This is a genomic window from Peribacillus sp. NPDC096447 (assembly GCF_044762725.1).
GTDB lineage: Bacteria > Bacillota > Bacilli > Bacillales > DSM-1321 > Peribacillus.
Map to the genome: position 1 here is coordinate 502,885 of NZ_JBIWEV010000004.1, position 105,540 is coordinate 608,424.

The 105,540-nt window shown below is 41.7% G+C and carries 92 protein-coding genes and 4 tRNA genes (1 of these 96 only partly in view); 28 read left to right on the forward strand and 68 right to left on the reverse strand.

The window, feature by feature from the left end:
* A protein-coding gene (locus ACIQZD_RS16815) for an NCS2 family permease (protein WP_101223911.1) crosses the window boundary here: on the forward strand, positions 1–1,095 show its 3' portion. 198 nt of this gene lie to the left of the window's left edge; 1,095 of the gene's 1,293 nt are visible here — the last part of the coding sequence; its start codon lies beyond the left edge, outside the window; its stop codon occupies positions 1,093–1,095.
* Positions 1,096–1,648: 553 nt separating this feature from the next.
* On the opposite strand, the gene ACIQZD_RS16820 is transcribed toward ACIQZD_RS16815, so the two are convergent.
* The gene (locus ACIQZD_RS16820; protein ID WP_402904691.1) at positions 1,649–2,188 is read right to left on the reverse strand and encodes a hypothetical protein; all 540 of its coding nucleotides are present in this window, start codon (positions 2,186–2,188) and stop codon (positions 1,649–1,651) included.
* Between the two features lie 8 nt (positions 2,189–2,196).
* Entirely contained in the window at positions 2,197–3,393 is a 1,197-nt protein-coding gene (locus ACIQZD_RS16825; protein WP_057278235.1) for a ParM/StbA family protein, read from the reverse strand.
* A gap of 1,218 nt (positions 3,394–4,611) precedes the next feature.
* Here ACIQZD_RS16825 and ACIQZD_RS16830 point away from each other — a divergent pair.
* The 3 genes from ACIQZD_RS16830 (at position 4,612) to ACIQZD_RS16840 (ending at position 7,238) form a co-directional block, all read left to right on the forward strand.
* Positions 4,612–6,132 carry an FAD-dependent oxidoreductase gene (locus ACIQZD_RS16830; protein ID WP_402904693.1) on the forward strand — a complete coding sequence of 507 codons (1,521 nt, stop codon included), beginning with the start codon at positions 4,612–4,614 and terminating at the stop codon, positions 6,130–6,132.
* Positions 6,133–6,244: 112 nt separating this feature from the next.
* On the forward strand, positions 6,245–6,439 hold the full coding sequence (locus ACIQZD_RS16835) for a YwbE family protein (protein ID WP_402904695.1): 195 nt from the start codon (positions 6,245–6,247) through the stop codon (positions 6,437–6,439).
* A gap of 139 nt (positions 6,440–6,578) precedes the next feature.
* On the forward strand, positions 6,579–7,238 hold the full coding sequence (locus tag ACIQZD_RS16840; RefSeq protein WP_402904697.1) for an SIMPL domain-containing protein: 660 nt from the start codon (positions 6,579–6,581) through the stop codon (positions 7,236–7,238).
* Positions 7,239–7,297: 59 nt separating this feature from the next.
* Here ACIQZD_RS16840 and purU read toward each other — a convergent pair whose 3' ends face one another.
* Positions 7,298–8,200: a formyltetrahydrofolate deformylase gene (gene purU, locus ACIQZD_RS16845; protein WP_402835568.1), complete on the reverse strand. Its 903-nt coding sequence runs from the start codon at positions 8,198–8,200 to the stop codon at positions 7,298–7,300.
* Positions 8,201–8,787: 587 nt separating this feature from the next.
* On the opposite strand from purU, the gene ACIQZD_RS16850 reads away from it, so the two are divergent.
* The 4 genes from ACIQZD_RS16850 (at position 8,788) to ACIQZD_RS16865 (ending at position 12,963) form a co-directional block, all read left to right on the forward strand.
* A complete protein-coding gene (locus ACIQZD_RS16850; RefSeq protein WP_127777595.1) occupies positions 8,788–9,567 on the forward strand; it encodes a transporter substrate-binding domain-containing protein in 780 nt (259 codons plus the stop codon).
* Positions 9,568–9,593: 26 nt separating this feature from the next.
* Entirely contained in the window at positions 9,594–10,259 is a 666-nt protein-coding gene (locus ACIQZD_RS16855; protein ID WP_048685680.1) for an amino acid ABC transporter permease, read from the forward strand.
* 11 nt (positions 10,260–10,270) lie between these two features.
* Entirely contained in the window at positions 10,271–11,011 is a 741-nt protein-coding gene (locus ACIQZD_RS16860; protein ID WP_402904700.1) for an amino acid ABC transporter ATP-binding protein, read from the forward strand.
* Between the two features lie 299 nt (positions 11,012–11,310).
* The gene (locus tag ACIQZD_RS16865) at positions 11,311–12,963 is read left to right on the forward strand and encodes a glutamine--tRNA ligase/YqeY domain fusion protein (protein ID WP_402904702.1); all 1,653 of its coding nucleotides are present in this window, start codon (positions 11,311–11,313) and stop codon (positions 12,961–12,963) included.
* A gap of 64 nt (positions 12,964–13,027) precedes the next feature.
* On the opposite strand, the gene ACIQZD_RS16870 is transcribed toward ACIQZD_RS16865, so the two are convergent.
* The 9 genes from ACIQZD_RS16870 to ACIQZD_RS16910 form a co-directional block, all read right to left on the reverse strand.
* A complete protein-coding gene (locus tag ACIQZD_RS16870; RefSeq protein WP_137017751.1) occupies positions 13,028–13,882 on the reverse strand; it encodes an STAS domain-containing protein in 855 nt (284 codons plus the stop codon).
* Between the two features lie 22 nt (positions 13,883–13,904).
* Positions 13,905–14,864, reverse strand: coding sequence for a peptide-methionine (R)-S-oxide reductase MsrB (gene msrB / locus ACIQZD_RS16875; protein ID WP_402904705.1), 960 nt, complete (start codon positions 14,862–14,864; stop codon positions 13,905–13,907).
* A gap of 151 nt (positions 14,865–15,015) precedes the next feature.
* On the reverse strand, positions 15,016–16,200 hold the full coding sequence (locus ACIQZD_RS16880; RefSeq protein WP_402904707.1) for a NupC/NupG family nucleoside CNT transporter: 1,185 nt from the start codon (positions 16,198–16,200) through the stop codon (positions 15,016–15,018).
* A 264-nt stretch (positions 16,201–16,464) separates the two neighbouring features.
* Positions 16,465–16,914: a hypothetical protein gene (locus ACIQZD_RS16885; RefSeq protein ID WP_402904709.1), complete on the reverse strand. Its 450-nt coding sequence runs from the start codon at positions 16,912–16,914 to the stop codon at positions 16,465–16,467.
* A 125-nt stretch (positions 16,915–17,039) separates the two neighbouring features.
* Positions 17,040–18,278: a sensor histidine kinase gene (locus ACIQZD_RS16890; RefSeq protein ID WP_402904711.1), complete on the reverse strand. Its 1,239-nt coding sequence runs from the start codon at positions 18,276–18,278 to the stop codon at positions 17,040–17,042.
* A gap of 10 nt (positions 18,279–18,288) precedes the next feature.
* Positions 18,289–18,960, reverse strand: a complete 672-nt coding sequence (locus tag ACIQZD_RS16895; protein ID WP_133350793.1) for a response regulator transcription factor — start codon at positions 18,958–18,960, stop codon at positions 18,289–18,291.
* A 110-nt stretch (positions 18,961–19,070) separates the two neighbouring features.
* Positions 19,071–20,240 (reverse strand): ABC transporter permease, encoded by a 1,170-nt coding sequence (locus ACIQZD_RS16900; RefSeq protein WP_402904714.1) that lies wholly within the window; start codon positions 20,238–20,240, stop codon positions 19,071–19,073.
* Positions 20,188–20,928, reverse strand: coding sequence for an ABC transporter ATP-binding protein (locus ACIQZD_RS16905; RefSeq protein ID WP_402904716.1), 741 nt, complete (start codon positions 20,926–20,928; stop codon positions 20,188–20,190). Before ACIQZD_RS16905 ends, ACIQZD_RS16900 begins: the two co-directional genes overlap by 53 nt.
* Position 20,929: 1 nt before the next feature.
* Positions 20,930–21,883: an efflux RND transporter periplasmic adaptor subunit gene (locus ACIQZD_RS16910; protein ID WP_402904717.1), complete on the reverse strand. Its 954-nt coding sequence runs from the start codon at positions 21,881–21,883 to the stop codon at positions 20,930–20,932.
* 245 nt (positions 21,884–22,128) lie between these two features.
* Here ACIQZD_RS16910 and ACIQZD_RS16915 point away from each other — a divergent pair, with 245 nt between their 5' ends.
* Positions 22,129–22,467, forward strand: coding sequence for a DUF485 domain-containing protein (locus ACIQZD_RS16915; RefSeq protein ID WP_402904719.1), 339 nt, complete (start codon positions 22,129–22,131; stop codon positions 22,465–22,467).
* 13 nt (positions 22,468–22,480) lie between these two features.
* Entirely contained in the window at positions 22,481–24,019 is a 1,539-nt protein-coding gene (locus ACIQZD_RS16920) for a solute symporter family protein (RefSeq protein ID WP_402904721.1), read from the forward strand.
* A 104-nt stretch (positions 24,020–24,123) separates the two neighbouring features.
* Here ACIQZD_RS16920 and ACIQZD_RS16925 read toward each other — a convergent pair whose 3' ends face one another.
* The 3 genes from ACIQZD_RS16925 to ACIQZD_RS16935 all read right to left on the reverse strand — a co-directional run bounded on the left by ACIQZD_RS16925 (position 24,124) and on the right by ACIQZD_RS16935 (position 26,434).
* Entirely contained in the window at positions 24,124–24,573 is a 450-nt protein-coding gene (locus ACIQZD_RS16925) for a threonine/serine exporter family protein (RefSeq protein WP_402904724.1), read from the reverse strand.
* 16 nt (positions 24,574–24,589) lie between these two features.
* Entirely contained in the window at positions 24,590–25,345 is a 756-nt protein-coding gene (locus ACIQZD_RS16930) for a threonine/serine exporter family protein (protein WP_402904726.1), read from the reverse strand.
* Positions 25,346–25,627: 282 nt separating this feature from the next.
* Positions 25,628–26,434 carry an alpha/beta fold hydrolase gene (locus ACIQZD_RS16935; protein WP_402904728.1) on the reverse strand — a complete coding sequence of 269 codons (807 nt, stop codon included), beginning with the start codon at positions 26,432–26,434 and terminating at the stop codon, positions 25,628–25,630.
* 165 nt (positions 26,435–26,599) lie between these two features.
* Between ACIQZD_RS16935 and ACIQZD_RS16940 the strand changes: the two genes are divergently transcribed.
* Positions 26,600–27,868 carry a dicarboxylate/amino acid:cation symporter gene (locus tag ACIQZD_RS16940; protein ID WP_101223939.1) on the forward strand — a complete coding sequence of 423 codons (1,269 nt, stop codon included), beginning with the start codon at positions 26,600–26,602 and terminating at the stop codon, positions 27,866–27,868.
* Positions 27,869–28,004: 136 nt separating this feature from the next.
* Positions 28,005–28,676: a lysoplasmalogenase gene (locus tag ACIQZD_RS16945; protein ID WP_402904731.1), complete on the forward strand. Its 672-nt coding sequence runs from the start codon at positions 28,005–28,007 to the stop codon at positions 28,674–28,676.
* Between the two features lie 85 nt (positions 28,677–28,761).
* Here ACIQZD_RS16945 and ACIQZD_RS16950 read toward each other — a convergent pair whose 3' ends face one another.
* The 3 genes from ACIQZD_RS16950 to gltC all read right to left on the reverse strand — a co-directional run bounded on the left by ACIQZD_RS16950 (position 28,762) and on the right by gltC (position 32,375).
* Complete coding sequence (locus ACIQZD_RS16950; protein WP_402904733.1) at positions 28,762–29,961, reverse strand: class I SAM-dependent rRNA methyltransferase; 1,200 nt, start codon at positions 29,959–29,961, stop codon at positions 28,762–28,764.
* Between the two features lie 110 nt (positions 29,962–30,071).
* The gene (locus ACIQZD_RS16955) at positions 30,072–31,112 is read right to left on the reverse strand and encodes a PTS sugar transporter subunit IIC (RefSeq protein ID WP_402904735.1); all 1,041 of its coding nucleotides are present in this window, start codon (positions 31,110–31,112) and stop codon (positions 30,072–30,074) included.
* A gap of 360 nt (positions 31,113–31,472) precedes the next feature.
* Entirely contained in the window at positions 31,473–32,375 is a 903-nt protein-coding gene (gene gltC / locus ACIQZD_RS16960) for a glutamate biosynthesis transcriptional regulator GltC (RefSeq protein ID WP_402904737.1), read from the reverse strand.
* Between the two features lie 160 nt (positions 32,376–32,535).
* Between gltC and gdhA the strand changes: the two genes are divergently transcribed.
* Positions 32,536–33,918, forward strand: coding sequence for an NADP-specific glutamate dehydrogenase (gdhA, locus tag ACIQZD_RS16965; RefSeq protein WP_402904739.1), 1,383 nt, complete (start codon positions 32,536–32,538; stop codon positions 33,916–33,918).
* A 184-nt stretch (positions 33,919–34,102) separates the two neighbouring features.
* Here the strand turns inward: gdhA and rbsB are convergent, their stop codons facing one another.
* The 12 genes from rbsB to ACIQZD_RS17025 all read right to left on the reverse strand — a co-directional run bounded on the left by rbsB (position 34,103) and on the right by ACIQZD_RS17025 (position 48,477).
* Positions 34,103–35,023, reverse strand: a complete 921-nt coding sequence (gene rbsB / locus ACIQZD_RS16970; RefSeq protein WP_137017767.1) for a ribose ABC transporter substrate-binding protein RbsB — start codon at positions 35,021–35,023, stop codon at positions 34,103–34,105.
* Positions 35,024–35,038: 15 nt separating this feature from the next.
* Positions 35,039–35,983, reverse strand: coding sequence for an ABC transporter permease (locus tag ACIQZD_RS16975; protein ID WP_101223945.1), 945 nt, complete (start codon positions 35,981–35,983; stop codon positions 35,039–35,041).
* A gap of 1 nt (position 35,984) precedes the next feature.
* Positions 35,985–37,466, reverse strand: coding sequence for a sugar ABC transporter ATP-binding protein (locus ACIQZD_RS16980; protein ID WP_402904742.1), 1,482 nt, complete (start codon positions 37,464–37,466; stop codon positions 35,985–35,987).
* Positions 37,467–37,484: 18 nt separating this feature from the next.
* Positions 37,485–37,877, reverse strand: a complete 393-nt coding sequence (gene rbsD / locus ACIQZD_RS16985) for a D-ribose pyranase (protein ID WP_063234273.1) — start codon at positions 37,875–37,877, stop codon at positions 37,485–37,487.
* Positions 37,874–38,758: a ribokinase gene (rbsK, locus tag ACIQZD_RS16990; RefSeq protein WP_402904745.1), complete on the reverse strand. Its 885-nt coding sequence runs from the start codon at positions 38,756–38,758 to the stop codon at positions 37,874–37,876. The genes rbsD and rbsK overlap by 4 nt, the downstream gene beginning before the upstream one ends.
* Entirely contained in the window at positions 38,755–39,741 is a 987-nt protein-coding gene (locus ACIQZD_RS16995) for a LacI family DNA-binding transcriptional regulator (RefSeq protein WP_402904747.1), read from the reverse strand. The genes rbsK and ACIQZD_RS16995 overlap by 4 nt, the downstream gene beginning before the upstream one ends.
* Positions 39,742–40,092: 351 nt before the next feature.
* A complete protein-coding gene (locus tag ACIQZD_RS17000) occupies positions 40,093–41,904 on the reverse strand; it encodes an IucA/IucC family protein (RefSeq protein ID WP_402904749.1) in 1,812 nt (603 codons plus the stop codon).
* A 22-nt stretch (positions 41,905–41,926) separates the two neighbouring features.
* Positions 41,927–43,255 (reverse strand): lysine N(6)-hydroxylase/L-ornithine N(5)-oxygenase family protein, encoded by a 1,329-nt coding sequence (locus ACIQZD_RS17005; RefSeq protein WP_402904751.1) that lies wholly within the window; start codon positions 43,253–43,255, stop codon positions 41,927–41,929.
* Positions 43,230–43,814, reverse strand: a complete 585-nt coding sequence (locus tag ACIQZD_RS17010) for a GNAT family N-acetyltransferase (protein ID WP_402904753.1) — start codon at positions 43,812–43,814, stop codon at positions 43,230–43,232. Before ACIQZD_RS17010 ends, ACIQZD_RS17005 begins: the two co-directional genes overlap by 26 nt.
* Positions 43,804–45,606: an IucA/IucC family protein gene (locus ACIQZD_RS17015; protein WP_402904755.1), complete on the reverse strand. Its 1,803-nt coding sequence runs from the start codon at positions 45,604–45,606 to the stop codon at positions 43,804–43,806. The genes ACIQZD_RS17010 and ACIQZD_RS17015 overlap by 11 nt, the downstream gene beginning before the upstream one ends.
* Before the next feature lie 2 nt (positions 45,607–45,608).
* The gene (locus ACIQZD_RS17020) at positions 45,609–47,117 is read right to left on the reverse strand and encodes a pyridoxal phosphate-dependent decarboxylase family protein (protein WP_402904757.1); all 1,509 of its coding nucleotides are present in this window, start codon (positions 47,115–47,117) and stop codon (positions 45,609–45,611) included.
* 7 nt (positions 47,118–47,124) lie between these two features.
* Complete coding sequence (locus ACIQZD_RS17025) at positions 47,125–48,477, reverse strand: aspartate aminotransferase family protein (protein ID WP_402904759.1); 1,353 nt, start codon at positions 48,475–48,477, stop codon at positions 47,125–47,127.
* A gap of 258 nt (positions 48,478–48,735) precedes the next feature.
* Between ACIQZD_RS17025 and ACIQZD_RS17030 the strand changes: the two genes are divergently transcribed.
* From ACIQZD_RS17030 to pepT, 5 genes are all read left to right on the forward strand, one after another.
* The gene (locus ACIQZD_RS17030) at positions 48,736–49,419 is read left to right on the forward strand and encodes a polyphosphate polymerase domain-containing protein (RefSeq protein WP_402904761.1); all 684 of its coding nucleotides are present in this window, start codon (positions 48,736–48,738) and stop codon (positions 49,417–49,419) included.
* 35 nt (positions 49,420–49,454) lie between these two features.
* Positions 49,455–50,150: a DUF4956 domain-containing protein gene (locus ACIQZD_RS17035; RefSeq protein ID WP_402904764.1), complete on the forward strand. Its 696-nt coding sequence runs from the start codon at positions 49,455–49,457 to the stop codon at positions 50,148–50,150.
* A gap of 69 nt (positions 50,151–50,219) precedes the next feature.
* A complete protein-coding gene (locus ACIQZD_RS17040; protein WP_402904766.1) occupies positions 50,220–51,941 on the forward strand; it encodes a CotH kinase family protein in 1,722 nt (573 codons plus the stop codon).
* Between the two features lie 291 nt (positions 51,942–52,232).
* Positions 52,233–53,696: an alpha-amylase gene (locus ACIQZD_RS17045; RefSeq protein WP_402904768.1), complete on the forward strand. Its 1,464-nt coding sequence runs from the start codon at positions 52,233–52,235 to the stop codon at positions 53,694–53,696.
* Between the two features lie 141 nt (positions 53,697–53,837).
* Positions 53,838–55,073: a peptidase T gene (gene pepT / locus ACIQZD_RS17050; protein WP_402904845.1), complete on the forward strand. Its 1,236-nt coding sequence runs from the start codon at positions 53,838–53,840 to the stop codon at positions 55,071–55,073.
* 60 nt (positions 55,074–55,133) lie between these two features.
* Here the strand turns inward: pepT and ACIQZD_RS17055 are convergent, their stop codons facing one another.
* Together ACIQZD_RS17055 and ACIQZD_RS17060 are read right to left on the reverse strand one after the other, a co-directional pair.
* Positions 55,134–57,203 (reverse strand): catalase, encoded by a 2,070-nt coding sequence (locus ACIQZD_RS17055; RefSeq protein WP_402904770.1) that lies wholly within the window; start codon positions 57,201–57,203, stop codon positions 55,134–55,136.
* A 325-nt stretch (positions 57,204–57,528) separates the two neighbouring features.
* Positions 57,529–58,977 (reverse strand): DEAD/DEAH box helicase, encoded by a 1,449-nt coding sequence (locus ACIQZD_RS17060; protein ID WP_402904772.1) that lies wholly within the window; start codon positions 58,975–58,977, stop codon positions 57,529–57,531.
* A 293-nt stretch (positions 58,978–59,270) separates the two neighbouring features.
* Here ACIQZD_RS17060 and ACIQZD_RS17065 point away from each other — a divergent pair, with 293 nt between their 5' ends.
* A complete protein-coding gene (locus tag ACIQZD_RS17065; RefSeq protein ID WP_402904774.1) occupies positions 59,271–59,603 on the forward strand; it encodes a heme oxygenase in 333 nt (110 codons plus the stop codon).
* Positions 59,604–59,664: 61 nt separating this feature from the next.
* On the opposite strand, the gene rlmN is transcribed toward ACIQZD_RS17065, so the two are convergent.
* The 25 genes from rlmN to ACIQZD_RS17190 form a co-directional block, all read right to left on the reverse strand.
* Positions 59,665–60,732, reverse strand: a complete 1,068-nt coding sequence (rlmN, locus tag ACIQZD_RS17070; RefSeq protein WP_402904776.1) for a dual-specificity RNA methyltransferase RlmN — start codon at positions 60,730–60,732, stop codon at positions 59,665–59,667.
* 81 nt (positions 60,733–60,813) lie between these two features.
* Positions 60,814–61,293 carry a 23S rRNA (pseudouridine(1915)-N(3))-methyltransferase RlmH gene (gene rlmH / locus ACIQZD_RS17075; protein WP_063234290.1) on the reverse strand — a complete coding sequence of 160 codons (480 nt, stop codon included), beginning with the start codon at positions 61,291–61,293 and terminating at the stop codon, positions 60,814–60,816.
* 372 nt (positions 61,294–61,665) lie between these two features.
* A complete protein-coding gene (locus ACIQZD_RS17080) occupies positions 61,666–61,827 on the reverse strand; it encodes a CxxH/CxxC protein (RefSeq protein WP_101223962.1) in 162 nt (53 codons plus the stop codon).
* 176 nt (positions 61,828–62,003) lie between these two features.
* On the reverse strand, positions 62,004–63,224 hold the full coding sequence (locus ACIQZD_RS17085) for a S1C family serine protease (RefSeq protein WP_402904779.1): 1,221 nt from the start codon (positions 63,222–63,224) through the stop codon (positions 62,004–62,006).
* A gap of 273 nt (positions 63,225–63,497) precedes the next feature.
* Positions 63,498–64,292, reverse strand: coding sequence for an MBL fold metallo-hydrolase (locus tag ACIQZD_RS17090; protein WP_402904781.1), 795 nt, complete (start codon positions 64,290–64,292; stop codon positions 63,498–63,500).
* 6 nt (positions 64,293–64,298) lie between these two features.
* The gene (locus ACIQZD_RS17095; protein ID WP_402904783.1) at positions 64,299–65,093 is read right to left on the reverse strand and encodes a two-component system regulatory protein YycI; all 795 of its coding nucleotides are present in this window, start codon (positions 65,091–65,093) and stop codon (positions 64,299–64,301) included.
* Positions 65,080–66,414: a YycH family regulatory protein gene (locus ACIQZD_RS17100; protein WP_402904785.1), complete on the reverse strand. Its 1,335-nt coding sequence runs from the start codon at positions 66,412–66,414 to the stop codon at positions 65,080–65,082. The genes ACIQZD_RS17095 and ACIQZD_RS17100 overlap by 14 nt, the downstream gene beginning before the upstream one ends.
* Complete coding sequence (gene walK, locus ACIQZD_RS17105) at positions 66,411–68,243, reverse strand: cell wall metabolism sensor histidine kinase WalK (RefSeq protein WP_402904787.1); 1,833 nt, start codon at positions 68,241–68,243, stop codon at positions 66,411–66,413. Before walK ends, ACIQZD_RS17100 begins: the two co-directional genes overlap by 4 nt.
* Before the next feature lie 5 nt (positions 68,244–68,248).
* Positions 68,249–68,956, reverse strand: a complete 708-nt coding sequence (gene yycF, locus ACIQZD_RS17110; RefSeq protein ID WP_034316131.1) for a response regulator YycF — start codon at positions 68,954–68,956, stop codon at positions 68,249–68,251.
* A 281-nt stretch (positions 68,957–69,237) separates the two neighbouring features.
* A complete protein-coding gene (locus tag ACIQZD_RS17115; RefSeq protein ID WP_402904789.1) occupies positions 69,238–70,656 on the reverse strand; it encodes a peptidoglycan DD-metalloendopeptidase family protein in 1,419 nt (472 codons plus the stop codon).
* A 411-nt stretch (positions 70,657–71,067) separates the two neighbouring features.
* Positions 71,068–71,140: transfer RNA gene (locus tag ACIQZD_RS17120), tRNA-Phe, on the reverse strand.
* Between the two features lie 29 nt (positions 71,141–71,169).
* Positions 71,170–71,245 (reverse strand) — tRNA-Asp (locus ACIQZD_RS17125).
* Between the two features lie 23 nt (positions 71,246–71,268).
* Positions 71,269–71,340 (reverse strand) — tRNA-Glu (locus ACIQZD_RS17130).
* A gap of 8 nt (positions 71,341–71,348) precedes the next feature.
* Positions 71,349–71,424, reverse strand: a tRNA-Lys gene (locus ACIQZD_RS17135).
* Positions 71,425–71,699: 275 nt separating this feature from the next.
* Positions 71,700–72,992, reverse strand: a complete 1,293-nt coding sequence (locus tag ACIQZD_RS17140) for an adenylosuccinate synthase (RefSeq protein WP_076368493.1) — start codon at positions 72,990–72,992, stop codon at positions 71,700–71,702.
* A gap of 280 nt (positions 72,993–73,272) precedes the next feature.
* The gene (gene dnaB / locus ACIQZD_RS17145) at positions 73,273–74,637 is read right to left on the reverse strand and encodes a replicative DNA helicase (RefSeq protein ID WP_063234298.1); all 1,365 of its coding nucleotides are present in this window, start codon (positions 74,635–74,637) and stop codon (positions 73,273–73,275) included.
* 140 nt (positions 74,638–74,777) lie between these two features.
* The gene (gene rplI, locus ACIQZD_RS17150; protein WP_402904792.1) at positions 74,778–75,227 is read right to left on the reverse strand and encodes a 50S ribosomal protein L9; all 450 of its coding nucleotides are present in this window, start codon (positions 75,225–75,227) and stop codon (positions 74,778–74,780) included.
* On the reverse strand, positions 75,224–77,194 hold the full coding sequence (locus tag ACIQZD_RS17155) for a DHH family phosphoesterase (RefSeq protein WP_350300813.1): 1,971 nt from the start codon (positions 77,192–77,194) through the stop codon (positions 75,224–75,226). Before ACIQZD_RS17155 ends, rplI begins: the two co-directional genes overlap by 4 nt.
* Before the next feature lie 41 nt (positions 77,195–77,235).
* On the reverse strand, positions 77,236–78,183 hold the full coding sequence (locus ACIQZD_RS17160) for a YybS family protein (protein WP_402904795.1): 948 nt from the start codon (positions 78,181–78,183) through the stop codon (positions 77,236–77,238).
* Positions 78,184–78,419: 236 nt separating this feature from the next.
* Positions 78,420–78,659, reverse strand: a complete 240-nt coding sequence (gene rpsR, locus ACIQZD_RS17165; RefSeq protein ID WP_053348323.1) for a 30S ribosomal protein S18 — start codon at positions 78,657–78,659, stop codon at positions 78,420–78,422.
* 48 nt (positions 78,660–78,707) lie between these two features.
* Positions 78,708–79,232 (reverse strand): single-stranded DNA-binding protein, encoded by a 525-nt coding sequence (gene ssb, locus ACIQZD_RS17170; protein WP_057278276.1) that lies wholly within the window; start codon positions 79,230–79,232, stop codon positions 78,708–78,710.
* A 68-nt stretch (positions 79,233–79,300) separates the two neighbouring features.
* Positions 79,301–79,585, reverse strand: coding sequence for a 30S ribosomal protein S6 (rpsF, locus tag ACIQZD_RS17175; protein ID WP_034316153.1), 285 nt, complete (start codon positions 79,583–79,585; stop codon positions 79,301–79,303).
* Between the two features lie 193 nt (positions 79,586–79,778).
* Positions 79,779–80,879, reverse strand: coding sequence for a redox-regulated ATPase YchF (gene ychF, locus ACIQZD_RS17180; protein ID WP_034316156.1), 1,101 nt, complete (start codon positions 80,877–80,879; stop codon positions 79,779–79,781).
* Positions 80,880–81,047: 168 nt separating this feature from the next.
* On the reverse strand, positions 81,048–81,245 hold the full coding sequence (locus ACIQZD_RS17185) for a DUF951 domain-containing protein (RefSeq protein WP_034316158.1): 198 nt from the start codon (positions 81,243–81,245) through the stop codon (positions 81,048–81,050).
* A 20-nt stretch (positions 81,246–81,265) separates the two neighbouring features.
* On the reverse strand, positions 81,266–82,102 hold the full coding sequence (locus tag ACIQZD_RS17190) for a mechanosensitive ion channel family protein (protein ID WP_402904798.1): 837 nt from the start codon (positions 82,100–82,102) through the stop codon (positions 81,266–81,268).
* 391 nt (positions 82,103–82,493) lie between these two features.
* Here ACIQZD_RS17190 and yyaC point away from each other — a divergent pair, with 391 nt between their 5' ends.
* A complete protein-coding gene (gene yyaC / locus ACIQZD_RS17195) occupies positions 82,494–83,129 on the forward strand; it encodes a spore protease YyaC (protein ID WP_402904800.1) in 636 nt (211 codons plus the stop codon).
* Positions 83,130–83,183: 54 nt separating this feature from the next.
* On the opposite strand, the gene ACIQZD_RS17200 is transcribed toward yyaC, so the two are convergent.
* From ACIQZD_RS17200 to rpmH, 11 genes are all read right to left on the reverse strand, one after another.
* Positions 83,184–83,885 carry a DUF554 domain-containing protein gene (locus ACIQZD_RS17200; RefSeq protein WP_402904802.1) on the reverse strand — a complete coding sequence of 234 codons (702 nt, stop codon included), beginning with the start codon at positions 83,883–83,885 and terminating at the stop codon, positions 83,184–83,186.
* A gap of 53 nt (positions 83,886–83,938) precedes the next feature.
* Positions 83,939–84,799 carry a ParB/RepB/Spo0J family partition protein gene (locus ACIQZD_RS17205; protein ID WP_402904804.1) on the reverse strand — a complete coding sequence of 287 codons (861 nt, stop codon included), beginning with the start codon at positions 84,797–84,799 and terminating at the stop codon, positions 83,939–83,941.
* Positions 84,792–85,553 carry a ParA family protein gene (locus ACIQZD_RS17210; protein WP_034316249.1) on the reverse strand — a complete coding sequence of 254 codons (762 nt, stop codon included), beginning with the start codon at positions 85,551–85,553 and terminating at the stop codon, positions 84,792–84,794. The genes ACIQZD_RS17205 and ACIQZD_RS17210 overlap by 8 nt, the downstream gene beginning before the upstream one ends.
* 258 nt (positions 85,554–85,811) lie before the next feature.
* Positions 85,812–86,672, reverse strand: coding sequence for a nucleoid occlusion protein (gene noc / locus ACIQZD_RS17215; RefSeq protein ID WP_076368506.1), 861 nt, complete (start codon positions 86,670–86,672; stop codon positions 85,812–85,814).
* 377 nt (positions 86,673–87,049) lie between these two features.
* A complete protein-coding gene (gene rsmG / locus ACIQZD_RS17220; protein ID WP_101223977.1) occupies positions 87,050–87,766 on the reverse strand; it encodes a 16S rRNA (guanine(527)-N(7))-methyltransferase RsmG in 717 nt (238 codons plus the stop codon).
* A gap of 30 nt (positions 87,767–87,796) precedes the next feature.
* Positions 87,797–89,683, reverse strand: coding sequence for a tRNA uridine-5-carboxymethylaminomethyl(34) synthesis enzyme MnmG (gene mnmG / locus ACIQZD_RS17225; RefSeq protein WP_137020460.1), 1,887 nt, complete (start codon positions 89,681–89,683; stop codon positions 87,797–87,799).
* 21 nt (positions 89,684–89,704) lie between these two features.
* Positions 89,705–91,090 (reverse strand): tRNA uridine-5-carboxymethylaminomethyl(34) synthesis GTPase MnmE, encoded by a 1,386-nt coding sequence (gene mnmE / locus ACIQZD_RS17230; protein ID WP_402904808.1) that lies wholly within the window; start codon positions 91,088–91,090, stop codon positions 89,705–89,707.
* Between the two features lie 331 nt (positions 91,091–91,421).
* Complete coding sequence (jag, locus tag ACIQZD_RS17235) at positions 91,422–92,042, reverse strand: RNA-binding cell elongation regulator Jag/EloR (RefSeq protein ID WP_402904810.1); 621 nt, start codon at positions 92,040–92,042, stop codon at positions 91,422–91,424.
* Positions 92,039–92,827 (reverse strand): YidC family membrane integrase SpoIIIJ, encoded by a 789-nt coding sequence (gene spoIIIJ / locus ACIQZD_RS17240; RefSeq protein WP_063234312.1) that lies wholly within the window; start codon positions 92,825–92,827, stop codon positions 92,039–92,041. Before spoIIIJ ends, jag begins: the two co-directional genes overlap by 4 nt.
* 175 nt (positions 92,828–93,002) lie before the next feature.
* Entirely contained in the window at positions 93,003–93,359 is a 357-nt protein-coding gene (gene rnpA / locus ACIQZD_RS17245; RefSeq protein WP_063234313.1) for a ribonuclease P protein component, read from the reverse strand.
* A gap of 80 nt (positions 93,360–93,439) precedes the next feature.
* A complete protein-coding gene (gene rpmH / locus ACIQZD_RS17250) occupies positions 93,440–93,574 on the reverse strand; it encodes a 50S ribosomal protein L34 (protein ID WP_034316183.1) in 135 nt (44 codons plus the stop codon).
* Between the two features lie 933 nt (positions 93,575–94,507).
* Here rpmH and dnaA point away from each other — a divergent pair.
* The 8 genes from dnaA (at position 94,508) to ACIQZD_RS17290 (ending at position 105,208) form a co-directional block, all read left to right on the forward strand.
* On the forward strand, positions 94,508–95,857 hold the full coding sequence (gene dnaA, locus ACIQZD_RS17255) for a chromosomal replication initiator protein DnaA (protein ID WP_057914144.1): 1,350 nt from the start codon (positions 94,508–94,510) through the stop codon (positions 95,855–95,857).
* A 191-nt stretch (positions 95,858–96,048) separates the two neighbouring features.
* Positions 96,049–97,185, forward strand: coding sequence for a DNA polymerase III subunit beta (gene dnaN, locus ACIQZD_RS17260; RefSeq protein ID WP_101223982.1), 1,137 nt, complete (start codon positions 96,049–96,051; stop codon positions 97,183–97,185).
* Positions 97,186–97,405: 220 nt separating this feature from the next.
* Complete coding sequence (gene yaaA, locus ACIQZD_RS17265; RefSeq protein ID WP_034316192.1) at positions 97,406–97,618, forward strand: S4 domain-containing protein YaaA; 213 nt, start codon at positions 97,406–97,408, stop codon at positions 97,616–97,618.
* 21 nt (positions 97,619–97,639) lie between these two features.
* Positions 97,640–98,758: a DNA replication/repair protein RecF gene (gene recF, locus ACIQZD_RS17270; protein ID WP_048687943.1), complete on the forward strand. Its 1,119-nt coding sequence runs from the start codon at positions 97,640–97,642 to the stop codon at positions 98,756–98,758.
* A 12-nt stretch (positions 98,759–98,770) separates the two neighbouring features.
* On the forward strand, positions 98,771–99,034 hold the full coding sequence (gene remB, locus ACIQZD_RS17275; RefSeq protein ID WP_101223983.1) for an extracellular matrix regulator RemB: 264 nt from the start codon (positions 98,771–98,773) through the stop codon (positions 99,032–99,034).
* A 74-nt stretch (positions 99,035–99,108) separates the two neighbouring features.
* The gene (gene gyrB / locus ACIQZD_RS17280; RefSeq protein ID WP_402904847.1) at positions 99,109–101,034 is read left to right on the forward strand and encodes a DNA topoisomerase (ATP-hydrolyzing) subunit B; all 1,926 of its coding nucleotides are present in this window, start codon (positions 99,109–99,111) and stop codon (positions 101,032–101,034) included.
* Between the two features lie 97 nt (positions 101,035–101,131).
* Positions 101,132–103,684: a DNA gyrase subunit A gene (gene gyrA / locus ACIQZD_RS17285; RefSeq protein WP_402904813.1), complete on the forward strand. Its 2,553-nt coding sequence runs from the start codon at positions 101,132–101,134 to the stop codon at positions 103,682–103,684.
* A 456-nt stretch (positions 103,685–104,140) separates the two neighbouring features.
* Positions 104,141–105,208, forward strand: a complete 1,068-nt coding sequence (locus tag ACIQZD_RS17290; protein WP_402904849.1) for an HD-GYP domain-containing protein — start codon at positions 104,141–104,143, stop codon at positions 105,206–105,208.
* Positions 105,209–105,540 lie beyond the last annotated feature (332 nt).

Consider the following 105,540-nt stretch of genomic DNA (forward strand, 5'->3'; position numbering starts at 1 on the left):
TACCCAATTGTCATAGCACCGGCAATGGGATTGAATGCTTATTTTGCATACTCGGTATTGGGAACCCATGATATCTCATACACAGTTGCTTTCTCTGCAGTCTTTGTTACGGGCATCATCTTTATCCTTTTATCCCTAACCTCTTTCCGCTCAAAATTGATCGAGGCCATACCAAATAACTTGAAGCATGCAATCAGTGCCGGAATCGGGCTTTTCATTACCTTCATCGGACTTCGTTTGTCAGGTGTCGTAACACAGCATGAATCCAACCTGGTTACCCTTGGAAGCTTCAGGGATCCAAGTGTGGCACTTACATTGGTTGGTCTGGTCATAACGATCGTGCTGATCGTTCGTAATGTACAGGGAGCGATATTCATCGGAATGATCGTGACAGCCATAATCGCTTTTTTTACAGGCCAATTGGAAATTAACGGCCTGGTTTCCACCCCTTCCTTACCTGAAGGAATAATAGTCGCCAATCCAATCACATCTATCGCCGATGTCATTAACTATGGGCTTTATGGCGTCGTCTTCTCCATTTTGCTTGTAATGCTATTCGATACGACCGGTGCTTTATTGGGCATTGTCCGTCAAGCTGGATTGCTGAAGGAGAATAAGCTTGAAAAATCCGGCAGTGCCTTCTTTGCAGATTCCGTCGGCACTACTGTCGGCGCCATGTTCGGTACAAGCCCGACCGCTGCCTCGGTTGAATCATCAGCTGGTGTTGGAGCCGGGGGCAAGACAGGTTTAACCGCTTTGGTAGTGGCCATCCTATTCTTAATAACCGCCTTCTTCAGTCCGCTGATAGGAGCTGTTTCAAATGTAGCGGCAATCACGGCACCTAGCTTGATCATCGTGGGAAGTATGATGATTAAGAGCATTAATGAAATTGACTGGACACACTTTGATGAATCATTCCCAGCCTTTTTGGTCATTGTCGCCATGCCTTTAACATCAAGCATTGCCAACGGGATAGCACTCGGATTCATCGCCTACCCCATTTTAAAAATGGCAAGAGGCAAATTCCGTGAAGTGCATCCGTTCGTGTACATGTTTGCTGCTCTATTTCTTTATCAACTGATTTTCCTGGCTTGATCATCTCATGAAGGGCACCATGGGATAATCAAAAGGAGTGTTCAATTAGGCTAATTGAACACTCCTTTATTTGTTTACGTGCAATTATTTTATAACGTTTTCTTTCTGCTTACCTTTAATCACACTTGGCACTCCAACTGCCGTGCAATTATCGGGAACGGATGCATATTCCAGGGCAGAAACCAGGACACCATATTCGACCTGGAAAGGAGGGGGTGCACATCTAATGTTACATAGGAAGTGAAATGTGCATTTCTCAAAATCAACATAACATGTGTTAATTTTGGAACAGTCGCTTAAACTTACAGCTAATTTGTATGGAATAAAGCGGTAACCGGATTGTGATTGTGAGAAACAGCCCACACTATTGAAAAGTGAATGGCCGGTTGATGTGTGTTTATTCAAAAGCAGGAATGTGCATCCGTCACGAAAAAAAGCCTTTCCCCGATTGTTTACGGGAAAAGGCTGATGTCCAGTCCAAAGGGGTTTGTGTCATTAACCCCCGCAAAAAAAAGGAGGACATCCAACTTATCGTCAAATATCCTCCAAAAGTTTATTGGTTCATTTGATCAAGAAAATCACCCAGAAGATCGTCGAGATTTTCCTCTTCCGGTTCGGATTCTTCCACTTGTTGTTCGTGTTCATCCAAACTCCAATCAAAGTCATCCAGGTCCTTCTTAGGCAGGTCTTCATGAACTTCTGCTTCCTTTTCTTCAGGCTCGGCCTGCACATACAGTTCCTCATTCAGTTCATTATTGTTCAAAGAGGCAAGCAGGGCCGTAGCGCGTAAAGGATCGGATAAAAGGTGGTACATAATCGTTCCAAGCATAGCTTCTGAGTGGGAATGCTTGAGCCAATCACGCTGAGATTTGCTTAGTTTGTTCGGCATGGGCAGGGCAATCATTTCCCGATCCTGATGGGAGGATTGCCCGACTCCATCGAGAACATACTCGGCAATTTTACTGGAAAAATTCCTTCTTTCCGTTTCCTTCAATTTCTGCAGCTGTCTTAACGTATAGTCTGATACATCCGAAGGGATACGAAAAGTGATGGCTTGTCCTCTTTTAATTTCAGAAGAAGCTGTTTTTTTCATTCTCTCACCTATTTAATGGAGCCCGTTCTTTGTTCTTTCTTCTTTTGCTGTGACTGATTCTGTTCCTTTGCATTCCGGCGGCGATTAAAGTCCGAAATCAATTTATAATAGGCGTTTGCCATCATCCAAACGCTTTCCCGTTCATCTTCGAAAAAGTCTATATTGTAGCCATCGAAATTTTGATTCAATGTTTTCAAGTAATCTTTCAGGACAATCGATCCCCCGCCTACAAAATAGCAGATTTCCGTTTGGGAATTTTTTTGCCATACGTTGCGCAGGTGACGATATTGCTTTTTGGCCAGTTCACCTAAAATGCGGTCGACGATATCATGGACGCTTGTCCGGCTTCCGCGAACCATAATATGATTGCGATCGTTTTTCTTCGTGATGATTTCAACGACGTCGCGCCTGCTATCCAGCTCGACACCATGCTTCTTCCTGATTTCTTCACGAATCGATTCAAGGGCTTCAGCTACTCCCAAATTGAATCCTTGTGCCTTGTCATCGTCAACTTTACGATTTTTAATGACAGCGATATCCGTCGATAATCCACCGATATCCTGGATGAGGATCCTTCTATCGATCAATTCACGGTTAATGATATTCAAATCTTTATCCATGACCAAATTTATGTATGCAGCAAATCCCTCTGGATAGACTTTCACTTCATCGAATTTGATATTAACCTTCATGCCTTGGTATTTAGGGGTAATTAAAAATTCCACCTGGTGGACTGAACCAAGTAATTTCGAGCGGTACCCGACGTCTTTTCCTTCTTTAACCTCACGAAGAGGCAAGCCTGTTCCAAGCGTATAATTGGCTTCCACAACGTTATTCACTTTTTTGAATGTATCGTTGTCCCCCAACTTGGCAGCGTCTAATGCAAGAGCAGCAAAAAGCATGACTAATGTTTGATCTTCTTCCGATTTACTGCTTCCTAAATCCAATTCGGTAGGATTATCACTTTTTGTCGCCAAGTTCCCAACGCGATAAATCGCATTATTATCTTGAAGGGCTGGTGAATGGACCCTGATATGAATCCCTTCCAATGGGTTTTTTTCATCAAGTTCCTCAATCCCAATGACCGGACGGTCCTCTATGTCTTTTGCAATGACATTTGGTATATATAGTTCAGACTCTAGCTTTCCAAAAATAGCCTTGATAGCATCATTTCCTACGTCTACTGCTGCGATTCTAGAACTCATCTAAAAACATCCCCTTTTTTATAGAAAAAAATTTTAAGTGAAGCTTTCCCTTTAAGGATAGAAAAGGTTGCCTCGATAGTCAATCCTTCATAAGTTGTAGCTATATTTGTCGAATTGTTTTCAAATTGTTTACAATAGGAACAAGTATGTATACACCTTATATATAGCCATGTGTACGCATTTGTAAACATGTATACTTATTTGTGTACATTACATCTATTTTTGTTTACATGTATACATTTTTGTAAACAAACCAAATAATGTATTATTTTCTTACTCTTTCTTCTTACAAAAACAAGCGTATAAATAGCGGATTGGGTATGGTAATAAATGGGCAATTTACTAATGAACTGTATGGAGGTATTCAAATGACTGAAAAAATACAGACCTTCCCCGGTTTCCGGAACCCTATTGGCGCAGTTCGTTAACTTTCCCATCTTTTTCTAAACTAGAAACAGATATAAACTCTGATATCTTACTTAATAGTAGGCGGCGGAATTACAGGGATTACTCAGCTAAACAAGGTATTAAGTTACACTGATAGAAGCTAGCGAAATCCTTAATGGATTAACAGGACAAACCACAGCATGGCCTGATTTACAATTTGTTTGTTCACTAAAACATGGTGAAGAGAAAGCCAAACTATATTATGTAGCCAATGCAGAAGAATGGGCTTATCAAAGACTTGGTAGAAGAACATTCCATTGAATGTAATTTGACTGCAATGGATACCTATATTCACGCAAATTCTGAGGAATATAAAAGTAAAATTCCAAAAGAACTAAAAGCCTATCGAAACTAACCATTCGCGGGGATTATGCAGAAGAAACCCCTTTCTCCATTCCTTGTAAATCTTCCATGATCCAAGCACAGTTTCACCCCTTTAAAATATTTAACGGCTCTACTCTCCACGATTCTGGAAGCTGAAAAAGTTTCCACGATAGTCAATGCTTCATTAATAGTAGCTAATTTTCGAATTGTTTACAACAGGAACAAATATGTAAACACCTTATATATAGCCATGTGTACGTGTTTGTAAACATGTACACTTATTTGTGTACGTTACATCTATTTTTGTTTACATGTGTACATTTTTGTAAACAAACCAAATAATGTATTTTTTTACTCTTTCTTCTTACAAAAATAAGCGTATAAACAGCGGATTTGGGTATGGTAATAAATGGACAATTTACTAATGAACTGTATGGAGGTATTCAAATGACTGAAAAAAATACAGACCTTCCCCGATTTCCGGAACCGTATTGGCGCAGTGAGTTAACTTTCCCTTCTTTTTCTAAACTAGATACAGACATAACCACGGATGTCTTAATAGTGGGCGGCGGAATTACTGGAATCACTTCTGCTTATCTACTAGCTAAACAAGGAGTTAAGGTCACTCTGATTGATGCTGGCGTAATCCTTAATGGGACGACAGGACACACTACAGCAAAAATCACGGCCCAGCATGGCTTGATATACGATCAGTTGATCACTGACCATGGCGAAGAAAAGGCCAAACTTTATTATGAAGCCAATTCAGATGGAATGAAGCTAATTAAAGACTTGGTAGAAGAGCATTCCATCGAATGTAATTTGACTGCACAGGATGCCTATGTGTACGCAAATACTGAGGAATATAAAAGCAAAATCCAAAATGAGCTGAAAGCCTATCAAAAACTCGGCATTCGCGGGGATTATGCAGAGAATATCCCTTTCTCCATTCCTTGTAAGGCTGCTGTGATAATGAAAGATCAAGCACAATTTCATCCGTTGAAATACTTAACTGCCCTCATTTCGACAATTCTCGAAAGCGGAGGCACCATTTATGAACGGACAACGGCAATGAAGATTGAAGATGGCGATCCAGCGACCGTCCTGACCGATACTGGACATACAATCAAAAGCAATCAGGTCATCGTTGCCTCCCACTTCCCTTTTAATGATGAAATGGGCTTATACTTTGCCCGTGTTCATGTAGATAGGTCCTATGTACTCGGTATCAAGACTGAACAGGAATATCCCGGCGGGATGTATTACAGTGCAGACAGCCCTACCCGCTCCCTTCGCTATACGGAATTGGACAATGGGGAAAAACTTATACTAGTCAGCGGGGATGGTCATAAAACAGGCCAGGGAATCCCGATGATCGAGCATTATGAAGCACTGAAGGACTTTAGTTCCCAATATTTCGATGTGAAGGAAATTCCCTACCGCTGGTCGGCACAGGATATTGTGACACCGGATAAGATCCCCTTCGTCGGACCAGTGACATCCAATCATCCAAACATCCTGATAGCTACCGGCTATGCGAAATGGGGAATGACGAATGGGTCGATTGCGGCCAAGATCTTAACTGACCGGGTTTTGCAAAGAGAAAACCGGTATGCGGAATTGTATGATCCTGCCCGTTTAAAAGGCATGAAGAATATAGTCCAAGATAATGCTGATGTAGCGAAGCATTTGATCAAAGGCAAATTGGCGGTCACTCATAAAACGCCGGAAGACTTAGGTATTGATGAAGGAGCAATCGTGAAGGTGAATGGTGACAAAGCTGGGTGTTACCGTGACCATGATGGCCAGCTTCATATCGTTGATTCCACATGTACACACATGGGTTGTGAAGTTGCCTGGAATAGCGGCGACCGTACTTGGGATTGCCCATGCCATGGCTCCCGCTACTCCATCGCTGGTGAAGTGTTAAATGGCCCTGCTGTCGAACCATTGAAAAAAATACGCTGATGGTCAATTTTTGATTTTATCTAATATTCGACTAGCCCCGCCGTTTTCCTTATACTGAAGTTACTGCATGATTGAATGGTTGCAAATAACTCTGAAAAGGATTGAATTGAACATGAACGGTAAAAACCGGAAAGATATTACCCCAGGTACCTCTGTGGACATTGTACTTAAAGCAGATCAACGCACCGGAAAACTGACAAGCGGCACTGTAAAGGATATTTTAACCAACTCCAGCACTCACCCTCATGGAATTAAAGTAAGATTGACTGATGGGCAGGTTGGCAGGGTTCAAGTCATTCATAAGTAATGCGCACTCGGTCTTGGCCGAGTGTTTTTTTATGATCATTTGACCGAAATAATGACGATGGGGATATTTCAATCATGTTTCCCGTTCATAATTCGTACAATAGGGGTGAGATTATCTCTTTAAAAAGGCTGGTGTCAAAATGAATCAAGAATACAATGCCCCCGAAAGGGATTATTACCGCAATGATGAACATACATTGAAAGTTTCCGGCTCAGAGACGCTATCTGCTGCTCCGGATCAAGCCACGATCACCCTTGGAGTCATAACAGAGGATAAGGATCCGCAAAAGGCACAGCAAGCCAATTCCCAAGCAATCGCAAATGTCATCGCATCACTTAAATCCACAGGCATTCCCGAAGAGCAATTGAAAACGAGTGATTACAGAATCGATCCACAATATGATTATATTGACGGAAAGGAATTGTTCAAGAACTACAAAGTCCAGCACATCATACAAGCCCAAACGTCCGACATCGAGAAAATAGGCAGCATAATCGACACGGCCGTCAGAAGCGGCGCCAATTCAATCACCAGCATCCGCTTCTCTTTATCCAATCCAGATGCATACTATAATCAGGCACTTTCTCTCGCCTTAAAAAATGCATACGAAAAAGCACTCTCCATGGCTCGAACACTGGGAATTTCATTGAACCCAGTCCCTAATCAGGTTGAAGAGCTATCTGAAACGGCAACCCCAATGCATTACCAAACAAGTACATTTTCAAAAATGGCGACTACCCCGATTCAGCCTGGTGAATTGAACATCACTGCCTCAGTAAGGGTGGAGTACACGTACTAGCACTCACTAAATTCCATCCTAAAATCCCCCCTTGGCAACCCAAAGGGGGGATTTTCACTTTAAAAGACTACCGTTTTATTTTCATGAACAAGAACGCGGTCCTCCAAATGCCATTTAACGGCACGTGCCAGCACCCTGCGTTCAGCTGAACGACCGATTTTCTTCATATCCCCGGCAGAATCACGATGGTCCACACGTTCAATATCCTGCTCGATGATTGGACCTTCATCCAAATCATTCGTCACATAATGGGAAGTCGCCCCTATCAGCTTAACACCTCTGTCATAAGCTCGTTCATATGGCCGGGCTCCAATGAAGGCAGGTAAAAATGAATGATGGATATTGATGATTCTGTTTGGATGGGCCGCTACGAAGTCCGGCGTCAATATCTGCATATACCTGGCCAATACAATAAGGTCCACCTTGAATTCTTCCAGAAGTCCAAGCTGTTTAGTCTCCACTTCCTTACGTATATCCTTATTTGCAGGAATGTAATAAAACGGGATGCCCATCGATTCGACAATTTCCCTGGTATCTTCATGGTTGCTGATGACTAGCGCAATATCAGCCAATAAATCCCCGCTTTGCCACTCCCATAGCAATTCCAGAAGGCAATGCGGTTCCTTCGAAACGAAGATTGCCGTCCTCTTCAGATCACTGACATGGTTAAATGTCCATTGCATCGAGAATGCTGTCGAAACCTCCTGGAATGCCAGTTGCATATCCGCTGCCTTGTCATTCAATCCTGGACAATCGAACTCGATCCTGGTGAAAAAGGTACCGCCCTCAGGATTCATCGAATACTGACTCAATTCAACAATATTTGCATCATACTCTTTAAGAAAGGCAGTAACTGTCGAAACAATTCCTGGCTGGTCCGGACATTTTATAATCAAACGTCCCCTATCTTGATTTCTTTCGCGAAATTCCTGTAACTGTTCTTGCACAAAGTTGCTAACCATTTTCCCAACTGCCCTTCTTCTATTTTGCTATATTATACTTCAATTCATGGGCAAAATTAAAGTCAGTCAATAAATACGGGAGTTTGTTGGCGGACACACCATCTGAACATTCCAATTTTATTCCATAACAGATTATACAGTAGTAATAAATCACGTACTTATACAACACATTTAAAATTTTTGCTTACAAGAATTTGCTCCGTCATATCCTATATATAAGCACCTCTCTCCTGTTTCTTAAAATTAAGAAAATTCAAATAATGAAATAAATTATTTATATATTGAAACTCTAAAAATCATTTCTTATGTTACGTTTGGAATGATTTTAGACAATAGTTCTCATCCTCTATTAATAGGCACTATCATTCTTCCAATAAATAACTGGTGAATTTAAAGGAAATGAAGGCAAAGGCCGAGAACCTTTATGAAATGCATAGTGAAGGGGGATTCTTGAATGAAATGTCGGTATGATCTGGACTACCTTTTTTATTTCAGTTTTATTTTCCCTAGTTAATAAGGTTATTCAAAGCCTCATAAGGGTATAGACCATTCTATTAGTTTTTTTCAAAGGGGGAAATGAAATTATCATGAAATCATCAGTTACATTCATTGTATCCATTCTGGCTGTTCTTGGTCTCCTGTCCGGCTGTGCTGAAAAGGACCAGCTGGAGGATGGGAGTAAGCTGATCAATGAGGACCAGTTTGTTTTCGCTGCCTCAGGCGAATTCAAGCCATTCAGTTATGTCAATGATGACATGACCGTAACCGGGTTCGATATTGAAGTCGGCGATGCAATTGCAAAGGAACTCGACCTAGAACCAGTGCCTAAACGGATAAAGTTCAAAGGTATCGTGGAAGGTGTTAAAACCGGTCGGGCAGATGCCGCGGTCGCGAGTCATACAATCAATGAACAACGAAGTAAACATGTTGCCTTCTCGACCCCTTATTACTACTCAGGTCCTCAAATTTTCGTCCGTTCGGATAGTGATATTAAAACGGTTGAAGATTTAAAGGGTAAGGAAGTTGCGGCTTCTAAAGGCTCTACGTACGCAACCACAGCAGAAAAATATACAACCAATGTAAAAACCTATGACAGTGATATCACCGCCCTGAAAGCATTGAGCGGAGGACGGCATGATGCCGTCATCACCGACTTCGTAACCGGCAAGGAAGCGACCAAGGAAGGTTTCGACATCGAAGGAAGGCAATTGATCGAACGAAGCGAGCAGGCCATCGTACTGCCTAACGACAACCCTCAGCTGCTTGCACGCATCAACGAAGCACTTGAAAACCTCCGGGAAGATGGAACTCTTGCGGAAATCAGCAAAAAATACTTTGGTGAGGACATCACAACTAAGCCAGAATAAAGATTGATAGAAAGGGAGTCATTACATTGCCAAGTTTTTCACATTTTTTTGATACATTATTTAGCTCCTCGGACGTATTCATCCGAGCCATGCTCCTCACATTGGAACTGACGGTAGTCTCCATATTGGTAGGTATCGTCATCGGGTTGCTATTTGCACTTTTAAAAATATCCAATATAAAAATTCTTGCATGGATTTCAGATACATATGTATTCCTGGTACGTGGAACACCTTTAATCGTACAGATATTCATACTCTATTTCGGTATCAGCAATCTCTTCTTACTGCCGGACTTCTGGGCGGCGTCACTTGCCCTGGCCTTCCATAATGGAGCTTATATCTCTGAGATTTTACGTGGTACGATTCAATCCATCGACAAAGGCCAAATGGAGGCCGGACGCTCCCTTGGCATGAGCAATTCGCTCACCTTAAGGAGAATCATCTTGCCTCAAGCCTTCCGCCGCGCATTGCCGCCGCTTGGCAACCAATTCATCATCGGACTGAAGGATTCATCACTGGCAGCCTTCATATCCATGAATGAGCTGTTTAATGTAGCCACTACGTTAGGCTCGAATAACTTCGATGAAATGACTTATTTATTGATTGTTGCGGTCTACTACTTGATTCTAGTGGCTTTCCTGACCATTATCGTCAATTTATTCGAAAAGAAACTGTCCATCAGTGATCGATAGGGGGAATTGAAATGGAACAAAAAGAAATGATTCGGATAAGGAATTTAAATAAATCGTATGGAAACCTGCATGTACTTAAAGATATTGATATGAAGGTACTCGATAGCGATGTTGTCTGTCTGATCGGACCGAGCGGTTCCGGAAAAAGCACCCTGCTCCGCTGTTTGAATTATTTAGAGAAGAAAGACAGCGGCCAAATCCTCATTGAAGGAACGGAAATCAATCCGGGTACCCATGATATTAATAAAATTCGAGAGAAAGTCGGAATGGTATTTCAGCATTTCTACCTCTTTCCTCATATGACCGTACTGGAAAATGTCATCGAAGCACCGACACATGTCAAAAAGGTCCCTAAGGCCCAAGCGATTGAAGAAGCAAAGTCATTGCTTGCCAAAGTCGGTTTATCAGATAAAGCGGATGTCTATCCAAGCAAGCTCTCAGGTGGGCAAAAACAGCGTGTTGCCATAGCCCGCGCCCTTGCCATGAAGCCTGATATCCTGCTCTTTGATGAGCCCACCTCGGCTCTGGATCCCGAACTTGTCGGGGAAGTTCTTGCCACGATGAAGGAACTTGCCTTGGAAGGGATGACAATGGTAGTCGTTACACATGAAATGAGCTTTGCACGTGAAGTCGGGGATTGGATTGTCTTCATGCATAATGGGAGGGTTGTCGAAAGCGGACCGCCAAAAGAATTCTTCACCAATCCAAAAGAAGAGCGTACAAAAGAATTTTTGCAAACGACATTCTTTTGATTTTAATTCTAAAATCTGTCTGCTAGCGAGATTATAAGCAATACAGGCGTGAATTCCTGTATTGCTTTTTTTGAATGAAAAACGATTTATTGGTTTCTTTAATATCCAGTTAGGTACTTCCCTAAATTACATGATCAAAGTTTTAGGGATATTTCCGCTCTGATTGTACAAACTAAATACTTGATGAATTGTTTCAGATAAACCCTGATTCCGGCTCGAACATGGAAAAATATCTGTATTTATGGTATATATACAGGTAAAATTAAAAGAAGTATATAAATGAAAGAGGTCGAATTCAGTTGGAAAATAACTCTTCGAATTTTATTAAAAATATTATAAAAGATGACCTAGAGTCCGGAAAACATGATCATGTCATCACCCGCTTCCCTCCTGAGCCGAACGGATATTTACATATCGGGCATGCCAAATCAATCATTTTGAATTTTGGGGTGGCTGATGATTTCAATGGGAAAACTAACCTTCGTTTCGATGATACGAATCCATTGAAAGAGGATATTGAGTTTGTAAACTCCATAAAGGAAGATGTAAAGTGGCTCGGTTACGACTGGGATAACCTTTTCTTCGCTTCCGACTATTTTGATGAAATGTATAAAAGAGCTGTGCTGCTCATCAATAAAGGACTGGCATATGTGGACGACCTTAATGCCGACCAAATCCGTGAATATCGCGGAACGCTGACAGAGCCGGGGAAAGACAGCCCCTACCGCAATAGAACCGTCGAGGAAAATCTTGAACTATTTGAAAAGATGCGCAGCGGCGAATTCGAAAACGGCGCAAAAGTCTTGCGTGCAAAAATCGATATGAGCTCACCTAACATTAATTTGCGTGATCCCGTCATATACCGTATCTCCCATACTGAACACCATAATACCGGCAACAAATGGTGCATCTACCCAATGTATGCCTTTGCCCACCCAATTGAAGATGCCATCGAGGGAGTCACACACTCCATTTGTACGCTTGAGTTCGAAGATCAACGACCTCTTTATGACTGGATCGTTGAGAATTGTGAAATGGAAAGCAAACCAAAACAATATGAATTTGGCCGTCTTAACCTGACCAATACAGTAATGAGCAAGCGAAAACTGAAGCAGCTTGTCGATGAGGGCTTCGTGGACGGCTGGGACGACCCCCGGATGCCTACTGTTTCAGGCTTGCGGAGACGCGGGTATACACCCGAAGCGATTCGTGCATTCTGCCAAGAGATAGGTGTCGCCAAAACAAGCGGTGTCGTGGACTCTCAGATGCTTGATCATTTCGTGCGGGAAGACTTAAAGCTGAAGGCTCCACGGACTATGGCCATCCTGAACCCGCTTAAAGTGGTCATCACCAACTATCCGGAAGGCGAGATTGAGTGGCTGGATGCCGAGGTCAATCCGGAAGTTCCGGAAATGGGCACACGCCAAATCCCGTTTTCACGTGAAATATATATCGAACAGGACGATTTCATGGAAAACCCGCCGAAAAAGTATTTCCGACTTTTCCCGGGCAATGAAGTCCGTTTGAAACATGCTTATTTCATTAAATGTGAAGAAGTGATAAAAGACGATGCCGGTAACGTCATTGAACTTCGCTGCACATACGATATTGAAACGAAAAGCGGATCTGGCTTCACTGGCCGTAAAGTGAAAGGTACATTGCACTGGGTCGAAGCTTCACAAGCCGTTTCAGCGGAATTCCGCAACTATCAGCCTTTAATCTTGGATAAGGAAGATGATGAAGAGGAAGAAAAATCATTCCTGGACCGGGTAAACCCTGATTCTATAGAAATTTTACAAGGATTTGTCGAGCCTAACATGAAAGATGTTAAGCCTCAGGATAAATTCCAATTCTTCAGGCATGGCTATTATAATGTTGATTCAAAACTCACTGCGGCCAATCACTTGGTCTTCAACCAAATCGTCGGGTTGAAAAGTTCATTCAAGTTATAGAATCACGAAAAAGAACCAGATTCCTAACGGGATCTGGTTCTTTTTCATTTTCTGCACCCTTATATCACTTTTTCTCGTAAAGTTTGATCCCTTGCTTGGAAAGGGCCTGTTTAAGAGTACTATGTGTCGAAACCTGACTAAAATCAAGACCTAACTGAATCGATGTCTGGGCCACTTCAGGACGAATCCCGGAAATGGTCGATTGAATGCCTAACAGGTTCAGGGTACTTATCAATTGATAGATCTGTTGGGCAACCATCGTATCCAAAAGGGAGACCCCCGATAAATCGATGAATAAGTGTGTGATATTTTTGCTAATGCATTTGCTTGGAGTCCCATTCAAAATTTCCTTTGCCCGATAGGTATCGATTTCACCGATTAACGGCAATACCGCAATGGCATCAACAATGGGAATGACAGGTGCGCCCAGTTCATTAATCAGCTCCTGTTGTGCAAGGAGCCGTTCTTTTGTCAAAAGGTAATACTGCTCAGTGAACTCACGGTTCAATTGATCGAAGGCACGATTAATAAGCCGGCTCCACCGGATGATTGTATCCTTCGTTATCTTCGTATCCATAAGCATATAATCAGTGATGAAGGCCCAATATGTTTCGCGAACCTTATTAAGCGCTTCCAACACTTCGTAAATAGGGGTGTCCGATTCAACCCTGCTCTTCGCAACAAGTGTGGCCCACTGCTCCATCGTTTCAATAAAAGCAGTTTTATCTTCAAGTAAAGCACTGGTCACTGTCTTGATCGTCAATGTATTCTGTTCCTTAAGCAGCTTTTCGATTTCCTCATTAGAATCTATTGAATAGATGGATCCAGACTGCTTTTCCCTTAAAGCCAGCCAGTTTTCCGTAATCTTGGATGAGTTATCAAGGATATATCGATATAAATGTTCATCTATTTTATCCATTAGTGTTCCCCTATCTCCCTAGTTATTTCATTTTAAAAAGTAATAATAAGTCTCCATATCCCTCTTTCTCCATTTCATTTCTAGGAATGAATCGAAGGGCAGCAGAGTTTATGCAATATCTCGTGCCTTTAGGACTTGGACCATCAGGAAAAACATGTCCAAGGTGGGAATCGGCTTCCCTGCTGCGCACCTCGGTCCGGGTCATTCGGTGGCTGAGATCGATTTTTTCATTGACACTTGCAGACATGATGGGCTTCGTGAAGCTAGGCCACCCACAGTCGCTATCATACTTGTCCCGCGAACTGAATAGGGGCTCCCCAGAAACGACATCCACATAGATGCCTTCTTCAAAATGATCCCAATAGGCATTATCGAAAGGCGGCTCCGTGCCATTTTCCTGGGTGACATGAAACTGACTCTCCGTTAAGGTCTTTCTAAGGTGTGCATTATTCTTAGGCCAATTTTCTTTAATGAAAGCATCCCGTCCTGAACCTTTACGATACAATGCATAGCGAAATTGATTTTTCCGATAGAACTCTTGATGATATTCCTCAGCGGCGTAAAATTTCCCCGAAGGTAGAATACCCGTAACAATAGGTTTCTTAAACCTCCCGCTCACCATTAAATATTCCTTCGATTGTTCTGCCTCCTGTTTCTGACGTTCATTTAGATAGAAAATGGCTGCCTTGTATTGCTTTCCCCTATCCGAGAACTGCCCCTCGTCATCCGTAGGATCGATTTGGCGCCAGAATATCTCCAATAAGGTTTTATAGGAAATGATTGATGGATCGAATACCACTTGCACCGCTTCAACATGATCGGTCAAACCGGTAATCACTTGTTTATAACTAGGAGCGGCAAATTTACCTCCTGTATAACCTGATGTCACTGAAATAATACCATCCATTTCATCAAAGGGAGCAACCATGCACCAAAAGCAGCCTCCTGCAAAGATAGCTGTTTCTTTTACATCCATCGTCATCCTAAAACTCCCCTTTCACGCCTGTCATTTTATGTATTATATACCAGCAAGCCAAACACCTTCAAATTCAAAAATTTCTATCTTTGCTGTACATATATAAAAGAGGCACTTAGGAGTAAACCCAAGTGCCCTTTTATGTTAAATCTGTTATTTAAAGTATCACACTTACAATGATCGCTGATAGGATGCTGACAAGAGTCGCACCGTAAAGCAGCTTCAAGCCGAAACGGGCCACAACATTTCCCTGTTTTTCATGAAGTCCTTTGACTGCACCGGCAATGATTCCAATTGATGAAAAATTAGCGAATGAAACCAAGAAAACCGAAACGATTCCTATCGTCCTTTCGCTCAAGGCTGCTGATGCGTCCCCTAAGCTCAGCATGGCAACGAATTCATTGGTTACCAGTTTCGTCGCCATGATTCCGCCAGCAGTCACGGTTTCTGAAATCGGTATACCCATGATAAAGGCAAACGGTGCAAAGATATACCCCATGATGTCTTGGAAGCTGATGCCGAAGATCATGTCGAATACGCTGTTGATCCCTGCGATTAATGCAACGAAACCAATTAACATTGCTGCTACAGTGATAGCAACCTTAAATCCATCCATGATATATTCCCCAAGCATTTCGAAGAAAGACTGCTTCTCTGCCCCTTCTTCAACAGGGAGAATATCCTCTTCATCCGTTACGGTATAAGGATTGATAATGGATGCGATGATAAATCCACCAAACATGTTAATAACAATTGCCGTCACAACGTACTTTGGTTCAATCATCGTCATATAAGCGCCAACGATCGACATCGATACAGTTGACATGGCTGATGCACAAAGCGTATACATGCGAGATGGCGGAATGGCACCGAGTTGTTTTTTCAAGGTTATGAAAACCTCGGATTGGCCCACTATTGCTGATGCAACCGCATTGTAAGATTCCAATTTACCCATTCCATTCACCTTACTTAGAAGGAATCCAATCCACTTCATGATGAACGGAAGGATCTTGAAGTGCTGTAAAATCCCGATTAAAGCTGAGATGAATACGATAGGAAGAAGGACATTTAAAAAGAAGGGCGATGCTCCTTCGTTTACAATCCCGCCAAATACAAAGGTGATCCCTTCATTTGCCCATTCTAAGAGTTTTCCGAAACCATCGGCAATCGAATTGATGATCACTAAGCCAAACTTCGTGTTTAATAATAAATAAGTTAAAATAAGCTGAATGACCACCATGAGGATGATCGGTTTGATTTTAACTTTCTTCCGGTCACTGCTGACTAAGATAGCTAGTCCAAAAACAATAAGCAGTCCTAAAATTGCAATCAGAAATTTCATATATTCTGCCTCCACTAAGGGTGAATTTAATGTTCGTGCATTAATAGTAGGATACCCTCAAAAAATTTATGCAAACGTTTTCTCTTTCATCCAAAATACATGTACGTACCTCTCAGAAGTCTATATTAAACTAATATTTTTTTAAGTGCAATTATTATTTCCCTTTTTAAAATAACAATTAGTGACAATAATGGGTTTCGTGAATTAAAAAAGAAGGCTCCCCTCCGAAAGGAACCTTCTCTTTCCTCAAATAGTACCGACTATTTAGGCAGCTGTTTTTCTGGATATCACCGTTGTCGCTAATCCAGCGCCTCCAATTACAAAGATGATGATGGATGCGGCCAAGCCACCTGCCCCTTGATAAAAGTCGATGAATTTCCCTGCAAATGAGTCTCTGCCTTGGAAACCGCCACCGCTTGGCATCTCCCCTGGAGTCCCGGAACCATTAGGCCCGCCTTGTGAAGTGCCCTGCGTATCATTAGATGCCGTTTCCGTAGATGAATCATCGGTCGCCGTACTGCTATTAGCCGATTCTTCCGTATCATCCGTTTCTGTTGTGTTGCGGTCGGCAGGCTGACCCATCACCGCTTGTCGGTTCATGGGTTCAGTGCCGCTGCCATCCACATACATCATGATCCCGATGACTGCTTGGGCCATTAAGAGGACCGAAGCCAATATTCCAACCAAAAAGTGTAACCTACCAAGTCTTTTCATCAATGATTCCCCTCCGAAAATAACTGTAATTATAAGATGATTATCTAAAAAGACCCTTAATTTTTCCTTAAGCAACAAGGAAGAAAGTAAGGGTCTTTTCGTATTGGATGGCATCTAAAGGTAGATTAGCTTTTCCTTTGATTTCTCGGAAAAGTGATTTCAAAACGGGTGCGTTCATTCAGTTCACTCGTAACCTTGATGTTCCCTTGATGTGTGTTTACAATCCATTTGGCTATGGATAAACCTAACCCAGAGCCTTCATTTGCTGAACGGGATTGCTCCACTTGGTAAAAACGGTTAAAAATCAAGGGGAGCTCTTCCTGCGGAATGCCTTTTCCATTATCCTCCACAGTAAGAATGATGGATGAGGCATTCTTGATGCAGGATAGGGAAATCTCCCCGCCTTCCTCGGTAAATTTCATGGCATTGTCCACCAATATCACCAATAGCTGATGGATTCTCTCTTTATCACCATGAAACACCACCTGTTCGGGAGCATGGCTAATGATTGACTTCTCTTGAAAAGAAGCGATATCCGTATACTGTTCCACGATATCCATAAGTAAGTCATCAAGAAAAAAGTTCGATTTCTTAACCTCCATTTGATTCGAATCAGTTCTGGTCAAGGTCAAAAGTCCGTTAACAAGCTTATTCAATCGCCGGACTTCTTTCGAAATGATGGATATATCAACGGCTTTTTCCTCGATTGTCGCATTCGGTGATTGAAACAGCAAATCAGCCCGCGATTGAATGACAGCAAGCGGCGTTCGAATTTCATGCGAAGCATCCGAGACAAACTGCTGCTGCTGATCCCAGGATTTCTTGACCGGTATCAAAGCCCGTCCTGCCAGAAGATAGCCTGCGCCTACCGCCACTAGACTTCCAATTCCTCCACCAACAAACAATATGAGCAGCAAGCGATCGAGCATATCCTTTTCTGTATCCACATTCCTGATGAATTGTACGGCCATCTCTCCATACCCCGTATCGACTTGGGTGGAAAGGGCCCGATACGTGTATCCATTCACCGATATCTCTTCAATCTCATCAAATCTTTCAGGGTAAAATTCCGATTCATTAACCTTAAAAAAATTATCTACACTCAGTCTTGGCTCAATGATCGTATCATCCGGTCCCCAAACGATGACACTCGGTCCCGGTCCTAAGAGAAACTCACCTTGCGGACGTCCGCCTGGCATGCCGCCATTATTGAAATCCCTGTAATCCTTTTTAAGTGAATCATTGACATCCTTATAGATCTGATTTTCCGTATAGAAATAAATCGTTCTGCTTAAAATGGCTATTAAGACAATAAAGACGATAGAATTCAATAATGTTAGTTGAAGCCTTGTTTTTTGGAACATAATGATCCCCTTATGGTTGTTTTAGCATATAACCAATACCGCGTACGGTTTGAATATCTTTATGATAATTGAAAGGTTCCAGCTTTTTTCTAAGATGATGGATGAACACTTCGACAATGGCAATCGTGGTATCTGAATCAAACCCCCAAATGCGGTCGAAAATTTGCTCTCGGGTCAATATTTTCCCATTATTTTGAATTAGGTACTCCAGTAATTCAAACTGTTTCAAGGTCATTTTAATGACCTTTCCATCAACCAAAATATCCTTTTCCTTTTCCAGCAGTTCAATACCACGGTATTTCACATGCTGCGCAAGCGATATAATGCCGCTCCTACGAAGCAGGGCACGAATCCTGGCCTTAAGTTCCGGTGCCTGGAACGGCTTGACTAAATAATCATCGCCACCCATTTCCAATCCTCTGACACGATCCTCAAGCGCATCTTTTGCCGTCAAAAACAAGACACTTGTATCGATTTTTGCTTCCCTGATTTTCCGTACGATTTCAAACCCATCGATTCCCGGAAGCATTACATCCAAAATGATGATATCGTATATACTTTGCTGAGCCATGAATAGCCCATCTTCCCCATTATCTGCTGTATCGACTTCATATTCATCCGTCAGAATCTGTCGGATCGACTCTAATAATGAAACATTATCCTCTACCACCAAAACCTTCATTCAGGGTACCTCCCAGCCGCTTCAATTGTGATATATATGTTGATTTTATCCTTTTTCATATGCAAAAGAAAGCGGGCTTTTAATCGCCTGCTTTCTCTCAAATTGTATGTTCATTCGTGACGCAGTGCTTGAATTGGATTTAACCTGGATGCCTTATTGGCAGGAAATACGCCAAACATTATCCCGATTAAAATGGAGAATAAGAAGGCAAACAATGTCACCGACCATGAATAACTAATCGTTAAGCTTGAAAAAACTGAAATCAATTTTGCGATCCCCAATCCAATTCCAACTCCCAACAATCCCCCTAAGCAGCTCAAGACCATCGCTTCAATTAAAAACTGAAGAAGAATCGATTTCCGATTTGCCCCAATTGCTTTTCTAATTCCGATTTCCTTCGTCCTCTCCGAGACGGAAACCAACATGATATTCATGATTCCAATTCCGCCTACCAGTAACGAAATACTGGCAATGCCGCCAAGCATGAGAGTGAACGTATCCGACACAGAGCTCATTGTATCCATCAGATCTTCTTGATTGGACACCGAATAGTTATCATTCTGTTCCGGGAATGATGTGGTCATCGTACCTTGTACCTGGTACATCGCCCTATCTATGATATTCTCGTTCTCCGCTTTTAAATATACGGTTCCGATTGTCCTGCTGCCTGTAGCCCGTTCAGCAGTGGTGATCGGTGCAATGATTACATCATCCCCGCTCGATCCCATTGAGGTGCCTACCGATTTAAGCACACCGACCACGCGATAGGAAACGCCGCCGATAAGAACGTTCTGGTCCACCGCTTTTTGATTTTCAAAAAGCGTGGCGGCTGTATCTGATCCCAGGACAACGACCTTGGAGCGTAATTCCGTTTCCATATCCGTCAAAAACCGGCCTTGACTGAGCTCCAGATCCCTGACTGATAAGTAGGATGAAGTTGCACCGGTCATTGAAACCTGTGCCGAAGCTTCTCCATTTTTAGCATAAACGCGTCCAGTGACCACAGGCGCCACTTCCGATATCCCGCTTAGCTCTTTAAACTGTTCAATTGTATCATCCGTCATCTCCACGGAGTCGGTATCCGTGACGCTTACCGTTATCAGGTTCGTTCCCAGGCTATTGATCTCATCCTGAACGGACTGTGAGGAACCCTGTCCAATCGAAACCAGAACGATTACGGAGGCAACACCAATTATGATTCCAAGCATGGTTAAAAATGCTCTGACTTTATTGGTTTTGATACTGCGAATAGCCATCTTCATTGATTCGCTCAGGTTCAATCCAATCACCTCCATTTTCAAATAGCTGACCGTCCTGTATCCGAACGACACGAGTTGCTTCTTTTGCCACTTCCAAATCATGGGTTATAAGGATGATTGTTTGTCCCTTTTCATTCAATTCCTTCAGCATCTGCAGCACTTCTTTACTCGTTTTACTATCAAGAGCCCCCGTCGGCTCATCCGCCAATAAAACGGGAGGATTACCGGCAAGTGCCCTTGCAATCGCAACTCTTTGCTGCTGTCCACCCGACAGTTGGGTCGGCAGATGATTCTTCCGGTCACTCAGGCCGACCATATCAAGGCATGCATTGGCCACTTCCCTTCTTTCCTTCACGCTTGCCCCTCTATAAACCAGGGGAAGTTCGACATTCTCCAACGCTGTCAGTTTTGCCAACAGGTTAAAATTTTGAAAGATAAATCCAATTTTTATATTACGAATCGCAGACAGCTCATTATCCTTCATTTTTTCCACTTCTTTTCCATCAAGAAGATATTCACCTATGTCAGGCTTGTCAAGACAGCCAATCATATTCATGAACGTCGATTTCCCTGATCCGGAAGGTCCGATGATGGAAATGAAATCGCCTCTATCAATTGTAAGACAGACATCTTGAAGGGCCTTAACCGTTTCACCGCCTAATTCATATGATTTAGACATGTTCTTAATTTTTATGATGGGTTTCGCCATTTTACTGACCTCCCTTGCCGCTCGGCATCCCGCCGCCGTTTGGCATTCCGCTGCCACTCTGCATTCTTATTTCGCCTCCTTGGCCTCCCCTCATTCCTTCGCCGTCACTGCCAGTGGAGCTTTCATTGATGGTAATGGGCAATGACACAAACTGGCCCTCTTCCAGACCTGAAGTTATTTCAATATACCTATCATTGCTGATCCCAGTCTCAACCACTTTTTTTGTACTGGCAGCTCCTTCAGTTGTACCGGATTGTTGTATATTCACATACTTTTCTTCACCGTCAATTTGAACTGCTTCAATTGGAACATATAAAGCATCTTTTACACTATTCGTCAAAATGCTCACTTCAGTCGACATCCCAATTTTTATATCGCCGGGTTTGTCAATTTTGATAGTGACATCGAACGAAGAAACTCCATTCTCATATGTACCTTCCTTTGCTACACTGGTCACTTCCCCCGTAAACGTTTCATCTTCAAAAGCACTGGCTTTAATTTCAACTGTTTGTCCTTTTTTAACGCTCGGAACATCCAATTCATCAACACTGATCGTGGTTTTCAATTTTTTATAATCCGTAACATGTGCCAACACTTCACTGCTTGATACACGATCTCCTTCTTCTACATCCAATGTTGTCACGGTACCATCGAATGGTGCCGTTATCGGGTCACTTCCATCCGTGAAGGTAATGAGTACATCTCCTTTCTCAACCAATTCATTCTTCGCTACAAGGACTTCATCCACTTCATCCGTTACCGAGGAAGTGATGTCCTCACTATTGATTGCGGCGACCGATCCGGAACCGCTTATTTGAACTTCAAGATTTCCCTTTTCAACTGTAGCCGTCACCGACTTTGCTATTACAGGCTCCGCATTGTCCTTCATGAAAAACCAAGCGCATCCCCCAATCGCCAGCACTAAAACCGTACCTATCATTATCAACTTTTTCATCACTTTTCTCCTTTCAGATTTCCTTCGTTCAAACAAGTATCGTGAAAGAAGCTTAACTTTTCCTTAATGGCCATGTGTTTGATTTCAATCACCAAGCAGCTTTTGCTTGTAAAAAACTATGTCGAACGAAAAATGCCTTATTTTCAGCATTTAAATTTACAATATATTCTGAAAAATATATACTGATACTGTTATCGGAAATTGGTAATGAAAACCAAATCATTAATGATGAAGGGGGAACCAACTTGGCATCAAACGATTCAATCGCTAAGGAAACCGAGGCAAGCGCTTCCACGGACTACACCAAGATCGTCCAATCACAATCTTTTCAAGAGCTCTTAAGGAAAAAACGCAATTTCATCGTCCCGCTATCGATCTTTTTCATGGTCTTTTATTTCACCCTACCCATACTAACTTCCTATTCTAAAGTTCTTAACTCAATTGCTTTCGGGACAATCAGCTGGGCCTGGATCTTTGCCTTCGCTCAATTTATCATGACCTGGACATTATGCATCCTCTATTCCAAAAAAGCTGCGAAATTTGACCAATTAGTAGAAAAAATCGTTAAAGAAGCGAAAGGATAAAGGTGAATTCACAATGAATATACTTGCTTTTATATTATTTCTAATCATTGTCGGACTAACATTGGTCATTACCTATTTTGCTTCACGGCGCACCAAAACGACCGCGGACTTTTATACGGCGGACAGCAGCCTTACTGGCTGGCAGAATGGCTGGGCCATTGCGGGAGATTATATGTCCGCCGCCTCATTTTTGGGGATAGCCGGCATGGTCGCACTCTCTGGATTTGATGGGTTTTTCTATAGCATAGGTTTTCTGGTTGCGTATCTGGTCGTTCTTTATATTGTGGCCGAACCGCTCCGTAACCTTGGCAAGTATACATTGGCGGACATGATCGCTGCCCGTTTCAATGAAAAGAAAGTGCGCGGGGTTGCTGCCCTTAACACCATTTCCATTTCAACCTTTTATATGATCGCCCAATTAGTCGGTGCAGGTGCCCTTATAAAACTCTTACTTGGAATTGATTATCTTTACTCCGTCATCATTGTAGGTATTTTAATGACCGTATATGTCGTATTTGGCGGTATGACGGCCACCAGTTGGGTCCAAATCGTTAAAGCCGTTTTATTGATGGCAGGTACATTCATCATCTCCATCATCGTGTTGGCGAAATTCGACTTTAGCGTGATCGAGATGTTCAAGCAAATGAAAACAGCCACTCCTTTGGGCGGGGATTTCCTCAACCCAGGTAACAAATTCAAGGATCCTTTGGATACTTTATCCCTTAATTTAGCGCTTGTACTCGGTACAGCTGGACTACCTCACATTCTCATCCGTTTCTTTACGGTGAAAGACGCCATCACAGCTCGTAAGTCCGTAGTATATGCCACGTGGATCATTGGCATCTTTTATATAATGACCATTTTCCTCGGCTTTGGAGCGGCAGCTTTTGTTGGATACGACAAAATCATAGCTGCGAATGCAGCCGGTAATATGGCTGCCCCGCTGCTTGCCGAAGCCATTGGGGGTGACTTCCTGTTCGCCTTCGTCTCTGCTGTTGCTTTCGCAACCATTTTAGCGGTTGTAGCAGGTCTCGTCCTATCGGCAGCATCTGCTTTTGCCCATGACTTCTATGGCCACATCATCCGGAAAGGCCAAGCCACTGACAAGGAACAAGTCGTTGCTGCTCGTTGGGCATCCATCGGAGTATCCGTCCTTTCCATCATCCTTGCCTTATTTGCCCAAAACATGAATGTCGCCTTCCTTGTTTCACTTGCCTTTGCCGTCGCTGCCAGTGCCAATCTGCCAATCATTGTCTTCACGGTATTCTGGAAACGTTTTAACACAGCCGGGGCTGTCACGGGCATGATAGTTGGACTGGTCAGTTCTTTATTGCTTGTGTTCCTAAGTCCCAATGTCTGGTCACCTGTAGAGGGTACGGCAATATTCGTTGGGGAGCCATTATTCCCGCTTGCCAATCCAGGCATCATCTCCATCCCGATTGGGTTTATCGCAGCCATCGCTGGAACACTTCTGTCAAGCAAGAAAGCTGATGCCAAAAAATTCGACGAAATCTTGGTCACGGCTAACACTGGGATGAAAGATCCTATATAAGCTAGATTTATTATTATTTTAAAATATAAAAAAAGAAAGGAGATCAGGGTTCGGCCTGCTCTCCTTTCTTTTTATTCAGAACCTATTCATAAGGAAGATTCCCTTTAACTTCTCAATCTTAACTTCCTTCTATTGTACTTAGTTACTAACTGGTTCATGACTTCTGCAAAGATCAGCCCCATTGCAATGGCACCAGCCAGCATGAAGACCTTGGCTGCCAGCTGAACGGCGACATAAAAATCATTTCCGACAAAATGCTTCATCGCATCATATGACAAACCTCCAGGCACGAGTGGGATGATTCCCGATACATTGAAAATCGTGATCGGCGTTTTATACCTTTTAGCAAAATACTGGCTGATGACCGCAACGATAAATGCAGCCGTTAATGTTGCAATGATGGTGTTTATCTCATTTTCAACCAGAACAAAGTATATTATCCACCCTAACATCCCTACGAAACCACAATGAAACAATGAATTTTTTGGTACATTGAAGATGACTCCAAAGGCGGCTGAGGCAATGAAACTTGTAATAAGCTGTGCAATCATCATTCTTCCTCCCCTAAAATCATAAGAAAACAAAAGCGGCCGATATTCCTGCCCCAATGGCTAAAGCAGTCAAACCTGCATCCGCACCCTTGGATAGACCCGAAACCAAATGCCCTGCAATTAAATCCCTGGCTGCATTCGTAATTAACAGCCCTGGCACAAGAGGCATCACCGCTCCAATGATTATCGTGTCCAAATGACTTCCAACTCCAATCTGGACAAAGAACATAGCTACTAATCCTACGACTAAAGAGGCGATGAATTCAGCAAAAAAACGAACTTCCAGTAACCAGTGCAAATAAAGCAGGCATGAGAATCCCATACCTCCAGCTATACAGGACCAGATGAAATCATTCCACTGTCCTTGGAACATGATTAAAAAGCAGCCGCTCGCTATAAATGCAGCAAAGACCTGTACCCACATGGGATACCCCATCCCGGCCTTTTCGATTTGCTTTAACCGAAAATATGCTTCCTCCGGTGTCATTTCCTTGCTGGAAATGCTTCGGGATATACTGTTAACCAGCGTCACTTTATGTAAATCTGTAGATCGTTGGGAAACTCGGATCAATTTTGAAGCTGGGTGCATCCCATCCAGCGAAAAAATAATTCCAGTAGGGGTCGAAAAACTGTGTGATTCACCGCACCCAAACGCTGCAGCGATCCTAACCATCGTATCTTCCACCCTTGATGTTTCCGCTCCGTTCTGAAGCATGATTTTTCCCGCAAGTAAACATACATCTATAATTTCATTGTATGGTAAACGATCATCCATTTTATCCTCTCCATCACTTCCTGCATGAGTTTCTCTCAATAACAGATAACGATCACACCAATTTAAATCCACCTCATAATAGCCCAATTCCTGTGAAAAGGATATAAAAATATTACCTATTTAATTTATCAATTCCATTAACCTTCACTACTATCTTCCTTAGTACCAGTATTCCCTTTATTTCCTGCCGAAACCGTTTAGTTAAAAGAAAATTCAATTATATCCATAATTAAAAGGAGTGCAGGCACGGTCACTGCATCCCCTTTTTCCTATCCTGTACGACTATACTCCCTTTTGAATGAAGCAATCCACTGTTTCATTAAACAAATCGCTTTCTTCCATAAATGGACAATGACAGCTATCTTCAAAGACTACTAGTTTGGAATTCGGAATGTTTTTATGCAAATGTTCCCCTGCAGCTACAGGAATGACTTTTTCATGCCTTCCAAAACAGAGAAGTGTCGGAATATTGATTTCTGGCAAGAATTCACGATAGTCCACAATCGATTGGTCAAATAGAATGCTACTGGCGATGGATTCGGGCATTTTGGTCACTTCCCCAAGCATCCAGCTTGCATCCTCTGCAGATAATTCATTATTGAACATGGAAGCAAGGAAGCTTTGCAAAAACGAGGAACGATTCGTTTGAATTTCAGTCATGAAGGCAATCAACGTGTCCATATCAAATGCGCCGATATTAAAATCGGGCCACTTGAAATCAGATGCCAATTCATCCACAATCACGGTTGAATGAATATTTTCCTCACCGAATTGCTTAAGATAATCCCAGACGACAAATGCCCCCATCGACCAGCCTACAAGTATGACATCCCTTAATCCCAGTTCACATATGAATGCATGAAGATCTTTTGCATAAACGGAGACCGTATTTCCGTAATGTACATGATTTGACTGGCCATGGCTTCTTAAATCAAGTAAGATCGTTCTATATTTTTCTGAAAAGTACGGAAGCTGCCATTTAAAAAACCGGCTGCTCATCCACACACCATGGATAAAAATAATCGGTTTCCCCTGGCCCTTTTCTTCATAAAACAACCGAACGCCTTCTTCCACCTCAATAAATGCCATTCTATCCCTCCTTCTTGATATTTTCATCATCCATTCCCCATTATTATTTATTGCATTTCTTCTTTTAACATTCCTCCCTATAAAAATATATTGTCAAACCAGATGTTAGAGTTGATAATGAAGTATATTTTTATGATATCTTCATCCTGAAAGGACGGAATTTTAATGAAGAGTTTTATCAAAAACTATCGATCCTCTCTAATACTGCTCACCGCCATTATCATCGGCGGGATAGCGGGTGTGGTTTTCGGGGATAAAACCTCGATCATACAGCCTCTAGGGGACTTATTCTTAAATCTGATGTTCACGATCATCGTACCATTGGTATTTTTCAGCATTGCTTCAGCGATTGCCAATATGAGCGGAATGAAGCGTCTCGGAAAAATCATGGGAAGTATCGTTCTCGTGTTCCTGACAACAGCCGCTTTGGCTGCCGTCATTGGATTTATTGGGACAACCATTGTCAATCCGTTGGAAGGCACAGATACGACAGCCATTAAAGAACTGATGGAAAACAGTTCCCCTGAAGAGACCATCGAAGAAGTTTCTTTCTTCAGTCAACTGGTCAACACTGTAACCGTTTCCGATTTCCCAGAACTGTTCTCCAGAAGCAATATGCTTCAGCTTATCGTTTTCTCAGTACTAATCGGACTTTCCACTGCACTGGTCGGTGAGAAAGCAAGACCGATTACTGAGTTTTTGACAGCAGGTACAGCTGTCATGATGAAGGTCGTCAAAATCGTGATGTACTATGCTCCAATTGGACTTGGTGCTTATTTTGCGGCGATTATCGGGCAGCTTGGGCCGCAGATTTTAGAAGGCTATGCTCGCACTTTCATTCTTTATCTAGTCTTGGCCTTGATTTATTATTTCGGCTTCTTCACTTTGTATGCCTTTATTGCAGGCGGGAAAGATGGAGTTAAACTATTTTGGAAAAATGCCCTGACACCATCCATTACAGCCATCGCCACTTGTTCTAGTGCCGCATCCATTCCAGTCAATCTGGAATCGGTCAAGAAAATGGGCGTGCCTAAGGATATAGCGGAGACTGTCATCCCACTCGGAGCCAACACTCATAAAGATGGTTCGGTATTCGGCGGTGTATTGAAAATCGTTTTCCTATTCAGCTTATTTGGAAAGGATATGACAAGCATATCAAGCATTTTAAGTATACTTGCTGTTGCCTTTTTGGTTGGAGCCGTTATGGGTGCCATTCCTGGGGGCGGCATGATTGGGGAAATGCTGATTCTTAGTGTATTCGGCTTCCCTGTGGAAGTCCTGCCTATCATTGCCGTTATATCCACGATCATCGATGCTCCTGCTACACTGCTTAACTCAACAGGAAACACGGTTTGTGCCATGCTTGTCACAAGGCTTGTTGAGGGGAAAAATTGGTTAAAACAAGCATTCGTTAAAGAAAATTCAGCCGTATGATTCTTATAACGAAACTGGCTCCTGGTTAAAACAGGAGCCAGTTTTTTTATTTTCACGACTTTCCTTCAAACAGTTCTTTAATTGACAAGGGGTTCCATATCCTTGCATAGAATTAAAGGTTGAAGGAGGGAAATGAATGTTAATGAAATGCTTACCTGCCGCAATCACTATCACGGGGCTATTATATATTTTTTTTATACCGGAAGAGCCTTTGATGATTAAAATCATGTTCAAGATCATCCCCATGTTATTGATTTTGCTCTACGCCTGCACAACTGTGGGAAGACGAAATCGTTACCAATCCTTAATACTTCTTGGTTTATTCTTTTGTATGCTTGGAGATGGTTTGTTGATTTGGTTCGTCATCGGGCTTTCCGCCTTCTTGATCGGCCACCTTTTCTATATTTCGGCATTCTTTAGACTATGGACCTTTTCATGGCTTCGATTTGCGACGATTGTTCCGATTAGCATTTACTCCACTTGGATTGGCCGTGAAATTGTACGTTCTTTAATTGAAAAAGGTGAACATAACCTCATCATCCCTGTAATCTGTTATGTAACGGTCATCTCCCTCATGGGCTGGGCGGCATTTATGACCGGAAATGCTGCCGCAATCACCGGCGGGGTCCTGTTCGTGATTTCCGACTCCATTTTATCTTGGAACAAATTTATCGATGATGTTGCCTTTTCTGGCCCAATGATCATGCTTACCTACTATGCAGCCCAGTTTTGCATCGCTAACAGCATTCGCATGAAACCTTCTTTTCATTTATCGAAAGGTTTGAAAAGTGAATGGCCTATCCAGTGAATCTGAATGTCCAATCGTTCCACATGAAACATTTATATTACAAAAAAAGGCGTTCACAGCCCTGCTTGAACTGTGACGCCTTTATTTAACCTTTAATTTTCTTAATGAAGACTACTTTTAAATAATCCCCTTCCTTATATTCCCTTATTGTTTTAAAATCAGCCGGTAATGAGAATTCTTCCATGATCTCATATTTTCCATTCATTTCTTTGAAAGCAACATCAATGAAGCTCTTGAATTTTTTCATGTCAAACGTACTGCAATTAGTTGAGGCGATAATGACCCCATTGTCTTCCGTAATGGAAATGGTATCCTTCAATAGATTCGTGTAGTCTTTTCCGGCACTGAAAGTAAACTTCTTCGATTTGGCAAAGCTGGGCGGATCGAGGATGACCATTTCAAATTTCAAAGCCTTCTTCACTGCATATTTAAAATATTTAAAAACATCCATCACCACGATATTGTGAGCTTCTGGATCTATTCCATTCACACTGAACTGCTCGATCGTCTTTGGTAAACTGCGATTCGCCAGGTCGACACTAGTTGTTTTAACAGCACCGCCTAAAGCGGCAAACACGGAGAATGCCCCCGTATAGGAGAACATATTCAACACGGTTTTCCCTTTGGCATATTCATCCCGGATTTTCCTTCTGACATCGCGTTGATCAAGGAAGACACCGACCATTGCCCCATCATTCAGATAAACAGCGAAATGGACTCCATTCTCCTTTACAAGAAGCGGAAATGCCGGCTGTTCGCCCATGACAAAATCGTCTTCATCCACGTACTGCCCCTTTGTATCAAAGCGTTTCTTCTGATAAATCGATTTGACCTCGACCGTTTCCTGCAATGCCTTAATGATGTAGTCTTTAAAGGAATATATCCCTTTGCTATACCAGCTAATGACATAGTGACCATCATAATGATCAATGATTAAACCGCCAATTCCATCACCTTCCCCATTAAACAAGCGGAAAGCTGTAGTCTCCCCATCTTCAAAAAAAGACTTTCGGAATTCATATGCTGCCTGGATTTTGCCGTTAAAGAAGGATTGATCGATCTTTTCATTTTCTCTTCGGGTCAATACCCAGCCATAGCCCTTATTCTGTTTACCATAATAACCTTTTGCCAGAAAGCGGTTGTTTTCATCCACCAAACGCACCAAGGCCCCCTCTTCCTGAAGGTCATTTAGGTTGGCTATCGACTCTTTAACAATCAAGGGAAAACCCTTGCCGATTTTACTCACGAACTTAGCTTTCACTTTTATATCTATTTCTTTTCCCATCTATATCATCCTATCTATGCAAATGCTTTCCTCCCCATTTTACCCTAATCCCTTTATAAATAAAAACCAGCCCGGTTCCTTAACCAGGCTGGTTTCCAAGAAAACTTTGATTATGAAACTTCCAAATGAAGATCACCTGGCTTAACTTTACCCATCATCTTCAATACCCGATGTAAGGCAAGTGTGATCACAGCTGGCAATACCATACCCACTGCCACATAAATCAAAAACGTGTACAGCCCCTGACCAGTTATGATGGCAATCGGTGCAATCATTGAACTTAACCCCATGCCTCCAAGCTCATACGGCACTTGAAAATCGAATGCCAAGGTTGCGATAGGCGCACAGATGATTGCCGCCACAAAAGGAGGAATTACATATAATGGCTTTTTGATCAAGTTAGGAAATTGGACTTTTGGCGTAACGACCATCTGTGCCAGGAACCCGCCCATATCATTATCTTTATAAGACATGACAGTGAACCCGACAAACTGAACGGTACATCCGATTAGAGCTGCAGCACTGGAAACGGGATCTAATTGCAGGGCGATCGCCAGTGCAGCGGAAGACGCCGGTGTCATTAATAAAATGCTCCATACCAAGGCTATGACCATGGAGCCGATTAAGGGAGAACCCTCGACCGCAGCCGTGGTTTGACTGCTTATCCATGTTAGGAGCGGAGTGGTGACAAGAGCCAGGCCATATCCAGAAACTCCACCGACAAGAACTGCCCCCATTGGGATGGCCATGATGTCCAACTTCGTTTTGCCGATTAGCCGCTTGCCTATATATGTTGCAATCACTGCTGCCAAGACAGCACTTAGTGGCTGACCCGTAACAATCGTGAAGGCACCCTCAGCAGTTCTGTGAATGGCAGCACCTCCAACAGCACTTGAAGCCATGGCGCTAAAGATAATTAATGAATTTCCTCCAAGCTGATATGCGATACCTGCTCCTAAAGCTGGCGCTAGCAAGACCTTTGCAGCCCCGCCTATTGCCATGAAGACCTCCCAGCCTAAATAGCCCCCTATGGATTCAAACAATAACCCGATCCCTAATGTAACCAAGACAGCGTTGGCTATCCCTGTTGATGCCTTGTACATTCGATCGCTGATGTATTCTTTCCTGCTCACTTTATCTCCACTCCTCATTAATTATCAGAATATTCAATTTAGGAAAATCAAAAAAAAAAAGGTCTTCTTTTAAACAAAGTATATCGTATCGCTACCTAGATATTTACTAATGTCTGTCCGTATAATAACATGAATTTTCTGATAATGTAAGTGATATTTTTATTCTAATAAAATAAAAGCGCTTTCAAAAATAAATATTTAACGCATTACTATTCAATAAAAACTAATAATTTATTATTCCGAAATAATTTATCCTCATTTTAAGATGTCTAAATGGAGATATCTCGATACATTTACGGACCAAAAAAAAAGAACCCGATTCAAGGATTCTCTCACTAGCTGGATTTATGACTTTTCTAATAGACACCCATCTCATTTCTATTGAAAACCTTCCAATTTTGCAAAAGTATTCCTCAAAAATTGGTAAAACAATTTCTCCGTTGGCATCAGTTCCCTATCAATCGGAACGATGACCCCTACTGCCCTGGTTATAGATTGGTCCTCCAGCGGCAATTTAACCGTAAAACGAGGCAAGCTATCAATCAAGGAAATCTCAGGAATCAAGGTTATTCCCAGACCTGCTGCCACCAATCCTTTTATAGCATCTGTATCCTTTCCTTCGAATGCCACTTCCGGTTCAAAGCCATGCAGTTTGCAAGCTTTCATAACGAGATCCCTTAAAACATATCCCTTTGGATATACGATGAACGGGTTTCCTTGAAGCTCATTTAAGGATAATGATTTCTTCAATGACAAAGGATGACTTTCTGGTAAAAGGGCAACTAAGTTTTCAATAAATAGCGTTTCACCTTTGATTTTCTTTTCATTCACCGGCAGTGGGCCAATCAAGGCCATGTTTATGTTACCTTTTATCACAGAATCTATCAGGTAGCGATATGAACCTTGTTTCAATGTGAATTTTGCCTGCGGATAACTTTCCCTGAAGTCGGAAATGACCCTTGGCAATATATAAGAAGCTAAACTGCTGGGAAAGCCAATGCGGATTGTCCCTTTTTCCGGATCCAGGCTTTCAGCCATCTCACGCTTGGCACGATCGATTATATCCATAGCTTGTTCCATATGAGATAAAAATGTATGTCCTATAGGTGTCAATATAATCTTTCGGCCTTCCCTGATAAATAAGGGCACGCCCAGCTCTTCTTCTAAATTGTAAATTTGGCGACTGACAGCAGACTGGGCAACATGCAAGTTCACTGCTGCTTCCGTCATATGTTCACGCTTTGCCACTTCAATGAAATATTCAATTTGCCTTAATTCCAATCCAAGCTCCCTCTTTCATATCAAAACAGCATGTTATTTATCTAATATTCAGATTGTTCGTTCCACTTTTAAATTATATCATGAAAGTATCATATAAAAACCGATAGACTTACCCCATTTAAATTTTATGACTTTAACTTTATCTAAAGGAGAGAGAACAATGACAACTTCACAGGAAGTAGAGCATGAGGAATTACAAGATGCCAGAGATTTCGTAAGTCAAGTATACGCACAGGTAAAGGAGCGTAATCCTCACGAAAATGAGTTCCATCAAGCTGTAAAGGAGATATTCCTTTCACTGATCCCCGTTTTTGCAAAACATCCTGAATATATGAAAAGCGGGATATTGGAGAGGCTGGTTGAACCCGAAAGAATGATCACCTTCCGTGTTTCTTGGGTTGATGACCTGGGCAATGTCCAAGTAAACCGTGGTTTTCGTGTGCAATTCAACAGTGCAATCGGACCATTCAAAGGCGGTCTCCGATTCCACCCCACTGTCAATTCCAGCATCATAAAGTTTCTTGGTTTCGAGCAAATCTTTAAAAACTCTCTTACTGGCCAGCCGATCGGTGGGGGAAAAGGCGGGTCGGACTTCGATCCAAAAGGAAAATCGGACGCAGAAATCATGCGTTTTTGCCAAAGCTTCATGTCGGAACTATCTCGCTATATCGGCCCTGATACAGACGTACCGGCTGGTGACATCGGAGTCGGTGCAAGGGAGATCGGTTACCTGTTCGGTCAATATAAAAAGATGCAAGGCAGCTACCATGCCGGTGTTCTAACTGGTAAAGGTATTAGTTACGGAGGAAGCTTGGCCCGTACAGAAGCGACTGGATATGGAACGGTTTACTTCGTCGAGGAGATGCTCAATGACAAAGGGTTACAATTCCATGGCAGCACCGCCGTTATTTCCGGATCTGGCAATGTATCCATTTATGCCATTGAAAAAGCTACACAGCTAGGCGCAAAAGTGGTTGCATGCAGCGATTCAAATGGCTACATATATGATGAAAATGGTCTGAACCTGGATACAGTTAAACGGTTAAAAGAAGTGGAACGAAAACGCTTGAGCGAATATGTCGATGCGCACCCGGAAGCTGTATATCATGAAGGGAGCTACGGCATTTGGTCTGTACCATGCGATATTGCACTGCCTTGTGCCACACAAAATGAAATCGATGAAGAAGCAGCAAAATTACTGGTCAAAAATAATGTGAAGGCAGTCGGTGAGGGGGCTAATATGCCTTCAACCCTTGAGGCCATTGAAGTATTCCTTAATAACGGCATTCTTTTTGGACCAGCAAAAGCGGCCAATGCAGGCGGCGTAGCCGTGTCTGCACTCGAAATGGCCCAAAACAGTGCCAGGATGCCTTGGACTTTCGAAGAAGTCGATGCCAAGCTGCATGAAATCATGAAGAACATCTATAAAAACAGTGTAGAGGCTGCAGAAGCATATGGTGAGCCTGGCAACTTAGTTGTTGGGGCCAATATTGCCGGATTCCTTAAAGTGGCGAATGCGATGCTGACTCAAGGTATACTCTAGCAATCAGTTGATTTAGGAGGCGGCCCGACATGGGCCGCCTTACTTTTGTAAAAGAATGATCTCTCTTTCTTATACTCTCTCATTCATATCAATACAAGCTGAATATCCACAATCAGATAACATCAATGGAATTAAAAAAAGGAGTGCCGGAAAAGTTCCGGCACCCTCATTGTTTGTATGACAATCATTCTTTGGTGACCAATTTCAATGGAACGGATATTGTGTCATCCACTTTGTCGCCTTTTAAGATTTTTTCAGCCGCATTAACCGCTTCTTCACCGATAAGTGCCGGTTGTTGGGCGATTGTAGCTTTTAGTTCACCGTTTTCAACTGCTTTCAATGCATCATCATTTCCGTCAAAACCAACCACGATAATGTCTTTTCCGGCTGCCTTGATTGCTTCAATGGCTCCTAGTGCCATTTCATCATTATGGGCGAATACCGCTTGGATGTCTTTATTGCCTTGCAGGATATTTTCCATGACGTTAAGCCCTTTTGTCCGGTCGAATTCCGCCGTTTGGCTTGTCAGGACATCTAACTGCTTGTCCGCAATATTGTGGAAACCTTTCCCGCGTTCACGAGTTGCAGATGCACCAGATACCCCTTCAAGTTCCACTACTTTCGCTTTTTCGCCAAGCTCTTTAACTAGATATTCTGCAGCCATTTCCCCGCCAGCCACATTGTCGGAAGCGATGAACGTTTCAATGTCTCCTTCGTCTGAAGAGCGGTCAATCGTGATAACGGGAATGCCCGCTTCATTAGCTGATTGAACGGCTGAAGATATTGCCGCAGAGTCAGTAGGATTCACAAGAAGGACATCAACCTTTTGAAGGATTAGATCTTCAATTCCGCTGATTTGTTTTGCCGTATCATCTTGGGCGTCAACAACTGTGACTTTCATGCCTTTTTCTTTTGCTTCTTTTTCAATACCATCTTTTAAGGAAACGAAGAATGGATTGTTTAAAGTAGAGATGCTGACTCCGACTTTCACGTCTTTCATGGAGTCTTTCTTTTCTTTTTTATCATCTGTTAGACCAGAATCCATTGAACAGGCAGCCAAGACCATTAAAGAAAGAACCATGATGATCGATACTATTTTTTTCATTGATTACACCTCTTCTTATGATTTTTTACGGTCAAGTAAAACCGCGATTAATATAACTGCACCTTTTACCACTTGCTGGTAAAAAGAGGATACACCAAGTAAATTCATGCCGTTATTCAAGGTACCGATGATCAGGACACCGACCAGCGTACCGAACAAGCGCCCTTTACCGCCTGAAAGGCTCGTTCCGCCCAGCACCACGGCTGCGATGGCATCCATTTCATAGGATTGGCCTGCCGTCGGCTGTGCCGAATTCAGACGGGATGTCAAAATGGCACCGGCAATGGCCGCCATCGTACCGGCCAGACCATAGATGGCCACCTTGACTCGATCAACTTTAATCCCCGAAATACGGGAAGCCCTTTCATTTCCTCCAATGGCATAAGTTTTACGGCCAAAGGATGTTTTATGAAGCAGGAACCATAGGATTAAGAAAGCGATGACCATCACAACGGCCGGTACTGGCACTCCAAGGAAGTAACCTCTCCCAAGCATCTGGAACATAACGGAATCGCCAATTCCGGTAATCGGCTTTCCATCCGTATACACAAGCGTTAATCCCCGGAAAATCGTCATGGTGGCCAGTGTCACGATGAAAGGGGCCATTTTTCCCTTTGAAACGAGTATCCCATTGATCACACCCATTATTGCACCTAGTAGAATGCCTACTAATATTGCTAAAATCGGGTCTAATCCCGAGACCATCATACCAGCCATAAGTGCGCTGGATAGAGCTAAAATGGAACCGACGGACAAGTCGATGCCACCTGTCAATATGATAAAGGTCATTCCAAATGCAATAAGTGCATTGATGGAGGTTTGACGCAATAAATTCAAAATATTATTCGGTTCCATGAATGATGGATTTAAAACGGTTATTACGATAAATAAAAGTACCAGGGCGAGTAACGGACCGAATTTCTGCCAAATCCCGCTTTTCCCTGTAGCCTCAAGTTTCATCCTAGTTCCCTCCTGTCGCCAATGCCATAATTTTTTCTTGCGTCGCTTCCTGCTTTAACAATTCCCCAGCAATTTCACCTTCATGAACCACAAGGATTCTATCACTCATTCCAATGATTTCCGGAAGCTCTGACGAAACCATGATGATGGCGATGCCTCGCTCCGTCAATTCATTCATCAACTCGTAAATTTCACGTTTTGCGCCAACATCTATGCCTCTGGTCGGTTCATCCATAATTAAAACTTTAGGGGAAGTGCCGATCCATTTGGCAATTACCACCTTCTGTTGATTTCCTCCGGATAGATTGCCGATGACCGTTTCAGCAGAAGATGTCTTTACATGAAGTCGCTTAATCATCATTTCGGCAAAGTTCATCTCATCTTCCGTTTTTACGATTCCGTTAGGAGCAAAACTTTTGAGATTCGGCAAGCCGATATTTTCCCTTACAGAAAAGTCCAGGATCAGCCCCTCTTCTTTACGATTTTCCGTAATGAAAGCCAGGCCGTGTCGAACTGCATCCGTTGGTTTTCGTATGGAAACCTTCTTGCCTTCAATGGTGATTTCACCCCTGTCTATTTGGTCGACACCAAATAGGGCGCGCATTATTTCTGTTCTTCCTGCTCCCATCAATCCGGCGACACCGACAATCTCACCTTGCCGAACCGCGAAATGGATATCTTCAAAAAGCCCCTTTTTAGTTAAACCTTTTACATCAAGGACTATATCGCCAGGATTCGCTTCACGATGAGGAAAACGATCCTCCAGCTCCCGCCCTACCATTTTTTGAACGACTTCATCGAAATTTGTATCTGCAATTCTTTTCGTATCGACGGTTTTTCCGTCACGCATTACGGTGATCCTGTCACAAATGGCGAATATTTCTTCCATCCGGTGAGAAATATAAACAAGCGATACACCCTTTTTGGTAAGTCCCTTCATCACTTCAAAGAGCTTCTCTATTTCCCTATCAGTTAAAGCTGCTGTGGGCTCGTCCATGATGATGACTTCGGCATCCGTCATGAGCGCCTTGGCAATTTCAATCATTTGCTGTTCCCCGACAGAACAAAATCCGGCTTCCTTATCAAAAGGAAGGGAAATATTAAGTGTTTTAAAAATCTCGTTTGCACGCGCTTTCATTTGTTTCGTCTTCAGGACACCGAAGGCATTCACCATTTCCCTGCCGATAAATAGATTCTCCAGCACGGTCATTTCTGGCCAAATATTCAATTCCTGACGGATAAAGGCCATTCCCGCCACTTCCGCTTCCTTTGAATCCTTGAATGAGGTTTCTTTACCGTTAATCTCAATCGTTCCTTGATCTTGTTTATGCAGCCCGGTCAAAATGTTCATCAAGGTTGATTTCCCCGCACCATTTTCCCCCATTAGCGCATGTACTTCCCCAGCCTCTAAAGAAAAATGAACACCTTCCAATACCTTGTTTTGACCAAATGCTTTATAAATATTGTGCATTTCGATTTGCATGCTCATCATCTCATTTCTTTAAAAGAATACTCCAGACTGCAATATGCAATTTGAATATGGCGTCGTCTCCCCGGTCCGGATTATTGCTTTCGCGTTACTTGTCAGCCTTTTAAAATCCTCATGGGAAACATATTCAATCGCTGCTCCGAATTGCTGCTCCATATATTGATGCTGTTCCGGGTTTTTAACCTTCACTTCCGTGGCAGCGATAACTTTTTCAACAACCATATCTTCGTGAATCGCCCGGACTACATCTTGAAATGATGGTGTTCCAGGCGTCAATGCTAAATCTATCTTGCAAACTCCAGGTGGCACCGGCAGCCCGGCATCACCTACTACTATATAATCGGTATGACCAAGGTCAACCAGGACCTTGGCTATTGAACTATTGATGATTCCTTGACGTTTCATGCTTCAAAGCCCCTCTCGACCTCTATCCTTTGCGGCATGCCGCCTTGGGCTCCTAACTTCGTCACGGAAATGGATGCTGCCCGGTTCGCGAATAACAAACATTCGTCAAAACTTTTTCCTTCTGCAACAGCCACGGCAAAGGCAGCATTGAATGTATCCCCTGCGCCTGTCGTATCCACCGCTTCCACTTCAAAGCTTGGAACAACCTTTTCTTCATGTCCGTCAAAATAACGGACGCCATTTTTTCCTTCGGTAATGAATAATTTATTGGGATACTCAGTCAAGACTTCCGTTCTATCTCTCCCATTGAATAGTATTTCGAATTCATGTTCATTCGGAGTAAGGTATGATGCCTGTTGAATGACAGCCTCGCTTAGTTTGCGGGCGGGAGCTGGGTTCAAAAGTAATCTCTTTTGAAGCGTGCTGCACAACTCAGCCAGATATTCCACAGTTTCCTCAGGTATTTCCTGCTGAACCAACACGATATCCGATTCCTCTATTACCTTTTTCGCCTTTTGTACATATTCAGGAGTAATGAAATCATTCGCGCCTTTTACGACAATAATGCTGTTATCACCTTCCGAAAGGGTAATGTGTGCTGTCCCGGACGCGGAATCTGTAACCGGTTCCACATTCTTCGTGTTTACATGATTTTTTTTCAGGTTATCTAAGATGATTTCTCCATAGACATCATCCCCTACACATCCAACCATCGAAACTTCTGCACCAAGACGTGCCGCTGCAACAGCCTGATTGGCACCCTTTCCTCCAGGAACCGTGATAAAAGACTCCCCTAAAACCGTTTCACCAGCCATTGGCCGCTTGGCTGATGTCACCACTAAGTCCATTGAGGAACTTCCCACTACTGCAATTCTAATCATGTCTTCTCCGCCTTCCTTCTCGTTGTTTGTCTCTCCACAAAAGAAACAGGGAGCTTTTCATGTGTTACTTCCAATTTTTCTTGATTGATCCTTTTAATTAGCATTTCCGCCGCTTGTGCCCCCATCTCATAGGCTGGCTGCCGAATTGTCGATAACGGCGGGTGCAATAACGCTGTGAAGGCGATATCATCATAGCCGATCAATTGTATGTCTTCCGGTATCCGTATTCCCCGTTTTAAAATCTCTTGAAGTGCGGCGGCTGCAACAATATCATTACAAGCGATGATTCCATCGGTTTCCGGATATTGCTCGAACAGCTGTTTCACGCAAGTTTGGCCCCCCTGAAGAGTTAGGGATGAATCCATGACTTGCACGTTCACTTTTGCTTGTTTCAATTCTTCCAATGCTGCCATGTACCGTTCATATACAGGCTTTATTTCGACTGGCCCCCTAATGAGGACGATATTCGTACTGCTCCTATCCAGCAATACGCGTGCTGCCAGTTTACCGCCTGTCTTTTGATCGGAATAAACAGCTGGTAATTTCTCTGCTGTACGGTCAAGAAGGACAACTGGAATATCCAGATTATCGAAATTTTCATTGGCTTCTTCACTAGTTGAAGCAATCATGCCCACTACATTATTTTGCAGGAATGTGTCGATATATTCTATTTCTTTCTCTCTCTTTTCATCACTATTTCCAAAAATTAACCGATAACCAAATTGCTGTAGATAATCCTCCACACCTCTAGCCATTTCTGGGAAGAAAGGATTCGTAATGTCCGGCAAAATCAAACCAACCAATTTGGATTTACGTTTGTAGAGGGATCTTGCCACTTCATTCGGTTTATAATTTAATTTCTCAACAGCTGCCATGACCACCTTTTTTGTGTCCTCATGTGCATAACCACTGCCATTCATAACTCTGGAAACCGTTGCCACAGAAACCCCAGCTTCCTTTGCCACATCCCGAATAGTTGCCAATATATCACCCTCAATAATTTTGTGTAACCGTTTACACATAGCTTATCACCAATTTAAATGAACGGCAAGCCCTATCTCAAAGATAATTTTTAGGGAATTTGACCCAAAGAGGATAACACAATCCGTTTTTTATGCGTACATTTGTTAACCATTACTTCTCTATATTTAATAACAAAGTTGATTGGAACGGGTGTACGAGACTCCTGCGGGAAAAGCGTGTCTAGGGGAGACCCCCGCAGGCGCAAGCCGAGGGCTGACCGCCCGCGGAAAGCGAGTGCCTGGAGCGGAAATCAACGGTCAAATTGTTAAAACCATAAGAAAACTGGCCCAAAAGTCTGAGCCAGTTTAACTTTATAGCGATTTTGCAGGTAACTTTTCATAAAGGGCATTATTCACATGCCCAAACTCAGATGCATGCGGACGGTCTTCTCCATCGCTATATCCATATTGAAGCATCCGATTTCTATTCAGGCAGAGCTTTGTTAATTTTGGCGCAAAGAAATTGAACGTATCGAAACGATCTTGTAACTCAGGGAATTTTTTCTGATGTGTCAGGATTGTTCGAGCGACGCCTTCCCAGAAAGCATTCTCATCCAAAAGGGACCTCTTCATCAGAAGTGTTGACAAGTATCGGAAATGACAGATGAACAGTCCCGTGAAAATGAATTGAACCAGCCCCTCGGGAGTCTCACTTCTTAGTACTTTCCTTAAATCATCAGGAAGGCTGCTTAATTCAGGAAGCGGCTGATCACTGACGTTTACATCATCTACAAAATCCTTGATGGCCAAGCGGTGAGGCTTGTAATCCTTCAAAACTAAAATGGTATTTTGACCATGCGGAGAGAAGACCAATCCATATTGATAGATAAAATGTAGTAATGGTGATAGGATGACGTCGAATAATTGAGCTGTCCAGGCTTCTGCAGTCAATCCCGATTTTTCAATAAGGCTTTCCACATATGGTTTCCCTTTGCTGTCCACATGTAAAAGGGACGCAAGCGTAATGGGCTTTTCGCCTTCCTCCATATAACTGTAAATACTTTCTCTCCAAATCCCCCCCAGCATCTCTAAATATTGATACGGTACATTCTCTAGCTTGGAATAATACGGGTGATCAACATTTAAACTGGCCACTTCACCAGGAAGCACTACTTTGCATTGTTCTTTCAAGAATGAATCATTTTCATAAATGTCCTTTATATACGTTGTGATTTTTGGGGCAATGACCGTGCGTTCAGCTGGCAATCCACGGTATACCAGCGTATTTAAAATGCTCATCGGCAGCTTGACATGGTGTTTATCCTTATTCGATACATTAACAAATGTCCGGATGGATTGTTGCGGCAGATACTTATCGGGACCATTTCCCAAAGCTACGATCAGCCCTTTAGCCAGGTCATCGGTAAAGTTCTGGATGATTACATTCTTCCACTGCCATTCATGAACTGGGAGGTAGTAATAGTTTTCTGCGTTCAGCCCTTTTTCCGTCAATATCTTTGCAAATGATTTTTGGGTTTCCCCATCCAGTTCATTCTCCATCAATTGCTTATAAGATAACGTTTCTACTGAATTGAACTCCCCCCTCGTTTTATGGACGGCAATCCAAGATAACTGAACTTCCTTCTGGTTTTCTGGAGCGAACTGCAAATAATCATCATAACCGAAACCGATTCTTCCCTTGTTATAAGCAATCCAAGGGTGGCCGCTCATTTCTCCTTCAAGTAATGCATAATCCAGTTCGACTAAATCACCCGCATCTTGTTCAGGTTTGGATAGCAGTTGGAGATCCGCAAGCAGTGTATGATGGAATTCTTTGATTAAATGTCCTGTTGTTTCTGCAGTCATCCCAATTAACGGCTGGATGTCCAAAATGAATTGAATGGCATCCTTGGCCTGTGTAAAACCTTCCGTTTCACTTACCTGGATCGACTCGGCCTGTACTTCATAGCTGTCAAAAAGACGGGGCGATGCCAAAAATCGATAAGATTTCCCCTCATTTATCTTTAACTCATATAGGTTTCCTGCTGTATTTTCGTTCAGAACAGCTGGATGGATCATATCTTCATACATATATTCAGAAATCATCTTGGCCAGCAGGTTTTGGTTTACTATGTACCAACTTTTTTCTGAAACTGCCTGTTCCACTTCATTTATGAACTGCATATAATTCTCCCCTTCCCTTCTCTTAGTAAGCCATGACGGGTGTTTTTACACGGAATGACTGAAATGCACCCTTTGGCTCGGATGGATAAACTTCTTTACCTGCCAATTGATTGATGATAATAGAATTTCGGAATGCTCCTAAGCCTAGATCCGGAGCACCCACACCATGTGTATGCATCTCGCCATTTTGAATAAAAAGGTGATTCGGTGTAGAGATGGCCGTTCCTACCCGATAGTCTTTCGTTATTGCAAGACGACCCAAGTCATCGCGGACTAAATGGTCCTCCATGGTTTCAAGGAATGCCGGAAGAGTTGATTTATAGCCCGTCCCAAAAACGACCGCCTCTGTATCCACATCAAATTCGCTATCTTCTACCCACTGTCGGCATTTCAATTCCCAGCCATTTTCAGCAGGGGTAACCGCTGCAACTTCCGTCATGGCCCTAAGTTCAATGGACAGTTCGGCATTTCCAATCGATTTTTCATACATCTTGTCAAAAATTGCTGCGATTGTAGTGGCGCTGATGCCTTTATACAATAAATCCTGTTTCGGCAGGATTTCATCCTTCTTTTCCTGCGGCAGCCGATAAAAGAAATCAAGGTAATCCGGCGTGAAGTATTCCAACCCGAGTTTTGAATATTCCATAGGGAAAAATCCCTTGGATCTTGTATACCAGTTTAGCTGGTAGCCATTTTCCTCCTGCTCATTAAGCAGATCCAGAAAGACCTCGGCTGCACTCTGTCCAGATCCGACAACCGTTACGGATTTTTTCTTTAAGATATTTTCTTTATTCCGTAAATAATCGGCCGAATGCAGGATGCTCTCTCCCATATATGGATGAAAAGCCGATGGAACAGTCGGGGCGCTGCCAATTCCCATGACTACATGACGGCTATAATAGAATTCGATCTTTTGTGATTGTGCATCCCTTACACTGATTTGATAGCAGGGTTCATCTTGATTCCCTATATATTCAACCGCCTCCACCGCTTTTCCAAAACGGCAGCTATCAAGTTGATGGGCAGCCCAGCGGCAATAATCGTTATATTCTTTTCGTGGAATCAAGAATTTTTCAAGGAAGTAGAAATGATAAAGCCGATCATGCTGCTGTAAATAATTCAGATAACTATATGGACTTGTCACATCTGCCATGCTAACCAGATCGGCAAAGAACGGTACCTGCAGAGTTGTCCCTTCCAACAGCATCCCTTCATGCCAATTAAATTCCCGCTTTTTCTCAAAAAAGACGGCATTCAACTCCGGGGTTTTCTCCAAAAGGGCCGCAAGTCCAAGATTAAAGGGACCTATCCCTATCCCTACCAGGTCATAGATAGATTGTTGCTTCTCCATAGTTCCACTTCCTCTCGAAATTCTCCCGTGTACATGACATAAGCAATGCATTTTTATCTGGGAGCTCAATTTCTTTAATTGGGGTAAACCCGCACTTTTCAAATAAATGAATCATCTTTGCATTTCGAATATCCGGTTCTGCCATCACTTTGTTTGTGGTTGAAGTCAGTAGTTGGAATTTCACCATTGCACGTAAAAACGGCAAAGCCAGTCCTTTTCCCAGGTAATCCGGATCACCTATGAGTAAATGAATGCCTTGATCTCCCTCTTCGGATTCATAATAATCTTCGATGATATCGCCTTTAACCCAATACGATTCCCAATAGCTCATGGGAATGGAGTCCAGACAGCCTAAATAGAGTGTTTGGTGTGTATCAGCCAATGCCCTTTTTAAATGAACATCGAATTTTTCTTTTGTGAAATTCAAATTCCAGTAGGGTATCACATGATCTTCATGCATCCATTTATGCAATGTATCCAAATCCCTCTCATATTCAACTTTGACAAATGAAAGCTGCTGATTACAGTCCTTAAGCATTTCTTCATAACTATTTTTCATGGACGGCCATAACCCCCTGCGCGAACGGATTATCAATCGTTGTATAAACGGATTGTGTCTCAAGTGAACCGACAAGCTCATCCATATCATGAAAACGTGTCAGTAAATTAGCCTTACAAGATAATTCCCGGGCATGAAGCAATTTTGAAACAACTCGATTCAACCCTTCATCTTCGCTTTGCGTGCTGCATGTTTCCAGTTGTTCCTGAACGAGCTGTAACAGTGTTTTTTCTGATACTAATCCTTCCGTACCGAAATTATTGATTAAGCCTAATAAGTGATTAAAAAAGAAATAGTATTGCAGTCTTTCTTCAGCTACTTCATCTGAACAAATCGTGAAGCTTTTTTCACTTAGTTCTGGCAAGATCTTCAGCAGCCTGTCCACTTTGGACTCACAATAGTAATACCCTTGATTATCACGATAATAAAAAGTGGCTGGGTACCCATCTTGAAGTTGAATGATGGAATTTTGTTGATGGGCTTCCAAAACAATTCCATACTCTTCAAATAGCCAAAGCATCGGTTTCAATGTCATTGACAGATAGGTTTTGAACCAATCCTTACTCACTTCTTCGGTACTGCGGTTTTCATCAGCTGATAATTTGCGGATGATCGCTCCAAGTCTTGATGGGGCACCATAGGCATTATCCTGACATAAGCCGGCAATCAGGCTTGCTTGTTTATCGTTTTCATAAAAAGGGTTTTCCCGAATATCTACATCGAATCCTGATTCTTGCTCGGCTGTTTTGATAGTTAGGTAAGCAGGGTCCTTGATGATACGGAAGGAGGGGTGCCGTTCTTTTAGATCGTCGCCCACTTTTGAATCTATTAATTTTGCAATTTCGACACCACGATCCAATTCTTTTTGCAGATTTGCACGTAAGGAATTCGTGATTTTAACCGGAACGGAAAATTTGTACATATATCTCGATGTGGCACTATATACCGTTCTAAATGAAGAGGTGGCCGTAAATTTTTTCCCAAGCGGTCCTGCATAAACTAGTGTCCCTTTCTCGAGTAGCCTCTTGACCTCTTCTTTTTCGATAAGCACTTTTGCCTGGAGAGGGTGTGCCGGGATGATGATATATTGGCTTTCCTTTTGGCAATACGTTCTTCGGAATTCACTGGAAATCTCCAAGTCACCGGCTAACTCCTGTTTAATGATCTCACTTGCCGATGTGACTTCACTAGAATCCTGGATGACAATCGAAGGTTCTGCCAGGAAGTAGTGCAGCTGAAACTCCCCTTTTAATTCGGGTGAATAAATCCATTCATCTTTTTCTGAAATGCCCTGCTTGCTTTTCGGTGTCGGGTGGAACAGGTGTCCGAATAAAAGCGACTGCTCTGCTTCGATGTAGGTGAAATCAGGACTTTGAAGTGCATCAACGTCTTCCGTCCTGGCTTCAGCATACCGTTGAATATTTTGGCTGCTTAGGATGACGCGCAGCATCAATTCATCTTCACTATCCGTCCGGCCCTGCTCATTCAATAATTCTTTAGAAACAATCGAGACCATTGTCACGTAATCTAATACATGTACTTGTTTGGATGCCGTTTGATAGTAAATCGGGAAGTTGAAAATATGACGCCCCGTTTCCGACCAATATTTAAGCGGAACAAGCAATGCAATATCTTGGGATATGAGCTTACTGACCATTAATGAATCCGAAATGGCCCCCTCCAAATTCGGCCAGTTTTTCGTTTCTTCTAAACTGCAATTTCCGGTTTCCCGGAAATAACAATTCAGAAAGCTTTGCATCGTCGCCCTTTCAGCTATTTGCTTACCATTCATATTCATTCCTCCATCATCTTGAACATTTCACCTAATACTCGAATTTCGTCTAAAATTTCCTCTATGTGTTCAAGCCTTGTCATTGGATTCAATAGTGTCATTTTTAAATATACCTGGCCTTCAAAACGTGTTTTTGCTAAAAATGCACGTCCGCTTTTCAGTAATTCTTGCTGAATCTGTTTATTTAATAGATTTACTAACTGATCACTTTCTCCTTCGGGATTATAACGGAATACAACCGCATTCAATTCAGGGTCTTTATTCAATACTGTGAACCCTTCCTCTTTATCGATCTTCACAGCCGCTTCACGTGCAAGGTGACATGTATAGTCGATCATTTCGGCAAAGGCATCCAGTCCAACGACCTTCAATGACATCCAGAGTTTCAGTGCGTCGAACCTTCTCGTCGTTTGAACCGATTTATTGACTAAGTGAACCATGCCTTCCGCTTCATCTTCCTGTGGATTCAAGTAATCTGCGTGATGCTGGATATATTGAAATGAGTTGCTGTCAGAAACAAGAAAAGCACCACAGCTGATGGGTTGATAGAATAATTTGTGAAAATCGACCGTAATCGAGTCGGCCCGTTCAATTCCGCTGATTAACTCTTTGTAATCCTTACTTAAAATCATCGCGCCTCCATATGCGGCATCCACATGCAGCCATATCCCACTCTTCCTCGCGGCTTCGGACAATTCGTGTAATGGATCGATTGAACCAAAATCCGTTGTTCCACAAGTTGCAACGATGGCAAATGGCAGTAAACCCTGTTCCTCTAAATGCAGCAGCTGTTGATTTAATTCAACTACGGACAGACGGTGATTTGAATCCGTTTTAATCGTGATTACAGCCTGTTCACCAAGCCCCAGCTGTGCCGCTGATTTACGAACCGTAAAGTGGGCAGCCTCGGAGCATAAGATCCGCAATTTTTTCGCCTCGACCGGCAAGCCATGCTGTTGAACGTCAACACCCCAGACACGCTTACAATAAGCGTCCCTAGCCAATAGCAGGCCCATATAATTAGATTGGGTTCCGCCGCTTGTGAAAATCCCATCCGCTTGTTCCGGCAACCCTACCTTTCTGCACAGCCAATCTATTAAACGCTCTTCAACGAAGGTTGCTGCCGAGCTTTGGTCCCATGAATCCATGGATTGATTCAACGTACCGATAATCATTTCGGCAGCCACGGCAGGTATTAATGTCGGGCAATGCAAATGTCCGATACAAGCAGGGCTTTGTACATTGATGCTGTCATTAATAACAAACTCTTCCAGCTCATCCGCTACCGCTTCCATTGTCTTCCCTTTTGGAGAAGCAAGGATCAGCTCGTTTAATCTTGCTTCGATTTCATACGGTTTTTTCCCAGAGTATGGTGAATTATTCCCTTTTAAAAAGCTGGTCAGCTTTTTTTCAATGATGTTTAATGACTGGCTGTAGTTATTGAAGCCTTCTTCGTTATTCAGGAAAAATCGAGAATAAGCAAAATCCGTTTTATTTATCATTTCGATCATTGATCATTCACCCTCTTGCAACAGCTGCACGAACAGCTTGTTCAAAAATTGCAGTGGCCTCGCGAAGCTGGGATTCCGTAACGATCAATGGAGGCAAGAACCTCACTACACTTCCATGTCTGCCGCCAACTTCCAGAATCAACCCTCTTTGAAAACATTCCTGTTGAATGGCACTGGCAAGTTGCGAATCAGCAGGATGGCTCCCATTCGCATTTTGCGGTTCTTCATGATTGATCATTTCCACACCGATCATTAATCCCCGGCCCCTGACATCCCCGATCTGCGGAATATCTTTTTGCAAATCTTTAAGAATATCCTTTAAGATTTCTCCCATTTTAGCGGCATGCTCCACAAGATTCGTCTCTTTCATGTATTTTAAAGTTGCTGTTCCCGCTGCCATCGCCATTTGATTTCCGCGGAACGTACCGATATGTGCACCTGGAGACCATAGATCCAGCTCTTTGTTATAAATCACCACCGATAATGGAAGACTTCCGCCTATTGCTTTGGATAGTACAAGAACATCCGGAACGATACCTGCATGTTCAAACGCAAACATTTTCCCTGTACGGCCGATACCTGATTGAACTTCGTCGATGATTAGTGGAATGCCCTTCTCTTTCGTTATTCTCCTGATTTCCTTAAGCCATGGAATTGGAGCTGGAATGGAACCTCCCTCGCCTTGTACTGCCTCCAAAATCATTCCTGCAGGCGCCAATAACCCTGATTCGGGATCGTTCAATAGATTTTCGATATACTGGCTGCTGATTTTATGGCTTTCTTCTCCGCCAATTCCAAAGGGACAGCGATATTGGTAGGGATACGGCAGGAATTGTACATCCGGCATCAACCCTTGTATTTTTTCCTTTGGTTTTGTATTGCCGCTGATTGACATCGTTGCATGCGTTGCCCCGTGGTAAGCTCCTTGGAAGGATAATATACTTCTATTGCCTGTCGCTGTTTTAACCAGTTTAAGTGCTGCCTCAATGGCATCTCCGCCAGTAGGACCACAGAATTGAATTTTTGCATTTTTCCTTAATTCCTCAGGCAGGCATTCAAAAATTTCATCGACGAACTGCTCTTTGATCGGCGTCGTAAAGTCCAATGTATGTAAAGGACGTTTATCCTTAAGAACTTTTTCCATTGCTTCAAGCACAGCCGGATGATTGTGTCCAAGCGCTAATGTTCCAGCCCCGGCAAGAAAATCAATATATCGTTTTCCATCCATGTCTGTTAGGTAAATTCCCTCCGCTTGATCGATCGCAATGGGTAATCTTCTAGGATAAGATCGGGCATTTGATTCCCTTGTATTTTGTTGTTCCAGTAGTTGATCATTTTTTGTAAGCGTATTCGTTACCATAGTAAACCTCCATGTATTGAATTAATTGAGAATAATTATCATTATCATGAAACCTATTCTACTGATAATGATAATTACTCTCAATGAGTAAATACACTCATTTTTCTTCTAGTAAATTCCAATAAAATTAAGAAAAGGTTAAAACTGGGGCCTATTCTCTATTTATCTATTGAATATAAAAATGTTGTTAAGGTTTTATTAAGATTCTGTTTATAAGCTGAATGCGGTCAAAAAATCAAAGAAAAGGAGGAACCAACAATGAATGGTTTAAAGGGAAGGCGGGAGCTCAAACATGCAATCACCAAAGCGGATTGTCACTTATTAAGAAAAAATCTGCAAAACTTCATGAGCCTTGATCCGCATGGGCTGGATGGGAAATATTTAATTCGAAGTGTCTATTTCGATAACTTTGACAATAAAATCCTGCGGCAAAAAACAGAGGGATTCTATCACAGGGATAAGTTCAGGGCTAGACTTTATGATCATAATACCGATTTCATCAATCTAGAAAAAAAGAGTAAGCGGAATAACCTTACCTATAAACAGAAGTGCTGGCTTTCTGCCGAGGAATACGAACGGATCCGTTCAGGGGATATAGATTGGATGTCCGAAGATTCAAGGGCTATCCTCAAGGACTTATACGTTCAAATGACCCTTTTCCAAATCAAGCCGACAACCGTCGTTGACTATGAAAGGGAGGTATTCATCTATGAGTACGGAAATGTGCGGGTCACCTTTGACAGTAATGTGAAAACGAGCTATCGGGATACGGACTTCCTGAATCCCGAGCTAATCGTGGTTGATGCTTTAGACCCAGATTGTGTCATCCTGGAAATAAAGTTTGACGAATTTCTTCCGGATATCATCAAACGATTGTTATCCATCATCGATACTAGAAAAACAGCTTTTTCAAAATATCAACTAAGCAGAAGATACGGCTGATTGCAGCAAACACTTAATATTTGGAGGAATAGCAAATGGATACGACGACAACTGGCACCACTTTTAATGATATTTTCAAATCAAGCTTTTTGGACAAGACCGAGAACTTTTCAATCATTGACTCCCTAATTGGATTACTGTTGGCATTTGCCATCGGATTGTTCATTTACGTCATTTATAAGAAGACCTTTTCCGGTGTGATGTACTCACACAATTTCAATATATCCCTCATCATCATGACAATGGCCACGGCTTTGATCATCATGGGCATATCAACGAATATCGTTATCTCCCTTGGTATGGTCGGTGCACTCTCCATCGTACGATTCAGAACGCCCATCAAAGATCCCATGGACTTGGTCTTCCTATTCTGGGCAGCGGCCTCCGGGATTTTATGCGGGGCAGGACTAATTCCGCTGGTTATCATCGGTGCAATCTTAATAGGTATCGTCATGCTCATATTTGCCAATCGGATCACTGTTGAAAATCCATTTTTATTAATCGTTAAATATTCAGATGCATCAATTGAAAAAACGTTGGAAGAAATGATATCCAACAAGGTGAAAAAGCATTCCGTCAAATCGAAATCCGTCATGGCGGATAATAACCTCGAAGTGACATATGAAATTCGATTAAAAGATAATAATGCCGAATTCATTAATCAAGTCAAGGACATGAACAGCGTTCACTCTGCCATCATGTTAAGTTATGATGGCAACTTCACAGCTTAAGATAGATGGCGGACATAAATATCCATGCCCACCCCTCTATATAAGACTACAGGAGGAAGGAGCCAAGGCATGTTAAAAACAAGATATGTAGTAGCGACCATTGGATTATTGATAATGATTTTTATAGCAGTGCTATTTTTCCTTCCCAATCTCCAAGTTGAAAAAGCCACTAAAGGAAATACTTATACAAAATCTGTATTTGATCAAAGTAAGGTGACAACCGTCGATATAACATTGGCTGATGAGGATTTGGATTCCATCCTGGAAAACCCCACTGAAAAGGAGATCGTAAATGCCGATGTAACGATAGATGGGGAGACGGTTAAAAACGTGGGATTTCGCACCAAGGGAAACCTTTCCTTGAATTCCGTTGTTCAAATGGGAGATTCCGATCGTTACAGCTGGAAGATAGACTTTGATTATTATCAGGAAGATCAAGATTTACATGGCCTGAAAAAGTTGGCTCTAAACAATAATTACAGTGACCCAACCTATATGAGAGAATACCTTTCCTATGAATTAATGGACAAGATGGGCATAGCGACTCCTGGACATTCCTATATGTACGTGACCATTAACGGAAAGGAATGGGGCCTTTATCTAGGGGTGGAAGCTATAGAAGAAACCTTTCTAACCACCAACTTCACTGATGGCACAGGAGATCTCTATTATCCGGATGGTACGGGAAGCGATTTAAAGTGGATCAGCGAAGACATTGATGACTACACAGGAATAAACTTGAAAACAAACGATAATTCGGACCAATCCGCCATGATCAAAATGCTTGATGCCATCAATAATGGTGGAAATCTGGAGGAAGTCCTGGATGTCGATGAGATGCTGCGCTATTTCGCAGCCAATACTGCCCTTGTCAACCTCGATCACTATCAAGGAGATAAAAAGCACAATTACTACCTGTATGAAGAGAACGGGGTCTTTTCGATATTGCCTTGGGACTATAATATGTCATTTGGCGGTTATTCCGGAGGCGGCGGGCGACTGGCGGGCGACTCTGATCAAGAAACCGCTGACCAAAAAGATGGAACGGCTGCTGAGGGTAACGCCGATGACACTAAGCAGGATGACAAGGAACTCCTTGGAAGGGCACCGAATATGAACGGTGGCGGAATGATGGATATGAGTTCAAATTTCATGAATGAAAGTAATATCAACTTCAGCATTACCGAGCCTGTTTCAGGTACGACCCTTGAAGAGCGCCCTTTATTGAATGCCCTGCTTTCCAACGACGAGTACCGTGAAAAATATTATGATTATCTAAATGACATTGCCACAGATTTTTTCTCTGAAGAAAATATGACAGCAATGACCACTGAAATTTCTACATTGATCACACCATATGTGAAAAAGGACCCGACCAAGTTTTATACAATGGACGAGTATACAGAAGCAACGTCAGGCGAGGAAACCCTGGTTGACTTCGCTGTCAAACGTGCTGAATCAATCTTGGCACAGCTTTCAGGAGACCTGGTCGTGGAAGCCGAGACAGAAAGCAGTATGGGCGGCGGAGCTCCTAATATCGGCGATGACGCAAATGCAGGTCAGCAACCACCAAACATGGGCGGCGAGAATGGGGCTGCGATGCAGCCTCCTGGCATGGACCGGGGCGGGAATGGAGCACCTCCTGGTATAAACGGGAACATGGCCCAAAAGGGGGCAGGTAACAGCAGCTCCTCAAAAGATACGATCATTCTATCTTCCGTGCTTCTAATCTTATTATTAGGTGCAATTGCTTTCGCCCACTTCTTTAAACGAAGAGGTAAAAAAGAATAATAGACTTACGAAAAACTGAGGTATCCCTAAAATTCGGGATACTTTTTTGAATGGTGTATAGGCATTCTCCGGGTTATTCCTCCACATTTGAATTATTTTTAGCTGCTAATCAATATAAAATATCCTTATTTGGTATAAAATAGTAAAATAGAGAGGTAAATGAACCTCTAACCTGAGGATTGTTCACTTGTTTATCATTTGATTTTAGTGGGTAAAGATTTCCATTATTACTTTATCCGATCGCATTAGTTTCACTTTTGTAAAAAAAGGTCGGTGTCAGGGGGGGAACGGATGAAAAGAAATCATACGATGATGCAATTTTTTGAGTGGCATCTTGAGGCAGATGGTTCTCATTGGGAAAGATTGAAATATGCAGCCTCCAAGTTGAAGGATATAGGAATTGACTGCGTTTGGCTTCCGCCAGTCACCAAAGGGCAATCCGTTGGGGATAATGGATATGGAATATATGACGGTTACGATTTGGGGGAATTTGACCAAAAAGGAACCGTTCGTACCAAATACGGGACGAAAGATGAATTGCTGCAAGCAATAGCCACCTGTCATAACTATGGACTTTGCGTTTATATCGATTTAGTCATGAACCATAAGGCAGGAGCTGACGGAACCGAAAAATTCGAGGTGATTGAAGTCAATCCAGACAACCGTATGGAAGATATCTCAGAACCATTCGAAATGGAAGGCTGGACAAAATTCGATTTTCCGGGACGTAAAAATAAATACTCTGACTTTAAGTGGAACCATACTCATTTCAATGGTACAGACTATGATGCCGAAAACGACAAAATGGGCGTATATCGCATCACAGGCGAAAATAAGCACTGGAATAAGCATGTCATCGATGAATTCGGAAACTACGATTATTTAATGTTTGCCAACATCGATTACAGCCTGCCGGAAGTTCGTCAGGAAATGATTAGCTGGGGAAAATGGATGGTTGATACGTTAAAGTGTGATGGTTTTCGTTTGGACGCCGTTAAACATATCGATTATGAATTCATCAATGAATTTCTCCAAGAACTCATTCCTTATACAAAGGAACATTTTTTCATGGTCGGCGAATTTTGGAAGGCGGATGTTAAAGCCTGTCAAACTTACTTAGAGCAAACCAATCATGACCTCAACTTGTTCGATGTTTCCCTGCATTATAAATTTCATGAGGCCTCAAACGCAGGAACAGACTTCGACCTCTCAACCATCTTTGATGATACCCTCGTCCAAACCAATCCAGCAGAGGCTGTCACTTTTGTCGATAACCATGACTCCCAGCCTCATGAATCACTGGAGTCTTGGGTAAAGGACTGGTTCAAGCCATCGGCATATGCACTTACCTTGCTTAGACTTTGCGGTTATCCGTGTGTCTTTTACGGGGACTATTATGGAATCGGCGGACCTTCTCCGGTGCCTGGGAAAAAGGATATCCTGGATCGCCTATTATATGCTAGGTATGAAAAAGCTTACGGAGAACAGACCGATTACTTTGATGATCCAAATACGATAGGCTGGGTCCGGCACGGAGTTGAAGAGCTAGAAGGCTCGGGGTGTGCGGTCATTATCTCTAATGGAGATCACAACAGTGAAAAAAGGATGTTCGTCGGTGAACATCGGGCTGGTGAAATCTGGAGTGATTTAACTTGTCATAGAGATGACCACATTACCATTGAAGAAGATGGGTTCGCGACATTCCCCGTTCATGGGAAAAGCGTATCCGTATGGGCCTTGAATAATCCACTCTAAAAAGAGATAGCAAGGAACGGCATGTCTTTTGCAGATATGCTGTTCTTTGCTGATGACACCACTCTAGAAGATTTTGAAAAAGATAATTTTTCCATTACAGTCAATCATGGTAAGATAAGGGAAAAAGGAGTTGAAGGAAAAGTGAAAAATGAAATCATTGAAAGATTCACTTCTTATGTGAAAGTGGATACCCAATCGAATGAGGAAAATCCCTCATGCCCCTCTACACCCGGACAGCTGACCTTGGCAAATGCATTGGTCAAGGAACTTCAATCCATTGGGATGAAGGATGTGACAATTGATGGGAACGGCTATGTCATGGCAACCTTGCCAGCCAATTCAAATAAGGATGTCCCGACAATCGGTTTCTTGGCCCATGTCGATACAGCAACGGATTTCACTGGAAAAGATGTAAAACCGCAAATCGTTGACAACTATGATGGCAAAGATCTTACTTTACATGAAAAATTGGATGTCATTCTTTCACCTGATGATTTTCCTTCGCTTAAGAACTATAAAGGGCATACCTTGATTACAACGGATGGGACAACCCTGTTGGGAGCAGATAATAAGGCTGGAATTGCCGAAATCATGACTGCCATGGATTATTTGATCCAGCATCCGGAAATCAAGCATGGAAAAATCCGTGTTGCTTTTACTCCCGATGAGGAAATCGGAAGGGGACCCCATAAGTTTGATGTAGATGCTTTTGGTGCCCAATTTGCCTACACCGTGGACGGTGGCCCACTTGGAGAACTTGAATATGAGAGCTTCAATGCAGCATCGGCCAAAATCATGATCAAAGGGACGAATATTCACCCTGGTACGGCTAAAGGAAAAATGGTCAACTCAGCCAAAATCGCAATGGAATTCCATAATAAGCTTCCAGTGGCAGAAGCACCGGAATATACGGAGGACTACGAAGGATTTTATCATCTGCTTTCATTTCACGGTGACGTGGAAGAGACCAAGCTTTCTTACATCATCAGGGATTTCGACCGCCAAAAATTCAATGACCGCAAGGAATATATAACAAAAGTAATCGAGGATTTAAAAGAAGAATATGGGCAAAACCGGATCCAGCTTGAATTACACGACCAATACTTCAACATGAAGGAAAAAATTGAGCCCGTGAAGGAAATCGTGGATATTGCCCATGAAGCAATGGAGAAACTCGATATAAAACCGAAAATCTCACCAATACGCGGTGGTACGGACGGTTCTCAATTATCGTATATGGGCCTGCCAACACCCAATATCTTTACGGGCGGGGAGAACTTTCATGGCAAATATGAATTTATTTCCGTCGATAATATGATACTGGCCACTAAGGTGATTGTTGGCATTGCATCGCTTTTTGAAGAAAAAGCAAAGTAAGCATGATACCTGTTTATTAAAAAACCCCCAGACTCCAAGTCTGGGGGTTTTGATTCAATATTAAGCGCGTGTCCAGTGACGGTGCTTGGCAATTGCGTCAATAAAGGCAGAACCACTATTTTTATCCGTAACAGCTACAATGCCTGCGGCTGGATCATTGGAAACGATGCCTGCCTTCGATAAAATCTCGGCTCCTTCTTTTCCCGCACCAATCGCTTTGAAATGATTGTAGGCTTCATCAACAAAGTAAATGGGTTCCTTGGACGCCTTTAAGACATCGACACTCTCCTGGCCTCCTGCCACATATACAGCATCGAAAAGTACCGAATCGGCTGTCAGGAATGTCTGATTCACCTCGACCTGCTGTCCTTCAGAACTTGTAATCACTCCACGATTAATGCTGATGATTTCCGCCGTTATACCTGCCGATTTAAATGATTCTAACACTTGATTAACCTCCGGCCCGTTGAAACCATCTGCGGCCAAGATTGCCACTTTTCTTGTTGCGGCCGTGTTCACTTTCATTTGCTCCTGGCTTAAGGCCGGAGATGCCAAATCCATTTTGACTTCACTCTTGTTGGCTGGAGGCTTCACGCCCACTCCAATAGCGATCGTTTTAGCCAGTTCGACATCTACATTGCTGAACATCTCGACAATTTGCTGCTGAACGTCCTTATTTTTCACTTTTCCCACTTCAAAGTGGAAAGCCTGTATAATATGCTCCTTCTCCACTTCCGTCATGCTATTCCAAAATAGTTTAGCCTGGCTGTAATGATCCTTGAAGCTTTCACTGCGCTGCCGGACCTTTCTGCCTTCGACTTTTTCCTGGTAATGTGCATAGCCGCCTTCCTCTTCCGAAGCAGGTTCAGGAGAGTTACCTGCAAGGGAATTTTTGTGGTAGCTGACCGGCCCTGGATTTATTGACATTCTGTGCATGCCATCGCGCTGATTATTATGGACGGGAGCAACCGACCTATTAATCGGAAGCTCATGGAAGTTCGGTCCTCCCAATCGGGATAGCTGGGTATCGGTGTATGAGAATAAACGTCCCTGAAGCAGCGGATCATTTGAAAAATCAATACCAGGTACAACATGCCCCGGATGGAAGGCTATCTGTTCCGTCTCTGCAAAAAAGTTATCCGTATTTTGGTTCAAAACCATTTTTCCGATTATTTTCACAGGGATTTGTTCTTCCGGCCATAGTTTAGTAGGATCGAGGATATCAAAGTCGAATTTGAATTCATCTTCTTCCTTAATCATTTGCACGCCAAATTCAAATTCAGGATAATTTCCGGTATCTATCGCTTCCCACAGATCTTGGCGATGAAAATCAGGATTCTTCCCTGCAATTTTCTGTGCCTCATCCCAGACAAGGGATTTAACTCCCAGTACAGGCTTCCAATGGAATTTAACGAAATGGGCCACGCCCTGCTCATTTACAAAACGGAATGTGTGGACACCAAACCCTTCCATCATCCGGAAACTTCTCGGTATGGCCCTATCAGATAGATGCCACATGACCATATGTGCCGTTTCTTCATTGTTGGCGACGAAATCCCAAAAAGTATCATGGGCAGACGCGGCCTGAGGTATTTCATTATGAGGCTCCGGTTTAACCGCATGAATTAAATCCGGGAACTTAATGGCATCCTGGATAAAAAATACCGGAATATTATTTCCGACCAAATCATAGTTTCCTTCCTCCGTATAAAACTTTGTAGAGAATCCCCTTACATCACGGACCGAGTCTGCCGAACCTCGGGAACCTGCCACAGTGGAGTAACGAACGAATACTGGTGTCTTGACTGAAGGGTCTTGAAGAAACTTGGCCTTTGTATATTCGGTCATCGGTTCATATACCTGAAAATATCCATGTGCTCCAGATCCACGCGCATGGACAATCCGCTCAGGAATACGCTCATGGTCAAAATGAGTCATTTTTTCACGAAAATGAAAATCCTCCATCAAAGTTGGACCACGGGTTCCCGCTTTCAAAGAATGCTCATCCTCAGAAACACGCAAACCTTGGTTAGTCGTCATCTTTTTCCCATTATCGTCCACTCGATATTGATCCAACTGCCGCTGCTTACTATGCTCATCGATTCTTCCGCTTTCATTTTCTTTCGTCATCCCACTCATTCCCCTCCATGTCTAAGAATTCAGATTAAATCGTGTTGTATGTATTTATTGATTCAAAATAACTGCATTATCCTTCCTCATATACCACTCTGTTTTGACGGATAAACAGAATTCAGAAAAAGAATCCCACATCCTCATAAAACAAAAAAAGGATTCCAGTGAGAACGGATTATTTCGGGGTAGGTCGAATTATGTCTGAGATAGGTCGAATTCTTCCCGTCCCTAGTTTTGAAACAATGGGGACGGGAAGAAAAACATATAAAAAAGGAGCGGGAAGACCGATTTTCGGCCTTCCCGCTCCTTACATTCAACATCTTTAGTTCTTAAAGGCCTCTGAAACCTTCAAAAGCTTGCCTTTTACTTTCGTATTTTTCATTACTTTCAAGACAAGTGGTCCCTTTTCATTCAATATTTCCACATAAGAAACATTGTCCTGAATCGTAATGATCCCGATGTCCTCTGCATTCACTCCATCAATCTTAGCGATGGTCCCGACAAAATCCACAGCCCTGAGTTTCTTTTTCTTGCCGCCATTAAAATACAGCTTCATGATTTGTTTATTCAATTGTTCACTTTTATCTTTTTTGATCTTTGGACGAGCTTCCAGTTTCGCTTCGAATTCCATTTTTTTATTGGAGACTTCCTCTTTTGAAGGAACAGTCATCTTAGGGATTTCAAAACCGATATATCCTTGGATCTCAGCAAGGAATTTATCTTCGTACGGCGTCATAAAAGTAATGGCCTTTCCTTTTTTGCCGGCACGGCCCGTTCTTCCAGTCCGATGTACGTAACTTTCCTTTTCCAATGGCAGGTCATAGTTAATCACATGGGTTATATTATCGATGTCAATTCCACGTGCAGCAACATCTGTCGCAACCAAATAGCGGAATTCACCTCTTCTGAATTCATTCATCACTGCAAGGCGATCTTCCTGAAGCATGCCGCCGTGAATCATATCACACGGATATTCCAGCTCCAGCAGCTGTTCACATACTTGGTCCACCCTATCTTTTGTCCGGCAGAAAATGATACAGCTATCGGGGTTTTCCGTGATGGTGACGTCTCTAAGCAGGGAAAACTTATCATCTTCCTTCACTTCAATAAGAGCGTGTTCAATTTTCTCCGTCGTTAATCCCTTTGCTTTGATTTCAATATCCAAAGGATCTTTCATATATTGCTTGCATAGTTTTTTTATACTCTCAGGTAACGTAGCAGAGAACAGCATGGTTACTCTATCTTTCGGAAGCTCTTTAATAATGGCTTCCACTTGTTCAATGAAGCCCATATTCAGCATTTCATCCGCTTCATCAATAACTAAATGAGTTAAGCGTTCCAAGGCGAATGTCCCTTTCTCGATATGATCCAGAACACGCCCCGGAGTTCCAACGACTACATGGCTTTTTTGTTTCAATTCCGCTTTTTGGAGTGCGAATGGATGTTTTCCATAAACTGCAGTAGCCTTTATCCTCTTAAATCTGCCAATATTCGTAATATCCTCTTTAACCTGCACGGCAAGCTCACGTGTCGGTGTTAAAATAAGCGCCTGAGGCTTATTCTCCTCCCAATCGACCATTTCGCAGATCGGTATGCCGAATGAAGCGGTCTTGCCGCTTCCCGTTTGCGATTTAACGACAAGATCACGCTTTTTCAGCGCCACTGGAATCACTTCACGCTGTACCTCGGTTGGATGTTGATATCCCAAGCTTTCTAATGCCCTTACAATTTCATCGCTTAATGTATAATCAGTAAAACTCAATTCATTCATATAACAGCCTCTTTTGTTGTTTAGTATGTTGCCTTATTGTTTCCATAATCGTAATTTCCTTATACAGAGTTCTATTATACGCGATATGCATCGATAAACCTTGCAATATCCAAATTCAATTGCCTTATTTCAATATATTGAAACGTCCGGCCTCATTAAAACAAGGGTCATCAGGATCTCATGATCCGAGTTAATCAAAATGGACCCTGCTTCTTTCAATATGCTAAAATATGTATGAAATTGCGGAAAATAGGGTGTAGATTCTAACCGAAGTCCAAAAGGAGAGCTGATTTATGATAATCGTAACGAATAGAATCAGAGTCAAAAAAGGGATGGGTGCAGTCATGGCCCCTGGATTTACTGCACCAGGTCCACTTGATACTATGGAAGGCTTCGTAAAAGTTGAAGTATTATTAACGCAGAATTTGTCGGATTACGATGAACTGAGCGTAAATATGTACTGGGAAAACCTTGATAACTTTACTGCTTGGAGAAATAGCGATGCATTCAAAGCTGCACATAAACGGCCTGAACCAGGTTCCGGTGAAGCAAAAAAAGAATCTCCAATTCTAGGCAGCGAGCTTACAACGTATGAAGTCGCCTCGGTAAAGGAAGTAGCTAAATAATGAAGTCATGCCAAAAGAGGCCGCAAAATATGCGGCCTCTTTTTGTTTTATCTTAATGAATTTACTTAGCTTCAGCCTTCTTGATTTGTTTACTTCTAAGCTGACCGCAAGCCGCATCAATATCCGTTCCATGTTCTTGGCGGATTTTACAATTTATGCCTCTCTTTTTCAGCGTATCATAAAACGAGAGAACGGACTCTTTTTCACTTCTTTGGTATTGACTATGCTCATCTACAGGATTATATGGGATCAGGTTGACATAGAGGCGATGTTTTTTGTCCTCAAGAAGATTGGCGAGTTGCTCGGCTTCTTCTTGGTGGTCATTGACATCTTTCAATAGGATATATTCAATCGTAATTCTCCTATTCGTTTTCTCTAAATAATAATCAAGAGATTTCATCAATTTTTCTATTGGAATACCTCGGTTTATTTTCATGATTCGTGTCCTGAGTTCATTGTTCGGCGCATGCAATGAGATGGCCAGATTCACCTGTAATTGGGTATCGGTGAATTCATAAATCTTATTGGCAAGACCGCTCGTCGAAACAGTAATGCGCCTAGCCGCTATGGCAAGACCCTTATGGTCCATGAGCACCTTCAAAAAGTCTATCATATTTTCAAAGTTATCGAACGGTTCGCCAATGCCCATTACAACAACATGGCTTACAACATCCCCTTGTTCCAATTTATCCAGATGCAGTTGAACGTTCATGATTTGTTCCACTATTTCCCCGCTGGATAAATCACGGCTTTTGGCCAATAATCCACTTGCACAGAAACTGCAGCCAATATTGCAGCCCACTTGGGTGGTGACACAAACCGAAATTCCGTATTTATGTCTCATCATGACCGTTTCAATAAGGTTTCCATCCTGTAATTTAAACAGAAACTTGATCGTACCATCTGCTGATTCTTGCTTAACGTGCTCAGTCAAAGTCTGGATGACAAAGTGCTCTTCAAGTAATTTTATGCAGTCTTTATTAACATCCGTCATTTCAGAGAAATTCGTCACACGTGTTCTATAAAGCCACTCCCAGACTTGGGAAGCTCTGAATTTTTTATGGCCATGGTCCAAAAGCCATGCTGTCAATTGTTCGAATGTTAAACCATAAATGGACTCTTTATTCATTCGTTACCCTCTTTTCATTACATTAAGATTTAATATGTTAACCCATTGACCTTACGGGGAATTTCCCCGGAATCAGTTCTTTCATTTATGATATGGTTCATTTCTATTTATCCGAAAAGCCCGATATATTTGCTCCACTAGAACCAGTTTCATTAATTGATGCGGAAAGGTCATTTTCGAGAAGGAAAGGGCATAATCACTTCTTGATAACACCTCGGTGCCAAGCCCAAGCGACCCGCCAATGATAAAAGCAATTTTGCTCTTTCCATAAGTGGCCAGCTGATCCATATGAGTGGCCAGCTGCTCTGAAGTAAGCTGTTTTCCATTGATCTCCAGCGTTATTACGTAGGTGTCCGGGCTGACTTTGGCCAGGATTCGTTCACCCTCCTTTTGCTTTACAATGTCCATGTCCGCTGCACTCAGGTTCTCCGGAGCCTTTTCATCCGGTACTTCGACAAGTTCTATATTAGCATAGGCGCTTAACCTTTTTGTATATTCAGCAATTCCTTGCTTTAAGTATTTTTCCTTTAGCTTGCCAACAGTAATAATCGTTATTTTCATATATATCCTCTAGCTTTCATTAATGTTTTTACTATCAATTGTTGGATTTGCCTACCTATTATCATACCTTACAGTGACCTATAAGCAAAACAAGCATATCCTTTCCAATTTTTTAAAAATAAAAACCGCTGCCACTGAAAGCGGCAACGGTAACTTTCATTATTTTTTAATGTATATTGAAGAATTTAGGCTGGACTTAGTTCAGATTCGATATAGAATCATGGTTGATTATTCGTACAACCAAAAGCTTGATTTAAACAATTCAACCCTCCAGTTTATTCTTCGGAAAATGTTAAGAACAGGTTACGAACATGTTATCCACAAAAGTTATCCACATATCCACAAAATCTATCCACATCTTGTATGGGAATATTAGTTCCCTACTAGATATATTGCCACGTTTCGACAATATTCACAGGTTGTTGATAACTGATTTTCTTCGGAAACCAGCGTTAAAACAGGATAGGTTTCACATTCGTATACCACTTCATCCAGCGCCATGTCCACGTGTTCCTGACAGCAATATAATTTCATCTTTCATATCTCCTTTCCCCTTCATTATTCCCAGTACTTCCATTCCCAATTATCCACAAGTTACTTGTAATCCATAATTACAGTATATATCCACAGGTAATCGTAACAAAAAATAAAAAAAGCGCAAGGAAATAGAAAGGACAGCAGGCATTTTCTGCCCCCTGTCCTTTTATGCTTTAAATTTCGCTGCTTGAAAGCGTGACTTCCGTAGTCTCTTTCTTTCCGTCACGGTAATACGTGATTTTAACTTTATCACCGACTTGTTTTTCATTGTAAAGGTATTTTCTTAATTCCACGACATCATGGATTGTTTCATTATCCATTCCAACTACGACGTCAAATTCCTTCAATCCTGCTTTGGATGCTGGAGAGTTGCTTTGAACGCCTGTTATTGCAACGCCAGAAGTAACTTTCCTTGGCAGCTTTAATGTATTTTGTTGATGGTATTGGGAAATTTCTTCTACAGATGCCAAGTTCACACCCAAGAAAGCACGTTTCACTTCACCAAATTCCTCTATATCATTAATAATCGGGATAACTGAATCGATTGGGATGGAAAGACCGATTCCTTCCACTGCATTTTCTGCAATCTTCATCGAATTTATTCCGATGACCTGCCCTGACATATTAACGAGTGCCCCCCCGCTGTTACCTGGGTTAATCGCTGCATCGGTCTGAATGACCTCCGCATTCCAATCCACTTGGCCGTCCTCATTGATATCCACCTCTATCGTACGCTCCAAACCGGAGATGATCCCTTGTGTGATCGATCCAGAGAATTGAAGGCCTAATGGGTTACCAATGGCAATTACGGGCTCACCAGGTTTCAATTTGTCAGATTTTCCGAATTCTGCAATGGTTTTGATTTTATCACCATTCACGACAATGACGGCTAAATCTGTCCATGGGTCACTGCCTTGTAGTTCAGCTGGCAATTTAGTGCCATCACTTAATGTCACTTCCAGTTCATTAGCGCCTTCAATGACATGATTATTCGTGACGATATAGGCCTTGCCGCCATCTTTTTTGTAGACGACTCCCGAACCTGTGCCGGCTTCTGCCGAACTGTCCTCGGCGTTGCTCCCTTGACTCCAGAAGTTCGTTTCCTGAATGTTAGTGATGCCGACCACTGCGTCGCTGGCTTTATCAACGGCATTGGTGACGGCACTTGTTACATCAACAGTAAGGTTTTGCTGAGCCTGCTCCGTGGACTCACTTCCCGTTGATTTTTCGGTTGTAATTTCGTTATCATCGTTATTTAACAGTCCACTTCCCGGAAAGGCTAATAAAATAAGTAAGGCCCCGATAATGGCGCCCCCCAAGCCTGCTAGAAAATAGCTCGTATGGCTCTTTTTCCGTTTATTTTGGTTCTCATCATTCTGATCATAATAACCCAAGACCGCCCCATCCTCTCATTTTAGGAATGAATTATAGCAATTCTATTGTTTGGTATCCTCCCTCAATTATACTCAATTACCGAAATTTTTCTAAAAAAATGCATGCTTTTATTTAAGGGAAACTAAAAAATTGACTAATATACAGCCATTTTCCTTTTACCTATACAGTTCTAACCAAACGATACCCCTTTTAATCCGATTCGTAACTTACGAATCGGAAATTATTAAAAATAAAAAGGAATGAACAAGGTATCCCTCATCCATTCCTTTTATTTATAATGTAACAAGTTCCGTTGGTCTTTTCGGGTCAGTATCATATAAGGAAAATTGTTCACCTACAATGATCCCCTTTGTCTTTAACGTTTGTTCGACCGACATTCTTGCTAGATCCTTCATATTGTTATCAAGGCTTAAGTGGGCCAAGTAAATCCGCTTGGTCTTATCACCGGCCACTTCACTCATGGCAAGGGCGGCGTCCTCATTACAAACATGTCCAACATCACTTAATATTCGGCGCTTGATGCTCCATGGATATTTTCCCATCCTCAGCATGGACACATCATGGTTACTTTCGAATACATAAGCATCGGCATTCGAGATGATTCCTTTCATCCGATCACTTACGTACCCTGTATCGGTAATGACCACAAGTTTCTTATCGTCATGATGAAAGACGTAAAACATCGGCTCTGCCGCATCATGTGAAACGCCGAAAGATTCTATATCAAGGCTGCCGAACGTTTTGACCTGTTCCATTTCAAATGTGAATTTTTGTTCGGTTGCAATTTCACCGATCGATCGCTCCATGGCATTCCATGTTTTTGCATTCGCATATATCGGGAGTTTATGTTTTCTGGCAACCACGCCAAGACCTTTAATATGGTCGCTGTGTTCATGGGTAACAAGGATACCGGACAGCTTCGACATATCACGGCCTATATCCTGAAACAATGATTCCAGGGCTTTACCGCTTAAGCCGGCATCGACGAGGAATGATTGATCCTCCGTTTCCACGAAAAAGGCATTTCCTGTACTCCCGCTTGCGAGAACACTAAAATGCATTGTCATCTATACTCACTCCAGTATTTTTTCTTCTGTATTCAATTCAATGACCTCTTTATCAAAAGCATTCACGAAGAGATCCGTTTCGTCATCAATGACCACCCACCATGTTGGCACAAGTAAATGTGACACAGATGTTGTCTGCAGCGAATTGTAATATCCCAATTTTACATTCGTGACTTTGCTTTTGGGATCAATATCACCATTCTGATATAATGCTCCGATAGCATTTAAAGCCGATGTCAATTCTTTAGGTTTATTGAATTTTTTGATCCCCTCTAAATACATCTGTTCATAGGAAACGATTTCACCCTTCTTGTTCAGATATAGAGTGACCTTCCCTTTACTATTATTAAAAAACATCTTTTTATCTGCCACTTGATAGCAGATGATGGTCTGGCTGATTTCATCATAGCTCCAAAAATGATATTCATTTCCATTTAATATATACTCCTTCAGGAATATATCAAGGTCTGCAGCATTAATTTCCTCTTTCATGCCAACCGGTATCTTAAATGTACCCACAAGCTTCTTATCATCGATGATTTTTGCTTTTTGATTTTTCAGGTGCTGTATATCTTTCTTCTCGAAGGTCTTGCTTTGGGCAATCAGGAATTGATCCGACTTTTGTTTCGGAAGTGGGGTTTCTATTAAAATCCCATCTTCTTTCAACAGTTCTTCCGTTGATGGCTCCGTAAAGCTTTCTAATTGGGAGTCATTAATCTTTTCCAGGAATTGATAAAGAAGAAAAATATTCAAAACGAAGAAAACCATGATGAAAATCGACTTTGTATTATTCCAATCCACTTTGATCGCCTCCCGTGTCATCAAAAGGCACAATAAACCATTTATCGCCGATACGATAATACCAAGTGGGCTCAAGTGTAACTAGAGTCACAAGTTTGGAATCGAGGGATTTATCCAGTTTATAGCCTATCGAGATGTCCTCCACGCTATTGAAATCGATATTATCTTTCGATTTCAGCTGATTCACTACTTCTTTACCGCTTGGTAAAGTCTCTGGCGATCCTACTGACGGGAGGACTGAGTCCAGTTTAAAATATGGACGGTCATAGCTATAAATTTCTTCTTTCCCCCAAATTTGCTCGATTTCCGTCATTCCGGATTCATTGAAGGCCGGATAACCATTCACAAATAAGCGGAATACCACTCGTTGCTCATTCTCCGACATATAGGCAAAGCGGTAATTGTTATCTTCCCAACCAGCATGATCATTGATGAACGCTATGCCTTTTTGGAGAAGGGCACTGGAACTGCCGAATAGCTTTCTCTTTTGTGCCGGATTGATATAAGAAATTAGGTAATTGTCTTTATTGACCGTCATCAGTCTTGTTCCATCCGTGTATTCCTCACCGACCGAAACGGGTTCCTGTCGTACGTACTTCGGATTAATAAATAGAGCGCTTTTAAGGTCTCCAATATCCAAATAGTCGATATAATATTCAAGTCTGTTGATCTCCACTGGCTTTTCCGGAACGAACAGCGTCCTTTTGCTGTTTATCGTTTCGGCCATGTATTTAGGGTGCTTATCGTAGGAACCCCTATAAAATGAATCCATGAAATTCCTTAGTTTTTTAGAGTCGACCATACCTTGATATATCTTCTCTTGATCATAGGAAACAAAATAAACGGCAGATTCATTACCGCTGATATCCTTTTGTTTAATGATGATTCGATCAAACGAAAATTCAGGCACTTCCTTATCCGTTATATTCAATACCGTTTTATAAAGAGAGATGGGGATATCATCGGAAAATTCGATTTCAATCGACCCATCTTCATGGACAAAATCGTCAAATTTCCTTTGCAGCCTTTTTACGGATACCTCTTTTAAGCCTCTGAAACGCCATTGTAAAAATTCCTTTTCCATTTCGTTGATTTCTGCCGGATTGGAAGTCTGGAAATGCTGCCCATTGCCATGGAAAAGGATACTGACTGGTTTAATGACATCACTGACAATCTGGACATCGCTTTTAATCTTTATAAATTCCGACGATTGTTCAAATAGATCATATTCAGGCTCGTACGTCCAAATGCTCCATGTCAAAAAAATGCTTGTCCCGACCAAAATAATCAGTATGATACTTTTTGCACGTTCAAAATTCATGACCAATCATCCTCTTCTTCCTGTTCGTAAGGAAGTGTAAAGAACACGGTAGTTCCTTTTCCATCCACACTTTCCGCCCATATTTTCCCGCCATGCGCCACGACCATTTCTTTTGCAATCGCTAAACCAAGCCCTGTCCCGCCTAAGTTACGGGCCCTTGCTTTATCCACACGGTAGAAGCGGTCGAATATTTTATCAATGACGTTTTTCGGGATACCCACTCCTTGATCTGTAATGCTCACAATGATAAAGCCATCAGATGCCCTGACGCGGAAAGTCACTTGACCCCCTTCAGGTGAATACTTTAATGAGTTGGAGATTACATTATAGAGAACCTGGGTGATTTTATCTTCATCAATATCCACAAAATAAGCTTCCTTCGGCAAATCACGCTTAAACGTGATGTCATCATTTTTCGTCATTTCAAAACGATCGATGATGTGGTCATAGAATTTATTGAAATTTACCCAGCCTGTTTTAAGCCTGTAATCTTTACTGTCCATTTTCGAAAGCTGCAGCAGATCATTAACAAGCCTGATCATTCGCTCCGTTTCATTTTGGGTCACACTTAAAAACGATGGAGCGATTTCCTCGTCCTTCCATGCCCCTTCAGCCAATGCTTCCAGGTAACTTCTCATCGTCGTTAACGGAGTTCGCAGTTCATGTGATACATTGGCAACGAATTCCCTGCGTTCACTCTCGATTTTTTCCTGCTCTGTTATATCATGCAAAACCGTGATCAAACCATTAACGAATCCCGTTTCCTTTTGAATGACCGAAAAGTTCCCCCTCAAAACGAAAGGACGATTTTTTTTGCTGTAATCAAGGATGATGGACTCTCGCTCTTCCAGTAAATCCTCAAATTTATATTCTTCTTCAAGACCCAAAACCTCAATGATCGGTTGGTTCATGACGGTTTCACTCGAGACATTCAATAATTGTGCCGCCGGTTCATTAATCAAGTTCACCCGACCGCGCCTGTCCGTTGAAATTACGCCATCCGTCATATTGGCAAGGACAGATGATAGCTTACGCCGCTCTCCCTCTGTGCTTGATTGCGACTCTTGAAGCTTTTTGGTCAAATTATTGAAAGTGACGGCAAGCTGGCCAATTTCATCATCGCCATATACCCTGACTTTTCTGGAGAAATTCCCTTTCGCCATCACCAGTGCTTGTTTTCTCATATCAGACATGGGTCTGGTGATCGTTCTTGCGAGCAGGATCCCCAAGATAGCCGTAATGACCAAAGCGATGGCCGTACCTGTCATGAAGATGCTATTGATTTCATCCATCTGCTCAAAGATATTTTCCATCTCCGCTATTACATAGACGGCGCCAATGACCTCCCCATTTGCTTCAACGGGTGTCGAAAGGACCCAGAGCCGCCTGCCTGTTTTCTTATCGCGAAATATATCACTATCTTCTTTTCCAAAAGTGAGCGTATTCTTAATGAGGACCTCTGTCGTCTTCTTCCCTACAATATCCTGGTTACCTAGGGCTGAAGTTCCGATCACGCGTCTGCTGCGGGTGTCGATGACTTGTACTTCCGAAATATCATTCGATGAATTATCCCGGTCTTTCAATATCGTTTCAATCGCTTCTTCGAGGGTTGGATCTTCCTCGCCCCTCTCTTTTTCCATTTCTTCACCAATGCTGTAGGTAAGCAGGTTAACGTGGCCTTTTATTGATTTCGTAAAGTTCCCAACTAGATTTTCTTCCAATTCCCCAACAAAATATACCCCGATTATTTGCATCGCTACGAAAATGAGCAAAACATAAATCAGAACAAATTTAAAATGGATTGAGCGAAAAAAACCAACCTTTTTCATAGAAACTACTCCTGTTCAGGGTTACGCAGGTAATAACCGACCCCTCTTCTAGTTACAATCCAGCCAGGATGGCTAGGATTGTCTTCAATCTTCTCACGAAGACGTCTGACCGTTACATCGACCGTCCGTACATCCCCGAAATAATCATAGCCCCACACGGTTTGCAATAAGTGCTCCCTTGTCATGACCTGACCGATGTGCTTCGCTAAGTAATGAAGCAATTCAAATTCGCGATGCGTCAATTCAATCGTATCGCCCCGCTTGGATACCACATAGGCATCCGGATGGATTGTTAGCGTTCCTATCGTAATTTCCTTCGGTTCATTTTCTTGATCGGGAACCGGAACAGCTTGCTGACGTCTTAAGTTCGCCTTAACGCGGGCAATTATTTCCCGGGTACTAAATGGCTTTGTCACATAGTCGTCTGCACCAAGCTCCAATCCTAAGACCTTATCTATCTCTGAATCTTTTGCCGTTAACATGATGATCGGCGTTTCATACTTCTTCCTTACTTCCCTGCAAACTTCCATCCCATCGCGCTGCGGCAGCATGATATCAAGTAAAATCAAATCAGGTTGCCGTTCTTCTACCATTTTGAGGGCTTCATTGCCATCATAAGCACAAAAAACTTCATAGCCTTCTTTTTTTAGATTGAATTGTAATATATCAGCAATTGGCTTTTCGTCATCCACTACCAGAATCTTTTTATCCATGTACTTATCTCCTTTTTAATAACTGAACTGAATCTATTAAAAACCGTGTCCTTATCCGGGACCTTATTCACTTTTCCTTCTGCTTGCACCAATCTTCGCAACCTAGTTCAGCAAACTTACATATATATACCCAATAAAAGGGGCTGAACACCGTAAACGAAAGCAAATTGTCTCTATTCTACTTTATCATTTTATAGGCATTAAATCACCTTTTTCCTATTATTCTCATCTATGTATGAAGCAGAAGAAGTCTTCGAATATTTTTCGAAGACTTCCACCGGTTACTGACTTATATAGTTTAGCGGATTAACGAGAGACCCATTTTTATATATTTCAAAATGGAGGTGGACACCAGTCGAGTGCCCTGTTGAACCCATCATGCCAATTTTCATGCCTTTTTCAATCTTTTGTCCTGCTTTTACATCTATTGAATCCAAATGGGCATATACTGTCTTATATCCATTATTATGATTGATCGTTATCTTATTTCCATATCCTCCGGAGTTTCCTGCAGTTTCGATTATCCCATGATCTGCTGCCGTTATGGTCCTGGTGGTTGGCCGGGCAATATCAATACCTTTATGAAGTTTCCCCCAGCGCGGGCCCTGCTTACTGGAAATATAGCCCCCATCTGCAGGCCATGAATATGTACCGCTTCCCTGTGAAGGAATGACCTTGGTGCCTTTTCTGGTGATTTCTGTTTTGGCTTTTTCCGTGACTTCTTTTTTTACGATCGTTTCACTGATTTTCTTTCCGTTTGTTTCAGATACATTATAGGTGAACGCAAGAATCCCCTCATTCCCTATTTGTTCAGTAATGATCTCGCCCTTAAGGAGTTCGTCATCCTCCTTCACTTTCTTTTGAAAAGGAATTCTCTCTTCCTTAAATATTTCTCTTTCTACCATTACGTTCACATAGGGGGTACGCTGGGTCACATAGAGACGCTCGCCCTCTTTAACATCTTTGTTCTCATCCTGTCCCGGATTAAGCTCCAGCAGTTGATCCAGGTCCATATCATGCCTAGTGGCAATGGCTTCAAGATCTTCATCTTCCTTAGCCTCATAGATCGTCGTTTCTTCCTTTCCTTCTTCTATCATGGAAAGGGTTTCATCGACGCTCTTGATTTCGTCTGGATATACCATTGTCTTTATAGACGTAACTGGAAGTGAAAATTCGATGTCCAGAATCCTACTTCCTGGCTCTTTTAACGGATCCGCATCTTTTTCACTTTCTTTTTTACCTGATTCGTATTCAGCGTATTCCTCTTCATCCACATATAATAAAGTGATTTTCTCCAGAACGTCCTCGACATCTTCCTTTGACGCAACATAAGCGACCGCCTGATTATCTATGTCGATTTCATACGCCTCTGCCTTCACATTCAACTGATCTTGAATTCCCTTAACAGCCTGATCCTCTTTTACCTCTTCATCGAATACCTCTTCAGGTACAAAAGTCAGCTGTTTCTCCTTATCGAATGTAAAGTCAGGATAATCTTCCTGTGCTTCTTCTACTTTATCGGCTACGATCTTTTCGATTTCCTTTTCATCCGTGACACTTCCGACGAACTCATCGTTAAGATAAACATGCTGAATGGTTGCTGTTTCCGATAGCCCAGCAGCAGTTGCCCGATTTCCTGCAAGCACTAAAATGACGGAAACCATCAACAGGATGATCCCCTTACCTTTTGAGCTAAACATATATTGTCCTCCTTAACGGCTCAGTCACCAATTAAGAAACTAATCAAATTTATTTTGAGTTTTATTAGTCCAATTTAAATATCCACATGCTCATGACTGATTGCTATAATGATTTTTATCACTCATAACTCTACCATATTAAGAAAAAAAACAAGAAACAGACTTCATAATGTAATAGAACTGTATAAATGGTGACAACATGTACCAATAAATATGGTAATGGGAAAGGTTCAATAAACTGAGGAAAAAGGAGTGGACCTAAGCCCAGTAAGACTAAAAGCGAGTTATATGCCGAATTGGTCTAAATTGGTATGTTACAAATCGTTAACAATCTATTAACAGTATTTCATTCAAAATACATCTGAATGCAAAACAAAAAAACGCCCTAAAGGAAAGGCGTTTATAAAAGGATGGCTCAGGACGGAATCGAACCGCCGACACAAGGATTTTCAGTCCTTTGCTCTACCGACTGAGCTACTGAGCCAAATATTCTATTTTAGTATAAAAATAAAATGGCGGTCCCGACGGGAATCGAACCCGCGATCTCCTGCGTGACAGGCAGGCATGTTAACCGCTACACCACGGGACCAGTAAAGCATTTATATAAAGAAGTGACCCATACGGGATTCGAACCCGTGTTACCGCCGTGAAAGGGCGGTGTCTTAACCGCTTGACCAATGGGCCGGAAAAAATGGTGAGCCATGAAGGATTCGAACCTTCGACCCTCTGATTAAAAGTCAGATGCTCTACCAACTGAGCTAATGGCTCGTTCTAATGAAATGTTTCTTTGCATGATGTGAACTTAACATCTGCAGCTTGTTAATGGCTTGTTCTATTGTGACGACGCTTTTGATAATATCATGGTTAGTATAGTTTAGGCAATAGTTTTTTGAAATAAAATTATTTTTTTCTTATCTTTTTCATTTTCCCTACAGTTTAATCCATTCATTCGGTATCCCGGACCTCCCGAACGTGACAGATGATGCATTGATCTTAATAACGAAAGAAGAGCCGGCAAAAAAAGCCAGCTCCTTTTTCATGAATTACGCTAGACGCCAAGGGCTTCTCACGACATTAGTTTGGTTACGGTCAGGACCGACAGAGAAAGTGGTCAAAGGAATGCCTACCAATTGAGATACGCGCTCTACATAGTGGCGAGCGTTCTCTGGAAGCTCATCCAATGATTTGCAGCCTGTGATGTCTTCTGACCAGCCTGGCAGCTCTTCATAGACTGGTTTACATTCGCCAATCGCCTTCAAAGTCGCTGGAACCTCATGAATGATCTCGCCTTTGTAGTCATAAGCCACACAAATTTTGACCGTATCAAGGCCTGATAATACGTCAATCGAGTTCAATGATAAATCGGTAATCCCGCTGACACGGCGAGCATGGCGAACGACAACAGCGTCAAACCAGCCTACACGGCGAGGTCTGCCTGTAGTTGTACCATATTCGCGGCCAATTTCCCGGATTTGGTTGCCGACTTCATCATGTAATTCTGTAGGGAAAGGACCATCGCCCACGCGGCTTGTATATGCTTTACATACTCCAACCACATGGTTGATTTTCGTAGGACCTACACCAGAACCGATCGTAACTCCACCTGCAACCGGGTTAGATGAAGTGACGAATGGGTACGTTCCTTGATCGATATCAAGCATAACACCTTGTGCCCCTTCGAATAATACCCGTTTTCCTTCATCAAGTGCGTCATTCAATACAACGGATGTATCACAAACATATTTCTGCACTTGTTGTCCGTACTCATAGTATTCTTCCAAGATATCTTCGATTTTGAAACCTTCCGTTTCATAGAAACGTTCAAACATACGGTTTTTTTCGACAAGATTTTGAGACAATTTTTCCTCGAAAATTTCACGGTCCAAAAGGTCTGCCATGCGGATTCCGTTACGAGCAGCTTTGTCCATATATGCAGGGCCGATTCCCTTTTTAGTCGTTCCAATTTTGTTGGCACCTTTACGGTCTTCTTCGACTTCATCCAATTTGATATGGTAAGGAAGAATGACATGTGCACGGTTCGAGATACGAAGATTATCCGTACTCACCCCATGGCTATGTAAATAGGCAAGCTCCTCTACAAGAGCTTTTGGATCAACCACCATACCATTTCCAATGACACAAATCTTATCACTATAAAAAATCCCTGACGGAATTAAATGCAGTTTATAGGTAACGCCGTTAAATTTTATTGTATGCCCTGCATTATTCCCACCTTGATAACGAGCGATGGCTTCCGCATTCTGGGATAGAAAATCTGTTATTTTACCTTTACCTTCGTCTCCCCATTGTGTACCGACTACTACAACTGATGACATCTGAATAAAGCACCTCCAAAGGTTCACGTAATACCGATCATTAACCGGTTCTTATCAAACAAACCTATTTTATCAATAATCCAAACTGGAAGTCAATACAAAATCCGAACAATACACTTTTTAAAAAATTATTTGTTCGTAAATATGAGAAATTTCTCTCCGGTTTTTTTGGATTGTCAAACATTATTGTACCCTCTGATTTCTTTTTCTATTATCATAACGGCCTTTCTTTTTCCCGAAACAGAGAAAGCCCACCATTGCATGAATGGCAGGCAGTTTTCTATGCGCCGGGAGACATCGAATCATCATCGAAGCGGCGTTCAAGGTTAACGAATTTATTATATTCTTTCACGAATGCAAGCGAAACCGTGCCTACTGGACCATTACGCTGTTTCGCTATAATGATTTCAATGATATTTTTGTTCTCCGATTCTTTATCATAATAATCATCACGGTATAAGAATGCGACGATATCAGCATCTTGCTCGATACTCCCGGATTCCCGGATATCAGACATCATCGGGCGCTTATCCTGACGCTGCTCCACTCCCCGCGATAGCTGGGAAAGGGCGATGACGGGCACTTTAAGTTCACGAGCGAGCGCTTTGAGTGAACGTGAAATCTCGGATACCTCTTGCTGACGGTTGTCGCCTGAACGACCATCGCCTTGAATTAACTGCAGGTAATCGATCAATATCATGCCAAGGCCATGTTCCTGCTTCAAACGACGGCATTTTGAACGGATTTCACCAATCCTCACACCCGGTGTATCATCGATATAAATGCCGGCATTCGACAAGCTTCCCATCGCCATCGTCAGTTTACGCCAATCCTCATCAGTTAAGGAACCTGTCCGTAAATTCTGAGCGTTGATATTCCCTTCAGCACAGAGCATACGCATAACGAGCTGCTCTGCACCCATTTCAAGACTGAAAATCGCTACATTCTCCTCCGTTTTGGTCGCAACGTTTTGAGCGATATTCAATGCAAAAGCGGTTTTACCAACCGAAGGACGGGCACCCACTATAATGAGGTCATTACGTTGGAACCCTGCTGTCATTCGATCCAGTTCAGCAAACCCTGTCGGTATTCCCGTGACATCCCCTTTACGGGTAGTCAAAACTTCTATGTTATCGTACGTTGCAACCAATACATCTTTAATATTTTGAAAAGACCCGGAATTTTTACGCTGGGCCACTTCCATGATCGTTTTTTCTGCTTCCCCGAGCAGCTCCTCGACCTCGTCCTCGCGACTGTAGCCTTCCTGAGCGATGTTGGTCGCTGTCCTGATCAAACGACGCAGCAATGACTTCTCCTCGACGATGCGGGCATAATATTCAATATTGGCCGCGGTAGGCACCGATCCGGCCAATTCACTTAAATAAGAAACACCGCCAACTTCTTCAAGATTTTTTGTCGCAGCCAGTTCCTCTGTCACCGTAATCAAATCGACAGCTTTTCCTTCGTCATTCAATTTAAGCATCACATTAAAAATCTTTTGATGAGAGCTTCTGTAAAAATCCTCCGGAATCAAAACTTCCGATGTAACGGTCAATGAAGAGGGCTCTAGAAAAATGGCTCCCAGTACAGCCTGTTCGGCTTCTATATTTTGAGGGGGAATCCTATCCTGAAATTGTTCTATCATATCTTAAAACCTCCCATTCTAAGAGGATACCTTTTATATGTTTCTAGTAAAAAAGAAAAAAGTGAAAGGACAACATGCCCAATCACATTTTTCGTCTATCTCTATTTTATCAATTTTTCACAGATATGAAACAGCTAAAATTAGTTAATTTCTTTTACATGCACAGTCAGTGTCGCAGTGACCTCAGGATGAAGCTTGACTGGAAGCTTTGTATGCCCTAAAGAACGGATGCCGTCAGCAAGCTCCATTTTACGTTTATCAATCTTGATACCGTGTTTTTTCTGAAGCTCGGAGGCAATTTGTTTAGTCGTGATTGAACCGAATAAACGCCCGCCCTCACCGGCTTTGGCAGATAGTTCAACCGTTAACTTCTCCAGCTGCACTTTTAATTCTTCAGCTTGCTGCAGCTCTTCTGCTGCAAGTGATTCTTCTTTACTTTTCTGGGCTTCCAAAGTTTTTACATTTGAATTATTTGCTTCAACTGCCAATCCTTGTTTAAGCAGGAAATTATGTGCATAACCATCTGCAACATTTTTAACTTCCCCTTTTTTCCCTTTACCTTTTACGTCTTTAAGAAATATCACTTTCATTCTTTATGTCCCCCTTCTAAATATTCATCAATAGCTGCTTTCAATCGACTTTCGGCTTCATTAATGGAGCATACCTGCTGGGTGGCGGCATTTGTTAGATGTCCGCCTCCATTCAACATTTCCATGATCACCTGTACATTGATATCACCGAGAGAACGCGCACTTATGCCAACTGTATCATCAGATCGCTTAGCCATTACAAAGGAGGCGACAACGCCATCCATGGTCAATAGAGTGTCCGCAGCCTGAGCAATGAGCACCTGATTATGAACCTGATCGGTTTTTGCCGCTGCAATGGCAATTCCCTTTTTATAAAAGATGACTTCTTCAATGAGCTTCGAACGTTTGATATAGGTGTCCACGTCTTCTTTTAAGAATTTCTGGACAAGTACCGTATCAGCTCCATGCGCCCTTAGATAAGAGGCGGCATCGAAAGTGCGTGAACCCGTTCTCAAGGTGAAACTTTTCGTATCGACGATGATACCCGCAAGAAGCGCCGTCGACTCCAGCATATCAATCTTTGAGCGTTTCGGCTGATATTCAAGCAGTTCGGTCACAAGTTCTGCCGTTGAAGATGCATATGGTTCCATATAGACGAGCAATGAGTTCTTGATGAACTCCTCACCCCGGCGATGATGATCGATGACCACAACCTTATCGATCCTATTCAATAACCGCTCTTCAATTACCATGGAAGGTTTATGCGTATCAACCACAACCAGCAACGTCTCATCCGTAATCATTTCAAATGCATCATCAGGTGTTATGAACCGGGCATACAGCTCTTCTTTATTTTTGATCTCTTCCATTAAACGAAGGACGCTGCTATCGAGCTGCTGGGTGTTGATGACAATATAGCCTTCACGTTCATTCATTTGGGCAACCTTCAAGATGCCGATCGCTGAACCGATTGCGTCCATATCCGGGTTTTTATGGCCCATGACAATGACTTTATCGCTATCAAGTACTATATCCTTCAATGCATGCGAAATAACACGGGCACGGACCCTCGTGCGTTTTTCCATCGGATTGGTTTTGCCGCCATAGAATTTCACTTTTCCATTCGCTTGCTTTATGGCTACCTGATCGCCGCCACGTCCTAAAGCGAGATCCAAGCTGGACTGTGCAAGCGTACCTAGTTCCGGCAAGGATGACACGGCCGAGCCGACACCGATGCTCAAGGTCAATGGTACATTTTGCTTGGCCGTCGTTTCCCTGATTTCATCCAAAATCGAGAATTTCCCCTTTTCAAGCTGCTGAAGGATATGCTCATTAAAGACAGCGATGAATCGTTCCGAGGAAACCCGTTTAAAGAAAACGCCATTATCCCTTGCCCATTTATCAAGAAGTGAGGTAACCAAGCTATTAATGCTGCTTTTACGCTGATCATCCATACCCTGGGTCAAATCATCATAGTTATCAAGAAGAATGATCGCAATTGCCGTTCGCTCATCTTCATATAATTTCTCGATTTCCACTTGCTCCGTCACATCAAAAAAGTAAAGAAGCCTTTCATCACGCTTATGGACCACCTTGAATTTCCGATCGTGGAGCGTAAGTGTCTCTGTCTCGATCTCTTGCTTGATTAACGGTACTATCGAGTCCGCAACATCGTAGAGCGATCTTCCTGCCAAGGAGTCTTCACTAAAACAAGAAGCCAGGAATGGATTGGTCCATTCAATGTAATAATCCTCATTAAAGAGCATGATCCCAATCGGCATTTCCAATAACGCTTCTTCGCCTACCTTCTTTAAACGGTAAGATAAAGTCGTTATATACTCTTCTGTCTTACGTTGCTTTTTTTCTACCATTCTTAATGTTAAATAAAATAAACCAGCAAGAATCAATAATCCAACAAGTGCAATGACCCAATTATAATAAGCCAGGACGCCCAAAAGTAAAACGACCGCGGCGAGCACCCCATACAATGGGGACTTAATCGAGTATTCTTTCAAATAAGATGGCATAGTTTCAGCTCCTAAAAGCATCTGTTTTACAAAAAAGGCTTCTATTCCTTTTTCTTGATTGTCTCCCTAAATGGAAAGCCTAAATCTATTATACCTAAAAATCGGACGGCCGTCGTAATAATCGGAATTGGCAGAAGCAAAGAAAAAACCACGATTAAAACAGGTATGGCCTTAACCCATGACTTAACATGAGCGATATAGAATATCAGGGAATATCCTTGTATTAATATGAAGAACTGCAGTATGAAAAATAGGTTCGTTATGGCCATATATACAAAACTGTTCTTGTCCGTATTCACAAAAAGAGCAAGAAGCATCGTAATTAAATAATACCATAAAAGGCTTTTCGGGAGTCGCAGATCTCGAAAATGGGGCCATTTTAACGCCTTATCACTGAATCTCTTCACAATGGGGTGCGCCGCAAAGAAAATCAATAAAACCATGATGACGGACATCAAGACGAACAAACTTGGCATCAGCGTGTTCATCATATCGATTGATTCATACATCTGCTTTTTGACTTGTTCCGTCGGTGCCTGTCCAAAAGAATCCATGATGCCGATTGTATTTTCAATGGACCCCTCAAGAATGTTCATCGATTCTTCTATGTAATTAACATCCGTTATCAAAACTGAAGCTGCATATATTAATAAAATGCCCCCCAGAAAGACAAGGACTGCGCTTATGAACATAGGTGCCATCGGTTTGTCCTTTTTCAAAAAATAGCCGATTGCAATTCCCGTTGCCCCCATGAGCAAGGTCAGCGGAACAGACAATATCGTCCCGATGAGGATCGACAATAACGAGGCTACAAATAAGTAACCAAGGCTCCAAGATAACTTTTGTTTGATTGTGACCAGTATGAATGGAATGGGTAAAAAGAAAGTAGTGAAAATACCCAATAGTGGGATTTGAATGGTGATGAACAATAAAATGCAATATAGTGCCAGAAGTGCTCCGCCCTCGGCAATTCGTCTCCCGCTATTCATCTTTATTTCACCCCCTGTTATTATTGATGTCTTATCTCCATCTTTATATTGTATCCGTTACGGCCAGGATATTTCAAACATCACATTCTTTTTTAGGATATGATTATTTTTTCTGCGGAAAACGCCCGGATAACTTCCTTTTGAAATAAAAAAAACCGCAATTCAGCAGTTTTCAGGCATAAGTGACAACTTATAAAAAAGGCACATTAAGGATAACTCCTCAATGTGCCTTTTTATTATTCACCAGATACGTATGGTAGTAATGCCATAGTACGTGAGCGTTTAATAGCAATCGTTAATTTACGTTGATATTTAGCGCTTGTGCCAGTTACACGACGTGGTAAAATTTTACCGCGTTCTGAGACGAATTTTTTAAGAAGATCTGTATCTTTGTAATCAATTTTAGTGATTCCGTTAGATGTGAAATAACAAACCTTTTTACGCTTACCGCGTCCTTTACGTCCACCCATTGCCATAATATATTTCCCTCCCTGCTTTTTTGAATTTTCATTTTAAACGGCTGTTTAAAACGGAAGATCATCATCTGAAATGTCGATTGTTTTACCGTCATTTGCAAATGGATCATCATCTACACGAGTGTAGTTGTTATTGCTCCGTTGATTCTGATTAGGATTTTGTCCATACGAATTGTTGTCATTTCCGTTATTGCCATAACTTCTTTGACCTCCACCGTAAGAACCGCCTTCATTTCTTTCACCCGCTGAACTGCTTCGTGGTTCAAGGAATTGAACGCTCTCAGCCAGAATCTCCGTCACATATACGCGTTTGCCGTCTTGTCCTTCATAATTACGTGTTTGGACACGTCCATCCACGCCAGCTAAACTGCCCTTTTTCAAGAAGTTAGCTACATTTTCTGCCGGTTTACGCCAAACTACACAGTTAATGAAATCCGCTTCACGTTCACCCTGCTGATTCGTAAAACTACGGTTCACAGCCAAAGTAAAGGTAGCTACGGGAACCCCATTAGGTGTATATCGTAATTCAGGATCTTTAGTTAAGCGTCCTACCAAAACTACGCGATTCATCATCAGAATCAACCCCTAGGTTTCAAGCTTGTTTCATGTGAAACAAGATTAGAATTTATATAAATATTGAATTAAACTTCTTCTCTAGTAGCCATGTGGCGAATAATGTCTTCACTGATTTTAGCAAGACGATCGAATTCTTGAATCGCAGCACTTTCAGCGTTAACTTTAAGAAGCATGTAGTAACCATCACGGAAATCATTGATTTCGTATGCAAGACGGCGTTTACCCCATTCTTTTGCTTCTACTTCCGCACCATTATCAGAAAGGATTGTGTTGAAACGTTCAACTAAAGCTTTTTTAGCTTCTTCCTCAATGTTTGGACGGATGATATACATAATTTCGTATTTTCTCATCACTGTCACCTCCTTTTGGTCTAAGCGGCCCAATTGGGCAAGGAGCAATTATTTATAATTACTCACAAGATAAAATTATAGCATAGTTAAAGAGGCTTTGCAACGAACGGTTCGACTTATTACAATTAATTGTAATCTAATGATTCAAGTCGCAAAAAAGACCCTACATATGGAACGGTAGGGTCTTTGAATCTTAAACGTTAAAACGGAAATGGATAACATCGCCATCGTTAACGATGTATTCTTTTCCTTCCAAACGGACTTTACCCGCTTCTTTTGCGGCACCATGACTGCCCGCTTCGAGTAAATCGGTATAAGAAACCGTTTCGGCACGGATGAAACCACGTTCGAAGTCCGTGTGAATGACGCCGGCACATTGAGGGGCCTTCATTCCTTTGCGGAATGTCCAAGCACGCACTTCCTGTACACCAGCTGTAAAGTATGTTGCCAATCCAAGCAGATTATAAGAAGCACGGATCAACTGATCAAGACCTGACTCCTCAATGCCAAGTTCAGATAGGAACATTTCCTTTTCTTCACCTTCAAGCTCTGCAATTTCTTCTTCGATTTTGGCACAAATCACGATTACTTCAGCATTTTCCTTCGCAGCATATTCACGAACTTGCTGTACATATTCATTATCGTCAGCATTCGCCACCTCATCTTCGCTCACGTTCGCTACGTAAAGCGTCGGCTTCGCTGTAAGTAAATGCATGCCCTTCACGATTTTTTGCTGTTCTTCAGTAAACTCAACGGAACGTGCAGGCTTTTCATCTTCCAATGCTTCTTTTAAAGCCACAAGGATTTCATGTTCTGCAACAGCGGCTTTATCTTTTTGCTTGGCCATTTTTCCGACACGGTCGATGCGTTTGACAACAGATTCCAAATCGGCAAGGATCAATTCAAGATTGATGACTTCAATATCATCGATTGGATTAACTTTTCCGGAAACATGGGTAATGTTATCGTCTGCAAAGCAACGGACGACTTGACAAATGGCATCCACTTGACGGATGTGGGAAAGGAATTTGTTACCCAATCCTTCTCCTTTACTTGCTCCTTTTACAATCCCGGCGATATCCGTGAATTCAAATGCTGTCGGAACCGTCTTTTTCGGTTTAACCAATTCAGTCAATTTTTGCAGACGGTGATCTGGCACTTCCACGATCCCGACATTAGGGTCGATCGTACAGAAAGGATAGTTGGCAGATTCCGCACCTGCCTGAGTAATTGCATTAAATAAAGTGGATTTACCTACGTTAGGCAAACCGACTATACCAGCTGTTAAAGCCATTTATATTTCACTCCTTCAAGATGATTCGTACATATGGGAAAAGAAACGATCTTCTATAAAGACCCTCCAATTACCTAAACCTTTCCCAATTATAGATTTCGCTTCCTAAAAAGACAAGTAAATCATGAGAAACGCAGGACTACTTTCACTCCCAAAAAAAAAGCATGATCACTCCTCATGCTTTTGCAGAACTTTTTTCATTTTCTTTGCGAATTCACGTCGGGGCAGCATCACGCTATGACCGCACCCTTCACATTTTATCCGGATATCCATACCGAGCCGTATAATTCTCCACTTATTCACCCCACACGGATGTGGTTTCTTCATTTCCACAATATCCTTAAGTGCAAATTCCTTTTCTTCCATAACCATGAGCCCCCTAACTCCTATGACTCGCTGCCATTGTACGTAGATTTAATCCCACTTGAATCAAGCGCAGCACTTATTTCATTTCTTAATATCCTGCTGATTTCGAGGTGATGCATCGGCTTTGTTTCCGCTTTAACCCGAAAGACGATTTCTTCGGGACTGATTTTTTCAATTCCCAAAAATTCTGGTGCTTTGACCAAGGCTTCGTATTTGCCTTCCATACTGTTTAAAAGATCAATCAGCACCTTCTCGGCACGCTCGACCGATCCATCGTTAGGTATGGTCACATCAACAACGGCCATACTGTTTAAAATGGAATAATTCGTGACCTGGATGATGCTGCCGTTGGGTATGAAGTGCAATTCACCTGCACTGCTTTTGATTTTTGTTGTACGAAGCCCGATTTCAATGACTTCCCCTTCAAAATTATTGATTTTAATATAATCCCCAACCGAGAAATGATCTTCAAAAATAACGAAAAATCCGGTAATTATATCCTTGACCAGACTTTGAGCACCAAACCCAATCGCCAAACCGAGAACACCAGCACCAGCGAGTAATGGCATCACATGAAGTCCAAAAATCTCCAGAATCATCAACAAGGCAATGAAATTGATGACATAAGTAATGATATTTTCCAGCAATTTAATGAGTGTCGCTTCCCTGCGCTCCGATACCCGAATTGGACTTCTTAAACGAGCTTTGAAAAATTTATTCAGAATAGTCTTTCCTATTGTAATAATAATACGCGATAACAACAGAACAAGGAAGATTTTAATAATGCCCTCGCCCATCAGCAGCCATATCTTTTCATCCAATATCTCTTTTGTAACGCTATCATAAATGCGGTCCATATTTTCCTCCTGCCTAATGCAAATAACTGCAAAACTATTATATCTTATATATGATTTTTTCCCATATAGACGTATTCCTCTACCCTTCATGCATGGAGATAACCATGAAATAGAGAGATTTTCTCTATTTTATCAATAAATAATGGTTTCTGTACAAAAAAATTATGGGTATATAGGTAAAAGATTTAGAAGGTTTTTCCCATATATTCAAGTAATTATTTACTAGAAAGTATAAATGAAAGTAATTGATAGAGGATAGGCGTCGATTCATATCCCCTTCAACTGTTTGCATGTTCTACAAAAAATTCCCTCATCCATATGTTAAATACCGTATATTTTCCCCTTTTTATCCGTATACTGTAATACCAAATAAAGTAAAGGAGTTGAGCCGATGAATCTGAATTCTAGTCTATTTAATAATAATAAAAATAGATTGAGTCGCATCCTGCATGAAGATACGGATGCATCCAAACAAATTTCCCAGGAATTGATCAACCTCCTACCTACCGGAAAGCTTCAACCAATCGTCATCGTCTGTATAGGCACAGACCGTTCCACAGGCGATTCACTCGGACCACTTGTCGGCACTCTGCTTAGTGAAAAAGCTGAAAACAGTTCTTCTTCATTCCATGTTTATGGTACTCTGGATGACCCTATACATGCGATGAATTTACAGGAAAAATTAAATGAAATCAAAAAGAGTCATGCCAATCCATTTATAGTCGGAATCGATGCTTGCTTAGGGAAAATGAAAAGCGTCGGCATAGTTCAAATCGGCCAGGGACCAGTGAAGCCAGGTGCTGGGGTCAATAAAGATCTTCCTTCAGTTGGAAATGCCCATATTACAGGAATCGTGAATGTAAGTGGATTCATGGAGTTCATGGTCTTACAGAACACTCGTCTTAATCTTGTGCTTAAAATGGCCAAAACCATTGCCGAGGGGATTCATGAAGCACAAAATCATTATCCAATAAAACCTGCCATCACTCCTTTCACATGGTCATTCAAGCAAGAAAAAACCCTTTGATCGATTTTTGCTTATGATAAAAAAGAAGGAAGGGGTCATCCCCTTCCTTCTTTTTTATACATAATACATGAAAGTAACCAGAATGGCGGTGATCATTATGCCTGGAAGCAGATTCGCCACCCTTATTTTGGTGACACCGATAATATTCAAACCAATTGCCAAAATCATGACTCCCCCAGTTGCCGTCATTTCCAATATGAAGGAATCCATTAAAGCAGTTGGGATCATCGTATTGATCTGCCTTGAAAAAATCGCCATTAACCCCTCATAAAGAATGATCGGAAATGCTGAAAAAAGTACACCTATGCCGAGCGTGCTGGCAAGGACCAATGCTGTAAATCCATCGATGATCGCTTTTGTTATCAAAACGTCATGATCATTCCGGATACCGCTATCCAGGGCACCGATAATGGCCATCGCCCCAATGCCAAATATGAGCGTAGCCGTTACAAACCCCTGAGATATCGAAGTTCCTTCCTTCGCTTTCATCCTGCGTTCAAGCCAATTGCCTAAAGAATTAAGCCTAGCCTCAAGATTCATCCATTCACCAAGGACAGCCCCTCCGACAATACTTAAAATGACAACAAGGAAATTATCGCTTTTAAACCCCATCTGCAAACCTAAGACCATGACAGCCAAACCGATGCCGTTCATGACCGTTTCTTTTATCTTTTCAGGTATACGTTGTAAAAATCTTCCTAAAATTGAACCGATTAAAATGCAGGCACCATTCACCAAGGCCCCTAATAATACCATCTCATCCACCTAATTTTCTGCATAAGTCGTCACGATTTTTTCATAAAGGCGATCTAAGAGGAAAGGTTCTCTTGATCGATCAAGTTCAAAATTCTCTCTAAATCTTCTTTTGAAAAGAATTCTATTTCTATTTTTCCTTTTTTCTTGCTTTGTTTTATCGTTACGCTCGTTCCTAGTCTTTCACGCAGACTTGTCTCCCGTTGCTTTATGAATATATCTTTTTTCTCTTGTTTCTTAGGTTTGGTTTCACGTGAAACGGTATCATTCAATTGATGTATATATTGCTCTAGCTGTCTGACATTCATACCTTCTTTGAGGATTTTATCCACTACCGGCTTAAGCAGCTCTTTTTTCTTTAAACCTAGCAATGCCCGTCCATGCCCCATGGAAATTTCCCCGTCGGAGATATATCTCCTAATCCCTTCAGGCAAAGAAAGTAATCTAACATGGTTTGCTATATGGGGCCGGCTTTTACCCAGCCGATTGGCCAACTGCTCCTGGGTCAATTCCAATTTTTCAAGAAGTGTTTGGTAAGCGACGGCTTCCTCGATCGGATTCAAATCCTCCCGTTGCAGGTTTTCCAAAATCGCCAGTTCCATCATCTGCTGTTCGCTCAATTTCCTCACAACGACCGGAACTGTCTTTAAACCAGCTTCCTTGGCAGCACGGTAACGCCTTTCCCCAGCCACGATTTCATATCCCTTAATGCTTTCCCGGGCAATAATCGGCTGTAATATCCCGTGTTCCATGATGGATTGCTTTAATTCCTCTATAGCTTCAAGCCGAAAGCTCTTTCGGGGCTGATAAGGATTTGGCCTTAATTCCCTTACTTTGATTTCGCGCACGATTTCATCTTTACTGATCTCCCCACTGTTGAAAAGTGCGTTAAGTCCTTTGCCAAGTCCTTTAGCCATTTGATACCACTTCCTTTGCCAGTTCTAGATAGACCTCCGCCCCACGTGACTTTGGATCATATATAATTATCGGTTCTCCATGGCTCGGTGCTTCACTCAAACGGACATTGCGGGGAATGATGGTTTGATAGACTTTATCCTGAAAGTATTTTTTTACTTCTTCTATGACTTGGAGACCTAGATTTGTTCTTGCATCCAACATCGTCAAGAGCACACCCTCGATTTTCAAATCATGGTTCAAATGCTTTTGGACGAGGCGGACCGTATTCAACAGCTGACTCAAACCTTCCAATGCATAATATTCACATTGTACCGGAATCAAAACTGCATCAGCGGCCGTTAAAGCATTAAGCGTAAGCAAACCCAATGATGGAGGGCAGTCAATCACAATGTAATCATATTGGCTTTGCACCTCTTCTAACGCCCTTTTTAACCGGACTTCCCTTGAGATGGTTGGAACAAGTTCAATTTCTGCACCTGCAAGTTGAATTGTCGCAGGTATGGCATATAGGTTTTCTACCTTTGTTTCCATGATAACGGTACTGGCCTCGACATCATCAACCAATACATCATAAATACATTGTTCCACATCTGCTTTGTCGATACCTGCACCGCTTGTCGCATTTCCCTGCGGGTCAATATCGACCATTAAGACTTTCTGTCCTATATATGCAAGACAAGCACTTAGACTGACAGAAGTTGTCGTTTTTCCAACACCGCCCTTTTGATTGGCAATGGCGAGAATCTTCCCCACGAATTCACCTGCTTTCAACTATCTTCATCACGCTATATCTATTGATTTGTACCGTAAATCCATTTATTTCTTTCTATTTTATCATGAATGTTACTGGAAGAAATCGTTTTCTGAAATTCCACTTAAAATTTCAAATACACCTAAAAGCATTAATACCCCGGGGAAAGTTGAATGTTTTCAAAGCGGAAAATGCCAGTTTTGGAGAGAAAATAAAAAAGCTTGGTAATCGAAGACTACCAAGCGGCTAAGGATAGGGAATCAAGTTTTTTTCTTGGGTATTTTAATCGTGAACTGATAATACTCCTCGAATTCTTCTTCCTCTGCATCCAAATTTATTCCATTGTCTGTAACCATATTGAGTGATTGGCGTATGGTATTCACGGCAATCCTCATGTCTTTACTAAACGCTTTTCTTTTAGGTTTCGGCTTCTGCACAGTACCCGTCAGGAGCTTGACGACCTGCTCTTCGGTCTGCTTGACGTTCAACCCTTTTTCGATGATTTCCAAAAGCAGTTTAAGCTGCTTTTCAGGACTCTTTAACGGTATCAACGAGCGGGCATGGCGTTCCGTAATTTGCTTTTGAAGAAGTGCATCCTGAACCTCCTGTGGCAGCTTAAGCAGCCGAAGCTTATTCGCCACGGTAGATTGACCTATTCCCAGTCTTTGTGCCAGAGCTTCTTGGGTTAAACTATGCAGCTCCAATAGTTTTCCGTAAGCCAAAGCTTCTTCAATCGGTGTCAGTTCTTCACGCTGAAGGTTTTCTATCAGCGCGACGGAAGCCGTTTCTGTATCGGTGAAATCCTTGATTATAGCAGGTGCCAATTCCCAGCCAAGCTTTTGCATGGCCCGGAAACGACGCTCACCTGCAATGATTTCATATTTTCCCTGACCATAAGCCCTTACTACAATTGGTTGAATGATCCCATGAGTATGAATCGTTTGAGCCAATTCAGCAATTTTATCGTCATTAAAAACGGTCCTTGGTTGAAATCGATTAGGCACAATATCAGAAATGGAAATTTTTCTTATCTCTTCATTATTATTGCTAGGTGTCTCCATCTCTAGTTGCTCTTCTTCTTTTTCGCCAAACCCAAAGAACCGCGAAAAAGGATGCTTCATCTTCCTACACCACCTTTTAAAACTCCCAAATAACATATTCTCTATTTAAAGGACAAGTCCTGCATACATTTCCCGACATGGTTATACATATGGCCCTTCACTGTAAAAAACATGTCGACTGGCGCCATCAAGGCAATAATGAGGAATGGAAGGCCAGTTATTATGAATATCGGCCGGCATGCCCTAGACTATTTCCCTGAATCAGCCAGCACAGGGCACACGTTTTAACATGTACCTAATGCCTTCTTGTTGGCAAATGCAGTATTGAGTGAAAATAATAAGTTCATACATTTATAGTAAAAGATAATAAGGGCAAGTACCAGCCATATATCTGAATCATCTGCGCTTACTATGAAAACATACTCCTCTTGCAAAGATTATTCAATAGGCTGTTTATTTGGTGTCCCTGGTTTTCTCGGGTATTTTTTAGGAGTCTTCTTCACTTTTTTTACAGTAATGATGTTTCTTTCACTATTTTCCTCTGGCAATGTGAAAGGATGAATTTCTTCGATTTCTCCGCCTAACGTAAAAATGGCCTTCTTCCCAGTGTCCATTTCATCTTGTGCACTAGCCGCTTTCATGGCAATGAACGTCCCATCCGGTTTAACAAGCGGCAAACATAGTTCACTTAAAACGGACATCCTGGCTACCGCCCTTGCCATGACAATATCATAGGATTCGCGATGCTCCGGTTTTTGGGCGAAGGTTTCAGCCCGGTCATGATAGAAGGAAACTCCCTTTAATTGCAAGGAATCCGCAAGGTGATTCAAAAAAGAAATTCGCTTATTCAAGGAATCCACAATCGAGACGTGGATATCAGGGAAACAAATCTTCAATGGAATACTCGGAAATCCAGCTCCAGCCCCAACATCGCAAATTCGATATGATTTATTAAAGTCAAAATAGAAGGCTGCACTGATTGAATCATAAAAATGCTTCAGATAAACTTCTTCTTTATCAGTGATGGCTGTTAAGTTCATCTTTTCGTTCCATTCCACCAATAATCGATAATAAGTGTCAAACTGATCAAGCTGTTGAGGAGAAAGCTCGATTCCTTTCTCCAGCAGTGCTTGTTGGAACTGTTCAATATTCATGTCTGCTTCAATCCTTTTCGGGTATTTCCATTACTGAGATACTCTGGCGATCTTACCTTGTTCCAAATAAACAAGCAAAATGGAAACATCAGCGGGATTCACACCTGAAATTCTTGAAGCCTGAGCTACTGATAGCGGGTGGACCTGCTTTAATTTTTGACGTGCTTCCGTTGCAAGACCAGAAATTGCATCATAATCGATATTCTCTGGAATCTTTTTATTCTCCATTTTTTTCAGGCGATCGACTTGCTGCAAGGATTTTTCGATATATCCTTCATACTTGATCTGGATTTCGACCTGTTCCGTCACTTCATCGCTCAGTTCGACATCACTTGGCGCCAACTTCTGAATGTGGGAATAATCCATTTCAGGCCGTTTCAATAAATCGGAGGCACGGATTCCATCCTTCAACTCACTGCCGCCGCTTGCAGTAATGACTTCTTGAACCTCTTTGGTCGGTTTGATGAAGTTTGATTTCAGTCGTTCCTTTTCCATTTCAACCGCTTCTTTTTTCATAAGGAAACGATTGTAGCGTTCTTCTTTGATCATCCCGATATTGAATCCAATTTCCGTTAAGCGTAAATCGGCATTATCATGACGCAATAATAAACGGTATTCTGCACGTGAAGTCAGCAAACGGTATGGTTCATTCGTACCTTTCGTCACAAGGTCATCAATGAGAACACCAATATAGGCATCCGAACGGCTTAAAATCAGTTCTTCTTTACCCACTGCATTCAATCCTGCATTAATACCAGCCATCAATCCTTGTCCTGCTGCTTCCTCGTAGCCGGATGTCCCGTTAATTTGGCCAGCAGTATACAGATTTTTGATTTTCTTGGTTTCAAGTGTAGGCCATAGCTGCGTAGGAACGATAGCATCATATTCAATTGCATATCCAGCACGCATCATTTCCGCCTTTTCAAGTCCTGGAATTGTTTGCAGGATTTTCACTTGTACATCTTCAGGCAGACTGGTGGATAAACCTTGCACATAAACTTCCTTTGTATTGCGGCCTTCAGGTTCCAGGAAGATTTGATGCCGTGGTTTATCATTAAAACGAACGACTTTATCTTCTATCGATGGACAATAACGCGGTCCGGTTCCTTTTATCATTCCGGAATACATTGGCGAACGGTGCAGATTTTCATCAATGAGCTGATGTGTCCCCTCATTCGTGTACGTTAACCAGCATGGCAATTGATCCGTTATGAATTTTGTCGTTTCATAAGAAAATGCTCGTGGCACTTCATCGCCAGGCTGAATTTCTGTTTTGCTGTAATCTATGGAAGAGCTATTCACACGTGGCGGCGTTCCTGTTTTAAAACGGACCAAGTCAAATCCTAACTGCTCTAAATGTTCAGAAAGCCTGATGGAAGGCTGCTGGTTATTTGGGCCGCTTGAATATTTCAGTTCCCCTAAAATGATTTCACCGCGTAAATATGTTCCCGTCGTGATTACGACAGTTTTCGCACGGTAAACCGCGCCTGTTTTAGTGATGACACCTGTACATACGTCGTTTTCAACAATTAATTCCTCTACCATTCCTTGAATTAATGTCAAATTTTCTTGGTCTTCTATCGTCTTTTTCATTTCTTGCTGATAAAGAAATTTATCTGCCTGCGCCCGCAGCGCACGAACAGCCGGACCTTTTGCCGTATTGAGCATCCTCATTTGAATATGGGTCTTGTCGATATTTCTTCCCATTTCACCGCCTAAAGCGTCAATTTCCCTAACGACTATCCCTTTTGCCGGCCCGCCAACGGAGGGATTGCATGGCATAAAGGCGACCATATCCAAGTTAATGGTGATCATCAACGTTTTAGCTCCTACTCTCGCAGCTGCAAGGCCTGCCTCACTGCCAGCATGACCGGCACCAATAACAATGACATCATAGCTACCTGCTTCGTATTGCATATCCTTTTCCTCCTTTTACGCTTATTTTCCTAAACAAAATTGAGAGAACAATTGGTTGATCAAATTATCCTGAACGCTTTCGCCAATGATTTCTCCAAGTAGCTCCCAGGCTTTCGTGAAATCGATTTGAACCAAATCAACCGGCGTACCCATTTCAATAGCATCGATTGCATCTTCGATAGCCTGTAATGCCTGTCCCAGCAAAGCTATATGCCTGGCATTGGAAACATACGTCAGGTCTCCCGTTTCTAAAGAACCTTCAAAAAATAAAGAAGCGATGGCTTCTTCCAATTCATCGACCCCTCGATCCTCCAGTAATGAAGTGGAAACAACTTTATGGGATGCCGCCTTTTCCTTAACCTTTGCCATATCGATTTTTTGTGGAAGGTCGGTTTTATTGATGATAACGATAACATCCATTCCCTCAACCGCTTGAAACAGTTTCTCATCTTCGGCAGTGAAATCATCCGAATAGTTCAATACAAGCAATATTAAATCGGCCTCTTTTAATACTGCACGAGACCGTTCAACTCCAATTCGTTCAACGATATCTTCCGTTTCGCGAATTCCTGCTGTATCGACAAGTTTAAGCGGTACACCGCGAACATTGACATACTCTTCAATTACGTCACGTGTTGTACCTGGAATATCAGTGACAATCGCTTTATTTTCATGAACTAAGCTGTTAAGCAAAGAAGATTTTCCGACATTAGGGCGCCCTATGATAACGGTCGCAAGCCCATCCCTAAGTATCTTACCCTGTTGGGCCGTGTGAAGCAGCTTCTCTATTTCATTCTTCACATAACTGCCCTTTTCCAAAAATAAACGATGCGTCATTTCTTCGACATCATCATATTCCGGATAATCTATATTAACCTCGACTTGTGCGAGGGTCTGTAAAATTTCTTGACGCAGGTTTTGGATTAATTTCGAAAGCCGGCCTTCCATTTGACCTAATGCAACATTCATCGCTTTATCCGTTTTAGCGCGGATTAAATCCATAACGGCCTCAGCTTGAGAAAGATCGATCCTGCCATTCAAAAAAGCCCGTTTCGTAAATTCACCAGGTTCCGCTAAACGAGCACCTTGTGAGAGAATGAGCTGCAATACCCGATTGACCGAAACGATTCCACCGTGACAATTTATTTCAACTACATCTTCCCTTGTAAATGTCTTTGGACCCATCATGACCGAAACCATGACTTCCTCTATGATTTCACCTGTTTTAGGCTGGATAAGGTGGCCATAATGAATCGTGTGTGATTTCACATCAAGCAATCCTTTTCCACCTGGTCCTTTAAAGATCCTGTCGGCTATTTCTATGGCCTCATCACCGCTGATTCTAACGATGGCGATTGCCCCTTCCCCTAAGGGAGTAGAGATAGCGGTGATTGTATCGAATTCCATGCTTTCACCTCTTATATATTGATGTTTCTATTTTTTTCTGATAATAAAATCGTCGAATACCTAAATTACTACAATACCACAGTATATTGATGAAAAAAAGTAGATACTCCTTCCTCTCAAGAGTTATCCACATGCCATTAATCCATATTCTGTAACATCCATTTTAACTTATCCACATGTGAATAACAAATATCGTCCGCTTCCCTTTACGGATCAAGAAATATATAGAGAAATATGTCACTTATTGTTGAATTGATACTTTGTAAAAAAATATCGACACACATTGATTGCAAGGCCTAAAAAAAAGAACCCCTGCTTAAAAGCAGAAGGTTCATTTAAGTGGAGTAATGACTAAGTGGCGATAAGGTTCCGTCCCACTTGAAGTCGTTTTTATTTTTGGAAAATCCAAGAGAGCATTATGGATGACCTTTCGTTCATAGGATGGCATCGGCTCAAGTGAAACAGCTTTACCTGTTTTCATGGCTTTATTTGCCATTCTTTCTGCCAATTGGATTAAAGTGTCATTGCGGCGATTTCGATAATCTTCTGCATCTACAGTAATATTCAAAAACTGCTTCGAATATCGATTTGCAACCAGCTGTGCTAAATACTGAAGTGAATTCAGTGTTTGACCCCTTTTTCCAATCAATAAGGCAATTTTATCACCTGATAAAAGGAATGTTACGTTCTTACCTTTACGGGTGACATCAATTTGTGCATTGACTCCCATTTCCACGCTGACATTCTTCAAAAATCCTAGTGTCTCTTCAATGGGATCGGCAGGCAATGTCACATGGACGATTGCCTTCCTTGCACCAAATAAACCAAAAAATCCTTTTTTGCCTTCATCTTCTATTTCAATCTCCACGCGATCCTTAGTGCTGTTCAGTTGAGCTAAAGCTAAATTTACTGCTTCTTCGACAGATTGTCCTGTAGCAGTTACTTTTTTCACTTTTTCTTTGCCCCTCCCGCGTTTTCCGCAGCTGCTTTTCTAAGATCCGGACCTTTGATGAAATATGTTTGAACGATACCAAAAAGGTTACCAACTACCCAGTAAAGAGAAAGAGCAGCGGGGAAATTAATAGCAAATACAACAATCATGATTGGCATGATGTAAAGCATCATCGTCATTTGTGCCGCCATTTGTGGATTGGAGTTCATTCCAACCATGGACATCTTTTGCTGGATAAAAGTCGTGATACCTGCAACGACCGGTAAAATATAATAAGGATCCGGGGAACCTAAATCAAACCAAAGAAAACTATGTAAAGCAATTTCTTCCGTACGGCTGATTGCATGGTAAAATCCGATCAAAATTGGCATTTGCACCAATATCGGCAAACATCCCGCCAATGGATTCACATTATATTTTGAAAATAGAGCCATTGTTTCTTGCTGTAGTTTTTGTTGTGTGGCAGCATCTTTTGAGCTGTATTTTGCTTGAAGTTCTTTCATTTCAGGCTGAATGGCCTGCATTGCTTTCGAGCTTTTCACCTGTTTGATCATTAATGGAAGTAATGCTAAGCGAATGATTAGTGTAACACCGATGATTCCCAAACCATAGTTCTCGCCAAATGCTTCAGAAAGCCAAATGATCAGGGCTGATAATGGATAGACAATGTATGAATTCCAAAAACCTTCACTATCCGCAGTAATAGGTTCTTTAATTTCCGTACACCCTGCTAACAACATCATTATCGAGGCTAGTCCAATAATGAGTAATATTCGTTTTTTCAACCGTAATTTCCTCCTAACTGCAATCAATCTTTTTTGAAACAATTGTGAACTGTTTGATAGAGGATTTCAAGGAAAAGTAATCCACTTTTTCCACAGTTACAATCGGGATTTTCTATGTCATCTTTCTCAAGTAACCACATGATCCGAGGAGTGCTTATTCGATATTAAGGGGACTTTATTGTTTTTTCATTTTAAAGTTTAGTGATTTAGAACGTTTCAGGACATGGATCAAGCTGCTTTTCACCTGGAAAAAGTCCATCTCCGCCGCTGGTTTTCGAGCAATCACAATATAATCCTTACCCTCTTCTATATCTTCTTTCAATTCCAAAAACGCTTGCCGTATGTATCTTTTGATTTGGTTCCTTACAACGGCGTTGCCGATTTTTTTACTGACTGAAAGGCCGATCCGAAAATAATCCTGACCTGGCTTTTCAAGGACATAGACAACGAATTGCCGATTAGCAGAAGATTCACCTTTTTTAAACACAAGCTGAAATTCGTCCTCTTTCTTAATCCTTAACTTTTTTTTCATTTTTACACCTTCATTACATGAATTGAGTCTCAGTAAATCCCTTATTTTGCGAAAAAAGACCACTGAGACTTTTCAGTGGTCTATGCAGATAATACTTTTCTGCCCTTACGGCGACGTGCAGCGATTACTCTACGTCCGTTTTTCGTGCTCATACGTGCACGGAAACCGTGAACTTTACTATGTTTGCGGTTATTCGGTTGATAAGTTCTTTTCATTATATGACACCTCCCTGAGGAATAACAGTTAAAGACAGTCTTTACAATTATATAGATGGAGGTTTCTACTTGTCAACCTCATCCATAAAAATATTTCTTTTTTAATGCTCAATGTCCAGTTGGCCTTTTTTTACTACCTAGCCTATTGTAAATGATTTTGCTCCGAACTGATATAGAAATTTTTGGGGAAAGGCAAATTTCCATCATTTTATCCATGAGTACAAATATGAGATTCGCAATGAATCCTACCCTTGATCGAAACAACATTCGACAAATGATAAGAATGGACGTGAATCATCTTTCGATCAGTCCCATGCAGCTCTTTCGGCTTGAACAGCGTCGTTCGAAACAAATTAGTCGAGCCTATAATCACGGTCTGTGGATAAATTTCGACATGTTTTTTTCTATCCACATCCCATTTTATAGACTTTTGCACATAACAATGGCCTGTGGAAAAGTTTTTCCCACAAGCTCGGTAAGTTGTGGATAAAGTTTTCTAACCCATTGCAAGACGCCTGAATTTCTGATATTATATTTGTGTTTTCACTCTGAATAACTTTATCAACAGGTAACGTTTATCCACAGACTGTGAATAACTTGTGGATAGTTTATCCGACCTGTGTATATTAATCTGTCCACAGATGGTGGATATTGTCGAAAACCCTTTTTTCTTCTTTATTATATATTTCTTAAAATACCTGTTGATGAATAATCATTCAAAACTACATTGGTTTACCAGATGTAGTCTGTACAAAGGTTGTACAGCGCAAGATATAGTTTTTAGGCACTTCATTACACAACACAAAAATCCCTTAATACAGCTCACCGAACCTTTGCTGTCAAAATTAATATAAAGACGGCAATCGATGAGTTTATTTGTGCCTATACATTTAGATACAATTATTAAAAATATTTTGCAAAGGAGGGATAAGTTTGGATAACATCGATAGCCTCTGGAACCAGGCGCTCGGAAAAATCGAAAAAAAAATCAGTAAACCAAGCTTTGAGACTTGGCTTAAATCAACCAAGGCTTATTTACTGCAAGGTGATACATTAACAGTCACCGCTCCTAATGAATTTGCCAGGGATTGGCTCGAAGAACGCTATTCCCATCTTATTTCCGATGTATTGTTTGAACTTACCGGTGAGGAATTGGAAGCAAAATTCATCATTCCCCCCAATCAAGAAGATGATGATTTTACCGTTCCTGTTCAGCCTAAAAAGATAAAAAAGCAGGATAAAGAGCATGCTGCATTTCCTCAGCATATGCTTAATGCGAAAAATACATTCGATACATTTGTCATAGGCTCCGGCAATCGTTTTGCCCATGCCGCGTCTCTCGCTGTCGCAGAAGCACCGGCCAAAGCCTATAATCCCTTATTCATATACGGGGGCGTCGGCCTTGGAAAAACTCATTTAATGCATGCAATCGGGCATTATGTTCTAGAGCATAATCCGAATGCGAAGGTCGTTTATTTATCGTCTGAAAAGTTCACGAATGAATTCATCAACTCGATCCGGGACAATAAAGCTGGGGAATTCCGTGATAGATATCGAAGCGTGGATGTTTTATTAATTGATGATATTCAATTTCTTGCGGGAAAAGAACAAACTCAAGAAGAGTTTTTCCATACATTCAATGCGTTGCATGAAGAAAGCAAACAAATCGTCATCTCGAGTGACCGCCCGCCAAAAGAGATACCTACACTAGAGGATCGCCTCCGTTCAAGGTTTGAGTGGGGCTTGATCACGGATATCACGCCACCTGATCTAGAAACGCGGATTGCCATATTACGTAAAAAGGCAAAAGCTGAGGGTCTTGATATCCCGAACGAAGTCATGCTCTATATCGCCAACCAAATCGATTCCAATATTCGTGAGCTTGAGGGTGCACTTATTCGTGTCGTCGCTTATTCTTCATTGATTAATAAAGATATAAATGCCGATTTGGCAGCTGAAGCATTAAAAGACATCATCCCTAGCTCAAAACCTAAAATAATCACCATCTTGGAAATCCAGAAGACGGTCGGTGAACATTATAGTGTCAAACTTGAGGATTTCAAGGCGAAAAAACGGACTAAATCCGTAGCCTTTCCAAGACAAATCGCCATGTATCTTTCCAGGGAGTTGACGGACTCATCCTTGCCCAAGATAGGTGATGAATTTGGAGGTCGCGATCATACGACCGTTATCCATGCGCATGAAAAAATCTCCAAGCTCATGCAAACGGACACCCAGCTACAACGTCAGGTTAAAGAAATCCAGGACCAACTGAGGGTATAATAGATTCTGGATAATGTGAATAACTGACGACTACTTACACACAGTCTGTCCACATGTGGATAGACTGTTTTTCCTTAGGTTGAGTGGACTTATCCACATATCAACAGGCCCTACTACTATTACTACTATTTTTTTTAATAAAAATTATTAATAAATATGCCTATTCGGCAATAAAAATTGGAGGATGAAACATGAGATTTATAATCCAAAGAGATCGATTAGTTCATAGTGTCCAAGAAGTAATGAAAGCAGTCACATCAAGGACTACGATTCCGATACTAACGGGGATAAAAATAAGCGTTACTAGTGAAGGTGTCACTTTAACAGGAAGTGATTCTGATATCTCCATCCAATCATTCATTCCGGCTGAGGTTGACGGAGATGAGATTGTTGAAGTTAAAAGCAGCGGCGGTATTGTCCTGAATGCCCGTTTTTTCAGTGAAATTGTCAAAAAGCTGCCGATGGATACTGTAGAAATTGAAGTGGAGAACAACTTTCAAACGATTATTCGCTCTGGTAAAGCTGAATTTAATCTAAATGGACTGGATCCTGAGGAATATCCACATCTTCCGATCATTGAAGAAGAAAATATTTTCAAACTTCCAACGGACCTTTTAAAGACCCTTATCCGACAAACTGGATTTGCAGTGTCCACGTCAGAAACACGCCCTATCTTAACAGGTGTAAACTTGAAGGTTCAAGATGACGAATTAACCTGTATTGCAACAGATAGTCATAGGCTTGCAATGAGAACAGCCAAAATAGAAAATAAAATTAACGGGACCTATAGCGTTGTCATTCCAGGTAAAAGTCTGAATGAGTTAAGTAAAATCCTTGATGATACAAACGAACTCATTGAAATCGTCATTACCGAAAACCAAGTACTTTTCAAAGCTGAAAATTTATTATTCTTCTCAAGACTTCTTGAAGGGAATTATCCTGATACATCACGCTTGATTCCATCAGATAGCAAAACTGATGTGACTGTCCACACCAAGGATTTTCTACAAGCGATCGACAGGGCTTCTTTATTGGCGAGAGAAGGAAGAAATAATGTCGTCAAATTGACAACCCTGGAAGGCCGTATAATCGAAGTCTCTTCCAATACTCCTGAAATTGGTAAAGTAATTGAAGAGGTTCAGGCAGAAGCGATTGAAGGTGAAGACCTGAAAATCTCATTCAGTGCCAAATTTGTAATGGATGCTCTAAAAGCATTGGAAGGTTCCGACATAAAAATTAATTTCACAGGAGCAATGCGTCCGTTTGTCATTCGTCCGCTACATGATGATTCCATGCTGCAATTAATTCTCCCGGTAAGAACTTACTAAGCTAAAATAATATTTCAAAAAAATTAAAGGCTTGTATAGCAGGTCTTTAATTTTTTTATATTTAAACATAGATTTCCAAAGGGTTTTTGGCGTTTTTTTAATGCCGTACGGAACGCTGAATCGCTAAAAATAAGAACTGAAAAAGCTATACTTTGTCTTAATGGGATTAATTTAGTAAAATGAAATATTAAAGACTACTTAGAAATGAGTGAGGCATGAAATGGACTCCATAAAAATCAATACTGAATATATTACGCTTGGACAATTCCTGAAATTGGCCGATTTAATCCAAAGCGGGGGAATGGCGAAATGGTTCTTAAGTGAATACGAGGTTTACATTAATGGCGAATTAGACGTGAGAAGAGGCAGAAAATTAAGATCAGGTGATAAAATAGAAATTCCTGGATTTGGCACCTACACAATTACAAGCTAAAACATAAGGGAAGAGCGGAATATGTATATTGAAAATATAAGTTTGAAAAATTACCGCAACTATACCGAATTGAATCTGACTTTTGAGAATAAAGTCAATGTAATCCTCGGCGAAAATGCTCAAGGAAAAACAAACGTCATGGAATCTATTTTTGTTTTAGCAATGGCAAAATCTCATCGCACCTCAAATGATAAAGAACTTATTCGCTGGGATGAAGAGTATGCTAAAATAGAAGGAAGAGTTAGAAAGAGAAATACCTCAATACCACTTGAGCTGACCATTTCAAAAAAAGGGAAAAAGGCGAAGTGCAACCATATTGAACAAAGAAAGTTGAGTCAATATGTCGGAAATATGAATGTGGTCATGTTTGCGCCTGAGGATCTAAACCTTGTAAAGGGAAGTCCTCTAGTCAGACGCCGTTTTATAGATATGGAAATTGGCCAGGTTTCTCCCGTATACCTTCATGATATGAGCCAATATCATAAAATACTTCAACAAAGAAATCATTACTTAAAGCTTCTGCAGACCCGGAAACAAACGGATACGACGATGCTTGACGTGCTGACCGATCAATTTATTCAGTATGCAGCGAAAATTGTCGAAAGAAGATACGAGTTTCTTTTAAAGCTCCAGCAATGGGCAGAGCCGATTCATTCGGGGATCTCCAGAAATCTAGAAGTATTGAAAATCCAATATAAACCGTCGCTTGATGTATCAGAATCTATGGATTTGACGAAAATGATAGAAGTATACACAGAAAAATTTGATAAAATAAAAACAAGGGAAATTGAACGGGGTGTAACACTGGTAGGTCCTCATCGTGACGACCTGGTTTTTTTTGTGAATGACCGTGATGTCCAGACATACGGTTCACAAGGACAACAGCGCACGACAGCCCTGTCTTTGAAACTTGCCGAAATTGAGCTGATCCATGAAGAAATCGGCGAGTATCCCATTTTATTATTGGATGATGTGTTATCGGAACTTGACGATTTCCGCCAATCCCATTTACTGAATACAATACAAGGGAAAGTGCAAACATTCGTGACGACACCCTCCGTTGATGGAATCGATCATCAAACCCTAAGAGAAGCGTCCACCTTTTATGTTAGTCAAGGAAGTATAAAAAAGGTTAAATGATGAGGTGAATGTATGTATCTCCATATTGGTGAAGACATTCTTGTGAAAACGGACGATGTCATAGCCATTTTAGATAAGAAGCTGCTTCAGGCATCTCCAATCATGAGTGAATTTTTGGAGAAAAAGTCTGATGTAACTTACCATTTAGCAAAAAACTCGGTTAAATCGATTGTAGTGACGGACAAACAGGTATATTATTCACCGCTTGCGTCGTCCACTTTGAAAAAGCGTTCACTGCAGCCATCGCTCTTAATCGATGATATAGATATTCTTTGAATTGTAGCTAAACGTTATAATTACTCCTTAAAATTGATAATGCCAAAAGAAAAGTGTAGGTGATACGTATGACAATGGAACAAAAAGAAGTACAAGCTCAGGCATACGATGAGAATCAGATACAGGTTTTAGAAGGCTTAGAAGCAGTACGTAAACGTCCGGGGATGTATATCGGCACTACCTCTGCAAAAGGACTTCACCATCTTGTTTGGGAAATTGTCGATAATAGTATTGATGAGGCACTAGCTGGTTTCTGTACGGAAATCAAAGTGACGATCGAAGAAGACAATAGTATAACAGTAGTCGATAATGGTCGGGGAATTCCAGTGGGGATCCATGAAAAAATGGGACGCCCAGCTGTAGAAGTAATCATGACGGTCCTTCATGCGGGCGGTAAATTTGGCGGCGGAGGTTATAAGGTCTCCGGCGGTCTGCATGGTGTGGGGGCATCAGTAGTTAATGCCTTATCCACGGTATTGGAAGTTTACGTTCATCGTGAAGGTAAAATCCATTATCAGCAATTTAACCGCGGTATCCCAAAAGAAGATTTGAAAATCATCGGGGAAACCGATCATACCGGAACGACTGTACACTTCATTCCTGATGGTGAAATCTTCACAGATACCCTGGAATATGATTTCGATACATTAGCCACACGAATCCGTGAGCTTGCATTCCTGAATAAAGGCTTGAAGCTGGTCATTGAAGATAAACGTGAAGAAGAAGAGAAAATCAGGGATTACCACTATGAGGGCGGTATCAAATCTTATGTTGAGCATTTGAACCGTTCTAAAGAGGTATTGCATGAGGAACCGATTTTCATGGAAGGCGAGAAAGATGGAATTTCCGTTGAATTGGCTTTGCAATATAATGACAGCTATATCAGTAATGTCTTTTCTTTTGCCAATAATATTCATACCTATGAAGGCGGTACACATGAATCAGGATTCAAGACTGCTTTGACCCGTGTCATCAATGATTATGCACGGAAAAATGGTCTTTTAAAAGAAGCTGATGCCAATTTCTCAGGTGAAGATGTCCGGGAAGGTTTAACGGCAATCATTTCGATTAAGCATCCTGACCCGCAATTTGAAGGTCAGACGAAAACCAAACTCGGAAACTCTGAGGTAAGAACGGTTACTGATTCCATTCTTTCGGAACGACTTGATGCCTTCTTATACGAAAATCCTGCCGTGGCCCGAAAAATTGTAGATAAAGGGCAAATGGCAGCGAGAGCCCGATTGGCAGCGAAGAAAGCACGTGAATTGACCCGGAGGAAAAGTGCTTTGGAAGTATCCAATCTACCAGGTAAATTGGCAGATTGTTCTTCTAAGGACCCGAGTATCAGCGAATTATACATCGTTGAAGGAAACTCGGCGGGAGGATCGGCAAAACAAGGGCGGGACCGTCATTTCCAAGCCATATTGCCGCTAAGGGGTAAAATCCTTAATGTTGAAAAAGCGCGATTGGACAGAATCCTGCATAATGAAGAAATAGGTACGATCATCACAGCACTTGGAACAGGCATTGGTGATGAATTCAATACTGAAAAAGCTAGATATCATAAAATTGTTATCATGACCGATGCGGATGTGGATGGTGCCCATATCAGAACGCTGATGTTGACATTCTTCTACCGGTATATGAGAAAAATTATCGAGTATGGATATATATATATTGCTCAGCCGCCACTTTTCAAGATTCAGCAAGGGAAAAAAGTGGATTATGCTTATAATGACCGCCAGCTTGAAGAAATCATGGCGAGTTTGCCAAGTACTCCCAAGCCTAACTTGCAGCGTTATAAAGGGCTGGGGGAAATGAATCCGGAGCAATTGTGGGAAACGACCATGAACCCTGAAACGAGAACGCTGCTTCAAGTCAGTTTGAAAGATGCTGCCGAGGCAGATGAAACTTTCGAGATGTTGATGGGCGACAAGGTCGAACCGCGACGTAACTTCATTGAAGAAAATGCAATTTATGTAAAAAATCTTGATATCTGATTTTTTGACAGGATGCTTTTTACATCCTGTTCTTTACATAGTGCACGAACAGTTAAATTTAAAAGAGAGTATAAGCTTTTAATAGGAGGTTGGCTCCATGTCAGAAAATGAAAGATCAGGTGTAAAAGAAATAAATATAAGTACCGAGATGCGGACATCGTTTTTGGATTATGCGATGAGTGTTATCGTGTCGAGGGCTTTGCCTGATGTAAGGGACGGTTTAAAACCGGTACACCGAAGAATTCTTTATGCAATGAACGATCTTGGAATGACTTCGGATAAACCATTTAAGAAATCAGCCCGTATTGTCGGGGAAGTCATCGGTAAATATCACCCGCATGGTGATTCGGCTGTATATGAAACGATGGTACGGATGGCGCAACCTTTTAACTATCGCTATATGCTTGTAGATGGTCATGGGAATTTCGGTTCAGTCGATGGTGACCAAGCTGCCGCAATGAGGTACACAGAAGCGAGAATGTCGAAAATCTCGATGGAGTTACTCCGGGATTTAAATAAAGATACGGTCAATTTCCAGGATAACTACGATGGTTCAGAAAGAGAACCAGCCGTTATGCCTGCCCGCTTCCCGAACTTGTTAGTGAATGGTTCATCAGGAATAGCGGTAGGGATGGCAACCAATATTCCACCCCATCAATTAGGTGAGGTAATTGACGGCGTATTGGCTTTAAGTAAGAATCCTGAAATTACAATTCCAGAGTTGATGGAATATATCCCTGGGCCGGACTTTCCGACAGCCGGTTTGATTTTAGGACGAAGTGGAATCAGAAAGGCCTATGAAACCGGAAAAGGATCAATCATTCAACGGGCGAAAGTCGAGATTGAAGAGAAACCGAATGGTAAACAGGTAATCCTTGTTAAGGAAATCCCTTATCAAGTGAATAAAGCAAGATTGATTGAAAAAATTGCAGAACTTGCTCGAGATAAGAAAATCGAAGGCATTACCGACTTACGCGATGAATCGGATCGCAATGGCATGCGTATCGTCATGGAGCTTCGAAAGGATGTTAACGCGAATGTCCTTTTAAACAACCTGTATAAGCATACCGCGATGCAGACCACCTTCGGAATCAATTTGCTTGCTTTGGTGGACGGTCAGCCTAAAGTGCTGAATTTAAAACAATGCCTGCACTACTACTTGGAGCATCAGCAGGTAGTCATACGGCGCAGGACTGAATTTGAATTACGGAAAGCGGAAGCCCGCGCCCATATTTTAGAAGGGTTGCGCATTGCACTTGATAATTTGGACGCAGTCATTTCGTTAATCCGCAGTTCCCAAACGACAGACATTGCCCGTGAAGGCTTAATGACACAATTTTCACTTTCCGAAAAACAGGCGCAAGCTATCCTGGATATGCGTTTACAGCGCTTGACAGGTCTGGAACGTGAAAAAATTGAAGATGAATATCAGGCATTAATGGCAATAATTGCAGAATATAAAGCGATTCTTGCTGATGAGGAAAAGGTTCTTGAAATTATCCGTGAAGAGCTTCTTGAAATTAAAGAACGTTTTGATGATAAACGGAGAACTGAAATCACATTAGCCGGCTTTGAAAGCCTGGAAGATGAAGATTTAATCCCAGAGGAAAATATAATCGTAACACTTACGCATAACGGTTATATTAAACGCTTGCCTGCAACCACATACCGCAGTCAAAAACGCGGGGGTCGCGGAATACAGGGGATGGGCACGAATACAGATGACTTTGTCGGTCACTTGTTAACCACTTCGACTCATGACACTCTATTATTCTTCACCAACAAAGGTAAAGTCTATCGTTCCAAAGGTTATGAAATACCTGAATATGGCAGGACGGCAAAAGGATTGCCGCTTATCAATTTGTTGGAAGTCGATAAAGGTGAGTGGGTCAATGCAATCATACCGGTGAAGGAATTTGCGGACGATTGGTATTTATTCTTCACGACCAGACATGGGATATCGAAGCGTACACCTTTGTCGTCTTTTGCAAATATCCGTAATAACGGTTTAATTGCCCTAGGTTTACGTGAAGATGATGAATTGATTTCTGTCCGACTTACGAATGGAGAGAAACAGATCATAATCGGAACGAAGTCCGGGATGATGATCCGTTTCCCAGAGACGGATGTACGGACAATGGGACGTACTGCAGCGGGAGTGAAAGGGATTTCCTTAGGGACGAATGATGAAGTTGTCGGAATGGAAATTCTTGAAGATGATGAAGAAGTCCTGATCGTTACGAAAAACGGTTATGGAAAACGGACCTCTGCGGAAGAATACCGTATTCAAAGCCGTGGAGGAAAAGGAATAAAAACATGTAATGTCACTGAGAAAAATGGTGAACTTATAGCCGTGAAAACAGTTACGGGTGTAGATGAAGATTTGATGCTGATTACAGCAGCCGGTGTATTGATCCGAATGGAAGTCGAAGGCATTTCTAAAACAGGCCGTAATACACAGGGTGTTAAGCTCATCCGACTCGAATCCGCAGATAATGAATATGTTTCGACGGTTGCCATCGTAGGAAGGGAAGAAGAAGAAGAAAAAGACCTGGATATAGAAACGGTCACGACTCTAGATCCGGATTCTGATCCTGAACCTACTGTAATTGAAGAAAATGAAGAAACTGAAAAAGATACGGAAGAATAATCTTTTCATAAAAAAAGGGGTTCGGAATTTTAATTCCGAACCCCTTTTGAAATTCCCTTTGAATTTTAGTCTAAAGTTAAAGTTTTATTAATTCTATTTTTAAAACAATGAAGACTTTAGGCAAAGGGTTCTATCAAAAGTTGGTTGATTGGAGCAGGTGTGCGAGACTCCTGCGGGAAAAGCGAGTACCTGTAGAGGATATCAACGCTCAAATTGTACAGACCGTAAAAAAACTGTAGACCCAGCAATTAAGCTGGGTCTTTTTTTGCGCATTAGCTGGATTTCAAAATGATATCAAGAGAGTTTTGGGTATGAGTAAAAAGACTTATCAATTTTGGAGATAGTTGCTAATGAATAGATTAATTTTAGGTATTTAATCATAATAAAGATAGTTTTTACCATGTTTTTCAAGTAAAATGATACTCATTAATACTACCGAGGTGAAACGTTTTGCTAGTGAAAACTCGCTATTTAATCGAAGGCTGCATCCTCTCGAAAGAAATTAAAGGCCTTTCAAACCGCCCCATAATGCATGAAAAAACAATATTGACCACGCGATTGATTGAGGCTTTGCAAGCCTTTTTAATAACAGAGGTAAGCATTGAAGAAACTTTGATTGATGGAAAGAAATTTCTGCCGAAAGAAGTAATAGATCCAGAATTGGATGAAATGGAAGAGTCATCGGATTTTACGGATTTGTATCTTAAGTCAGTACAAACATATAAACGATTATTTAAAAATTGGCAGGCCGGCAGTAAAGTCGAGGTGGCCATGATTCGTTTAATCATGATTCCCCTTATGGATAAGGCTTTAGAGGAACCAGGAAACATTTTGATGCTGCACCACTATTGCAATAAAGAAGAATATGTATATCATCATGCCATTTCCATTGGATTGATAGGAGGTTATATTGCATATAAAATGAAATGCAATAGAGCTGATGTCTACCAAGCAGCAATTGGCGGATGTCTGGCAGATTGCGGAATGGCAAAGCTGCCACCAAGGTTATTAAATAAAACGGAAAGCCTGACAGCGGATGATAATGAGGAGATACAGGCTCATCCTATTTTCAGCTACAAGATGATTAAAGATAGTTCCATCATAAAGGATAGTGTGAAGATAGCCGTTCTAGAGCATCATGGAAGGTTAGATGGAACGGGATATCCCAAAAGATTGAAAACAAAGCCCATGAACTTATTCTCAAAAATCATTGCTGTTGCAGATGTATTTCACGCCATGACTTCCGAAAGGACATATAGAAAGAAACAATCACCGTTTAAGGTATTAGAGATGATCTTACATGATGATTTTGGTAAATTTGATATTGGGGTAGTTAAAACCTTGTTATCAAGCTTCGCTAATTTTTCCATAGGAAGCATGGTCAAACTGAACAATGGATTCATCGCCGAAATCATTTTTATTGATGCCGGCTCGCAAACAAGACCGGTCATAAAGGTGATGGATAGTGAACAAATTATCAATTTAGGGATTAACCGGGAATTATATATAGAAGAAATACTTTAATGTTCAAAGAAAAAGTTTACTCTTAAAATGTAAGCTTTTTCTTTCTTGATTAGGTGTACAGGCATAGGATTTAAAATCTATGAATTCATGTATATTATTTATTTTAAAATAACTATTGCTTTTATTCCTGATACTAGATATAATAACTAAGTCGACAGCGAAAGAAAAAAAGTTGTTGACAAAAAATAATATAGTTGATATATTATTAAAGTCGTTTCTAAACGAACGACATAAATTGCTCTTTGAAAACTGAACAAAACAAAGCGCCAACGTTAAATTTTAAGTGAGCACACACTATCAAAAAAGCAAATGAGCAAGTCAAACATTTCTTC

Excerpts from the sequence above, each read along its gene's own strand:
- ACIQZD_RS16820 (WP_402904691.1), bottom strand. The coding sequence starts at position 2,188 with ATGAAAAAAACAGCTTCTTCTGAAATTAAAAGAGGACAAGCCATCACT.
- ACIQZD_RS16825 (WP_057278235.1), bottom strand. The coding sequence starts at position 3,393 with ATGAGTTCTAGAATCGCAGCAGTAGACGTAGGAAATGATGCTATCAAG.
- ACIQZD_RS16830 (WP_402904693.1), top strand. The coding sequence starts at position 4,612 with ATGACTGAAAAAAATACAGACCTTCCCCGATTTCCGGAACCGTATTGG.
- ACIQZD_RS16835 (WP_402904695.1), top strand. The coding sequence starts at position 6,245 with ATGAACGGTAAAAACCGGAAAGATATTACCCCAGGTACCTCTGTGGAC.
- ACIQZD_RS16840 (WP_402904697.1), top strand. The coding sequence starts at position 6,579 with ATGAATCAAGAATACAATGCCCCCGAAAGGGATTATTACCGCAATGAT.
- purU (WP_402835568.1), bottom strand. The coding sequence starts at position 8,200 with ATGGTTAGCAACTTTGTGCAAGAACAGTTACAGGAATTTCGCGAAAGA.
- ACIQZD_RS16850 (WP_127777595.1), top strand. The coding sequence starts at position 8,788 with ATGAAATCATCAGTTACATTCATTGTATCCATTCTGGCTGTTCTTGGT.
- ACIQZD_RS16860 (WP_402904700.1), top strand. The coding sequence starts at position 10,271 with ATGGAACAAAAAGAAATGATTCGGATAAGGAATTTAAATAAATCGTAT.
- ACIQZD_RS16870 (WP_137017751.1), bottom strand. The coding sequence starts at position 13,882 with ATGGATAAAATAGATGAACATTTATATCGATATATCCTTGATAACTCA.
- msrB (WP_402904705.1), bottom strand. The coding sequence starts at position 14,864 with ATGACGATGGATGTAAAAGAAACAGCTATCTTTGCAGGAGGCTGCTTT.
- ACIQZD_RS16880 (WP_402904707.1), bottom strand. The coding sequence starts at position 16,200 with ATGAAATTTCTGATTGCAATTTTAGGACTGCTTATTGTTTTTGGACTA.
- ACIQZD_RS16885 (WP_402904709.1), bottom strand. The coding sequence starts at position 16,914 with ATGAAAAGACTTGGTAGGTTACACTTTTTGGTTGGAATATTGGCTTCG.
- ACIQZD_RS16890 (WP_402904711.1), bottom strand. The coding sequence starts at position 18,278 with ATGTTCCAAAAAACAAGGCTTCAACTAACATTATTGAATTCTATCGTC.
- ACIQZD_RS16895 (WP_133350793.1), bottom strand. The coding sequence starts at position 18,960 with ATGAAGGTTTTGGTGGTAGAGGATAATGTTTCATTATTAGAGTCGATC.
- ACIQZD_RS16905 (WP_402904716.1), bottom strand. The coding sequence starts at position 20,928 with ATGGCGAAACCCATCATAAAAATTAAGAACATGTCTAAATCATATGAA.
- ACIQZD_RS16910 (WP_402904717.1), bottom strand. The coding sequence starts at position 21,883 with ATGAAAAAGTTGATAATGATAGGTACGGTTTTAGTGCTGGCGATTGGG.
- ACIQZD_RS16920 (WP_402904721.1), top strand. The coding sequence starts at position 22,481 with ATGAATATACTTGCTTTTATATTATTTCTAATCATTGTCGGACTAACA.
- ACIQZD_RS16925 (WP_402904724.1), bottom strand. The coding sequence starts at position 24,573 with ATGATGATTGCACAGCTTATTACAAGTTTCATTGCCTCAGCCGCCTTT.
- ACIQZD_RS16930 (WP_402904726.1), bottom strand. The coding sequence starts at position 25,345 with ATGGATGATCGTTTACCATACAATGAAATTATAGATGTATGTTTACTT.
- ACIQZD_RS16935 (WP_402904728.1), bottom strand. The coding sequence starts at position 26,434 with ATGGCATTTATTGAGGTGGAAGAAGGCGTTCGGTTGTTTTATGAAGAA.
- ACIQZD_RS16940 (WP_101223939.1), top strand. The coding sequence starts at position 26,600 with ATGAAGAGTTTTATCAAAAACTATCGATCCTCTCTAATACTGCTCACC.
- ACIQZD_RS16945 (WP_402904731.1), top strand. The coding sequence starts at position 28,005 with ATGTTAATGAAATGCTTACCTGCCGCAATCACTATCACGGGGCTATTA.
- ACIQZD_RS16950 (WP_402904733.1), bottom strand. The coding sequence starts at position 29,961 with ATGGGAAAAGAAATAGATATAAAAGTGAAAGCTAAGTTCGTGAGTAAA.
- ACIQZD_RS16955 (WP_402904735.1), bottom strand. The coding sequence starts at position 31,112 with ATGAGGAGTGGAGATAAAGTGAGCAGGAAAGAATACATCAGCGATCGA.
- gdhA (WP_402904739.1), top strand. The coding sequence starts at position 32,536 with ATGACAACTTCACAGGAAGTAGAGCATGAGGAATTACAAGATGCCAGA.
- rbsB (WP_137017767.1), bottom strand. The coding sequence starts at position 35,023 with ATGAAAAAAATAGTATCGATCATCATGGTTCTTTCTTTAATGGTCTTG.
- ACIQZD_RS16975 (WP_101223945.1), bottom strand. The coding sequence starts at position 35,983 with ATGAAACTTGAGGCTACAGGGAAAAGCGGGATTTGGCAGAAATTCGGT.
- ACIQZD_RS16980 (WP_402904742.1), bottom strand. The coding sequence starts at position 37,466 with ATGCAAATCGAAATGCACAATATTTATAAAGCATTTGGTCAAAACAAG.
- rbsD (WP_063234273.1), bottom strand. The coding sequence starts at position 37,877 with ATGAAACGTCAAGGAATCATCAATAGTTCAATAGCCAAGGTCCTGGTT.
- rbsK (WP_402904745.1), bottom strand. The coding sequence starts at position 38,758 with ATGATTAGAATTGCAGTAGTGGGAAGTTCCTCAATGGACTTAGTGGTG.
- ACIQZD_RS17000 (WP_402904749.1), bottom strand. The coding sequence starts at position 41,904 with ATGCAGTTCATAAATGAAGTGGAACAGGCAGTTTCAGAAAAAAGTTGG.
- ACIQZD_RS17005 (WP_402904751.1), bottom strand. The coding sequence starts at position 43,255 with ATGGAGAAGCAACAATCTATCTATGACCTGGTAGGGATAGGGATAGGT.
- ACIQZD_RS17010 (WP_402904753.1), bottom strand. The coding sequence starts at position 43,814 with ATGAAAAATAGTTATGAAGAAATGCTTAAGGACTGTAATCAGCAGCTT.
- ACIQZD_RS17015 (WP_402904755.1), bottom strand. The coding sequence starts at position 45,606 with ATGAATGGTAAGCAAATAGCTGAAAGGGCGACGATGCAAAGCTTTCTG.
- ACIQZD_RS17020 (WP_402904757.1), bottom strand. The coding sequence starts at position 47,117 with ATGATCGAAATGATAAATAAAACGGATTTTGCTTATTCTCGATTTTTC.
- ACIQZD_RS17025 (WP_402904759.1), bottom strand. The coding sequence starts at position 48,477 with ATGGTAACGAATACGCTTACAAAAAATGATCAACTACTGGAACAACAA.
- ACIQZD_RS17030 (WP_402904761.1), top strand. The coding sequence starts at position 48,736 with ATGAATGGTTTAAAGGGAAGGCGGGAGCTCAAACATGCAATCACCAAA.
- ACIQZD_RS17035 (WP_402904764.1), top strand. The coding sequence starts at position 49,455 with ATGGATACGACGACAACTGGCACCACTTTTAATGATATTTTCAAATCA.
- ACIQZD_RS17040 (WP_402904766.1), top strand. The coding sequence starts at position 50,220 with ATGTTAAAAACAAGATATGTAGTAGCGACCATTGGATTATTGATAATG.
- ACIQZD_RS17045 (WP_402904768.1), top strand. The coding sequence starts at position 52,233 with ATGAAAAGAAATCATACGATGATGCAATTTTTTGAGTGGCATCTTGAG.
- ACIQZD_RS17055 (WP_402904770.1), bottom strand. The coding sequence starts at position 57,203 with ATGACGAAAGAAAATGAAAGCGGAAGAATCGATGAGCATAGTAAGCAG.
- ACIQZD_RS17060 (WP_402904772.1), bottom strand. The coding sequence starts at position 58,977 with ATGAATGAATTGAGTTTTACTGATTATACATTAAGCGATGAAATTGTA.
- ACIQZD_RS17065 (WP_402904774.1), top strand. The coding sequence starts at position 59,271 with ATGATAATCGTAACGAATAGAATCAGAGTCAAAAAAGGGATGGGTGCA.
- rlmN (WP_402904776.1), bottom strand. The coding sequence starts at position 60,732 with ATGAATAAAGAGTCCATTTATGGTTTAACATTCGAACAATTGACAGCA.
- rlmH (WP_063234290.1), bottom strand. The coding sequence starts at position 61,293 with ATGAAAATAACGATTATTACTGTTGGCAAGCTAAAGGAAAAATACTTA.
- ACIQZD_RS17080 (WP_101223962.1), bottom strand. The coding sequence starts at position 61,827 with ATGAAATTATATTGCTGTCAGGAACACGTGGACATGGCGCTGGATGAA.
- ACIQZD_RS17090 (WP_402904781.1), bottom strand. The coding sequence starts at position 64,292 with ATGACAATGCATTTTAGTGTTCTCGCAAGCGGGAGTACAGGAAATGCC.
- ACIQZD_RS17100 (WP_402904785.1), bottom strand. The coding sequence starts at position 66,414 with ATGAATTTTGAACGTGCAAAAAGTATCATACTGATTATTTTGGTCGGG.
- walK (WP_402904787.1), bottom strand. The coding sequence starts at position 68,243 with ATGAAAAAGGTTGGTTTTTTTCGCTCAATCCATTTTAAATTTGTTCTG.
- yycF (WP_034316131.1), bottom strand. The coding sequence starts at position 68,956 with ATGGATAAAAAGATTCTGGTAGTGGATGACGAAAAGCCAATTGCTGAT.
- ACIQZD_RS17115 (WP_402904789.1), bottom strand. The coding sequence starts at position 70,656 with ATGTTTAGCTCAAAAGGTAAGGGGATCATCCTGTTGATGGTTTCCGTC.
- ACIQZD_RS17140 (WP_076368493.1), bottom strand. The coding sequence starts at position 72,992 with ATGTCATCAGTTGTAGTAGTCGGTACACAATGGGGAGACGAAGGTAAA.
- dnaB (WP_063234298.1), bottom strand. The coding sequence starts at position 74,637 with ATGATAGAACAATTTCAGGATAGGATTCCCCCTCAAAATATAGAAGCC.
- rplI (WP_402904792.1), bottom strand. The coding sequence starts at position 75,227 with ATGAAAGTGATATTTCTTAAAGACGTAAAAGGTAAAGGGAAAAAAGGG.
- ACIQZD_RS17155 (WP_350300813.1), bottom strand. The coding sequence starts at position 77,194 with ATGCCATCTTATTTGAAAGAATACTCGATTAAGTCCCCATTGTATGGG.
- ACIQZD_RS17160 (WP_402904795.1), bottom strand. The coding sequence starts at position 78,183 with ATGAATAGCGGGAGACGAATTGCCGAGGGCGGAGCACTTCTGGCACTA.
- rpsR (WP_053348323.1), bottom strand. The coding sequence starts at position 78,659 with ATGGCAATGGGTGGACGTAAAGGACGCGGTAAGCGTAAAAAGGTTTGT.
- ssb (WP_057278276.1), bottom strand. The coding sequence starts at position 79,232 with ATGATGAATCGCGTAGTTTTGGTAGGACGCTTAACTAAAGATCCTGAA.
- rpsF (WP_034316153.1), bottom strand. The coding sequence starts at position 79,585 with ATGAGAAAATACGAAATTATGTATATCATCCGTCCAAACATTGAGGAA.
- ychF (WP_034316156.1), bottom strand. The coding sequence starts at position 80,879 with ATGGCTTTAACAGCTGGTATAGTCGGTTTGCCTAACGTAGGTAAATCC.
- ACIQZD_RS17185 (WP_034316158.1), bottom strand. The coding sequence starts at position 81,245 with ATGGAAGAAAAGGAATTTGCACTTAAGGATATTGTGGAAATGAAGAAA.
- ACIQZD_RS17190 (WP_402904798.1), bottom strand. The coding sequence starts at position 82,102 with ATGGACCGCATTTATGATAGCGTTACAAAAGAGATATTGGATGAAAAG.
- yyaC (WP_402904800.1), top strand. The coding sequence starts at position 82,494 with ATGAATCTGAATTCTAGTCTATTTAATAATAATAAAAATAGATTGAGT.
- ACIQZD_RS17200 (WP_402904802.1), bottom strand. The coding sequence starts at position 83,885 with ATGGTATTATTAGGGGCCTTGGTGAATGGTGCCTGCATTTTAATCGGT.
- ACIQZD_RS17205 (WP_402904804.1), bottom strand. The coding sequence starts at position 84,799 with ATGGCTAAAGGACTTGGCAAAGGACTTAACGCACTTTTCAACAGTGGG.
- noc (WP_076368506.1), bottom strand. The coding sequence starts at position 86,672 with ATGAAGCATCCTTTTTCGCGGTTCTTTGGGTTTGGCGAAAAAGAAGAA.
- rsmG (WP_101223977.1), bottom strand. The coding sequence starts at position 87,766 with ATGAATATTGAACAGTTCCAACAAGCACTGCTGGAGAAAGGAATCGAG.
- mnmG (WP_137020460.1), bottom strand. The coding sequence starts at position 89,683 with ATGCAATACGAAGCAGGTAGCTATGATGTCATTGTTATTGGTGCCGGT.
- mnmE (WP_402904808.1), bottom strand. The coding sequence starts at position 91,090 with ATGGAATTCGATACAATCACCGCTATCTCTACTCCCTTAGGGGAAGGG.
- rnpA (WP_063234313.1), bottom strand. The coding sequence starts at position 93,359 with ATGAAAAAAAAGTTAAGGATTAAGAAAGAGGACGAATTTCAGCTTGTG.
- rpmH (WP_034316183.1), bottom strand. The coding sequence starts at position 93,574 with ATGAAAAGAACTTATCAACCGAATAACCGCAAACATAGTAAAGTTCAC.
- dnaN (WP_101223982.1), top strand. The coding sequence starts at position 96,049 with ATGAGATTTATAATCCAAAGAGATCGATTAGTTCATAGTGTCCAAGAA.
- yaaA (WP_034316192.1), top strand. The coding sequence starts at position 97,406 with ATGGACTCCATAAAAATCAATACTGAATATATTACGCTTGGACAATTC.
- recF (WP_048687943.1), top strand. The coding sequence starts at position 97,640 with ATGTATATTGAAAATATAAGTTTGAAAAATTACCGCAACTATACCGAA.
- remB (WP_101223983.1), top strand. The coding sequence starts at position 98,771 with ATGTATCTCCATATTGGTGAAGACATTCTTGTGAAAACGGACGATGTC.
- gyrB (WP_402904847.1), top strand. The coding sequence starts at position 99,109 with ATGGAACAAAAAGAAGTACAAGCTCAGGCATACGATGAGAATCAGATA.
- gyrA (WP_402904813.1), top strand. The coding sequence starts at position 101,132 with ATGTCAGAAAATGAAAGATCAGGTGTAAAAGAAATAAATATAAGTACC.